Origin of the sequence: Hydrogenophaga borbori, assembly GCF_003417535.1 — a bacterium.
Lineage (GTDB): Bacteria > Pseudomonadota > Gammaproteobacteria > Burkholderiales > Burkholderiaceae_C > Hydrogenophaga > Hydrogenophaga borbori.
In genome coordinates this window covers 502,029-600,390 of the sequence record NZ_QVLS01000003.1, presented here as the reverse complement: position 1 = coordinate 600,390, position 98,362 = coordinate 502,029, and the positions used below count along the sequence as shown (strand labels likewise).

The window sequence follows — 98,362 nt, the reverse complement described above, 5'->3', positions numbered from 1 at the left end:
CTGCTGGCCGAGCAGAACACCAACATGGCGCTGCGCTACGCCGACTACGGCTACATCATGGAGAGCGGGCGCATCGTCATGGACGGGCCCGCGCCCGAGCTGCGCAACAACGAGGACGTCAAGGAGTTCTACCTCGGCATGGGCGGCGGCGAACGCAAGAGCTTCAAGGACATCAAGTCCTATAAAAGAAGAAAGCGGTGGCTCGCTTAACGGGCCACCGCCGGGTGCTTCGGGCCTGAGGCCTGCGGCGTTCAACCCACGCGCAGGGGAACGAACAGCGTGTTGCCGTCGCGCAGGAGCTGCAGCGCGATGGCCTGTTTGGCCTCGCGCGCCTCGGCCTTGACCTGGGCCACCGTGCTCACGGGCTTGCCGTTGATGCCGATGAGCAGGTCGCCGGCCTGCACGCCCGCGAGTTCCGCGGCGCCCGTCACGTCCTCGATCAGCAGGCCCTGGCGGGTGCCGCTGGCGCGCCGCTCGGGCTCGCTCAGGGGCCGCAGCATGAGGCCCAGCTTGTGCTCGCTGCCCGCGGCCGAAGCGGTCTTGGCCGCGCCCGCGCGGTCGTCGCTGGCGCTCGCCAACTCGACCGAGGTCTGGGCCTCGCGCCCGTCGCGCCAGTAGCCGATGTCCACGCGCTCGCCGGGCTGCGCCTGGCCCACCAGCAGCGGCAGGTCCGCGATGCGGTCCACTGGCTCCTTGCCCACGCGCAGGATCACGTCGCCCGAGCGCAGGCCGGCCTTGTCGGCGGGGCTGCCGGGCTCCACCTGCGCCACCAGCGCGCCGCGCGGCGCGTCCAGTCCGAAGGATTCGGCCAGTGTCTGGTTCACTTCCTGCGCCGCCACGCCCAGGCGCGCGTGCTGCGCCTGGCCGCTCTTCACGATCTGGTCCTTCACCTTCAAGGCGACGTCGATCGGGATGGAGAAGGACAGGCCCTGGTAGCCGCCGGTGTGGCTGAAGATCTGGGAGTTGATGCCGACCACCTGGCCGCGCGCGTTGAACAGCGGGCCGCCGGAGTTGCCGGGGTTGATCGCCGCGTCCGTCTGGATGAAGGGCACGTAGCTTTCGTCAGGCAGCGAGCGGCCCTTGGCGCTGACCACGCCCACGGTGGCGGTGTTCTCGAAGCCGTAGGGCGAGCCAATGGCCAGCACCCAGTCGCCCACACGCAGGTCCTTTTCGGTGCCGAGTGGCACGGTGGGCAGGTTCTTGGCCTCGATCTTGAGCACGGCCACGTCGGTCATGGGGTCGGTGCCGAGCACGCGGGCCTGGAACTCGCGCCGGTCGGGCAGCTTCACCGTGACGTGCGAGGCGCCGTCCACCACGTGCGCATTGGTCAGCACCAGGCCGTCCTTGTCGACGATGAAGCCTGAGCCCTGGCCGCGCACGATGTCCTTGCGCGGGGCTTCGCCGCTTCCGTCGGGGAAGGGGAAGGGAAAGCCGAAGGGATTGGCGCCCTGGCGCGGTGCGCCGTCGCCCGTCAGGCCGACGCGGCGCGTGCCGCTGACCGAGATGTTGACCACCGCCGCGCCATTGGCCTGCGCGATGGTGGCGAAGTCGACCGGGCCGCTGGCGGGCGCCGCCACCGAAGCGGCGGTGCGCAGGAAAGCGGTCGGCGTGGTGGTGGCAGTGATGGGTAGGGGGGCCTGGGTGCCGTGGCGCGAGAGGCCCCAGCCCACGGCCAGGCCGCCCACGGCGCCCGACACCAGCATGGCCGTCACCAGCGGCAACAGGCGGTGGCGCAGGTAGCGCGCGCTCATCAGGGGCTTGTTCATGCTCGGCCTCCGTCCAGTCGCGCCATCAGCAGCGCGTCACCGGCCTGGCGCAGGGCCGACAGCGCGGACCAGGGGTGGTGCAGCCGCAGGTGAAAGGCCGCTTCTTCCAGCAGGGACCAGGCCGCCATCGAGGCGCCCGCCTGATCGCGCAGCAGCGAGCGGGCGTGCTCGATGCGGTGCGCGGCCTGCGCGTCGTGGTCGCAGTAAATGGCCACCATGGCGTCGCGCACGTCGTCGAGCAGCGGCACAAGGTTGGTGGTGGTCGCGCCGGGCGCGAGCGGGCGGTGGTGGCCGGCCGCGTGGATCAGCGAATCGATACCGGTCACCGACGATGGCAAGGGGTTCTGTTGCATGAACTTCTCCAGTCGTTGGGGCCGGCGCGGCGGCGGGATTGCCACGGTGCCGGCGTGGAAAAAATCATGGGCGCGGGAGGTTGCGGGCCGGCTACCGGCCGCGGCCCGCAGATTTCGTATGCAACGAAGGGGCCGCCGAGCGGGCGGGCGTCAGCGAGCGACGATGCCGCGCCAGCCGCCGCCGATGAGCGAGGCCAGGTCGAACAGCACACCCGGCAGGGCCAGGCCCCCGGGCGCGGCCAGGTAGCGGGGCTGCCAGACCGGGTCGAATTTGGCCTTGTAGGCGCGCAGGCCCTGAAAGTTGTAGAAGTGCTCGCCGTTGTGGAACAGGGTGGTGCCCACGCGGTGCCACAGCGGCGCCAGCGGGTGCGTTTCCAGCCCGGCCAGTGGCGCCATGCCCAGGTTGAAGCGTTGAAAGCCGCGCGCTGCACCCCAGCGCATGGTCTCCACGAAGAGGTAGTCCATCACGCCACCGGGCGCCGTGGGCAGGTGGCGCATGAGATCGATGGACAGTTCCGTGCGGCCGTCGCCGGTCCACAGGTTGGCGAAGGCCACCAGCTCATCGCTGCGCCACACCAGGGCGTGGGGGAAGTGCCGCAGGTAGGCCTCGTCGAAACGCCCCAGCGAGAAGCCCTTCTCGCGGGTGGTCTTGCCCTGCAGCCAGGCCTGCGACACGGCCCGCAGGCGCGGCAACGCGGCGTCCACCGCCGACGCGTCGATCACCTCGTAGCGCAGGCCCTCGCGCTCGGCCTTGCGGTGGGCGCGCCGCAGGTTGGCGCGCGCCGCGCCCTCCAGGCTGAAGCCGGCCAGCGGCACGATCGCTTCCTCACCCAGCTTGGTGGCGGCCAGGCCCATGTCCAGGTAGAGCGGCAGCCGGTGCGCCTCGACCTGGTAGAACGCCGCGCGCGCGCCGTGGCGGTCGGCCATTTCCAAAAGCTGCCAGGCCAGACGGTCGCCCTCGGGCGCGGCACCCACGGGGTCGCCCATGGCGATCCAGCTGCCGCCTTGCACCTGGTACATCACAAAGGCCAGGCCCTCCGGGTCGATCAGCAGGCGCTTGTCGCCCAGCAGCACCAGGGCGGCATCGGTGCGAGGGGCCTCGGCCACCAGGCGCTGGGCCGTTTTCAGGCCGCCGGCCGTGGGCTCGGCGCTGCCCGGCGGCCGGGGCCGCACCGCCTGCCACAGCGCCAGCGTGGCGCAGGCCACCGACACCAGCAGGGTGGCGCGCAGGTAGCGGGGCGCGTTGCCGTGCAGCGCGACATGCCACCAGAGTTCGTTGCGGTACTCCACGTGCCGGTAGCTGAACAGGCCGACCCAGGCGCTGGCCAGCACCACCGCGCCGATGCCCAGCCAGGCCGCGGGGCCCAGGTCGGTGGGTTCCAGCCGCGCGGGGCGGTTGAAGGCCGCGCGTCCCGCGTACAGCACACCCGCTGTCAGCAGCGCGATGGCGGATTCCTCCACGTCCAGGCCCTTCACCAGCGACGCCGCCGCGCCCGCGAGCAGCAGCAGCACCGCCAGGCGGTGCGCGGCCGCGATGCGGCGCAGCAGCGCCTGCGACAGCACCAGCAGCGCCAGGCCGATGAGGCTGCCCGCGAGGTGCGAAACCTCCAGCAACGGCAGTGGCAGCACGCCACCGAGCCAGTGCAAGCGCTCGCCGCGCGCCGGCAGGCTGCCGGAGACCAGCAGCACCGCGCCAGCGGCGAAGACCATGGCGCTGCCCACCCAGGGCGCGACCCAGGTGACCGCGGGCTGCGCGCGCCGCGCCAGGCGCCACCAGCGCCGCCCGTGGGCGCGCAGCAGCATGGCGCTGGCGATCAGCGCCGTCAGCGCCAGAGGCAGCAGGTAGTAGATGGCGCGGTAGGCGAGGGCCGCGGCCAGCAGGTCCTGCGCGTTCGCCTGCGGCAGGCCGGCGATCAGCACCGCTTCGAACACGCCCAGCCCGCCGGGCACGTGGCTGACGATGCCCACCAGGGCGGCCAGCACGAACAGGCCCAGGAAGGTCGGCCAGCCCACCGTGCCCGCGGGCAGCAGGCTCCACAGCACCAGGGAGGCGGCCGACAGGTCGATCACGGCCAGGGTGAGCGAGGCCAGGCCGGCCGCGGGCCGCGGCCGGGGGTAGGGCCACCAGGGCAGGGCCTGGCCGGGCCGGGCGCGGGCGAGCCAGGCCAGACCGGCCAGGGGCAGGGCGGCCAGCAGCAGGCCCGTCCCATGGCCCAGGGCCGCCGGCAGGCCCAGGGCGGCCAGCAGGCTGGGGGGCTCCAGGGCCAGCGCGAACCCGCCGCAGAACAGCAGGCCCATCGCCAGCCCCGCGGCGCCGAGCCCCATGACGGTGGCGACTTCGGCGGCCGACAGGCCCCAGGCGCCATACAGGCGCAGGCGCACCGCGCCCCCGCTGACCAGGGCGAAGCCCAGGTTGTGCCCGACGGCGGTGGCCATGAAGGCGGTGGCGGCCACGCGAGGCGCCGGCAGCGACCGCCCGATCAGGCGCAGGGCCAGGGCGTCCTGTCCCGCCAGGGCGATGTAGCTGATGGCGGTGGCCGCCAGCGCCGCGAGCAGGGCCGAGGCGGGCAGGGCCGCGATGGCGTGGCGCACATCGGCGGGGCGCAGGTGGGCCAGTTCGCGGTGCAGCCACCACAGCGCCAGCGCGAGCAGGGCCAGGCTCGCGAGGCTGAACAGCCAGCGCCAAGGCCAGGACCGCCAGCGGTCCAAGGTGGCGAGGGAGGGGCGGGGCCAGTGGGGCGAGGGCATGGGGTGCGGGCAGGGGTGTGCCGCCATGTTGCGGTAAAGGCGGGGCCCGTCGCGATTACCCGAGCGCGACGGCGCATAAAAAAGGCGGACCCGGAGGTCCGCCAAGGGGGCAAACGGCACGGGCCCGTCCAGCCGGCCGTCTGAAAACGGAGGGGTTTACTGCGCGGGTTTGGCGGCCGGCTTGTGGGTGGTCTTCTTCATCTTGTGGTCTTTCTTCGTGGCCTTGGCGTGCTTCTTCTCGGCCTTCTTCACGGCCGGCTTGGTCGCCATCTTGTCGGCGGCCGGCGGGGTGGCGGCCGGCATGGCAGCGGGCGCAGGGGTGGAAGGCATGGCAGCGGGTGCGCTGGCCGGGACCGGTGGGGCCGGTTGCTTGAGCGCGCCGTTGGTGCTGCCTTGCGCCCAGGCACTGGCGCCCAGGGCGAGGATGGCGGCGGCGATGAGGGTGTTGCGCGTGTTCAGCATGAAAACTCCGTGGTCGCAGTGCTTGTGTGTCGCGGTCGATGCTGCGTGTCATCGACCACGGGGCGGATCGTGGCGGTGCTCGTGCATCGCGGCGTGTCGTCGCCCTGGTGGCGGCATTTCACTTGCAACAGAGCGCGGGCCGGGTGTCCCCGGGGGCTCGAGGGGCGGGGATCAGCGCGGGGCGCGCAGCAGCCGCTGCAGGACGGCGTCGAGCTCGCTCCAGCTCAACGGTTTGGCCAGCACCGCCTGCACACCGGCGGCGCTGGCGCGCGCGCCGAAGTCGGTGCCGCCGTAGGCCGTGGCGATGATGGTCACCACGCCGGGCGACAGGCGCCGGCAGCGCTCGATCAGTTCCAGCCCGCCCAGGCGCGGCATGGCCTGGTCGCTCAGCACGGCGGCGAACAGGCCCGGTTCGGCCTCGAACGCCTGCCAGGCCAACTCGGCGTCGCTGAAGCCACGCGGCTCGAACCCGCGTTCGGCCAGGTGCTCTTCCAGCAGGGCCACGAGCGCGGGTTCGTCGTCGACCACCAGCACCACCTCGCCCTGGCCCGACCACGCGGCCTCTTCGACGCCGGGCGCCGTGGGCGCGGCGGCGGGTTCGGGCAGCGGCAGGTACAGGGTGATGGTGGTGCCCTCGCCGGGCGCGGTGCGCAGGTCGATCGCCCCGTGCGCGTCGCGGACCGCGGCGTGCACCACGGCCAGGCCCAGGCCGGTGCCGCCCTGCGCGCTGCGCGTGCTGTAGAACGGCTCGAGCAGGCGCGGCAGGTGCTCGGCGTCGATGCCGGGGCCGTCGTCTTCCACCCGCAGGCCCAGCCAGCGGCCCGGGCGCAGGCTGCCTTGCCAGAGCACGCGCGGCTGGTCCACGGTTTCGCTGGACAGGCGCGCGCGCAGCGAGCCGCGATCGCCCACCGCCTGCACCGCGTTGCGCAGGAGGTTGAGCGCGGCCTCGAAGAAGGCCACGCCGTCACCCACCAGCTCAGGGTCTTCGGCGTCGAGGTCGAGCCGTGCCTGCACACCTTCCGGCACGCCCTGCACGGCCAGGGTCCAGGCTTCCTGGACCAGCGCGCGCGGGCGGTAGGGCTGGCGCAAGCCCTGACCGGTGCGGCCGAAGGCCATCATGCGCGCGACCAGGGTTTTGCCGCGCTCGCCGGCGCTGAGCATGTGCTGCACATGGCCGGCCAGCGCGCTGCCCTCGGGCGCCAGCGCGCGCGCGCGTTCGCCGAAACCCAGGATGGCCGCGAGCACGTTGTTGAAGTCGTGCGCCACGCCGCCGGCCAACGCGCCCAGGGCCTCGAACTGGCGCGCGCGCTGCAGTTGTTCGTCGAGCCGGCGCGCGGCTTCCGACACCGCCACCTCGTCCGATACGTCGTAGGCCGTGCCGGCCAGCAGCAGCAGCTGTTCGCGCGCGTCGCGCAGGCCCTGGCCGCGCAGGCGCACGTGGCGCGGCGGCTGGCCGGGCGGCATCACGCGCAGGGTGACGGAGAAGTCGCGTGCGCGCTCGCGCACGTGTGCGTCAATCGCTTCGCGCAGGCGGCGGCGATCGTCCTGGCTCACGCGATCCGGCCATGACAGCGCGTGCGTGGCCGGCGGGGCGCTGGCGCTGGCGTCGAAGCCCAGCAGCTCGCGCATGCGCGGCGACAGGTAGTGGCGCTCGCTCGCCGGGTCCCATTCCCACAGGCCTTCTCGAGCGGCGGCGAAGGCGCGCGCGGCGCGTTCGCGCTGGCGCTGCAGGTCACGCTGGCTGTGTTCGCGCCAGCGCTGTTCGCGCGCGTGGCGCAGGCTCAGCACGGTGGTGACCAGCAGCGCGGCGAGCGCGAAGCCGCCCACCAGCCAGGCCTGCAGGTGCCAGTCGGCCAGCACCACCTGCGTGTCGCGCGAGAGCACCACGGCCAGCGGGGCGCGTTGCATCGCATGGCCGGCCAGCAGCAGGTCGTGGCGCCGGCCGTCGTCGCCAGGCCGGGACACGATTTGCGTCCAGGCGCTCACGCCAGCCGGCGGATGCAGCGTGCCGGCGCGCTCGGGCCAGCCGCTGGACGGATCGGATTCCAGCAGCGGCGTGCCGTCGGTGCGCAGCACGCGCAGGCGCGCGTCGGGCGCGGGTGAGCGCCGCTCGAAGCCGCCGAGCAGCAGGGCCGTGTCGGCCGCCACCACGATCACCCCGCTGTGCCGCCCATGGGGCGTGGACCAGGGCATGGACAGCGGGATCCAGGGCGTTTCCTGCCCGGGCCACACGGTGGGCGCGCCGATGTGGGCCGAGCCCGGCGCGGCGCCGAGCGCGCTGAGGAAGTAATCGGCGCGCGCGTGCGGGGGCTCTTCCAGTTCCTCGTCCGCGGCCTGCAGCACATTGGCCTGGGCATCGAGCAGCAGCATCTGGCGCGCGGCCGGCAGGGCGGCGGCGCGCGCGCGCAGCACCGCGCCGGCCACCACGGTGTCGGGCACCCAGGCGCCGCCCACGATTTCCTCGGCCGTGGCCTGCATCGCGGTCTGCGCGGCGGCCAGCGCGTTGTCGGCCTGGTCGGCCAGGGCGGCGGACAGGGCCGCGAGCATGCGCTCCTCGCTGTTGAGCACCTGCTGGCGCAGCGTGGCCAGGCCGACGCCGAGGCCGCCCGCGAGGCAGGCGGCGATCAGCACCGGCACGATGACGACCCGGTCGAACAGCAGTTCGCGCCAGCGCGGCGCGCGCGCCGCGGACGCCCCGCCATCGTCGAGCGAGAGCTCGCTGATCGGGGTGGGGGCTTGTTCGGAGGCCATGGGGTGGGGGTGGGCGCTACCATCGACCATAGCGGATGCGGGCACGCGCCGCACCGTTCGCCACGACATTCCTTTGCCGCCGATGACCGACGACGCCCCGGCCAATACCCATCCGCCGCACATCCTGGTGGTGGACGACGACCCCGCGCTGCGCGAGCTGCTGCAGGGCTACCTGGGCGAGGCCGACATGCGTGTGAGCGCGGTTGACAGCGGGCGGCGCCTGTTCGAGGTGTTCGACCAGGAGGCCATCGACCTGGTGGTGCTGGACCTGCGCCTGCCGGGCGAGGATGGGCTGGCGCTGGCGCGCCAGCTGCGCGAGCGCGCGCCGGTGCCGGTGATCTTGCTGACGGGCCGCGCCGAGGAGGCCGACCGCGTGATGGGCCTGGAGCTCGGCGCCGACGACTACGTCACCAAGCCCTTCAGCCCGCGCGAGCTGCTGGCGCGCATCCGCGCCGTGCTGCGCCGCTACCAGCCGCGTGCGCCCGAGGAAGGCGCGCGCGAAGACCAGCGCCGCGCTTTCCGCTTCGCCGGCTGGGAGCTGAACCTGCGCACGCGCCGCCTCACCGGGCCCGACGGGCGCAAGGTGGAGCTGGGCAACAACGAGTTCAGCCTGCTGATGGCCTTCTGCGCCGCGCCGCAGCGCGTGCTCAGCCGTGACCAGCTGCTGGAGCTGTCGCGCCTGCACAGCGCCGAGGTCTACGACCGCGCGATCGACGTGCAGGTGCTGCGCCTGCGCCGCAAGATCGAGGCCGACCACAGCAAGCCCATGCTGATCGTGACCGAGCGCGGAGCGGGCTACCGGTTCAATGCCGCGGTGGAAACGCTCTATTGAACCGAGTGCTCCGCGCGGCGTTCAGCGCAGGCGCCGGCCCTGATCGTCCAGCACCGCCTCGCCGTCCGACTTGACGAAGGCCTTCTTCGGCGGCTCGGGCAGCAGGTCCAGCACCCGCTCCGACGGTCGGCACAGCCGCGTGCCCAGGGGCGTGACCACGATGGGGCGGTTCATCAGGATGGGGTGGGCCTCGATGAAGTCGAGCAGCTGCTCGTCGCTCCAGTGCGGCTGGTCCAGGCCCAGCTCGGCGTAGGGCGTGCCGCGCTCGCGCAGGATGTCGCGCACGCCCAGGCCCATGGCGGCGAGCAGCTGGCGCAGTTCCTGGCGCGAGGGCGGTGTTTTGAGGTAGTCGATGACCTGGGGCTCGACGCCGCAGTGGCGCATCAGCGCCAGGGTGTTGCGCGAGGTGCCGCAGGCGGGGTTGTGGTAGATCTGGTGCGTGTTCATGATGAAAAAACTTAGCTTTTTGTGATAAAAGATAAGCTAAATTAGCATTTAGCCCCAAAGGCCTCAAAAAGCTATATTTAAATAGCTTTTAATAGAAAATGATCGTCAATATGGGCATTCTCGACGACCTGGAAGCCGCTCGCAAGGCCAGCAGTCTGACGCAAGCCGAGCTTGCCGAGCGCGCCGGCGTGAACCGCATGACGGTGGGTCGGCTGGAGGCCGGGTTGGACCCCCGCCTGTCCACCCTGCAGGAGCTCGCGCGCGCGCTCGGGCTGGAGCTCATGCTCGTGCCGCGCGAGCTGCGCCCCGCCATCGACGACTTCGTGCGCGCGGGCGGCCGCCTGGTGGCCCAGCCGGCCGGCGTGGGCGCGCCCCAGTCGGTGGTGGACCTGCTCGTGGTGCCCGCGCCCGCGCCAGGCAAGCCGCGCTGATGGCACCGCCCGGCCCGCCGAAGGCATCCGCGCCGCCGCGCGCCGCACGGAGGGCCGTTGCGTGAGCACCGCCATCCGCTACCTGCGCCTGTACCTGCACCTGCCGCAGGGTGGGCGGCGCGGCATCGGCCACCTCTCGCGCTACGGCGACATCCTGCGGGTGTCTTTCGACGAGGATTACATCGCCGACCCGCAGCGGCCCACGGTCTCCATGAGCCTTCGCGGGGTGAACGACGCGCAGACGCGCCAGATCCTGTCCGCGCCGCGCGATGAGCGCCTGGTGCGCGTCGACGGCCGCTGGCCGGTGTTCTTCCAGAACCTGCTGCCCGAGGGCCACAACCGCGAGCGCCTGGCGCGCCAGCGCGGCTGCGACGTGGACGACGAGTTCGAGCTGCTCGCCGCCGCCGGCCACGACCTCATGGGCGCGCTGGAGGTGGAGCCGCCGCCCGCGCACCAGGAGATACCCCAGGCCGTGCGCCACTGGCACACCGCACTGGGGCTGGATGTGCTGGAGCCCGGCTTCGTCGAAGACCCGGTGGAAGACGCCACCGCCTTGCCCGGCGTGATCGCCAAGTTCTCCGCCGTGCAGGACGGTCGCCGCTACGTGGTACGCCGCCACGGGGCGGCCGGCGAGTTCATCCTGAAGCTGCCGACCAGCCGCCACCCCGACCTGGTGCGCAACGAGGCCACCGGCTACCGCCTGTGCGCGGCCCTGGGCCTGCGCACGGCCGAGGCCCGGGTGATCGCCCGCGCCGAAGCCGATCTGCCCGAGCGGGTCCCGTTCGAGGAGATCCTGGCCGTGCGGCGCTTCGACCGCCAGGACGGCCGGCGGGTGCACATGGAGGAGTTCGCGCAGGCCCTGGGCTACGCGCCGCGCGCCAAGTACGGCCGCGGTATCCGCGAGGACTACGGCCGCATGCTCGCGGTGCTCGACCGTTACTCCAGCGCGCCGGTGCCCGACGTGCGCGAGTTCCTGCAGCGCTTCGTGGCCTTCATTCTCATGGGCAATACCGACGCCCACCTGAAGAACTGGGCCCTGGTCTACCCCGACGGCCACGAGCCCCGCCTGGCGCCGCTGTACGACCCGGTCTGCGTGAGCGCGCTGTTCGAGGCCGTGCCCGAGCCCGACTACGGCGTCAACCGCGGCATCGACGCCAGGCTGCGCGCCTTCGGCTGGGACGCGCTGCGCGAGCTGATCGCCGCCGCCGGCCTGCCGCGTCCCGGCGCGCTGCTGCGCGTGTGCCGCGACACCGTGCGCCGCGCCCAGGCCGACTGGCCCGCCCTGCTGGCCGAGGCGCCCGACAGCGTGCGGCGCAGCGTGAGCGAGCGCCTGCAGGGTGGCGTGGCGCTCACGCGCGAATCGCCCGGCCCGGCCTGAACGCCCCGGCCACGGCCGTCACCGTGGCGCCGCCAGGACGTCACGCCGCTGTCGCCTGACCTTCATAGCCTGTTCGCTTCGCCACCACGCGCGGCAGGCCCATGACCCAGGTCGATCTCATCTATTTCAACGCCGGCGGCGGCCACCGCGCCTCCGCCCTCGCCCTGCAGGGCGTGCTGAACGAACTGCAGCTGCCCTGGACCGTGCGCCTGGTCAACCTGTTCGAGGTGCTGGACCCCTCGCAGAGCTTTCGCCGCCTCACCGGCAGCGCGCCCGAGGACTGGTACAACCGCCGCCTTGCGCGCGGCTGGACCCTGGGCATGGCGCAGGAACTGAAGTTGCTGCAGGCCGTGATCCGCCTGGCCCACCCGACACTGGTGCGCAGGCTGCGCGCGCATTGGGCCGCCACCCAGCCCGATCTGGTGGTCTCGCTCATCCCCAACTTCAACCGCGCGCTCTACCACAGCCTGGCGCAGGCGCGCCCCGGCGTGCCCTACGCCACCGTGCTCACCGACCTGGCCGACCACCCGCCGCGCTTCTGGATCGAGCGCGGCCAGCCGCAGCACTTCATCTGCGGCACGCCGCGCGCACGGGCCCAGGCCCTGGCGGCCGGCCATGCGCCGTCGCGCGTGCACGCCACCAGCGGCATGATCCTGCGCCCCGGCTTCTACGGCCCGCCGGTGGCCGACCGCGCGGCCGAACGCGCGCGCCTGGGCCTGGACCCGCACCAGCCGACCGGCCTGGTGCTGTTCGGCGGCCACGGCTCGCGCGCCATGCTGGGCATCGCGCGGCGCCTGCCGGACGTGCCGCTGATCCTGATGTGCGGCCACAACCAGGCCCTGGCGCGGGCCCTGGCCGGGCTGCCGGCGCGCGCGCCGCGCCACATCGTGGGCTTCACCCCCGAGGTGACGCGCTACATGGACCTGGCCGACTTCTTCATCGGCAAGCCCGGCCCCGGCAGCGTGAGCGAGGCCCTGCAGCGCGGCCTGCCGGTGGTCGTTTCCGACAACGCCTGGACCATGCCGCAGGAGCGCTACAACGCCACCTGGATCCGCGAGCAGGGCGTGGGCCTGGTCTACCGCCGCGCCGCCGGCCTGGCGCCGGCCGTGGACGAGCTGCTGGCCGACCTGCCCGCCTGGCGCGAGCGCGTGCGCGGCCACCACAACCGCGCCTTGTACGAGGTGCCGCAGATCCTGGCCGGCATTCTGCGGCGCGCCCCCGCGAGGCCCCGGCCCGCCGGGCGCGACGCGGCGGACCCTGCGCCCGTGGTCGCCGCCCGCTGATGTGGCCGAGCGGAAAGCGGGCGCTCACATGGCGGTGCGCCGACGCCACGGCGCCCTGAGCCCCCGCGGCGGGCCGGGCCGCGCGTGGCGCGCCATCCCGACCTCCCGATCCACTGGGGTGTTCGGGCGATGCATTGTGTGCGCCCTGACGCGGCGCTTACAGTTGCGCTTGTTTCCCGTTCGTGCCCCTTGGAGATTCGATGCCCCGCCGCGTGATGATGGTCGACGACAGCGACAGCGATCTGCTGTTCACCCGGCTGGCGCTGCAGCGCTGCGGCGTGCCGTGCGAGGTGCTGGGCTTCGAGCGCGCGCAGGACGCGCTGGACCACCTGGCCGCCTCGCCCGACCATGGCGTCGACCTGATCCTGCTGGACATCAACATGCCCGTGATGGACGGTTTCGCCTTCCTGGAGGCCTTCGAGGCCCTGCCGCCCGCGCACCGGGGCAGTGCCGTGGTGGCCATGCTCTCGTCCTCCTCCGATCCGGCCGACCGCGCGCGCGCCGGCGGTTTCCACAGCGTCAAGGGCTACCTCACCAAGCCGCTGGGCAAGGCCGAAGCGGCGGCCGTGCTGCAGGACGTCGCCGCCTGAGCCCGCGGCCGGCCGGGGGTGCCGCCGGGCGAATTGCCCCGGGGAATCCCTTCATTTCGCACGCCGGGCGCCGACATCCCTCGTTAGCATGCTTCGCGTGCGCCGCCCGCGTGGGCGCCGCAGGCTGACAACACCGCTGCCGCCAGCGCCAGGGCCCGCCGGGTCCTCACGCGGGCGGCTCGCGCAACAGGGCCCATGGCCCGAAGGACACCGGATTTGGACAAGGTCGCTCACGACGCGCCGCACCGCTGGGCTTGGGGGCTGTGGATCGCCGGTGTGCTGCTGTGCGCGGCGGCGGCCGCCGCCTGGACGCAGGCCGAGCGCGCCGAGAGCGTGCAGGAGCGCCTGCGCGACGAGGCGGGCCAGCTCACGCAGCGTCTGCAGGACCGCCTGAGCCGGATCGAGTACGGCCTGCGTGGCGCGCGCGGTGCCGTCATGGCCGCCGGGGGCGATGCGATCACCCGCCGCGGTTTCGAGGCCTACATGGCCACGCGCGACCTGCCGCACGAATTCCCGGGCGCGTTCGGTTTCGGCTTCGTGCGCCGCGTCGGCGTGGACCAGAGGGACGACTTCCTCGCCCAGGCGCGGGCCGAGGGGCCGGCGGACTTCCAGGTGCGCGAGCTCGGGCCCAACCCGGGCGAGGCCTACGTGACGCAGTACGTCTACCCGATGCCCGCGAACGCGCACGCCATGGGCCTGGACCTGGCCTCGGAGCCGCTGCGCCGCGCCGCCGCCCAAGCCGCCGCGCGCGAAGGCCGGGCGCTGCTGAGCGCGCCGCTCGCCCTGAAGCAGCCCGGCGGCCAGCCCGACCACGGCCTGCTGTTCCTGCTGCCGGTCTACCGCGGCCTCGACCCCGGGGCCGGCGACCGCGAGCGCCGCTGGCGCGACACCGTCGGCTGGGTGGTCGCCCCCCTGGTGATCGAGGAACTGGTGACCGAGCTGATGCCGGCGTCGCGCGACATCGCCGTCACGCTCGCGGACGGCGGCGACCCCTCGCCGCTCTTCGACGCGCGCGACCCCACCGGCGGCGCCACCGTCGCCAGCCTGGACAGCGGCTTCGACGCCCACGGCCGCCGCTGGACGCTGCGGCTGCAGGCCACGCAAGCGCTGCAGGCCCACCTGCCCGGGCCCACGCCCTTGGGGGCGGCGGCCATCGTCGCCTTGATCGGCGCCGGGCTCGGCGGCGTGGCGCTGGCGCTGAGGCGCTCGCGCCGGGCCATGGACTGGATCGCCGCACCCGGGCGCCCCGGGGCGCGCGCGCCGCTGGGGCCGATGGATTTCGTGCGCAGCCCCTTGCTGCGCCGCGGCGCCCTGATCGGCGCCGTGCTGGCCCTGATCAGCCTGGCGGTGAGCTACCACGCCGATTTCAACCAGGCCATGGACCAGTCGCAGCGCCAGCTGGAGGCAGCGGCGCGGGGCTTCGCCGACAACACGCAGTCCCAGCGCGCGTTCCGCCGCAAGTCGGTGCAGTTCCTGGGCAGCTCGCCGCCGCTGCAGGGGCTGGTGCGCGCGCGGGAGAACGGGGGCATCGACCCCGAGGACGCCTCGACCGAAGACCAGTGGAGGGTGCGCCTGCAGGAGACCTTCGAGCGCTACATCGACACCTCGGCCGATGTGTTCCGCGTCAGCCTGTTGCTGGCCGGGCCGAACCCGCGCGAGCTGGTGCGCGTGGAGCGCAACGGCCTGAGCGTGGAGGCGGCGCCGCCCGAGCGCCTGGCGGATGCGCTCGACGAGCGCGAACTGGGCGATACGCGCTGGGTCGCGCCCGGCATGGTGTTCGTGTACGACATGGCCCTGCACCGCGAGAACGGCGCGGTGGTGTCGCCACGCCGCGCGGTGGCGCGCTACGCCACGCCGGTGTTCGATGGGCGCGGGCAGCTCTTCGGCCTGGTCGTCATCCACGTCGATCTGGATCGTGCCGTGATGCAGTTCCCCTCGCGCTCGCCCGAGGGCGCCTTCTTCGTGCTCACCAACGCCGCCGGCGACTACCTGCGCCACCCGCAGCGCGAGCGCGAGTACGGCTTCGACACCGGCCAGCGCCAGCGTTGGCAGGACGAGTACGTGGCCGTCAACCCCTACCGCGCCGGCGGGCCGCCGCGCTGGCAGGGAACCCAGGGCCTCATGCTGGTGGGCCAGAGCGAATTGCGCGGCAACCCCAACAGCGACGTCGGCCTGCTGCGCTTCCTGGTGGTGATGCCGCAGGAGCATGTGGCCGAGGAAGCGCGCCTGGCCGCGGTGCGGCAGCTGCCGCTGGTGCTGCTGGCCCTGCTCGTCGGCCTGGCGCTGATCTACCTCTACTGGGTCAACGGCAGCCGCAGCGACGAGGTGCGGCGCCAGCGCCTGCGCCTGGCGGCCATCGTCGAGCAGACGCGCGACGCCATCATCGGCCTCGACCCGGAAGGCCGCGTGACGTCGTGGAACCGCGGTGCGCAGGCGCTGTTCGGCTACAGCGCCGAAGAGGCCGCCGGCGCCACCATCGAATCGCTGCTGGTGCCCACGGACGACGACGGCGCGCAGGTGCAGGCCCAGGGCGAGGACGGCGCCGGCGACACGCCGCGCATGGAGCGCTGGCTGCGCACGCGCAGCGGCCAGCGCGTGGAAGTCTCCATTACGCTGTCGCCGATCCTCGATGCCGGCGGCGAGCCGGTGGGCACCGCCGCCATCGTGCGCGACATCACCGACGAGCGCGCGGCGCAGCGCGAGGTGGTGGAGCTCAACACCAGTCTGGAGCAGCTGGTGCGCGAGCGCACGGCCAGCCTGTCGCGCGAGCGCGAGCGGCTGCAGAACATCCTGCGCGGCACCAACGCCGGTACCTGGGAGTGGAACGTGCAGACCGGCGAGCGCCTGTACAACGCGCGCTGGGCCGAGATGGTCGGCCTCACGCTGGACGAGCTCAACACCATGGGCCCGGGCGCCTGGCAGCAGCTGATCCACCCCGACGACATCGATCGCGCGCGTGACATGCTGCGCCGGCACTTCATGGGCGAGATCGCGCAGTACGAGTGCGAGGTGCGGCTGCGCCACCGCAACGGCTACTGGGTGTGGATCCTTGACCGCGGGCGCGTGAACAGCTGGACGCAGGAGGGCGAGCCGCTGTGGATGTACGGCACGCACCGCGACATCACGGCCGCCAAGGAATCGCAGCAGCGCCTGGCCGCCAGCGAGGCCCTGCTCAACCGCACGGGCCGCGTGGCCGGCGTGGGCGGCTGGCAGTACGACGTGGTCGACGGCACGGTGGTCTGGACACCGCAGATGTACGCCATCCACGAGGTCGGCATCGAGTTCGCGCTGGACCCGGCGACGCCGCTGAGCTTCTACGAGGGCGAGGCCAAGCGCGAGTTGCTCGACGCGCTGCGCGCCGCGCGCCGGCGCGCCGAACCCTTCGACATCGAGCTGCCGTTCCGCTCGGCCAAGGGCCGCGAGCTGCGCGTGCGCCTGGTGGGCGAGCCGGTGCAGGACTTCGACGGCAAGGTGGTGCAGATCGTCGGCGCCATGCAGGACGTGACCGATCGCCACCTGATGCAGGCCGAGCTGATGCGCGTGAACGCACTGCAGCACAGCATCCTGGAGAACATGCCCTGCGCGATCAGCGCCTTCGACGCCGAGCTGCGGCTGGTGGCCTGGAACAGCGAGTTCGTGCGCCTGCTCGAACTCGACGCCCTGTTCGCGCGCGGCGTGCCGGGCTTCGAGGACATCGTGCGCTTCAACGCGCGCCGCGGCGAGTACGGCGAGATCGACGTCGAGCCCACCATCGAGCGCCTGCTGGCCAACGCGCGCAGTCCCGTGCCGCACCGCTTCGAGCGCGTGCGGCCCGACGGCACGCCGCTGGAGATCCGCGGCACCCCCATGCCGGGCGGCGGCTTCGTCACCACGTATATGGACATGAGCGAGCGCAAGCGCGCCGAGCAGAGCATCGCGCGCACCGAGGCCCTGCTGCGCGGCGCCATCGACTCCGTGGACGAGGCCTTCGTGCTCTACGACCTGGAGGACCGCCTGCTGCTGTGCAACGAGAAGTACCATCGCCTGTTCGCGCACGTGGGCGACCTGCTGCAGCCCGGCACGCCGTTCGAGACCATCATCCGCGCCAGCTTCGAGCGCGGCCAGGTGCTCGACACCGGCGATGACCGGGAGAAGTGGGTGGCGCAGCGCATGGCCCATCACCGCGCGGGCAACAGCGTGTTCCTGCAGCGCCTGCGCAGCGGGCGCGTGGTGCGCATGATCGAGAACCGCATGCCCGACGGCCACATCGCCGGCTTCTGCATCGACATCACCGACCTCGTGCACGCCACCGAGGCGGCCGAGGCCGCGTCACGCGCCAAGGGCGAGTTCCTGGCCAACATGAGCCACGAGATCCGCACGCCGCTGCACGCGGTGATCGGCCTGTCGCACCTGCTGGCCGACACGCCGCTCACCGTGCGCCAGCAGCAGCTGCTGGCCAAGTCGCAGATGGCCAGCCAGTCGCTGCTGGGCATCGTCAACGACGTGCTGGACATGGCCAAGATCGAGGCCGGCGCCTTCACGCTCGAAGAAGCGCCCTTCAGCCCCTCCGTGCTGCTGGCCGAGCTGGACGCGGTGTTCCGCCAGCAGGCCGAAGCCAAGCGGCTCGCGCTCACCGTGCGCGCTGCGCCCGAGCTGCCGGCGCGGGTGAGCGGCGACGCGCTGCGCCTGCGCCAGATCTTCACCAACCTGCTGGGCAACGCGCTGAAGTTCACCGCCGAGGGCGGGGTCGAGGTGGGCCTGGGGCTGGTCTCGTCCGACGGCGGCACCGTGCGCCTGCGCGGCGAGGTGCGCGACAGCGGCGAGGGCATCGCGCCCGAGGTGCAGGAGCGCCTGTTCACGCCGTTCTCGCAGGCCGACGCCTCCACCTCGCGCCGCTACGGCGGCACCGGCCTGGGCCTGTCCATCGTGCGCCACCTGGTCGAGATGATGGGCGGGCGCATCGGCGTGCGGAGCGCGCCTGGCCAGGGCAGCCTGTTCTGGTTCGAGGTGAACCTGCGCGAGGCGGAGGCCACGCCCTCGGCGCTGGCGCCGCTCACCGCCCCCAGCGGCGCGCTGGAGGTGCTGGTGGTCGACGACGTGCCGGCCGAGCGCCAGGCCCTGGTGGACATGGCGCGCGCCTTCGGCTGGCGCACCGAGTCCTGCGAATCGGGCGAAGCCATGCTGCACTGGATCGAGGGCCGCCTGGCCGCCGGCCAGCCGCTGCCCGACGCCCTGCTGGTGGACTGGCAGCTGCCCGGCATGAACGGCCTGCAGTCGCTGGCCGCGCTGGCCGAACGGCACGGCCTGCTGCGCCTGCCGGCCGCGCTCATGGTGTCGGCCAGCGATCGCGAGCGCGTCGCGCGCGAGGACCACCTGCGCCTGGCCGACGACATCCTCACCAAGCCGGTCAACGCCTCCGTGCTGTTCAACGCCGTCAACCAGGGCGTGGTGGCGCGCCACGGCCACAGCCGGCGCGTGCTGGACGCGCAGCGCCACACCGCGCCCGAGGCCGTGCAGCGCCTGGCCGGCACGCGCGTGCTGGTGGTGGACGACAGCGAGATCAACCAGGAGATCGCGCAGCACATGCTGGAGCGCGAGGGCGCCAGCGTGTTCCTGGCCAGCAACGGCCGCGAGGCCCTGGCCCTGCTGCGCGACGGGCCGCACTTCGACGTGGTGCTCATGGACGTGCAGATGCCCGAGATGGACGGGCTGCAGGCCACGCGCGAGATGCGCAGCGATCCGAACCTGCGCCAGCTGCCGGTGGTGGCGCTGACGGCCGGCGCGCTGGCCGAGGAGCGCCGCCGCGCGCTGGACGCCGGCATGGACCATTTCCTCACCAAGCCCATTGACCCCGACCAGTTGCTGGAGGTGGTGGCGCAGGCGCTGGCGGGCCCCGACGGGGCCGTGGCGCCCCCGAGCGCGCCGGCCCCGCTGACCGCCGTGGCCGACGACTGGCCCGAGATCGATGGCATCGACGGCGCGCAGGCGCACCGCCGCCTGGGCGGCGACGTGGCGCTGCTGCGCCGCAGCCTGCGCCGCCTGTTCGACGAGTTCGCACCGCTGGCCGAGGAGCCCCTGCCCGCCGCCCTCGCGCCCGACGCGCGCCAAGGGCTGGCCGCGCGCGTGCACAAGCTGCGCGGGGCCGCCGGCCTGGTCGACGCCCTGGCCCTGCACCGCCACGCGGGCGTGGTGGAAAACGCGCTGCGCGACGGCCAGCCGGCGCAGTCCCTGCAGGCGCCCTGGCGCGAGCTGCAGGCCAGCCTGCGCCGCCTGCGCCTGGCGGCGGGGGCCTGGCTGTCGCAGGCCGGCGCTGCCGCGCCCGGCGACAGCGCCGAGCCGCCCGCCAGCGACGAGGCGCTGCGCCGCCTGCACGAGCTGCTCGCGCGCCACGACCTCGACGCCCTGAGCCTGTTCGACACCCAGGGCGCTGCGCTGCGTCGCCGCCTGGGCGACGCACGGGCCTCGGAACTGGAAAACCACATCGGCGCGCTCGACTTCGCGGCCGCCGCCGAGCTGCTGCAGAGGGAGCTGGCCACATGAACGACGCCGCGCTGCCCGACATCCTGATCGTCGACGACGACCCCGGCATGGTGCAGGTGCTGGCCAAGGCGCTGCGGCCCCTGGGCCGGCTGCGCTTCGCCATGCATGGGCAGGACGCGCTCGAGCGCATCGCCAGCGCCGTGCCCGACATCGTGCTGCTGGACGCCCAGATGCCCGGCCTCTCGGGCTTCGACGTGCTCGACGCGATCAAGGCCAACCCGGCGCTGGTCGACCTGCCGGTGATCATGGTCACCAGCCACGCCGAGGCCGATTTCGAGCAGGCAGGCCTGGAGCGCGGTGCGGCCGACTTCATCGCCAAGCCCATCCACCCACCGGTGGTGCAGGCGCGCGTGCGCACCCAGCTGCGCCTGAAGCAGGCCAACGACCAGCTCAGGCAGATGTCGGCCGCCGATCGCCAGAACCTCGCGGTGGCGATGGTGGAGCTGCGCGAAAGCCACGCCAGCCTGCAGCGCACCGCCGACGAGCTGCGCCAGGCCAACGACAGCCTGGTGCAGTTCGTGCGCATCGCCTCGCACGACCTGCGCGAGCCGCTCAACACCATCGCCCAGTTCGTGGGCCTGATCGACGAGGACCACAGCGCCCAGCTGCCGCCGGAGGCGCAGCGCTACATGCGCCTGGTGCTGCGCGCCAGCGCACGCATGCGCACCCTGCTTGACGATGTGGTGCGCTACGCGCGCCTGCAGGCCGGCGAGACCGACGAGCCCACCCTGGTGCCGCTGGACCGCGTGATGGCCGAGCTGCGCGACGCCCTGGCCGCGCGCATCGCCGAGACCGGCGCCGAGCTCCACATCGACCCGCTGCCCGTGGTGCCGGGCCACGCCAGCCTGCTGTCGCTGCTGTTCCAGAACCTGCTGACCAACGCGCTGAAGTTCGTGCCGCGCAACCGCGCGCCCCGGGTGAGCGTGAGCGCCTGCCTGTCGGACGGCCGCGTGAAGGTCTCGGTCGGCGACAACGGCATCGGCATCGCGCCCGAGCACGCGGGCCGCCTGTTCCAGCCCTTCCAGCGCCTGAACCTCAAGAGCGAGTACGAGGGCACCGGCCTCGGGCTGGCGGTGGCCCGCCAGGTCGCCGAGGCCCACGGCGGCTCGATCGCCGTGCGACCGAACGCGGGCCAGGGCGCGGTGTTCGAGGTGCTGTTGCCGCTGCCGCCGGACTGACCAGGGTCGGGGGCGTCGGTGGAAAGTACTCGCGTCGGGCGCCCGCGACGCCTGCGCGGCTTCCCCAGCGAGATTTGTTTCAGAAAGTGACAGGCCCGGCCGACAATGCGGGCTGATACGGAAGCGGGGCATGAACGATCAGGGTGGCCGACACACGAAAACCTGGCTGGCGCGCATGGGGCGCGCCGCTGGCTGCGCCGTTCTCCTGCTGCTGGCGGGGTGCATGGAGGTTCCCCAGCCCCCCCTGGCCGTGGGCACGAACATGCGCGTGGGCGCCGATCCGCTGGTGCTCGCGAGCGAGCGGGGCCTGGTGGACCCGGGTCGTGTCAAGGTGGTGGAGCTGGCCTCGGGTTCGGAGGTCCAGCGCGCGCTCAACAACGGCCTGCTCGACGCGGCCGCGCTCACGCTGGACGAAACCCTGCGCCTGGTGGACGCCGGCGTGGACCTGCGCATCGTGGCCCTGCTCAATGCCTCGCAGGGCGCTGACGTGGTGGTGGCGCGGCGCGACATCGAGTCGCCGCGCGACCTGCGCGGCGAGATGGTGGCCGTGGAGGACACCTCGGTGGGGGCCTTCATGCTGCAGCGCATGCTGGGCAAGACCGGGCTCACGCGCGCCGAGGTCCGGGTGGTCAATCTGGAGGCCAACGCCCACCTGGACGCCCTGCGCGACGGCCGCGTGGCGGCGGCGGTGAGCCATGCCCCGCTGTCGGGCGCGCTGATCGCCGCGGGGTACCGGCCCATCTTCAGCAGCCGCGCCATCCCGGGCGAGGTGGTCGACGTGATGGTGGTGCGCGCCAGCGTGCTGCGCGCGCGGCCCGAGGCGGTGGATGGGCTCCTGCGGGCCTGGGCCGCCGGTCTGGCCGAGGTGCACGCCGACGCCACGCGCGCCGCCGCCGCGCTGTCGCCCGGCACCGGCCTGAGCACCCTCGAGTACGTGGGCGCACTGCGGGACGTGGCCTTCATGCCGCTGGACGTGTCGCTGGAGCAGCTCACCGGCCCCTCGGTGGCGCTGGAGGCCCGGGCGCGCTCGGTGGGCGGCGCGCTCATGGACGTGGGCCTGCTGCGCCGCATGCCGCTGCTGGTGGACCTGGTCGACACCTCGGCCCTGCGGCGCGTGGTGAGGCAGCCATGATCGGCCAGGCCGGTCGCTGGATGCCGCAGGGCCGGTGGCTGGTGCCGCTGCTGCTGGCGCTGTTCGCGCTGCTGACGGCCGGCACCAAGTACGTGGTCGGCATGCGCCAGGTCGAGGCCGAGGTGACCGAGGCCGAGACGCGGCGCCTGCGCGAGCGGCTCACCGTGGAACAAAGCCGCCTGAACCTGCAGGCCGATCCGTCCAATCTGTCGTTCGCGCGCGGCGTGGTCGGTGGCCTGGGCCTGTACAAGGGCATGCGCGCGGCCTGGCTGCTGCGGCCCGACGGCAAGGTGCTGGCCTCGCTCACGCGCGCCGACGTCGGCCGCGATTTCGCCGAGGTGGCCGCCGCCCGGCCCGAACTGCTCTACCTGGACACCCTGCCGCGCGGCGCGCTCGACCCGCTGGCCATCGTGCCGCGCTACTGGGTCGGCGGCCAGGAACTGGTGGGCGCGGTGCCGCTGAGCAACGGGCGCCGGCTGGTGGTGCTGGTCGACATCACCGTGCCGATGGCGCAGCGCCACGCGGCCTTGCGCGAGGCGATGCTGCGCGAGACCCTGCTGCTGCTGGCGCTGGCCGGCGCGTTGGGCCTGGTGCTGCACTTTGCGTGGTTCCGCCGCGCCGAGCACCTGGCCCGATCGCTCACCGACATGGGCGAGGGGCGCTTGCAGGCGCGCGCTGGCCTGCAGGGCTTCGACGAGCTGGCCCTGATCGGCGCCGCCGCCGACCGCATGGCCGAGCGCCTGGAGAGCGACCAGGCGCGGCTGCAGCACCTGCATGCCCTTGTTGATCGCTCCCCGGTGGTCGTCATCGAATGGGCCAATCAGCCCGGCTGGCCGATGACCTACCTCAGCCGCGCCGTGGCGCAATGGGGCTACGAGGCCCAGGATCTTCTCAGCGGCGCCATCGACTGGGACGACCTCGTGCACCCGGACGACGTCGAGCGCATGAACACCGAGATCGCGGCGCACTGGGCGGCCGGCCGGCACGAGTACCGCCAGGAATACCGGCTGCGCCGCGCCGACGGCGTCTACGCCTGGATCGACGACCGCACCTCGATCACGCGCCGCCCCGACGGGGCGATCGACAGCATCAGCGGCATCCTGCTCGACATCACCGCGCAGAAGGAGGCCCAGCTCGCGCTGCGCGAGCAAAGCGAGGTGCAGCGCCTGTTCTACGAGCTGCCCTTCATCGGCATGGCGATCTCCGACCCCGACAGCAAGCGCTGGCTGCAGGTGAACGACCGCCTGTGCGAAATCCTGGGTCGCCCGCGCGAGGAAGTGCTGCGCATGAGCTGGGCCGAGATGACGCCGCAGCCTGATCGGGAACGCAATATCGAACGGTTCGAGGCCCTGCGCGCCGGCCACATCGACAGCTACCAGCTGCAGAAGCGCTTCGTGCGGGGCGACGGCGGCATCGTGCACGTGGAGCTCGACGTGCGCCCCCTGCGCCTGGCCGACGGCACGCTGCACCGCCTGTTCGCCACCGTCCAGGACGTGACCGGCCGGCTGCGCGCCAGCGAGGCGCTGAGCGAGCAGAAGGGCCTGCTGGAACAGGCCGAGGGCCTGGCCGGCCTGGGCAGCTGGCGTTTCGACATGTCCGATGGCCGCGTGTGGTGGTCGGAGCAGATGTTCCGCAACATCGGGCGCGATCCGGCACTGGGCCCGGTGCCCACGCTGGACGCCTACCTGGACTGCATGCACCCCGAGGACCGCGACCGGGTGCGCGGCTTCATGCAATCGCCGGCGGAGGGCGACGGCGTGGCCCACGCCGAGTTCCGCCGCCACCCCGGGCTTGGCGAGGAGCGCTGGTTCCGCGCCAGCGTGGCGCGCCACCGCGCGCCCGAGGGCGGCTGGCGCTACTCGGGCACGCTGCTGGACATCACCGCCCTCAAGCGGGCCCAGCTCGACCTGCAGCGCACCAACGCCGAGCTGGAGCACCGCGTGCGCGAGCGCACCGAGCAGCTCAGCGCGGCCAACCGCGAACTCGAGGCCTTCACCTACACCGTCTCGCACGACCTCAAGGCGCCGCTGCGCGGCATCGACGGCTACAGCCAGCTGCTGGAGGAAGAGGCCGGCCAGCGGCTGAACGAGGAAGAGCGTGGCTTTGTGCGGCGCATTCGCCGCGGCGTGCAGCAGATGAGCGAGCTCATCAACGACCTGCTGGATTACTCGCGCATGGAACGCCGCGCCATGGACCCGCAGCCGCTGGACCTGGAGGCCACGGTGCGGCGCGTGCTCGACGAGTTCGGTGCCGACATCGAACGCAGCCGCGCCGAGGTGCGGCTGGCCCTGCCACCCTTGAGCCTTCGCCTGGACCGCGAGGGCATGGCCGTGGTGCTGCGCAACCTGGTGGGCAACGCGCTGAAGTTCGCGCGCGCCGGCCAGCCGCCGCGCATCGAGCTCGGCGCCAGCCCCGTGGAGGGCGGCCACCGGCTCTGGGTGCGCGACCACGGGGTGGGCTTCGATATGAAGTACCACGACCGCATCTTCGGCATCTTCCAGCGCCTGCAGCGCGCCGAGGACTACCCGGGCACCGGCGTCGGCCTGGCCCTGGTGGCCAAGGCCGTGCAGCGCATGGGCGGCCGCGTCTGGGCCGAGAGCGTGCCTGGCCAGGGCACCACCTTTTTCCTGGAGTTCCCCGCATGAACACCGCTCAACGCCCGGGTCCCCTGCCGCCCATCCTGCTGGTCGAGGACAACCCCATGGACCTGGACCTCACGCTGCGCGCCTTCAGCAAGCGCCAGTTCGCCAACCAGATCCAGGTGGCGCGCGACGGCGAGGAGGCGCTGGCCTGGCTGCCGCGCTGGGAGGCCGGCGAGTCCATGCCCGCGGTCATGCTGCTCGACATCAACCTGCCGCGCATGACCGGCCTGGAGGTGCTGCAGGCCTTCAAGCGGCACGAACTGGCGCGCCGCATCCCGGTGGTGGTGCTCACGTCCTCGCGGGATGACCGCGACCTCGGGAAGGCCTACGATCTGGGCGTGAACTCTTACATCGAGAAGCCGGTCAGCTTCAACAAGTTCATCGAGGTCGCCGGGCACATCGAGCTGTACTGGTGCGTATTCAACGAGCGCCCCTACCGGCCCTGAGGCCGGCCGGCGCCAGCAAGGAGACGGTCATGCTGCGCATCCTCATCCCCATCGACGGTTCGCCCGCTGCCATGGCGGCCGTGCGCCATGTGCTGTTGCTGGTGGGCCGGGGCCTGCGCGCGCGCTGCGTGCTGGCCAATGTGCAGGCCGGCGCCAACCTGTACGAAATGGTGGTGGCGCGTGACCCCGGTGTGCTGGACCGCGTGGCCGAGGAGGCCGGGCGCGACCTGATCAAGCCCGCGCAGCAACTGCTGGGGGCGGCCGGCGTGGCCGTGGACGTGGAAGTGGTGCACCAGGGCGACGTGGGGCCGGCCCTGTTGGACCTGGCCGAGCGCCACGGCGTGGACGCCATCGTGGTGGGTGCCGGCGCGCCGGGCCTGGCCGACCGCGTGCTGGGCTCGGTCACGCTGGACCTGGTGCAGAACGCGCGCGTGCCGGTCACCGTGGTGCGGGTCGAGGGCTGAGGCCGGGCCGCGCACCGCCTGTCGCGGCGCGGCCGATCGCTCGAAAAGCCCCTCAAGTCACCCCCAATTCCGCCGATAGGGTGTTCAGAACGCCGGGCTTGTCTGCGCCCGGCGACCGAATCATTGGGGGTGCCCATGATCCCGTCCCAACCGACTTCTTCCGTTTCCTGGTCCAGCACGGCCGCGCCGGTGGCCGCCTCGGTGCCCGCCGTGGTGGCGGTGGCGCCGTCGGCGCCGGCCGCGCGCGACACCCAGGCCAGCCTGGAGCGGGGGCCTGGTCGCCAGCCGCCCCAGGCCTCGGCGCGCGCGCCGGCCGTGGACACCGCGCCCGGCGAGCCGGTGCGACAGGCCGCCGAACTGGCCCTCAAGCGCGAGGTCGAGACGCAGCTGCGTGCCCAGGAGCTGGAGCGTGCGCGCCAGCGCCAGGAGGCGCAGCGCGACACCGTCGAACAACTGCGCCAGACCCTGCGCCAGGTCTGGGATGCCAGCGCCACCGTGGTGGAGCAGGCGCTGCAGCGCGAGGCCGACGCGGCGCGCGCGCAGGAGGCCGCGAGCGCGGCGCGTTCGAAATCGCTCGATGCCTACGAAGGCCCCGCCGTGGCGCGCGACCCGGCCGGCAGCCACGTGAGCCGGCGGGTCTAGTACCGCCCACAGCGCGCGCGGACCGTTGCTGGCCGCGGCGCTGTTGTCGTACCACCACCGCGCCCGCGCCCGCCCTCAGCGGGTGGCGAGCTCCTCGGTCTCGCTTGGGGGGAAGGTCTGCAAGGCCGCCTGGGTGTCGCGCACGTCCTCGTCCAGTGTCTCGCGCAATGCCCCCAGGGCCCGCACGTCGCCCGCCGTCCCGGCCTTCTCCAGGCGCGCGGCCACGTTCGCCAGGGCCTTGAGGCCCAGCAGCATGGCCGAGCCTTTCAGGCGGTGCGCGTGGTAGACGACCTGGGCCACGTCTTCCACCTGCAGCGCGGCCTGCAGCTCGGGCACCGTGGCCTCCTCCCCGTCGAACAGCATGTCCAGCAGCTCCAGAAGGGTTTCGCGGGGCATCATGGCGGCCAGTTGGCCGTAGATGTCGGCGTCGATCAGCTGATGCGGTTCACGTCCCGCGCGCGGCAGGGGCATCAGGGGGGCGGGCTGGGTGTCGGCGGCCTCGGCGAGCAGGCCGCAGCGGCGCAGGGCACGCCGCAGGTCGGCCTCTTGCAGGGGCTTGGGCGCGAACTGCGTGACGCCGGCCTCGGCCGCGAGCTTGCGCGTGTCGTTGACCACATCGGCCGTCACCATGATCACGGGCACCTGCCCGGCCTCGCCGGGCAACAGGCGGATTTCGCGCGTGGTGGCGATGCCGTCGAGCACCGGCATGTGGTAGTCGAGCACCACGGCATCGAAGCGCTCGTGGTGCAGCAGCTGCAGGGCCTCGAAGCCGTTCTCGCAGAACACCGCTTCATGGCCCATGCGCTCGACCAGCAGGTTGAGGTACTTCAGGTTGACCGGGTGGTCTTCCGCCACCAGCAGCCGCAGGCGGCGCAGGGGGGCGCGGCGGCGGTTCTCCCACGCCTCGTCGTCCTCGAACGGCACGCCGCGGGCGGCCTCGGCCGGTGCCTCGGTGCGCGGCAGGCTGAGCGTGACCACGAAGACCGATCCCCGGCCAGGCGCGCTGCGGACCGCGATGTCGCCACCCATCATGCGCGCGAGCGTGCGGGAGATCTCCAGGCCCAGGCCGGAGCCGCCCACGCGGCGGCGCAGCGAATTGTCGGCCTGGTAGAAGCGGGTGAACAGCTGGGCCACCGTGGCCTCGTCCATGCCGATGCCGGTGTCCTGCACCGTCATGCGGATGCCATCGGGCAGCGAAGCGTCGGGCTCCAGGATGGCCTCGATGCTGCCGTGGGCCGTGAACTTCACCGAGTTGTTGACGAGGTTGAGCAGGATCTGGCGCACGCGTGTGGCGTCGGCCGCGACCCAGGGGGGCAGGCGCTCGTCGCACAGGCAGCTCAGGGCCACGCCCTTGTCGCGCGCCAGGGGCTCCAGCAGGCTCACGACCTCGTCGGCCATGGCCGGCAGGTTCACCGCCGTGGGCGACAGCTTGAGCGTGCCGGATTCGATGGTGGAGACGTCCAGGATGTCGTTGACCACGCTCAGCAGGTGCAGGGCCGAGTCCGAGGCCGTCTGCACGAAGTCGCGCTGCTGGCCGCTCAGGCGGGTGTCTTCCAGCAGCTTGAGCATGCCCAGCACGCCCTGGAAGGGGGTGCGGATCTCGTGGCTCATGTTGGCCAGGAACACGCTCTTGGCGTGGTTGGCCGCCTCGGCCTGGTCGCGCGCCGTGGCGAGCTCGTGGCTCAGCTGCTGCAGGCGCGCGAACTGGCGGGACTGTTCGCGGATGTGGCGCACCAGCAGGGCCACGAACAGCAGCATCACGCCCACCTGCAGCCCGGCCAGGGCGATGAGCAACAGGCTCTGGTGGCGCAGCTGCTGGTTGCGCTCATCCACTAAGCGGGCCACGGCGCGGTTGGCCTCCTGCGTCAGGTCGGCCAGCAAGGGGCTGAGGGCGCTCGCCCGGGTGTGCAGGCGGTCGAGCGCGGCGCTGTCCTTGAGCAGTGCGCTCGGGTCCTTGAACGCGGGCTCCGCCTCGCGCTGGAAGCCCTCGATCTCCTGCAGCACCGCGCTGAAGCCGGGCCAGGCGTCGAGCAGGTCGCGGCGGGGAATGTCGCTGAGCAGCCGGATGCGGCTGAGGAACACCTCATAGCGCTCGATCAGGTCGTCGGGCAGCACCTCGGGTGAGCCGTCCATGGCCTCCCGCAGCACGCCATCGAGCCGGGACAGCTCGCGTTCGAGCTGGTACGCCTGCCACATGATGGAGTCGACCTGGCGCGTGTCCGTGTCCTGCAGCATCTGCCACTGGCGCCACTGAATGACGCCCAGGGGGATGAGCGTGAGCGCGAGCAGGGCAATGACCATCAGGGTCCATTGCCGCATGCCCCAGGCGGCAAAGCCCTTGGGCGGGCCGTTCATTCGATGCTCATGCGCTTGAGTTGCCAGATCGAGCGCTCGTAGTAGGTGGAGGTGCGCAGCTCGGCCTTGTTGTCGAACGGGTAGACCACGAACAGCGGCCCCTTGTCCCGCACCGCCATGGGCTGGTCGTCGAGCAGGCGGGCCACGATGGCGCCCTGTTCCTTCGCATCCGCGACCGGAATGCGGATGGTGTAGTCGTTGATCGCGGTCGCGCTGACCGTGCCGCCCTGGGCCTTCACCGCGTCCAGCAGGTCGGACAGCAGCGGACCGGTGAACTTCACGGGCCGGTCGTACCAGGGCGTGCGGGTGGTGAAGCTGTGCTGGGGCAGCGCTTCGAGCATGGCCATGTCGAACACCGCGTCCTTGCCCTTGTTGGGCTGGCCGATGTGGCCGCTGATGGTGAGGATCACCCGGCCCTTGGGCTCGGGCAGGTCGCCGGCGTTGGCCAGCGGCGAGAGGGTGGTCAGCGCGGCCGCCAGGCCGAGCCCGAGCGCCACGCGGCGCGAGCAGGAGGTGAAACGAAACATGGGGGCTCCAGGGTGTGCATTGGCATCAGATGCGATGACGCACACCGGCTGGTGCGTTCGCGAGGCGGGCCAACACCGCCGGCGCGATCTGGTTGAGCGGCAGCACCTCGTGCGCCGCGCCGTGTTGAATGGCCATTCGCGGCATGCCGAAGACCACGCAGCTGGCTTCGTCCTGCACGTAGTTGTAGCTGCCCGCGTCCTTCATCTCGCGCATGGCGCTGGCGCCGTCGGCGCCCATGCCGGTGAGCATGATGCCGATGGCGTTCGGCCCGATCACGCGCGCGGCGGACTTGAACAGCACCTCCACCGAGGGCCGGTGGCGGTTCACCGGTTCGGTGTCTTCCACCACGGCCACGTAGTTCGAGCCGCTGCGGTCGATGCGCAGGTGGCGTCCGCCCGGCGCGATGTAGGCGTGGCCGGGCAGGATGCGCTGGCCGTCGCGTGCCTCGGCCACGCTGATCTTGCACAGGCCGTCCAGGCGGGTGGCGAAACTGGTGGTGAAGCCCGGCGGCATGTGCTGGGTGATGACGATGGCGGGCGCGTCGGCCGGCATCGGCACCAGCACCTCGCGGATGGCCTCGGTGCCGCCGGTGGAGGCGCCGATGCAGATGATCTTCTCGGTCGACAGGCGCGGCAGGGGCACGCTCGGGCGCGCGGGGGCGGCGGCGCCAGCACCGGTGGCGGCCGGCGCGGCGGGCGCCGGCGCGGCCAGGCGGCGCACCTGCGCGGCGGCGGCCACGCGGATCTTGTCCACGATGTCGCCCGCGAGCTCGTTCAGGCCCTGGCTCACGCCGATGCGCGGCTTGGCCACGAAATCCACCGCGCCCATCTCCAGGGCGCGCAGCGTGATCTCCGCGCCCTGTTCCGTCAGCGTGGACACCATCACCACCGGCATGGGGCGCAGGCGCATCAGGCGGGAGAGGAACTCCAGCCCGTCCATGCGCGGCATCTCCACGTCCAGCGTGATGACGTCGGGGTTGAGCTCGCGGATCATCTCGCGCGCCACCAGCGGGTCGCTCGCGGCGCCCACGCATTGCATGTCGTGCTGGCGGTTGATGATCTCGGCCAGCAGGCTTCGCACCAGCGCCGAATCGTCCACCACCACCACTCTCGTCTTCGCCATCTCAAACTTCCTCTCGAAGACCGGCACCTGGCCCTGGGGCAGCAGGGAACCGGCTTTGCCGGGCCTCGGGTGCCACCCCCTTGAGGGGGGGGCGCGCGAAGCGCGGCGGGGGTGCGTGTCAAAAAAGATCGATGGAGCCGCCGGCGGTGCTCTTGACCACGGCCGCCGCGCTGCCTTTGCGTTCCTGGGTTTCCAGCGTCTCGGGCTGGGCGTGGGCCAGTCGCTTGACCATGGCCTTGCCCGTCACCGGGAAGAAGCAGACCTTGCGCGGGTGGATGTCCAGCACGTCCTTGGACACCACGGCGATGCGTTCGGTCTGCAGGTAGTCGAGCACGAACTTGGTGTTGCGCTCGCCCACGTTCATGGTGGTGAAGCTGCTCATCACCTGGCCGCCGCCGAACACCTTGGCCTGCATGGTCTCGCGCCGAGCGCCGAGCTTCATCATCTCGTTGATGAGCAATTCCATCGCATACGAGCCGTAGCGACCGCCCGAGTCGCTGCCGCCTTCGGGCAGCATGAAGTGGTTCATGCCGCCCACGCGCACGGACGGGTCCCAGATGCAGGCGGCGATGCACGAACCGAGCACGGTCATGATGACCAGGTCCTCGGTGCTCACGTAGTACTCGCCGGGCAGCACTTTCACCGCGTCGCTGCGGAAGTGCGGCTCGTGAAAGAAAAAAGAGGCCTCGCCGGGCTTGGGCGTGCGGGCCTTGAGCTGGTCCACGCGCGAGACCACGCCGGCGGCCGGCGTCACGCGCGGCAGCGCCATCTTCGACAGCGGGGTCAGGGGCGTCAGGGGCGTGACCAGGCCGGCGGCGCCCGCCGCGCTGGAGCGGGCAGGGCTATAGGCGCTCATAGACGGTCTTGCCGCGCAGGGCGAACAGGTGGCGCGCGTCGCTGAAGTTCTCGGCGTGGCCCACGAACAGGGTGCCGCCCGGGCGCATCACGCGGTGGATGCGCTCGAGCACGGCGCGCTGCGTGGGCGCGTCGAAGTAGATCATCACGTTGCGGCAGAACACCACGTCGAAGGTCTCGCGCAGCGGCAGCTCGTGGATCAGGTTGACCGGCTGAAAGCTCAGGTGCTTCTGCAGCTCGGGCTTGACGCGCATGTAGCCGGCGTTGGCGCCTTTGCCGCGCAGGAAGAAGCGCTGCAGCCGCTCGGCCGACAGGCCCTTGTTGCCATCGGTCTTGTAGACGCCGCGCTGCGCGGTGGCGAGCACCTTGGTGTCGATGTCGCTGTTGACGATGTCGTACTGGCCGTTGGCGCCCAGCGACTCGGCGCAGGTCATGGCGATGGAGTAGGGCTCCTCGCCGGTGGAGGCGGCCGCGCACCAGATGCGCCAGGCGTGCGTGGGCCTGGCGCGCAGCAGCTGCGCCAGGGCATCGAAGTGGTGCGACTCGCGGAAGAAGGCCGTGAGGTTGGTGGTCAGGGCGTTGATGAACTCCTGCCACTCGGCGCCGTCGTGGCGCTCGAGCCAGTCGATGTAGTCCTTGAAGCTGGCGTGCCCGGTCTCGCGCAGGCGGCGCGAGACGCGGCTGTAGACCATGGCGTGCTTGCCGTCGTGCAGGCTGATGCCGGCCTTCTTGTAGATCAGCGCCTTGATGCGCGCGAAGTCGGCGTCGGACCAGACGAACTCCCGGCCTTCGGCGACGGGGCCTTCCTCGGTCGCGACGAGCGCCGAGGCCGAACCGGAGAACCCCGCGGAACCGGCTTTGCCGGGCCGCAGGTGTTGCCCCCCTGGGGAAGAGGCGCGCAGCGACGCGGGGGGATGCATGTTCAATGCCTGGAGCGGCGGACCAGGGACGAGGTGTCCAGGATCAGCGCCACCTTGCCATCGCCCAGGATGGTGGCGCCCGAGACGTTGGGCACCTTGCGGTAGTTGCTCTCCAGGTTCTTGATCACCACCTGCTGCTGGCCGAGCAGTTCGTCGACCATCAGCGAGACGCGCTGGCCCTCGGCCTCGACCACCACCATGATGGGGCTCGCGGCGTTGTGCTCGAAGCGCGGCACCGAGAAGATCTGCTCGAGCTCGACCACCGGCATGTACTCCTCGCGCACCTTCACCACGCGGGCGTTCTGTCCCATGGTGTTGATGTCGGTCGGCTTGATCTGGAAGGACTCGATCACGCTGGCCAGCGGCAGGATGTAGACCTCGTCGCTCACGCGCACCGACATGCCGTCCATGATGGCCAGGGTGAGCGGCAGGCGCACCGAGACGCGCATGCCATAGCCCTCGGCCGAGTCGATCTCGACCGTGCCGCCGAGGGCGGTGATGTTCTTCTTGACCACGTCCATGCCGACGCCGCGGCCCGACACGTCGGTGACCTGGTCGGCGGTGGAGAAGCCCGGCGCGAAGATCAGGCTCCAGACCTCGGGATCGCTCAGCGAATCGGGCGCGTCGATGCCCTTCTCGCGGGCCTTGGTCAGCAGCTTCTCGCGCGACAGGCCCTTGCCGTCGTCGCGCACCTCGATGAGGATGCTGCCGCCCTGGTGCGTGGCCGACAGGGTGATGGTGCCGGTCTCGCTTTTGCCCTTGGCGCGGCGCTCCTCGGGCATTTCGATGCCGTGGTCGCAGCTGTTGCGGATCAGGTGCGTCAGCGGGTCGGTGATCTTCTCCACCAGGCCCTTGTCGAGTTCCGTGGACTCGCCCTGCGTCACCAGCTCGACCTTCTTGCCCAGCTTGGAGGCGAGGTCGCGCAGCATGCGCGGGAAGCGGTTGAAGACCACCGACATGGGGATCATGCGGATCGACATCACGGCTTCCTGCAGGTCGCGCGTGTTGCGGTCCAGGTCGGCCAGGCCCGCCAGCAGGGGGTTGTTGGCGTTGTTGTTGTCCAGTTCGCGGCTCTTCTGCGCCAGCATGGCCTGGGTGATGACGAGCTCGCCCACCAGGTTGATGAGCTGGTCGACCTTGCTCACCGAGACGCGCAGGGTGCTCGACTCGAGGCCGGCGCCGCCCGCGGCGGCCGGGGCGGCCGCGCTGGCCCGGGCCTCGGCGGCACGCGTGTCGCGGGCCGCGGCGGCGCTGGCGTGCGCGCTGGGCGCGCCGGGCAGGCCGGGAGAGCCTTCGAAGAAGCCGTAGTCCTTGCCCTCGGTGGCCGGGGGCATGGGCACCTTGCCGTGCACCACGTCGCCGGCCGGGTGGATCTGGATCTGCTCCTTGCTCACGTGGAAGGTGAACAGGTCCAGCAGTTCGTTGTCGCTGGCCGCGGTGCGGGCGCGGAAGACGCGCTTGCCGGGCTGGTCGCAGGGCATGGCCGAGACCGTGCCCAGGCCGGGGATGTCGCGGAACAGCTCGGCGATGCCATCGGCCTGCGCAGGGTTGTCGATCGGGCCGATGTGGATGTCGATCTCGCGTTCGGCTTTGGACGCGGGAGCGGCAGCCGCCGGCGCGGGGGCCGGGGCGGGCGCCGCGAGCACGGGCGCCGGTGCGGCCACGGGCGCGGTGGCGGCGGGCGCGTCCTGGCCCTGGGCCAGGGCGTAGATGCGCGCCACCAGGTTGCCGGTGTCGGGCGGGCTGCCCACGCCCTGGTGGGCGCCCAGCTGGCCGCGCAGCGCGTCGCTGGATTCGAGCAGCACGTCCACCATGGCGGTCGTGGGTTGCAGTTCGTGGCGGCGCAGCTTGTCCAGCAGCGACTCGGCCTGGTGCGTGAGTTCGGCCACGTCGGCGAAGCCGAAGGTGGCCGCGCCGCCCTTGATGGAGTGGGCGCAGCGGAAGATGGCGTTGAGTTCCTCGTCCTGCGCGGCGTTCACGTCCAGCGCGAGCAGCATCTGCTCCATCTGATCGAGGTTCTCGCCCGCTTCCTCGAAGAAGATTTGATAGAACTGGCTGAGGTCGATGTCGTTGCCGAGGTGTTGGCCCTCGTTCATCATGTCGCCCATGTCTTGACTCCTGGTGGGATGCGTTTTAGGCCGGGATCAGCGAATCACCTTGTTGATGACTTCGATGAGGCGGCCCGGATCGAAGGGCTTGACCAGCCAGCCGGTGGCGCCCGCGGCGCGGCCGGCCTGTTTCATGGCGTCGCTGGACTCCGTGGTCAGCACCAGGATCGGCGTGTTCTTGAATTTGGGGTGCTCGCGCAGCTTGCGCGTCAGGCCCAGGCCGTCCAGCTTGGGCATGTTCTGGTCGGTCAGCACCAGATCGACGCTGTGGTTCTGCGCCTTTTCCCAGGCGTCCTGGCCGTCCACCGCTTCCACCACGTGAAAGCCGGCACCCGTCAGGGTGAAGGACACCATTTTTCGCATGGATGCCGAGTCGTCGACGGCAAGGATCGATCGCATGGGAGTTTCTCCGTTATTCGGGTGTTATCGGCGGCGCGCGGGCATTCTTAAAAGAGCTCCACCGAACCCGCGTCCATCTCGCCCTGTGTCACGGGGCTGGGGCGTTCGGGCATGGGGTCGAGGTCCAGGGGCACCTCGTCCTCCTCGGGCGCCATGGCCTGCTCGGCCAGGCGCCAGGCGCAGCCCTTGAGCATGCGGCCGGTGTGCGCCAGCAGCTGGGTGGCCATGTCGTGGAACTGCAGCTCGGTCACCGCCTGGTGCAGGCTGTGGCGGATGCGGGTGAGCTCCTCGCCCAGGACGCCCTCCAGGGCTTCCAGGTCGCGGTTGGCGTTGCCGAAGCGCTCCAGCAGATTGCCGGTGGCGTGGTCCAGCAGGCCTTCCAGGCGCTGCAGATCGGTCATGGCGATGAGCAGCGAGTCCTGCAGATCGGCCACCAGCGCCACGGGCAGCGTGACCGAAGGCGGGGTCGGCGGCGAAGCGGGGGTCTCCATGGGGGGCAGGGGGAAGGTGGTACGGATACGGGGTATTACAATTTTCGGCAGCCGCCTCCTGGGGTATCGACCGAATACGGCCTGGAATTCAGCCCTTTTGGCCGTCTCCGTCGACCTCCAGGCGCTTCTAATCCCTTCTTCGCCAGGCGACACAGAGCACCTCCCATGACCGGTACCGGTGAAGCGACAGCGAGCCACCCGCGACCGGTGCGCATCCTCCATCTGGAGGACTCCCGCGTGGACCACGCGCTGGTGAAGTTCGCGCTGCAGCGCAGCCAGCTCGCCAACGAAATCACGCTGGTGGACACGCTGGAGGATTTCCGCCGCGAGGTGCAATCGGGTCAGCACGACATCGTGCTCGCCGATTACCACCTGCCCGGCTTCACCGGCCTGGACGCCTGGGACGTGGTCTGCAAGCTGGGCATTCCGGTGCCTTTCGTCATCCTGTCCGGCGCGATCGGCGAGACCGCCGCCGTGGACGCCATGCACCGTGGCGTGAGCGACTACCTGCTCAAGGACAGCATGCACCGCCTGGCGCACGTGGTGAAGCGCGCGCTGGAGATCAGCGACGCGCGCAAGGCCAAGGCGCGCGCCGACGCCGAACTGGCCGAATCGCGCCAGCGCCTGGCCGAACTGGCCGAGCACCTGCAGACCAGCATCGAGCAGGAGCGCGCGGACATCGCGCGCGAAATCCACGACGACATCGGTGGCGCGCTGGCCGCGATCAAGCTCGACCTGGCCTGGGTGGGCCGGCGCGCCAGCGACGCCGACATGCAGCGCCACGTGAACACCGCGCTGGACATGGTGCAGCACGCCCTGGGGGCGAGCCAGCGCATCATGATGAACCTGCGCCCGCCCATCCTGGACCAGGGCCTGGTGGCCGCGGTGGTCTGGCTGGCCGCCGGCTTCGAGCGGCGCACCGGCCTGCGCGTGCACGTGCGCCGCACGGCCGAGCGCATCGAGGTGCCGCGCGACGTGCAGCTCGTGGCCTACCGCACCGCGCAGGAGGCCATGACCAACGTGGCCAAGCACGCCGCTGGCGCGACCCACGTGGACATCGATCTCAACGACGGAGAGGGCGTGCTCACGCTGGAGGTGAGCGACAACGGCCCCGGCATGGACAGCGGCGCGCTGCGCAAGGCCAAGTCCTTTGGCCTGCTGGGCCTGCGCGAGCGCGCGGCCAAGGTCGGCGGCTGGCTGGACGTCAGCGCCTCGCCGCGTGGCACCTCGGTCATTCTCTCGGTACCGCTTCCGTCGGGCGACACATTGCCGCCGCCGATGGAGCACAAGGAAGCCCATGATCAAGGTGATTTTGTGTGACGACCACGCCGTGGTGCGCCGCGGCATCCGCGACACCATCAGCGAAGCGGTCGACATCCAGGTCGTCGGCGAAGCCGGCAGCTATCCCGAACTGCGCGACCTCATGCGCAGGACGCCCTGCGACGTGCTGGTGCTGGACCTCAACATGCCCGGCCGCGGCGGCCTGGAAGTGCTGGGCGCGCTCAAGGAAGAGGGCTCGCCGGTGAAGGTGCTGGTGGTCTCCATGTACCCCGAGGACCAGTACGCCATCCGCTGCCTGCGCGCGGGCGCGCGCGGCTACGTCAACAAGGCCGGCGACCCGGCCGAGCTGGTCGGCGCCATCCGCGTGGTGCAGCAGGGGCGCAAATACGTCACGCCCGAGGTGGCGCAGATGCTGGTGGACACGCTCAGCGCGCCCGAGACCGAGGAGCTGCACGCCAGCCTGTCCGAGCGCGAACTGCAGACCCTGCAGAAGATCGCCTCGGGCAAGAAGCTCAGCGACATCGCCGAGGAGCTGATGCTCAGCCCCAAGACGGTGAGCGTGTACCGCGCGCGGGTGCTGGAGAAGCTGCACCTGTCGAACAACGCGGAGCTCACGGTGTACGCGATCCGCAACGGGCTGGTATGAGCGCCGGGACGACGCGCCGGGGGGCGCTGCTGGCCCTGGGCGCCGCGCTGCTCGCCGCCTGCGGCAAGGGCGACCCGCAGGCCCGGCTGGAGGCCGCCGCCAAGGCCCTGCAGGCCGCCATCGAAGCGCGCCACACCGGCGACGCGATGGACCTGCTCGACGAGCATTTCCAGGGCAGCGGCAACCTGGATCGCGACGGCACGCGCCGGCTGCTGACCGCCACCTTCCTGCGCTACCAGAACATCCGGGTGATGGCGATGTCGAGCAGCCACCGCGTGGACCCGCAGACACCCACGCTGGGCGTGAGCGAGGCGCAGGTGCTGGTCACCGGCGCGCAGGGCCTGGTGCCCGAGCGCGCCGAGCCCTACAAGGTGCGGCTGGAGTGGCGCCTGGTGGGCGGGGACTGGAAGCTGTCCGACCTGCGCTGGGAGTGAGGTCGCCATGCCCATGTTCGTTGACACCTCGCCCCCGGGCCAGTGCATCTTCTGCCGCCTGGTGGCCGGCGACATTCCCGCCTTCCGTGTCTGGGAAGACGAGCTGAGCATCGCCTTCATGGACATCGGCCAGGTCAACCCCGGTCATGTCCTGGTGGCCACGCGGCGCCACGCGGCCACGCTGTTCGACATCACGCCGCAGGAAGCGGCGGCCGTGGCGCAGACCGCGCAGCGGGTCGCGCGCGCGGTGCGCGCGGCCTTCGACCCGCCCGGCCTCACGCTGCTGCAGGCCAACGGCCGCGAGGGGGACCAGACGGTGTTCCACTTTCACCTGCATGTGGTGCCGCGCCACGCGGACGACGGCGTCGCGCTGTCCTGGCCGCGCAAGGACCCGCCGCCCGAGGTGCTGAAGGGCTACGCCGAGCGCCTGGCCGCGGCGATGGCGGACTGATCTCCCGCGCGCCAGCGCGGCTGGCGGGGGGCGGTGGATCAGCCCGTGAACAGCGCCGTCGCCAGCCGCAGCAGCGCGGCCACCGGCGTGTCCAGCATGGGCAGGGTGAAGGCGATGCCGATCAGGCCGGCCGACAGTGTGATCGGGAAGCCGATGGCGAAGGCGTTCATCTGCGGCGCGATGCGCGAGACGAAGCCCAGCACGGTGTTGATGAACAGCAGCATGCCGATCAGGGGCAGCGCGATCCACAGGCCGTAGCGGAAGACCACCGAGCCGAGTTCGTGCAGGCGCATGGTGTTCACCGCGTCGAGCGCGCCGCCGCCAACGGGAAAGGTGCCGAAGCTGGACACCACCGCCTGCAAGAGCATGAGGTGGCCGCCCATCACCACGAACAGCAGCATCGTGGTGTTGCCGAAAAAGCGGCCCACGGTGCTGCTCTGGCTGCCGGTGCTGGGGTCGAAGAAGCCGGCGAAGTTCAGGCCCATCTGCAGGCCGATGAGTTCGCCCGCCAGCTCTACCGCCGCGAACACGATGCGCACGGCGAGGCCGATGGCCAGGCCGATCAGCACCTGCTGCACCACGGTTTCGAAGGCGCGCGGGTCGGTCAGCGCCACCACCGGCTGCTCGGGCAGCGCGGCCTGGGCGCAGAAGGCGATCAGGAAGGCCAGGGCCACGCGCGTGCGCACCGGCACCGATCGCGAGGAGAAGATGGGCGCGCTGCTGAACACGGCCAGGATGCGCAGGAACGGCCAGAACACCGGCGAGACCCAGGCCATGATCTGGGCCTCGGTGAAGGTGATCATGCGCAGGCCCCTTGCGCCCTCAGACGGCGTACTGAGGAATGGACAGGATCGTGGTGCGGATGAACTCGACCATGGTGGTCAGCATCCAGGGCCCCGCGATGGCGAACACCGCGATCGCGGCGATCAGCTTGGGCACGAAGGACAGGGTCTGTTCGTGGATCTGGGTGATGGCCTGGAACAGGCTGATCACCAGGCCCACGCCCAGCACCGTGGCCAGCACGGGCGCGGCCACCGCGAGCAGCAGGAAGAGGGCGTTCTGGCCAAGCGTGAGGGCGGCTTGCGGTTCCATGGTGTTCCCTACTGGGCGAATGAGGCGGCCAAGGAGCCGATGAGGATGTTCCAGCCGTCCGCGAGCACGAACAGCATGAGCTTGAAGGGCAGCGCCACCAGCACGGGCGACAGCATCATCATCCCCAGGGACATGAGCACGCTGGCCACCACCATGTCGATGACCAGGAAGGGGATGAAGATCATGAAGCCGATCTGGAAGGCGGTCTTCAACTCGCTCGTGACGAAGGCCGGCACCAGCACGCGAAAGGGCGCGTTCTCGGCCGTCACGCCTTCGGGCAGGCGGGCCAGGTTGGCGAAAAGCTCGAAGTCGGACTGGCGCGTCTGCTTGAGCATGAAGGCGCGCATGGGCTGTTCGCCGCGCTGCAGCGCCTCCTCGAAGCTGATCTGGTTGCGCGAATAGGGGCCGTAGGCGTTGCTGTAGACCTGGTCCAGCGTGGGGCCCATGACGAACAGCGTGAGAAAGAGCGACAGGCCCACGATCACCTGGTTGGGCGGGGCCGACTGCGTGCCCAGGGCCTGGCGCAGCAGCGACAGCACGATGACGATGCGGGTGAAACCCGTCATCAGCAGCAGCACCGCCGGCAGGAAGGACAGCGCGGTGAAGAACAGCAGGGTCTGGATCGGCACCGAGTAGCTGGCGCCGCCCGCGCCCTGGCCCACGACCAGGGGCAGCGACGGGCCTTGCGGCGGGGCCACGGGCGCGTTCTGCGCCCAGGCGCCGACGGACAGCAGCATCAGGGCCAGCAGCAGCGCGAGCGCGCGCAGCCAGACCAAGCGGGGCATCTCAGCGCGGCGCATCGCCCGGGCCTTTCACGAGTTGCTGCGCCAGTCGCGCGGCGAAACCGCCGGCCAGCGGTGCCGTCGGCGCCGATGGGGCGGCCGTGTCGGCCGGCAGGGCCATTTCGTGCAGGGTGTTGACGCTGCCCGGCGCGACGCCGAGCACCAGGCAGGTGGCGGCCTCGCCGTGGCCCACCTGCAGCGTGACCACGCGCTGCTGCGGACCGAGCGAGACGCTGCCCAGCACCTTGAGGGAGGGGCCGCTCTGCCCGGGCACGCCCGGCAGGCCGGGCAAGCGCCCGCGCGCCCACTTCAGAGCCCAGGCGAGGCCCACCATCAGGGCGAGCAGGACCAGCGCCGGCCAGGCGTTCTGCCACATGTCGGTGTTCCTTCAGGTGCGGCTCAGGCGCTTCATGCGCTCCGAGGGCGTCACGATGTCGGTGAGCCGGATGCCGAACTTGTCGTTCACCACCACCACCTCGCCCTGGGCGATCAGGTAGCCGTTGACCAGCACGTCCATGGGTTCGCCGGCGAGCGCGTCGAGCTCCACGATGGAGCCCTGCGCGAGCTGCAGGATGTACTTGATGGGCACGCGCGTGCGCCCCAGTTCCACCGAGAGCTGGACGGGGATGTCCAGCACCATCTGGATGTCTTGCGCGCCGCCCGCGCCCATGGCGGTCTTGACCGGCGTGGCCTCGGCGTCGAAGGCCGGTGCGCCCTCGTCGGCAACGGTGGCGGCCTGCTCTTCGAGCGCCTGAGCCCATTCGTCGGCGATGGCGTCCTGGTTGGGTGCGTTGGTATCGGTTGACATGGTTTCTCCTGAACGCCGGTCACATCTCGGGGGACGACCCCAGCCAGTTCATGTCCCTGCCGCGCAGGTTGCGTTCCACGCGCAGCGCGTACTTGCCCTTGTGCGTGCCGTACTGGCACTCGAACACGGGCACGCCGTCGACGTGGGTGGTGATGGTGGGGTTGCGGTCGAGTTCGATGAAGTCGCCGATCTGCATGGCCAGCAGTTGCTCCACGGTGGCCTCGGTCTTCGCCAGCTCGGCCACCATGGTCACCTCGGCGGCCTGGATCTCGTGGCTCAGCAGCTTGACCCAGCGGCGGTCGACCTCGATGGCGTCGCCCTGCACGCTGGAATAGAGCACGTCGCGGATCGGCTCCAGCGTGGCGTAGGGAATGCAGACGTGCAGCGAGCCGGTGATGTCGCCGATCTCCAGCGTGAAGCTGGTGGAGACCACGATCTCGCTCGGCGTGGCGATGGTGGCGAACTGCGGCTGCATCTCCGAGCGCTGGTAGGCCAGCTCGATCGGGTAGACGCCGCGCCAGGCCTTCTTGTATTCCTCGGCCACCACGTCCACCAGCCGGTTGATGACGCGCTGCTCGGTGGGCGAGAAGTCGCGCCCCTCGATGCGGGTGTGGAACTTGCCGGAGCCGCCGAACAGGCTGTCGATCACGCCGAACAGCAGCGTGGGCTCGCACACCAACAGGCCGTTGCCGCGCAGCGGCCGCACGGCCATGATGTTGAAGTTGGTGGGCACCACCAGCTCGCGCAGGAAGGCGCTGTACTTCTGCACCTGCACGCCGCCGACCGAGATCTCGGGGCTGCGGCGGATGAAGTTGAACATGCCCACGCGCAGGTTGCGCGAGAAGCGTTCGTTGACGATCTCCATGGTGGGCATGCGCCCACGCACGATGCGTTCCTGGCTGGAGAGGTTGTAGTTGCGTACGCCGCCTTCCGGCACCTCTTCCTTGGCGAGCTTCTGGCTCTCGCCGGTCACGCCCTCCAGCAGGGCATCGACCTCTTCCTGTGACAGAAACGATTCGGACATGGTCTGATCGCTCCGCGCTTACTGCACGATGAAGCTGGAGAACAGCACGGCCTGCACGGGGCTGGCCGGGCCGCGTTTCTTCTTGCCCTCGTCCTCGGTCTTGGGCGCGGGATAGCCCATCACCTCGGAGACGGCGGCGATGATGTCGTTGCCGAGCCGGCTCTTGCCTTCGGCGCTGAGCACGTCCTCGGCGGTTCGCTTGGACAGGATCACCAGGATGCGGCTGCGGATGCTCGGCATGAAGGCCTTGACGGCATCGCCCGTGTGGGCGTCCTGCAGCTGCAGCGTGAGGCCGATCTGGATGTAGCGGTTGCCGCCGGGGTCGGCCAGGTTGACCACCATGTTGTCCAGCGGCAGGAAGGTGGGGGCCGATTTCGGGTCCACCGGCTTGTGCGCGGGGGCTTCCTCGTCCAGCCCCTCGTCCTCGGCGGTGTTCTTCTTGAGAATGAACAGCGCGGCGGCCGCGCCCGCCACGCCCAGCACGACCACGCCGATCAGCGCGAACAGCAGCTTCTTGCCCTTCTTCTTGGGGGCGGCTTCGGCCGGTTGGGCGGCGGCGGTGGCAGCGGCGGACATGGCACTCCTTCGTCGGTTGCCGCGGGCTCAAAGGCGCGCGGCTTGAGAAGGATTGTGGGAGGGGCCCCCCCACGCCGTTCGCTCGATAAGCGCGGAAAAACCGGTTCTTTCCCGCGCCCTGGGGGCTCAGATGAAGAGGTCCAGGCCCCGGCCGTTGGCACCCGGCGCGGCTGGGCGCGGCGGGGCCGCCTCGGCCGGGCCGGCGTCGGCCCGCCCGGAGCGCGGCGCGGCGGCCTGCGGTGGGGGGCCGTCGCGGCGGGCATCGCCCTGGCCCTGGTCGCCCACGGAGACCTGGCCCAGCGTGAGGCCGCCTTGCTGCAGCAGGTCGCCCAGCGCGGTCTGGGCGTGCTCGCGCAGCAGGCCGCGCGCGGCGGCGTCGTCGGTGCGGAAGTCCAGCCGCACCTCGTCGCCGCGCACGGCGAGCTGGATGTCGATGGCGTTCTGGGCGTCCTCGCCCACGCGCAGGCTGGCGTGGCGCATGGCGCCGGCGCCCCAGTGCTGCACCTCCACAGCCTCGGCGTCGGCCGGCGCGGCGTAGGGGTCTTGGGCGGTGTTCGGGTCGGTGCCGGCCTCGTGCCGCGCCTGGCCGCCGTCGGCCGGGGCGTCGCCACCCAGGCCGCTGTCGGCCGCCGTGGCCCCGCTGGCGATCACCGGACCCGCGGCCGCTTCGCCGGTGGCGCGCGCGCCACCCGTGGGCGAGGCGCCGGGCAGGGGCCGCTCGTCGCCGTCGGCCGCGCGCCCGGCGAGGGCCGCGAGCGCGCCCGTGGGCGTGGCGGTGGGCGCACCGGCCTGGAAGCGCGCGTCCAGCGCGACCGTGCTGCGCACCGGCCAGGCGGCACCGGTGCCGGCCTCGCTGGGCGCGGCCGCGCGGCTCCAGCGCAGGGCGGGGCTGTCGGTGCCGCCGGCCGCCTGGCCCGCGGCGGTGGCCAGGGCGGTGGCGGCACCGGGTGCCGAGGCCCGTGCGGCGGCGGGCTGCCAGGGCGCGGCGACCTGGCGGCCCGGCGCGCCGCCGTTGGCCAGGGGCAGGCCCTCGGCGGGCGCGCCGCCGAGGCGGTCGGCGCGCGTGTCCAGGCCGCGCGTCTCGCCGGCCAGCGAACCGTCGCCCGCCAGCGGCGCGGGCGCCAGCTCGTGCGGCGCGGTCCAGGCCATGAGCGCGGCCAAGGGGTTGTCGCTGTCGGCGGGGTCCTCGGCCAGCGGGTCGTCGCCCGGCGCGCCGGTGGCGGTGGTGGCCGTGCCCAGGGGATCCAGCGGCTCGGCGTCCGGCGACAGCAGGGCCAGCAGGCTGGAGAACAGGTCGGTCGGCTGCTGCGGCCCGTGCGCCGCGCGCGCGGCGTGGCTGGGCGGCTGGCCGTGCGCCGCCTGCGAAGCGGGCGGGTGGGGGTTGCTGGGCGCGGTCGTGGTCATGCGGAGAAGCTCTGGAACGTGCTGTCGGATTCGGCGCGGCGGCGGTGGGCGTTGAGCGCCATTTCGTCGGTCTGTTTTTGCTCGCGGCGCATCAGGCGCTGCTGGCGCGCCTCCTGCTGGCGCGCGACGTACTGGCGCAGCGTGGCGAGCTCGCGCTCGGCCTCGTGCACCTGCTGCTGGACCTGTTCGATCTGGCGCTGCTTCTGCCCGAGCACGCCGGTCTGGAAGTCCATCGCGTGCTCGACCTTGGCCATGAACTGGCGGTGGTGCATGAGCCAGGCGGCGTCCACGCCGCTGGCGCAGCGGGCCTGCCAGCGCTGCTGCGCCTCGGCGGCGTAGGCGGTGAGCTGGTCCATCTGTTCCTGCGCGGCCTGGTGCTCGCGGCGCGCCGCCGACAGCGCGGCCAGCCCCTCGTCACGCTTCTTCTCGGCGAGTTCGATGACCGTGGCCAGCGTTTCCAACCCTTGTTGGGTCATTGGTTGCCCTCATACGGGTTGTGGTGGGGCCGCGCGCCGCGCGTGGCATTGCCCGCCGCGGCGTCGCGCGCCGGTTTGTCTTCCTGCAGCGCGGTCTGCAGGCCGCGCACGCTCTCGCCCATGGGGGCGGCCTCGCGCATGTCCTGCATCAGGAAGCGCTGCAGCCCGGGGTAGAGCACGATGGCGCGGTCCGTCTCGGGGTCGCTGCCGGCCACGTAGGCGCCGAGCTGGATCAGGTCGCGGCTCTTCTGGTAGCGCGAGTAGTTCGCGCGGAATTTGCGCGCCAGCTCCAGGTGGCTGGGTGGCGCCACGTTGTGCATCACGCGCGAGGCCGAGGCCTCGACGTCGATGGCGGGGTAGTGGCCCGACTCGGCCAGCGCGCGCGACAGCACGATGTGGCCGTCCAGGATGGCGCGCGCCGCGTCGGCGATCGGGTCCTGCTGGTCGTCGCCCTCGGACAGCACGGTGTAGAAGGCGGTGATGGAGCCGCGGCCGTTCAGGCCGTTGCCGCTGCGCTCCACCAGCTGCGGCAGCTTGGCGAAGCACGAGGGCGGGTAGCCCTTGGTGGCCGGTGGCTCGCCGATGGCCAGGGCGATCTCGCGCTGCGCCATGGCGTAGCGGGTGAGCGAATCCATCAGCAGCAGCACGTGCAGGCCGTCGTCGCGGAAGCGTTCGGCGATGGCGGTGGCGTAGCTGGCGCCTTGCATGCGCACCAGCGGCGGCGCGTCGGCCGGGGCGGCCACCACCACCGAGCGGCGGCGGCCCTCCGGGCCCAGGATGTCCTCGATGAATTCCTTCACCTCGCGGCCGCGTTCGCCGATCAGGCCGACCACGATCACGTCGGCCTTGGTGTAGCGGGCCATCATGCCCAGCAGCACGCTCTTGCCCACGCCGGAGCCGGCGAACAGGCCCAGGCGCTGGCCGCGGCCCACGGTGAGCAGGGCGTTGATGGCGCGCACGCCGGTGTCCAGCGGTTCGCGCACCGGGTCGCGGTCCATGGCGTTGAGCGGCGCGCGCTCCAGCGGCGAGACGCTCACCCCGCGCAGCGGGCCCTGGTGGTCCAGCGGCTCGCCGTGCGCGTCCACCACGCGGCCCAGCAGGCCGGCACCCATGGGCAGGCTGAGCACGCTGCGGTCGTTGGGCGAGGGCGGCGGGTTGTCCTGGCCCAGGCGCGGCACGGTGCGGTAGGGCGGCAGCGGCGTCACGCTGGCGCCGCTGGCCAGGCCGTGCACGTCGCCGGCGGGCATGAGGAAGGCGCGGTCCTTGGAGAAGCCTACCACCTCGGCCAGCACGGGCTGCTTGTGGCCGTTGTCGATCAGGCACTGCGCGCCCACGGGGACGCGCAGGCCCACGGCCTCGAGCACCAGGCCGGCGAGCTTGGTCAGCGTGCCGCGCACCTCCAGCGGCGTGGGCGCCTGCGCGCTGGCGCGCAGGTCGTCCATGAAGTGGCCCCAGCGGCTCGGCGATTCGTCGAAAGTGCTGTCGGTCATGCGGGTCAGACGTCGGCGTCGGCGGGGTCGAAGGGTGCGCTTAGGCCCAGGTTGCCGATGGCGCGCAGCCAGCGCTTCTCGACCGTGGCGTCCACCGAGTTGGTGCGCGACTCGAGCACGCAGCCGCCGGGGGTGATGCCGGGATCGGGCACCAGCTCGGGCCGGGGCTCGCCCAGGGTTTCGAGCAGCGCGCCTTTCATGAGCGCCAGGTCGGCCGGGTTCATGCGGATGGTGGCGGGCAGGCCGTCGTCGATGAGCTGGGACATGGCTTCGCTCACCACGCCCTGCAGCTGAGCCGGGTTCTGCACCAGCTCGCGGCGCACCACCTGGCGCGCCAGGTCGCAGGCGATCTCCAGGATGTGGCGCGAGATCTCGTGCTCGCTGTGTTTGAGGTGCTCGCGCGTGGTGCGCAGCAGCTGGGCCATGCGCACCGCGGTTTCCTCGGCGGTGCGGCGCATGCTGGCTTCCATGGCGTCGCGCACCGATTGCGCGCCAGCGTCGTGGCCGTGGCGAAAGCCCTCGGCGTAGGCCTGCTCGCGCGCCTCGGCGAGGCGCTCGTCGGGCGGCGTGGCCTCGGCCGCGCCGTCGGTGGGCAGGGCGGGGCGCTGGTCGCTGCCGTCCACGGCGGCGAATTGCCAGGCGGCGACGCCGTCGATCTCCTCGCGCGGGATGAAGCGCGAGTACGGGTCGTTCTTGGGGCGTTGGTTCATGGGGCGCTCAGACGAAAGCCTCTTCCTCGCCGCCGCCGCCGATCACGATCTGGCCTTCGTCGGAGAGGCGGCGCACGATCTTGAGGATCTCCTTCTGCTGCGCCTCCACCTCGGACAGGCGGATCGGGCCGCGGGCTTCGAGGTCCTCGCGCAGCGCCTCGGCCGCGCGGCTGGACATGTTGGACAGCACCAGCTCGCGCAGCTCGGCGGTCGCGCCCTTGAGCGCCACGATGAGCTGGTCGGTGGCCACTTCCTTGAGGATGAGCTGCACGGCCTTGCCGTCGAGCTTGAGCAGGTCCTCGAAGGTGAACATCTTGTCCATGATCTTCTGGGCCAGCTCGGGGTCGAAGTCGCGGATCGACTCGATCACCGAGCTTTCGATCTGCGTGCCCATCATGTTGATGATCTCGGCCGCGGTCTTCACGCCGCCCATGGAGGTCTTGCGGATCTTGTCGCCGCCGGCCAGCACCTTGTAGAGCACCTCATTGAGGTCCTTCAGCGCGGTCGGCTGGATGCCCTCGAGCGTGGCGATGCGCAGCATCACCTCGTTGCGCGTGCGCTCGGTGAAGTTCTTCAGCACGGCGGCGGTCTGGTCGGCCTCCAGGTGCACCAGGATGGCGGCCACGATCTGCGGGTGCTCGTTGCGCAGCAGCTCGGCGATGGACAGCGGGTCCATCCACTTCAGGCTCTCGATGCCGGAGACGTCGCCGCCCTGCAGGATGCGGTCGATCAGCAGCGCGGCCTTGTCGTCACCCAGGGCGCGCTTGAGCACCGCGCGCACGTAGTTGTCGGTGTCGCTCACCAGCAGGCTCTGCGACGAGGCGGTGTTGGTGAAGCGCTGCATCACCTGGTCCACGCGCTCGTGCGAGACGGCGCGCGTGCGCGCGATGGTCTCGCCCAGTTTCTGCACCTCTTTCGGGCTGAGGTGCTTGAACACCTCGGCCGCTTCCTCTTCGCCGAGCGACATGAGGAAGATGGCGGCGTCCTGCAGTCCGGTGTCGTCCATGCTCTGCTCCCAGCCTCAGTTCGGCGCTTCGCCGTTGACCCAGCCCTTGACGATGTTGGCCACCGCCGCCGGGTTCTCCAGCGCCAGCCGCTTGGCGTCGGCGATGCGGCGCTTCTCGGGCGTTTCCTCGTCCGGCGTCGGCATCGGCAGGCCGGGGCGCTCGGGCATTTCGTTGAGCACGGCGTTGAGCGGCTGCACCTCGGCGATGCGGGGCGGCGGCGCCTTCATGAGCTTGAGCGCCGGGCGCACCATGCCCATCAGCACGATCAGGCCCAGGCCGACCATGCCCAGCGGGAACGCCAGGCTGCGCGCCAGCTCGATCTTGTCGGCCTGCTGCCAGAAGGGCAGGGCCTCGGGCTCGGTGGCCACCACCTCGTTGAACGCGGCGTTCATCAGGTTCACCGAGTCGCCCCGGGCCTGGTTGAAGCCGATGGTCTCGCGCACCAGGGCGGTCATCTGCTCGATCTGCTGCGCCGGGATGGGGGCGCTGACGGGCTTGCCGTTCTTGTCCAGCGTGGTCTTGTGGTTCACCACCACGGCCGCGCTCAGGCGCTTGATGCTGCCGCTGGACTCGCGCACGGTGCGCACGGTGCGGTCGACCTCGTAGTTGATGACGGATTCGCGGCGCGTGGAGCCGCCCTGGCCGGCATTGGCCTGGCCCTGCGGCGTCACGCCCACGGGCGCGGCCTGGCCGTTGATGGGCGCGCTGCTGGGCGCTGGCGGCTGGTTGCTCACCGCGCCGGGCACGCCGGCGGGCTGGGCGCTGCCGGGACGGCCGTCTTCGATGGTCTGCTGGCTGCGCACCGCGCTGGGCTCGTTGCCCTGGTTCGGCCGGTGCTGCTCCGAGGTCATCTCGGCCTGGGAGAAGTCGATGTCGGCGCTCACCTGCGCCTTCACGTTGCCCACGCCCACCAGGGGTTCGAGCATGTCCAGGATGCGGCGGGTGTAGAGCTGCTCGAGCTGCTGCGCGTACTGCAGTTTCTGCACATCGGCGCCGGCGGCGTTCTGGCCGTCGGGCGGGTTGGACAGCAGGTTGCCCTGGTCGTCGACCACGCTCACGGCCTTGGGGTTCATCTCGGGCACGCTGCTGGCCACCAGGTGCACGATGCCGGCGACCTGCGCGCGGTCCAGCGTGCGGCCGGGGTGCAGGGTCAGCAGCACCGAGGCGCTGGGCTTTTGCTGTTCGCGAAAGAAGCCGTTCTGGTTGGGCAGGGCCAGGTGCACGCGCGCGGCCTGCACCGAGGCCAGCGACTGGATGGAGCGGGTCAGCTCGCCTTCCAGGCCGCGCTGGAAGCTCAGCCGCTCCTGGAACTGCGTCATGCCGAAGCGGTTGTTCTCCATCAGCTCGAAGCCGGTGACCGAGCCCTTGGGCAGGCCCTGGGAGGCCAGGCGCAGCCGGGTGTCGTGCACCTTGTCGGCCGGCACCATGATGGCGCCGCCGCCGTCCGAGTACTTGTAGGGCACGTTCATCTGGGACAGCTGGGCCACGATGGCGCCGCCGTCCTTGTCGCCCAGGTTGGCGTAGAGCACGCGCCACTCGGGCTGGCGGCCCATGAAGAAGAAGGCCAGGGCGATGGCCAGCAGCGCCAGGGCGCCCAGGCCGAGCTTGATCTTCTGCGCGTTGTCCATGCGCGCCAGGCCTTCGGCCAGGGCGTTGGCGCGCACGGGCTGGGCATTCACTTCGGCGACGGCGGTGGTGCTCATGGGCGGGATGGCTCGCAAGGGGGCACGGGGCCCCGGATGCGGATGAGTATCCCGGGGGGGGCCGGCGGGCATTCCCGAAAAAAGGCGCCGTATTGGGCCTTTATTTCCCGCGCGCCTTGCCGAGGGGGGGATTTCGGACCGAGCGGGCGCCCGTGCGGGTATAAGCCACGCACCGCAACCACCGACCCGAAGCCCATGCAACGCATCGTCCTGGCGCTCACCTTCTTGCTGGTCGCCGTCGGCGCCCGCGCCGCCGACGGCGACCCATTGCCGGCCCGCAGTGTTCTGCTCATCCCGGCTGGTGATCCCGTGGAGTACACGGTCACGGTCCGCACGGCGGCCACCATGCTGTTTCCCCTTGCCTCGCTGGGCGCGCTGTCGGACGGGCGCCAGAAGACTAAAGACCTCACGGCCCTGATGCGGACCCATGCGCCGGGCCACGGCCTGTTCTTCGCCGAGCGGGTGGCGCACCGGCTGCGGGCCGCCGGCTATGAGGTCCGGGTGTTGGAGTCGATCGCCCGCCGGCCGGACGACCCCGACAACGTCGACATCGAGAACCTCGCCTTCGACGAAGACGTGGGTCTGCAGCTGGGGTTCGACGCCATCGGCTTCCATTCGGGCATGGGCACCCAGGCCTACGTGCCCAAGCTCAATGTCGACGTCCACTCCTTCCCGCGGGGGGCCCAGTGGTACCCCTACAGCACCACGCTGTTCTTCGGTGTGGACGCCCGGCCGAATGAGGATTGGGCCATCGTGGCACCCGCCGAGGCCAGCTTTCCGTCTTTCGAGGCCTTGATCTCCGGCCCGGGCGCCGTGGACGCCGTCTACCGCCAGGCGCTCGACCAGCTGGCCGAACGCGTGGCCACGCAGTTCCAGGCGCAGTCTCCGCTCAAGGCCGCGCCCTGAGCGGGGTCGCCCGGTCAGGGCCCGAAAAGGCCGGCTTATTGGGGCTTTATTTCCGGACCCGGTTGCCGAGGGGGGCCTAGCATCCAGGCCTGTCGATCGCTTCCCGAAGGAGTCCCTCATGGACATGCGCCTGTCTCCCCTGACCAGCCAGACGCTGGGCAACGTGGCCGCGTTCAAGCGCCCGGCCGCGGGCGCCGCGGGTGGCGCGGGCGCGGCCTTCGCCGACAACCTCAAGGCGGCCCTGCACCAGGTGAGCAAGGCGCAGAACGAGGCCAGCCGCCTGCAGACCGAGGTTCAACTGGGCAACCCCAAGGTCAGCCTGGAGGAAACCATGATCGCCATGCAGAAGGCGCAGATCGGCTTCCAGAGCGCGCTGCACGTGCGCAACCGCATGGTGCAGGCCTACACCGACGTGATGAACATGTCGGTCTGAGGCGGCCGCGGCGCCTGTCGGCGCCTGGGCCTACCCCGCGCGCAGCGCCTCGGCCTTGTGCTGTGCGAGCCGCTGCAGGTCCGCCAAGGCCGGGTCCTGGCGGCAGGCCTCGACCGCCGCTTCGAACACGGGGATGGCGTCGGCCGCCCGGCCCATGGCGGCCAGGCATTCTCCCGAGCGGAAGGCGGCCAGCGCCGCATAGCGGTTTCCGTCCTGCAGTCCGGCCAGGCCGAACATCGGCAGCGCAGCGGCCGGCCGGGCCGTGCGCTGCAGGCAGGTGCCGGCGAGGAAGGTGAATGCCGCCCGCCCGGGGTGTTGCATGACCAGGACCAGGGCGGGCCGCAGCGCCTGATCGAACGCGCCCTCGTCGCACAGGCGGGTGGCGGTGGTCAGCAGCCGCGCGGCCTCGGCGGGCCCGTGCGCCGCCAGCGCAGGGAGTGCCTGCCCGGTAGTGGCCGCGCGCACCCAGTCGCCGATTCGCTCGCCGGCCTGGGCCAGGCGGGCGGCGCATTGTTCGAGCAGCGCGGCCACCTCGGGGTCGGGATGGGGGTGGTGGTGCATGGCGGGCGGTTCAACCCTGCAGCGGCGCCAGCGCCAGGCAAACCAGGAAAAGAAACAGCAGCTTCATGGCCGCCACCGGATCCAGGGCCTGGGCCAGGGAGGCGCAGACCTGCTGCAGGAGATGGCCATCGCCCCCGTCGCGGTAGATGCCCTGCGAGAAGCGGTCCTTGATCAACGGAACCCACTCGTCCATGTTGTTCAAGGTGGCGTTGACCAGAGAAGGAAATTGCTCGTGAACCGCCTGCAGCAGGGCATTGGCCTCGGTGGCGTTCATGCGCAGGTAGCTGCAGGGCGGCGAGGCGTCGTGGGTGCCGGTCAGGTAAATGGCCAACACCACCGCGCCAGTGACAAAGAGCATGGCCGCCGGGAGAGCCGTCCCCATGACGCAGCACGTCGCCAGGCATGTCGGATCGGTCATCGTGTCCGGCGCGTAGATCCTGGCCCAGCGGTAGACCTCGATCCGCTGGGACTGGCTCAGCGAGGTGTCGCCCAGGATGCCGGGAATGTCGGGGCCGCCGTTCGGCAGCGCATGCCTGGCCGGGTCGAAACACCATGGGGGAGCCAGCGGCACCCCCTGGGCGACCTTCCGGGCGTGGTTGAGCAACTGGGCGGTCTCTTCCCCTGAGAGCTCGCAGTTGTTGATGGCACTGTAGTTGGGGCGCAAGCCCTCGGTGTCCAGCGTGAGGTGCCGGGACGGCCGGAACAGCTTCTTGATGTCCGAGCTGGGCGCGGCGGCCGACAGGGGTGAGGGGCCGGCGGTGACGTCCTCTGGTTCGAGGCTGTGCTCATCGTCCTCATTCGACAGGCAGAAGTTCCAGCGGGCCGAGGCGCTGCCAGGGGACTGGGAGCGGTTGACGGGCGACGGCGGTGCTTGGCGCGAAGCGCCTCGCGACCGGTCCACCGGGCTGCTGGAACGTGAGGAAGAAGAGGAAGAAGAGGCGGATTGCATGGTGGCGTGGTGGGTCTCAGGGGGCGTGCGCCGCGCCAGGCCTGTCCGGCGCCGCGGAATGGCCTAGGGAACGGTGCCCCCTGCTTTGTTCCCGACCGCGGGGATGGCCCGCGCCCAGGGGAGTGGGGGCGCGGCACATGAAGCGCTCCGCCGGGTGGGTGGCGCGGGCGGCCTAGGCCACCGGGGAGGGCCGATGGTTCGAACCACCATCACAGAAGCGTCACCAAAGCCCACACGCCGCGCATCGACCCCCCTGGGCCGTCCAGGGCGTGGCACCCATGCATCCAATGGACCGTCACCATGAACCGTGAATCTGATCGCCTCATCGGAGCGACGCGGGCGCGCGTCCCGCTGCCGTCCAGGCATGCGGTGGTGGTCACGCGCGACACCGGCCTGAGCGCGGCCGCCCGCGCGCTTCTCAACAGGGCCGTTCAATCCGGCGAGGCGCTGCGGGCCAAAACCGTGCGCGTGCCGGGCAGCCAAGAGCGGCTGGTCGTGCTGTACGTGCCGCAGCGCAAGCCCTTCTCGCCGCAGCGCCTGTTGGCGCGCGTGGGTTGGTGGCAGGCGAGCGTGCGGCGCAAGGAAGCCATGGCGAACGGGGTGGTGAGCGGTCTGTTCGGTCGGCAGTTCCCGTTGACACCGAGCTTCGATACCTGCGTGCTGGTCGATCGCCATCCCCGCGTGCGCCCGTCCGATCTGGCGGCCATCGTGGGCATGGGCGAGGTTCTCAGGCAACTGGCCGAGGCCCGGATCGATTGGCCGACCTTCGTGGCCATCGCCGGGGGTGTCGACGCGGGCAAGGCGCTGCTGTCTCAGCTGGCCGCACAGGTGCGGCTGAGCGATCCCGAGGGCTCCGCGCGATCGGCGATCCTCAAGACCCTGTCGTACCTCGCGCAGAGGGATGGGCGCGGGCCGGAACCGGTGGCCGAGGCGCTGCTGGGCGATCCCGAGGTGCTGGTGCGGCTGCAGGCCCATGCCAGAAAACTCCCCGCCGCGCTGGCCGCGAGCGCCAATGCCCAGCTCCTGGTTCACCACTTGAAAGGCCTGAGCCCGCCATTGCATGAGCGCTGCGGTCCGGCGCGCCTCGGTGCGCTGAAGGCGATCCAGGGCCTCTGCGATGCGCAGGCGCTGCCACCGTCGGCGAAGCGTGCGGCTGTCCGCCAGGCGCTGGTGGAGTGGAGCCTGGCGGCCTTGGGGCCGGAACACGGGGCGCTGGCGGACGCCTTGCGGTTCGCAGCGGCCGTCGATCCCAACACCGGCGCCTGCGCGCTCGACACGGTGTTTCAGCCGCTTCTGTAGGGGCCGCTGCCCCGCCTGCCTCTGCGTTTTGAGTCGCGCCATGTCTATCCTTGAACGGTTCTTCCCTTCCTGTGTCCGGTCCCCCCGGTCCAAAGACCTCAAAGGCCTGCCGGTGATCGGCCAGGTGCTGGCCCAGACGCCGACGGCCTCCACGACCAAGCCGCCGGTGCTGGTGTGCAAAAAAAGAAAGAACGGGCAGAACGGCGTCGACCTGTCGGTCAGGTTCGCTTCGCGCACCGGTTGGATCGGGCGCCTGGTCCATGGGCGGGAGCAGGCGCGCCTGCGGAAGCGGCTGGACGAGGAGATCGCCTGGTGCGAGAAACACCTCGGGCATTGGCCGGAGGTGGCCGCGGCGCTGGAACTGCTGCGAGCCGAGCGCGCCGCGAACCCGGATGGGTGCCGCCACACGATGAAACTGCGGGCGGCGTTGCAGGTGCTGAAGGCCGCCCAGGGGCGGTTCTTCGACATCACCCGCAGCGTCGGGAAGATGCGGGCCCACAGGGACGGCATGAAGGCCATGACGCCCTCGGCGCTGCGCGCCTGCATTCGGCAACAGGATGGCCATTCGAAAGCGCGCACCGCCGATCGCGATGAAGCGCGCGAATGCAACCGCGTCTGGAGCCAGGCGGTTGCGGACGGTGTGCCCGCTGGCGCGTAGCGGGCGCGCACCGCCTCACTGCGCCGCTTCATCGATCAACGCAGCCAGGCGCAGGGGCAGACGCCGCTGCAGTTTCTTCGGCATGTTCTCCTGCTGGGCACGGCCTCCTTCAACCTGCGGCCCCGGGTGTTCGAGGCCTTGCTGGCGTATTTCGTCGAACTGGGGGTTCAGGGCGACATGGCGCTTCCTGTCGACCCCCAGCGGGGGGACAGCCTGGACCGGCTGCTGGAGTGGCTCGCCCCGGTGGTGCCCGAGGGCCAGCCTCTGGCGCCGGCCATGACCCAGGACGCCGAGGGCGAACTGGCGCCCATGAGCGCCCGCGCGTTCGCCTCGGCGCTGAGCGCCACCCTGCATGGGCAGCTGGCCGAGGCGTGCAGAGAGCCCGTCGAGGACGTGCTGCCGCAGGAGGTGCAATGGCGTCGGTGCATCGAAGGCGTCTTGTGCTGTCTGGTCGACGGCGTGTTCCCAGACACGCACGAATTCCGCGGTGCCCTGGCCCGGCTGGTGCGGGTGAAGAACGAACTGGGCGCTGTCCAGGCGAAGGAGCAGCCCTTGATGCAGTTGGCCCGCCAACTGGAAGCGGCGTACCTGGGCCACCGGGAGCGCATGCTGGCTCTGGACGGGCTCGGCCTGTGGCAGGAAGAGGGGAGTGGCGATCAGCGGCGGGCGTACGCGGCCATCGCGGCCCGGCTGGACAAGGCCTTCACACCGAAAGGTGTCCCCAAAGGCCCTTTCGACGTGGAGGCCGAGGAGGTCGAGGGGTTTGTCGCTGTCCACACCATCGCCGGCGCCCCCTCGCTGGCCCCGCACCAGATCCTGCACCGGTGGTTGACCGAGACCCCGGTGCCCCGTTACCTGAGCGACCCGGTGTTCCGGGCCCTGGCGCGGTACTGCATGCGCGCGCAGCTGCAGGCGGCCGCGCAAGCACCGCTCTGAGCCTTTCTCGGGGGCGCGAGGCCGGGGCTGGGATGGCCCCGTGCCATCTCATGAACGCTTTGCTCGGTGGCTGTTACCCACAGGCCGCATCGGTTTTGCACGATGCCGCTTCCGTACCACCGCCACAGCCCGAGGAGTCCGCATGCGCCGCGTCAGTCAAGAAGCACCGCCGATCAGAAAGTCCGTCCCGCCGGCCAGGCCAGTCCCGGCGTTCTCGCCGATCCGGCGGGGCGAGCGCTTCGATGTCGAGGGGTTTGCAAGGACCTTGTATGAGAAGTCACCCCGGCCGACCGGGAAAGAGTGGCACGCGCATGCCGACCAGGACGCTCCCGATCAGGTGATGCCCACCCGCAAGCCGGTGGGCCGGTGGTGCGGGCGCATCGAGTCCTGCAGCTTTCGCGATCTGGTGGCACCAACGATCGCGTACTTGCGATCGGCGCCAGTCGACGGTCGCCGGCACGAGGTGGTCCAGGCCTGCGACCACTTCTCGAAAAAGCGGGTGGTGGACAGCACGGAGTCGCGCCGACACCTCGCAAGCCTGGTGCGCGCCCAGCGGATGCTGGCGGCGCAGGAGATTCTGAATCGGGCCACCGCCGCGCGGAACGCTGCCGAAGACGACCTGGCGCTCGCCGAGGCGGATGTCGAGTTCCATCGCGCGGGCGCGCAGCGGGCGTTCGATGAACGCTTGCGCGACATACGGCAGCGCCGGGCGGCGGGCCTCGGCAAAGCGAATGCCCCACAGGAGAAGGACGCGATCGCGTTCAACCAGCGCGCGCTCGTGCCGGTCCCCATGGCATCCCCGTTCAAGCCGCGCCGCGCCGCGCCAGGCCAGCCTGCGCCGGACACGACCCCGGACAAGACCTCGGGTCGCCAGGCAAGGCCCCTGGTCCAGCTGAAAGCCTTTCTCGGTGAGTGGAGGCCCCGTCCGTCGAAGACAGCAAGGACCGAAGCCCAGGGGGTGCCGTTGCCCGATGCCCTGCGCGCCCCCAAGAAGAAAGCCGTGCCAGCGGCGCAGGTGGCGCTGAACGGGGAAGCTCTGTCGCTCACGCTCCAGGCCTTGGCCCAGGAGGCCGGGGAGTCACCCGAGGATGTCGTCGAGCGCCTGCTGCTCGAGCGGCCGGTGTTCATCGCGCGCCTGCACCCCTTGGTGTTCGACGAGCTGTTGCGCCTGCACGCCCAGACGCTGCGGGAAGAAATGGACGACATGCACCGGGAAAACCTGGAGGTGGTTCAGGCGCTGGCCGACCGGCTCCAGCGTCGGCTGGCGGACTACCGCGAAGCGAAACGGGCCTACGAGGGCCTGCTGCTCCCGGGCTGAGTCCCTCAAAGAGAAACGGCCCCTGAGGGCCGCTTCCTTGGGCGGGCAGCGCCGCGCTCAGTGCGTGGGCGCCGCGCTGTTGCGGTCGATGATCTGCGCCAGGTCGTTCAGCCAGGGCTCGGCCAGGCAGCGGATCTCGGCGTCGGTGCGAAGGATGCGCTGCATGATGCGCGCCTTCTCCTTGCGCTCCTCGGGCGCGAGCTCGGCCTCGCGCGACTTGAAGCGCAGCTGGGCGATGAGCACCGCGCAGGCGCCTTCGAGCCGGACCACGCGGTCCCAGTCCTCGGCCTGGGCGGCGGCCAGCATCTGGTCGCTGGTGCGCTCGATGGCTTTGTAGAAGTCGATCAAACCGTGCTGCTCCATGTCAGGCTCCCTGCAGCGCCTGGGCGCGGATGTCCTGCCAGGCCTGGGCCACGGGCTCGATGAGGCCCGCCACCTCGGCCAGGGCCTTGGCGTCGTTGCGCAGATTCGCCTCCGTGAGGCGGCGCACGCTGTAGGCGTACAGCGCACCCAGGTTGCGCGCCATCTCGCCACCGGCCGGGTCCAGGCCGGCCTTCAGGCCTTCCTCGACGATGCGCACCGCCTTGCCGATCTGCTCGCCCTTGGCGACCAGATCGCCGCGTTCCATGGCGCCGCGCGCGGCCGCCACGGCCTGCAGCAGGCCGTCGAACAGCATGCCCACCAGCCGATGCGAGTCGGCCGCCTGGACGCCGGTTTCCACGGCGACGCGTTTGTAGACGGAGGCGGAACGGGTGTTGACGGAGGTGAACATGGTGGGGGCTCCTGGCTGGCTATGTTCTTTGTATCGGCCGTCGCGCGCCGGACTGTAGGTATTTGGTGGGCGATCAGAGGTGGGTTTCATGGCCGTTTCCCGCGATGCCTGAGAGAGGTGGTGTCCGCTTCAAACGACAACGGCGGCGGCCTTTTCGGGCCGCCGCCGTGGCGGGCGTGGGGCGGCCCGGGGGCCTGGCCGCTCAGCGCAGCAGCGAGAGCACGCTCTGGCCGTTCTGGTTGGCCTGGGCGACCATGGCGGTGCCGGCCTGCTGCAGGATCTGGGCGCGCGAGAGGTTGGAGGTTTCCTTGGCGAAATCGGCGTCGACGATGCGCCCGCGCGCGGCGGAGATGTTCTCGCCGGTGATGTTGATGTTGGCCACGGCGTTCTCGAAGCGGCTTTGCAGGGCGCCGAGGTCGGCGCGCGAGCTGTTGATGGCGTCGATGGCCGAGTCGATCACCTTGATGGCCAGCTGGGACTCGCCGAAGCTCGTGATGCTCACGTCGTCCATGGCCGCGTTGGCCACGGCGGCGGTGTCGGTCACGGTGCCGGTGGTGGCGGCGCCGAAGCCGGTGAAATCGCCGGCCGCGGTCAGGGCGCGCTCGGCCCAGACGCGGTAGCCCGTGACGGCGCCGTTGGCGTCGAGCGTGGTAAAGGCGAACACGCCGGTGTCGGAGGACTTGGCGTTGATCGCGTCCACGATCTGCTGCGAGCGCTGGGCGCCGGTGGTGGCCTCGCCGATGGGGCCGAGGTCGACGGCGGTGCCCGAGGCGTCGTCCACCTTCAGGGCACCGGCAGCCATGGAGGCCAGCACGGCGGGCGCCACGGGGTCGGCCGCGTTGTTGATCTGCGCGGTCATGTGCACCGGCGTTTCACCCAGGGTGTCGGACTTGGCCGAGACGATGGACTCGATGGCGATGCCCTCGCCGGCGTTGGCGCCGACCTGGAAGGTGGCGTTGGCGAAGGAGCCGTCAAGCAGCTTGGTGCCGTTGAAGGCGGTGGTCTTGGCCACGCGGTCGATCTCCTGGCGCAGCTGGGTCACCTCGGACTGCAGGGCCTTGCGGTCGTCGCTGTTGTTGGAGGCGTTGGCCGACTGCACGGCCAGCTCGCGCATGCGCTGCAGCATGTCGCCGACCTTGCCCAGGGCGCCTTCGGCGGTCTGGGCCAGGGAGATGCCGTCGTTGGCGTTGCGGGCGGCGACGTTGAGGCCGCGCACCTGGGAGTTCATGCGCTCGGAGATGGCCAGGCCGGCGGCGTCGTCCTTGGCGGAGTTCACGCGCAGGCCCGAGGACAGGCGCTGCATGGAGGTGGCCAGGGAGTTGGCCGAGCTGCTCAGGTTGCGCTGAGCGGTCATCGACATGACGTTGGTGTTGATGGTGGTCATGGTGGGCTCCTGGTGGGCGGTTCAGGCGGGGCTCAGCGCAGCAGCGAGAGCACGCTCTGGCCGTTCTGGTTGGCCTGGGCGACCATGGCGGTGCCGGCCTGCTGAAGGATCTGGGCGCGCGAGAGGTTGGAGGTTTCCTTGGCGAAGTCGGCGTCGACGATGCGCCCGCGCGCGGCGGAGATGTTCTCGCCGGTGATGTTGATGTTGGCCACGGCGTTTTCGAAGCGGCTCTGCAGGGCGCCGAGGTCGGCGCGCGAGCTGTTGATGGCGTCGATGGCCTTGTCGATCACCTTCAGGGCGATCTGGGCATCGCCGAAGCTCTCGATGCTCACGTCGCTCAGGTTGCGCAGCGTGGCGGGGGGCGCGGTGTCGCCAGGCGCACCGGTGGCAGCGGCCGTGAAGGCGGCCCCGAAGGTGGTGGCGGCGGTCAGGTCGCGGTCCGAGAAGATCTCGTAGCCGCCAGCGGCCAGTTCGCGGGCGAACACGCCGGTGTCGGAGGACTTGGCGTTGATCGCGGCCACGACCTGCGTGGTGCGTTCGGCGGCCGTGGTCGAGGCGGCGATGCCGCCCAGATCGACGTCGTTGCCGGCGGCGTCCTTGATGGTCCAGCCCGTGGTGCCGGCCGGGATGGCGGCGTTGGCGGCGGTGCTCGGCGCGGCCACGGTGGCGACGAAGAACTCGGTGTTGTCCAGTTCTCCCAGCGAGTCGGACTTGGCCGAGACGATGGAGTCAATGGAGATGGCTTCGCCGGCGTTGGCGCCGACCTGGAAGGTGGCGTTGGCGAAGGAGCCGTCGAGCAGCTTGGTGCCGTTGAAGGCGGTGGTCTTGGCCACGCGGTCGATCTCCTGGCGCAGCTGGGTCACCTCGGACTGCAGGGCCTTGCGGTCGTCGCTGTTGTTGGAGGCGTTGGCCGACTGCACGGCCAGCTCGCGCATGCGCTGCAGCATGTCGCCGACCTTGCCCAGGGCGCCTTCGGCGGTCTGGGCAAGGGAGATGCCGTCGTTGGCGTTGCGGGCGGCGACGTTGAGGCCGCGCACCTGGGAGTTCATGCGCTCGGAGATGGCCAGGCCGGCGGCGTCGTCCTTGGCGGAGTTCACGCGCAGGCCCGAGGACAGGCGCTGCATGGAGGTGGCCAGGGAGTTGGCCGAGCTGCTCAGGTTGCGCTGAGCGGTCATCGACATGACGTTGGTGTTGATGGTGGTCATCGCTGTTTCCTTTGAAAGGTGGAACCGTCTGAACGATCCGGCGCGTGTCCATGTCGAGGGCCCAGTGCCGGTCACGAACCTTTTCGGGATCCGTTGGCGTCTATTTCGGTGCGCTTCACGGCTTCTTTAGGGGCTTCCATCGGTCGGGTGCCCGGTGGTCAAGCCGGAAATGGGCGGTGTTTGCCCCCCAAAAGAAAAAGCGGCGGTGGCCCGGAGGCCACCGCCGCGAAACGACGGGTGTGTCGTGCGAGAAACCGGGCGCTCAGCGCAGCAGCGAGAGCACGCTCTGGCCGTTCTGGTTGGCCTGGGCGACCATGGCGGTGCCGGCCTGCTGCAGGATCTGGGCGCGCGAGAGGTTGGAGGTTTCCTTGGCGAAGTCGGCGTCGACGATGCGCCCGCGCGCGGCGGAGATGTTCTCGCCGGTGATGTTGATGTTGGCCACAGCGTTCTCGAAGCGGCTTTGCAGGGCGCCGAGGTCGGCGCGCGAGCTGTTGATGGCGTCGATGGCCGAGTCGATCACCTTGAGCGCGCGCTGCGATTCGCCGAACGAGGTGATGGAGATGTCGTCGAGCTGCGAGGCCACGGCGGCGCCCGCGGCGGCCGGCGAGGCGCCGGTGGTGGCGGCGGTGAAGCCCGTGAAGTCGGCGGTGGCGATGGCGTCGTCCGAGAACGTGGTCCAGCCGGTGATGGCGCCCGCGGCGTCGGTCACCACGCGGGCGAACACGCCGGTGTCGGACGACTTGGCGTTGATCGCGTCCACCACCTGCGTGGTGCGCTCCGACGCGTCCGCGGCGGCGGCGATGGGGCCCAGGTCGACACCCTTGACGGTGAGCGTGCCGGCGTCGAGCGCGGCGTTGGCGCCGGCCGTGGTGGTCAGGGTGCCGGCGGCGGTGATCAGCTCGGTGTCGCCCAGGGTGTTGGACTTGGCCGAGACGATGGACTCGATGGCGATGCCCTCGCCGGCGTTGGCGCCGACCTGGAAGGTGGCGTTGGCGAAGGAGCCGTCAAGCAGCTTGGTGCCGTTGAAGGCGGTGGTCTTGGCCACGCGGTCGATCTCCTGGCGCAGCTGGGTCACCTCGGACTGCAGGGCCTTGCGGTCGTCGCTGTTGTTGGAGGCGTTGGCCGACTGCACGGCCAGCTCGCGCATGCGCTGCAGCATGTCGCCGACCTTGCCCAGGGCGCCTTCGGCGGTCTGGGCCAGGGAGATGCCGTCGTTGGCGTTGCGGGCGGCGACGTTGAGGCCGCGCACCTGGGAGTTCATGCGCTCGGAGATGGCCAGGCCGGCGGCGTCGTCCTTGGCGGAGTTCACGCGCAGGCCCGAGGACAGGCGCTGCATGGAGGTGGCCAGGGAGTTGGCCGAGCTGCTCAGGTTGCGCTGAGCGGTCATCGACATGACGTTGGTGTTGATGGTGGTCATGGTGTTGTCCTTGGAAGGTGGGGCCGATCAGCGCAGCAGCGAGAGCACGCTCTGCGGCGCCTGGTTGGCCTGGGCGACCATGGCGGTGCCGGCCTGCTGCAGGATCTGGGCGCGCGAGAGGTTGGAGGTTTCCTTGGCGAAGTCGGCATCGACGATGCGCCCGCGCGCGGCGGAGATGTTCTCGCTCGTGATGTTGATGTTGGCCACGGCGTTCTCGAAGCGGCTTTGCAGGGCGCCGAGGTCGGCGCGCGAGCTGTTGATCGAGTCGATCGAGGTGTCGATCACCTTCATCGCCAGCTGGGCGGCGCCGAAGCTGTTGATGTCGATGTCCTCGAGCGCGAAGTCGGCGTCGGCGTAGGTGGCGCCACCGACGTCGCCGGTGGGGTCGGCCGCGAAGGAGCCGCCGAACTCGCTGCCGTCGAGCGTGCGCGAGGACGAGAACACCGAGTAGCCGGTCACGGCGCCCGTGGCGTCGTATTCGATCTTGGCGAAGATGTCCGTGTCCGACGACTTGGCGTTGATCGCGTCGACGATCTGCGAGGTGCGCTGCTCGTTGGTGGTGGCCGCGCCGATGGGACCGAGGTCGACGGCGGTGCCCGAGGTGTCCGTGATGGTCAGGTCGCCGGCGGCCAGGGCCACGCCGTCGGTGGCGTTGTCGGTTTCCACGTCCACCGCGATCACGTCGGACGAGCTCACCGTGGTCGTGCCCAGGGTGTTGGACTTGGCCGAGACGATGGAGTCGATGGCGATGCCCTCGCCGGCGTTGGCGCCGACCTGGAAGGTGGCGTTGGCGAAGGAGCCGTCAAGCAGCTTGGTGCCGTTGAAGGCGGTGGTCTTGGCCACGCGGTCGATCTCCTGGCGCAGCTGGGTCACCTCGGACTGCAGGGCCTTGCGGTCGTCGCTGTTGTTGGAGGCGTTGGCCGACTGCACGGCCAGCTCGCGCATGCGCTGCAGCATGTCGCCGACCTTGCCCAGGGCGCCTTCGGCGGTCTGGGCCAGGGAGATGCCGTCGTTGGCGTTGCGGGCGGCGACGTTGAGGCCGCGCACCTGGGAGTTCATGCGCTCGGAGATGGCCAGGCCGGCGGCGTCGTCTTTGGCGGAGTTCACGCGCAGGCCCGAGGACAGGCGCTGCATGGAGGTGGCCAGGGAGTTGGCCGAGCTGCTCAGGTTGCGCTGAGCGGTCATCGACATGACGTTGGTGTTGATGGTGGTCACGGCGGACTCCTGTGAAATGGTTGTGGAAGGCAACCGGCGCCTGAGCCGGATCACGAACCGCGATCCGTGGTCCGTTGCTGGGTGTTTCGGCCAAGCGGTCGATTACTTGAGCCACGCGCCGCCTAAAGCAAAACGGGCGGTGGATACCCACCGCCCGTCATGCCTTGTTGGCCGCGCCTCGGCTCAGCCGCTGTTCTTGTTCCACATCGAGATCTGTTGCGTGATGTAGGCGTTGAGCGAGTTCAGGCGCGCCACGTTGGCGTCCATCGCGTTGTAGTAGGCGAGGTAGCGGGTCTCGGCGCGCGCGGCGCGGTCCACCACCTTGTCCATTTCCTTGTTGGTTCGCTTGATGCTCGCGTTGAGCGAATCGGTGCGGTTGCTGATGGTGCCGCCCGAGGCCACGAGGCCATCGGCGAAGGCATCGAGCTTGAGGCCGAAGCCGCGCTGCGTGGGGTCGTCGCTGGTGGCGCCAAAGAGCTTGCCCAGCTCGGCCGGCTTGTCCAGCGCGGTGTCGAGTTTGGTGCTGTTGATGCTCATCTTGCCGTCGGACTTGATCTCGATGCCGATGTCGAGCAACTGCGTGAACTCGCCGCCCGGCGTGCTGGAGCGCATCATGCTTCGGATGGCGTTGCGCAGGCCCGTGGCGGTGCTGTCGCCCTGCAGCGAACCGGCGACCTTGGTTTCCGGGTCGTATTTGGTGGCCGTGGCCAGCAGGTCCATGACGGCGTTGTACGCGTCCACGAAGCCCTGCACGGTCTTCTTCATCGCGTCCTTGTCGTTGGTCACGCTCACGTTCACCGGCGTGGTGGTGACCTGCTTGAGCTCGAACGTGAGGCCGTCGATGGTGTCCTTGACGGTGTTGCTGGCCGATTCGATGGCCACGCCGTTGATGGTGGCCTGCGCGTTCAGACCGGCCTGCGTGAGGGTGCTGGGCGAGCCGGCGCCCATGTAGGCCAGGCGCCCCAGGTCCTTGCCGTCACCGGCGTCCGCGTCCGTGGCCTCCACCTGGAAGCCCATCTCGGCGCCCGTGGACTTGGAGCGCAGCAGCAGTCGCTCGCCATTGGCGTCCTTGAGCACGGTGGCGGTGATGCCGGCGTCGGAGTCGTTGATCTGCTGGGCGATGTCTTTGAGCGTGTCCTTGCCTTCCTCGACCGTGATCGTGACCGGCTCTTGCTCGCCGTTGGCCACGAAGCTGCCGCTGCCCCAGTTGCCCAGGGTGATGGTGAGGGTGCCCGCGCCCATGCCGCTGCCGGCTGGCACCACGGCGCTGGACGTGTTCTGCGCCGTCGCCAGGCGCTGCACTTCCAGGGAGAAGCCGGTGGGTGGCGTGCCCGCGGCCACCGTCACGCCCACCACATCGGGCAGCGAGGAGGTGGCCTTGACCGCCTTGAAGGCGTTCGCTTCGGCCAGCTTGGCGCCCGCGTCGCCCAGTGTGGTGACGAGCGAGTTGATGGTGCCGTAGATCGAGAGCTTGCTCTGTGCCTTGTTGACCTGCGTCTGCAACCCCGTGAGCGGCGCGCGTTCCAGCGCCACGAGCTGCGCGACCATTTCTTTGATGGGCAGGCCGGAGGCCATGCCGGGAGAAGTGATGGTCGCCATGGGGTTCCTTCGGGGTCAGTGGTTGGTCAGCGGCCCAGCAGCGACAGCACGTTCTGCGGGATCTGGTTGGCCTGCGCCACCATGGCGGTGCCGGCCTGCTGCAGGATCTGGGCGCGCGACAGGTTGGAGGTCTCTTTGGCGAAGTCGGCATCGACGATGCGCCCGCGCGCGGCGGAGAGGTTTTCGCCGGTGATGTTGATGTTGGCCACGGCGCTTTCGAAGCGGCTCTGCAGGGCGCCGAGGTCGGCGCGCGAGCTGTTGATGGCGTCGATGGCGTTGTCGATCACCTTCATCGCGAGCTGGCTGTCGCCGAAGTTCTCGATGTTGATGTCGTCGAGCGTGAAAGGCGTGGCGGTGGGCGCGGTGGCGGTCACGGTGCCCACGTCGGCGGCCGCCCCGGCCAGGCTTTCCAGGTCACCGCCCGCGGCGGTGGTCAGCGCGCGGTCAGAGAAGATCTCGTAGCCGGTCGTGGCGCCGGTGGCGTCGTGCACGGGTCGGGCGAACACGCCGGTGTCGGACGACTTGGCGTTGATGGCGTCGATCACCTGGCCCGTGCGCTGCGCGCCGGTGGTGGCTTCGCCGATGGGACCCAGCGCCACGGCGTTGCCGTCGGCGTCCAGGATCTCCAGCGTGCCGGCGGGCACGGCGGCCAGCACGGCCGGCGCCACGGGATCGGCCACGTTGTTGATGGCGGCGGTGATGTTGGAGTCGGTCGCGCCGATGTCGTCGGTGCGCGCGCTCACGATGGATTCGATGGAGATGCCTTCGCCGGCATTGGCGCCGACCTGGAAGGTCACGTTGGCGAAGGTGCCGTCGAGCAGCTTGGTGCCGTTGAAGGCGGTGGTCTTGGCCACGCGCTCGATTTCCTGGCGCAGCTGCGTCACCTCGGCCTGCAGGGCCTTGCGGTCATCGGCGTTGTTGGAGGCGTTGGCCGACTGCACGGCCAGTTCGCGCATGCGCTGCAGCATGTCGCCCACCTTGCCCAGGGCGCCTTCGGCCACCTGCGCGAGGGAGATGCCGTCGTTGGCGTTGCGGGCGGCGACGTTGAGGCCGCGCACCTGGGTGTTCATGCGCTCGGAAATCGCCAGGCCGGCGGCGTCGTCCTTGGCGGAGTTCACGCGCAGGCCCGAGGACAGGCGTTGCATGGAGGTCGCGAGCGACCCCGCCGACGTCGCCAGGTTGCGCTGGGCGGTCATCGACATCATGTTGGTGTTGATGGTGGTCATAACTCACTCCTGTGATGGACTGTGAAAGTTGGCCCGGCAGATTCCGGGTCTCACCGTCACTGATCGCCGCCCTGGCTGGCCCGGCGACGAACTCCATCGGGAAGCTCGCTCCGTCAATTTCGGTGATGACCGGGAATTCTTTAGATTTGTCCGATGGCGAACGGTCGGATAAGCGCCGCCGAACATCGCCAATTCCTGGCTTTTAGAACCAAGGTTGTAGGCATATCGCCGACACCGGGTGCCGGAAATCCCGACAGCACGCACAGACGTTTCCCGATTCAAGTTTGTTCACCGATCGACACAATTCCTCACATCGGGTCCAGCCAAGCCCTGGCGAAGACCCCCAACCGACGACCGACACGTGAAGGAGTGAGTGATGGACAGCGAACAACTTCTGGCCGAGATCCGCGAAGCCAACCTGACCTACCTGATGCTGGCGCAGAACCTGATCCGCAAGGACCGCGCCGAGGCCCTGTTCCGCCTGGGCATGACGGAAGAGGCGGCCGACCTGCTGGCCATGCTCTCCACCGCCCAGCTGCTCAAGATCGCCTCCAGCAACATGCTGCTGTGCCGCTTCCGCGTCGACGACGACCTGGTGTGGAACCTGCTGACCAGCCACAACGTGAAGAAGGTGGACAACAGCACCACCACGCAGCTGCACGCCAGCATCCTCATGGCCGGCAAGTACGCCGAGTCCATGGCCACGACCGCGCACTGATCCCCCCCTCTCTTTCTCGCATCTGGAGTTCGACATGGCCGCAGGCAAAAGCATCCTCAACGAGTCGCGCGACATCGAGCGCGCGGTGGCCCTGATCCAGCTGGGCGCGCGCCTGCAGGTGCTGGAATACGAGACCAGCCTGTCCTACGAGCGCCTGCTGCGCCTGTACAAGGAAGTGGCGGGCAAGAGCCCGTCCAAGGGCCAGCTGCCGTTCTCCACGGACTGGTTCCTGACCTGGCAGCCGAACATCCACGCGTCGCTGTTCCTCAACATCCACGAGTACCTCTCCAAGGCCAGTGCCCTGGAGGACATCGACACCGTCATCAAGGCCTTCCGCCTCTACAGCGAACAGATGACCGCCAGCGCGATCGAGCCGCTGCTGTCCATCACGCGCGCCTGGCGCCTCATCAAGTTCGTCGACAGCGGCATGCTCACGCTGACCAAGTGCTCCTGCTGCGGTGGCCGCTTCGTCACCGAGCCGTACGAGAACGCCCGCCACTTCGTCTGCGGCCTGTGCCAGCCGCCCGCCCGCGCGGGCAAGGGCAGCGCGGCGGGTTCGCTTCGCTTGCACTGAAAACGCCGGTTCAGGCGGTCAAAGCCGGAAAAGGGCCCCCCCAAGGGCCCTTTTCGCGTTTCTGGCGGGCCTTCATCGCCCCTAGAGTCGGTCGATAAGTCCTGTATCCATTCATTCGACCAAGAACATGTTCGTCATCATCGGCTTCGTGGTCTCGATGCTCTGCATCTTCGGCGTGTTCATCGCGCACGGGGGCAACATCGGCGTGGTGCTCAAGGCCCTGCCGTTCGAGATGACCACCATCCTGGGCGCCGCCCTGGGCGCCTTCCTGATCAACAACCAGATGAAGGTGGTCAAGGCCGCCTTCAAAGGCATGGCCGGCTGCTTCAAGGGCAGCCGCTACACCAAGGAGCGCTACCTGCAGCTCATGGCCCTGCTGTACGACCTGCTGCAGAAGGCCCGCAAGGAAGGCCTGATGGCCATCGAGCAGGACGTGGACAACCCGCACGAGTCGGCGGTGTTCCAGAAGTACCCCACCATCACCGCCGACCACCACGTGGTGGAGTTCATCACCGACTACCTGCGCATGATGGTCTCGGGCAACCTCAATGCGCACGAGATCGAGTCGCTGATGGACAGCGAGATCGAAACCCATCACCAGGAAGCGCACGCGCCCGTGGCCGCCATCGCCCGCCTGGCCGGTGGCCTGCCGGCCTTCGGCATCGTGGCCGCCGTGCTGGGCGTGGTCAACACCATGGGCTCGGTGGGCCAGCCGCCCGCCGTGCTGGGGGCCATGATCGGCTCGGCCCTGGTCGGCACCTTCCTCGGCATCCTGCTGGCCTATGGCGTGTTCGAGCCCCTGGGCGGCCTGATGGAGCAGAAGGTGGAGGAGAGTGGCAAGGAACTGCTGTGCGTGAAGACCACGCTGCTGGCCAGCATGCAGGGCTATGCGCCCGCCACCGCCGTGGAGTTCGGCCGCAAGGTGCTGTTCAGCGACGTGCGGCCCACCTTCAGCGAGCTCGAAGGCCACGTCAAAGGCAAAAAGGCCTGAGGACGCGCCATGGCGGGTGACGGCAAGAAACTCCAACCGATTGTCATCAAGCGGGTGAAGAAGGCGGGTCACGCGGCGCACGGCGGCGCGTGGAAGATCGCCTACGCCGACTTCGTGACGGCCATGATGGCCTTCTTCCTGCTCATGTGGCTGCTGGGCTCCACCGCCAAGGGCGACCTGCAGGGCATCGCCAGCTACTTCACCAACCCGGTGAAGGTCTCGCTCATGGGGGGCGACGGCACCGGCAACAGCACCAGCATCATCCCCGGCGGCGGGCGCGACCTGTCGGCGGCCAACGGCCAGCGCGACTCGGGCGACACCGAACGCACCGTCAAGGAACTCGGGGCTCAGATGGCGCGCGCCGAGCTGGCGCGCAAGGACCAGGAGCGCATCGACGCGCTGGAGCGCAAGATCAACGCGCTGATCGAGACCGACCAGAAACTGGGCGAATACCGGTCGCAGATCCGCATGGTCAAGACCCCCGATGGCTTGCACATCCTGATCGTGGACGACCAGAACCGGCCCATGTTCGACACCGGCAGCGCGCTGGTGAAACCCTACATGCGTGACATCCTGCGCGCCATCGGCGGCTCCCTGGGGAATGTGGAGAACCACATTTCGCTCGCCGGCCACACCGATGCCACGCCCTATGGCAGCGGCGACCGCGGCTACAGCAACTGGGAGCTCTCGGCCGACCGGGCCAACGCCTCGCGCCGCGAGCTGGTGGCCGGCGGCCTGCCCGACGACAAGCTGCGCCGCGTGGAAGGCCTGGCCGCCAGCGTGCCGCTGCTGCCCGACCGGCCCCAGGACCCGAGCAACCGGCGCATCAGCATCATGATCATGACGCGCGACTACGAGGGCCGCATGTTCCCGCCGGCCCTGCCCGCCGCGCCCGTGCTGGGCCTGCCGCCCGCCGCCGCGGCCCCGGCCGCGCCGGTGGCCACCACGGCCCTACAGATTTCCCCCGACCTGACGAAAACAAGCGAGACGAGCACGCGCTGAGCGGCCCGACCTTTCCCGACCCCACCTCTGCGGAGGCTGCCATGTCCACGCCGATGAAATTCCTGATCGTTGACGACTTCTCCACCATGCGCCGCATCGTGCGCAACCTGCTCAAGGAGATCGGCCACGCCGACGCCGACGAGGCCGAGGACGGCGCGATCGCGCTGGGCAAGCTCAAGGCCGGCGCCTTCAACTTCGTCGTCACCGACATCAACATGCCGAACATGAACGGCTTCGAGCTGCTGGCGGCGATCAAGGCCGACGAAAAGCTCAAGCACCTGCCGGTGCTGATGGTGACGGCCGAGGCGCGCAAGGAAGACATCGTGCTGGCGGCGCAAAACGGCGCGGCCGGCTACATCGTCAAGCCTTTCACCAAGGCCACGCTGGAAGAGAAGCTCGCGAACATCTTCAAGAAGCTGGGTCTGTGACCAGCGTCGGGAGAACCAGGTCATGAACCACACCCCCGACACGCAGGACGGCCAGGCCGCCAACCCGGACATGTTCCGCAAGCTGGGCGCGATCACGCGCCAGCTGCACGACGCGCTCAAGGAGCTGGGCTACGCCGACAAGCTCCAGGGCACGGTGGAGCAGTTGCCGGACGCGCAGAGCCGCCTGTCCTACATCGCCCGCCTGACTGGCGAAGCCGCCGAGAAGGTGCTGAGCCAGGTGGAAGAAGGCAAGAAGGAACAGGAGCAACTGGCGCAGCGCGGCCGCGAACTGGCCGACACCATCCGGCGCGTGCCGGCGCTGGCCAAGGCCATGCCCGAGTTGCTGGAGTGGTCCACCGACGTGGTCGCGCTGGCCGAGAAGACCGACGCCCGCCTGACCGAGATCATGATGGCGCAGGACTTCCACGATCTCACCGGTCAGGTGATCGCGCGCGTGGTGGGTCTGGCGGGCACGATAGAAGAGCAGCTGCTGGGGCTGCTGCTTGAATCGGTGCCGACCGGCCAGCCAGGCCAGGACAAGGCCCACGAACTGGCCGGTCCGGTGGTCAACGCCGAAGGCCGAACCGACGTGGTCACGGACCAGAAGCAGGTGGACGACCTGCTGGCCAGCCTGGGGTTCTGATCCCAGCAATTCCCCCCGGGGGTTTCCGCGCGGGCGGTCACTAAACTGGCCCGCACAGAGCCGGTACGACAGCTGGCCGCGGGAGAACCCTCATGTATTCCTTGCTCCCGGCCCTGGTCTCGGGGCTGTTCCTTGGCTATGGCGTCTACGTACTGGCGGCCAAGGGATTCAATCGCATCAGCCTGTGCTTCTTCGCGCTGTGCCTGACCACCTTCGTCTGGCAGGCCACCTGGGCCGTGCTGTTCCAGGTGCGAGACCCGTTCTGGACCACGGTGTTGATCCGCCTGGGCTACCTGCTGATCATCTTTCTCCCGACAACTCTGTACCACTTCCTGGTGGAGATCGCCAACCAGCGGCGGGACAGGCGCTGGGTGATGCTGTCTTACGGGCTGTCGCTGGTTCTGGGCGGGTTCGACGTGGCCACGGACCTGTTCGTTGCCGGCTACTACGGGTACTTCTTCGGCCACTACCCCAAGGCCGGGCCGCTGCATGTGGTGCATGTGCTGCAGACGGTGGTGGTGGTGGGCCGTGGCCTGTTCGTTACCTGGCAGGCCACGCGCGGGGCCTCATTCGAACAGCGCGTTCGGCTGAACATCTGCGTGGCGAGCCTGTTTGTCTACTTTTTTGCGGCGGTGGACTACCTATGCAACTACGGCTTCGAGTTCTATCCGCCCGGGGTGTTCTTCCTGGCCATCAGCCTGGGGCTGATTGCTGTGGTGCACCGCAGTACCACCAATCCCCTGGTGGTGGCTGCATCAGTGGCCCATGAGATCCGTGTCCCCTTGGACACCATCCGGATGCAGGCCGACACCCTGATGCAGTGGCTTCCCGAGCTGTGCCGGGGTTACAGCCTGGCGGTGGACAAAGGGTTGGTGGTGCGTTCGCCGAACGCGCCGGATTTCTCCCGTCTTCCCGCCTTGGCGGGCGCGATCAGGAAGCAGGTGGATCGCTCCAGCGTGGTCGTTGCTCTGATGTTGGCTTCCGCCGATCAAAGGCAGGCTGAACCATCGACTTTTGTGCGCTGCTCGATGGATGCCTGTCTGAACGAGGCCATGAGGCGCTATCCCTTCCAGGCGGGCGAACGGGACAAGGTGGTGGTGGACCGGACCGGCGGTTTTGAGTTCATCGGCTCCGAGTCGTTCATGGTTTGTGTGCTGCTCAATCTGCTCAAGAACGCGCTGTATGCGATCCGCCTTGCCGGCAAGGGGGAGATCGACATCGGTATGTCTGTATGGCAGGAGCAGAACCTGTTGACCGTGCGGCACACCGGCGTCGGTATCAGACCAGCGGATTTGCCGCACGTTTTCGATACCTTCTTTACCAGCAGGCCCCTGCATGGTGCCGGGCTGGGATTGTCGTTCTGCCGCGGGGTGATCGAGTCATTTGGGGGCTCGCTCGTTTGTGAGTCGGAGGAGGGGCGAGGTACCACCTTTCGACTGCATTTCCCGCCTGCGGCCTTGTCGGGCGCGCCGCGGAGCGGTCAGGGCAGTGAATAGCCCCCTTTCCTTCCGCCTTATCGCCCTTTAGTTTTTCCTTCGGCTTTCCACAATCGGGCTCACTTCCCAGAGCCTGAACCGTGGACTCCTCGAGCCAAGACAAAAACCTGCCAGCGACGCCGCAGCGCCTGAAGAAGGCGCGCGATGACGGCCAGGTCGCGCGCTCCAAGGACCTGTCCAACCTCGCCGTGCTCGGCGGCGGCATGCTGGTGCTGTTTGGCCTTGCGCCCACCGGTTTTGCCCGCCTGCGCGACACGCTGGCCGGCCAGCTGCGCTTCGACAACGCCAGCGTGCGCACGCCCGAGCTCATGCTCCAGCGCCTGTCGGACAACGCCGCCCAGGCCCTGATCGTTTACCTGCCCCTGGGCCTGCTGGTCATCGCCCTGGCGGTGGTGGCCCTCATCGCCGCCGGCAGCGTCGCCCTCAGCACCAAGCCGATCGAGCCCAAGCTCAGCAACATCAGCCCGCTGTCGGGTTTCAAGCGCCTGTTCTCGCGCCAGCAGCTCGTCGAGACCTTCAAGCTGGTCGGCATCACCACCGTGGTGCTGATCGTGGCCGGCCAGTTCATTGCCGGTCACGCCGAGGCCTTCGCGACGCTGCTCATGCGCCCGCTGGAAACCGGCATCGGCCAGCTCGCGCAGTGGCTGGCCATGGGCGTGGGCCTGCTGCTGCTGGTCATCGGCGTGGTGGCCGCCATCGACGTGCCCACCCAGCGCTTTCTGCACAAGCACCGCCTGCGCATGTCGCACGACGAGATCAAGCGCGAGCACAAGGAGGCCGAGGGCGACCCGCACGTCAAGAGCCAGCGCCGGGCACGCCAGCGCCAGCTGGCCCAGCGCCAGAGCATCCGCGCCGTGCCCAAGGCCGACCTGGTGGTGATGAACCCGACCCACTACGCCGTGGCCCTGCGCTACGACGACGCCACCATGACCGCGCCGCGCGTGATCGCCAAGGGAACGGACCTGCTGGCGCTCAAGATCCGCGACGTGGCCAAGGCCAACGCCGTGCCGGTGTTGCAGTCGCCCATGCTGGCGCGCGCGCTGTACGCGCACGCCGAAATCGACCAGGAAATCCCGGGCGCGCTCTACACCGCCGTGGCCCAGGTGCTGGCCTGGGTCTACCAGTTCAAGGCCGCCATGAACGGCCAGGGCCGCATGCCGGCCGACCCGCAGCCGCAGGTGCCGCCCGAACTCGACCCGCATTTCAAGAAGAAGCCCCAGGAGGCTGACCAATGAACGCCTTGCAGCAATGGTTGAAGCGCCACGGCGCCCTGGCCGGCGGCCTGGCCGCGCCCATGCTGGTGATGACCATCCTCTCGATGATGGTGCTGCCGCTGCCGCCCTGGCTGCTCGACACCTTCTTCACGCTCAACATCGCGCTGGCGCTGGTGGTGATGATGGTGGCGGCCTACATGCGCCGGCCGCTGGACTTCTCGGTCTTTCCCACGGTGCTGCTGCTCACCACGCTGCTGCGCCTGTCGCTCAACGTGGCCTCCACGCGCGTGGTGCTGCTGCAGGGCCACACCGGCCCCGGCGCGGCCGGCGAGGTGATCGAGGCCTTCGGCCACTTCCTCATCGGCGGCAACTTCGCGGTCGGCCTGATCGTGTTCGTGATCCTGGTGGTGATCAACTTCATCGTCATCACCAAGGGTTCGGAGCGCATCGCCGAGGTGTCGGCGCGCTTCACCCTGGACGCCATGCCCGGCAAGCAGATGGCCATCGACGCCGACCTGGGCGCCGGCCTGATCGACGAGAAGGAGGCCAAGCGCCGCCGCGCCGAGGTGGGCGAGGAGGCCGAGTTCTTCGGCTCCATGGACGGCGCCTCCAAGTTCGTGCGCGGCGACGCCATCGCCGGCATCCTGATCCTGATCATCAACATCATCGGCGGCTTCGCCATTGGCATGGCCCAGCACGGCCTGTCGGTGGGCCAGGCGGCGGACAACTACATCCTGCTGGCGGTGGGCGACGCGCTGGTGGCGCAGATCCCGGGCCTGCTGATCTCGGTGGCCGCGGCCATGGTGGTCTCGCGCGTGGGCAAGGACGAGGACCTGGGCGGCCTGGTGGCGCAGCAGATGTTCCTGTCCTCGCGCGTGCTGGGCATCACGGCCTCGGTGCTGTTCCTGCTGGGCGTCATTCCTGGCATGCCGCACCTGTTCTTCCTGATGTTCGCGGCCCTGCTGGGCGGCCTGGCCTACTGGCGCCGCCAGCAGGAGCGCGCGCCCAAGGCCGACCCGTCCGCCGCCGCCGCGGCCGGCCCCGCCAACGACGGCGAGGCCAGCTGGGACGATCTGCAGCCCGTGGACCTGCTGGGCCTGGAGCTGGGCTACCGCCTGATCGCGCTGGTGGACAAGAACCGCCAGGGCGACCTGCTCACGCGCATCAAGGGCGTGCGCAAGAAGTTCGCGCAGGACGTGGGCTTCCTGCCCCCGCCCGTGCACGTGCGCGACAACCTGGAGCTGCACCCCAGCGCCTACCGCATCACCCTGCGCGGCGTGGTGGTGGGCGAGGGCGAGGTTTTCCCCGGCATGTGGCTGGCCATCGACCCGGGTGGCATCAACACACCCCTGATCGGCACGCCCACCACCGACCCGGCGTTCGGCCTGCCTGCGCACTGGATCGACGAGCGCCAGAAGGAAACGGCGCAAATGGCCGGTTTCACCGTGGTTGATTCCGAGACCGTGCTGGCGACCCATCTTTCACACTTGATGCAAGTCCAGGCGGCCAAGCTGCTGAGCCGGACGGAGACCCAGGAACTGGTCGAACACGTGACCCGCCTGGCCCCCAAGCTGATCGAAGAAGTCGTGCCCAAGATGGTCTCGGTTGCCACCTTCCAGAAAGTGCTCCAGCTGCTGCTGGAGGAAGGCGTGCACGTGCGGGACATCCGCAGCATCATCGAATCCATCGCCGAGCACGCGGTGCACGTGACCGACCCGCACGAGCTGGCGCGCCGCGTGCGCATGGCGCTGTCGCCGGCCATCGTGCAGCAGATCTACGGCCCGGTGAAAGAGCTCGAGGTGATCGCCATCGAGCCCGGTCTGGAGCGGCTGCTGATGCAGGCCCTGTCCGGCCAGAACGCCGGCGCGCTGGACCCGGGCGTGGCCGAGATGCTGAGCCAGTCCGCCACCGACATCGCCAACAAGCAGGAAGAGAAGGGCGTGCCCGCCTGCCTGCTGGTGCCCGACGCCATCCGCAGCGCCATGGCCCGCCTGCTGCGCCGCGCCGCGCCGCGCCTGCAGGTGCTGGCGCACAGCGAAATCCCCGAGACCCACCTGATCCGCATCGGTCCCATCCTGGGCCAGCTGGCCGCCTGATTTCCTGAATGCCTTCTTCTGGAACTGACCTCATGAACATCCAACGCTTCATCGCCCCCACCTCGCGCGAGGCCATGTCCAAGGCGCGGCGCCAGTTTGGCGACAGCGCCGTGATCCTCTCGACCCGCCAGACGGCGGACGGCTTCGAGGTGATGGCCGCGGCCGAGGAAAGCCTGGCGGGCATCGCGTCCGCGGCCCAGCCCGCCGCCGCGCCGGCCGCCAGTGCCGCGAAGGCGGCCGTGGCGCAGAGCTCGGTGGGCAGCGACACCGAGGCCATGGCGATGAGCACGCTGTCGTTCCAGGAATACGTGCGCGAGCGCATGCTGCGCAAGCGCCGCGAGCAGATGGGCGAGTCCGCCGCGCCCATGGTGGCCGCGCAGGCCGCGAGCGCGGCCCCCGTGGCGCCGGCCAAACCCCTCATCGCCGAGCCGGCCGATCCCATCATGGTGCCGGTGCAGCGCTACAACGAGCCACCCGAGATGGCCCAGCCGGCGCGCCGCGCGCAGCCGCCCATCCGCACGCGCGAGAACGCCTTCGAGGACACCGCGCCGCCCGCGCGCTTCGCCACGCAGGAAGACAACCGCATGGCGGTGGAGATCTCCGCCCTCAAGGACATGATCGAGGAGCGCTTCAACACCCTGGCCTGGCTGGGGTCGAGCAAGCAGAACCCGATCCAGTCGAGCCTGATGCACAAGCTCATCCGCGCCGGCTACTCGCCGCAGCTCGCGCGCGCCCTGCTGGAGCGCTTGCCCGCCGACGCTGGCGCCGGCGAGTCGCTGCGCTGGGTGATGGATGCGATCCAGCGCAACCTGCGCGTCAGCGCGGCGGGCGCCGGCCTCACGGAAGAGGGCGGCGTGGTCGCCCTGGTGGGCGCCACCGGTGTGGGCAAGACCACCACCGCCGCCAAGCTGGCCGCGCAGTGCGTCAAGCAGTTCGGCGCCGGCAGCGTGGGCCTCATCACGCTGGACAGCTACCGCGTCTCGGGCTACGAGCAGCTGCGCGCCTACGGCCGCATGCTGGGTGTGGTGGCCCACCTGGCGCACGACCGCGCCGCGCTCAAGGACCTGCTGGGCCTGCTCTCGGGCAAGCGCCTGGTCATCATCGACACCGCCGGCCTGGGCCAGCGCGACCAGCGCGTGCAGGACATGCTCGACGTGCTGGAAGTGCCCGCGCTCAAGAAGGTGCTGGTGCTCAACGCCGGCGCGCAGGGCGACGCCATCGACGAAACCCTGGCCGCCTTCAAGGCCGACAAGCTGCACGGCGTGGTGCTCTCCAAGGTGGACGAGGCCGTGAAGCTGGGCCCCGCGCTGGACGCGGCCATCCGCCACCAGGTGACGGTGCGCGGCGTGGCCAACGGCCAGCGCGTGCCCGAAGACTGGCAGGGCGCCGACCCCGCCACGCTGGTCAAGCTCAGCATGGGCACGGCCGGCAAGTCCGCCTTCGACCCCGCGAGCACCGACATGGGCTTCTACTTCGCCCAGTCCGGTGGCCGCGGCATGCCGCTCGGGGGCCTGCATGTTTGATTTCGGCGTCGACCAGGCCGCCGGCCTGCGGCTCGAGGCCCAGGCCCGCCATGGCGGACCCGCGCTGATGCCCCTGGCCAGCCCGGCGATGCCCTCGCGCGGCTTCGAGTGGCTCTGCCGCCTGGCCATGGACCTCACGGAGGCCGGCCAGCGCGTGGTGGTGATCGACGCCTGCGCCACCGAGCGCGGCGACAGCGGTGGCCTGAGCCACGCGCTGGCCGACGCCGGCGTGGTGAACCTGGGCGCCGACGCCCGCCCGGGCGATCCGACCGACTGGCTGGTGATGCCCGCCGCGCAAGGCCTGCAGAGCCTGCTGGCCACGGCCGCGGCCGCCGGCGCGGACACCGCGCTCACCCGCCTGTTCGCCCCCTTCGCGGCCGGCGCGCTGCTGCTGCTGTACGCGCCCGCCCAGATGCTGGCCAGCCTGCTGGGCGGCGTGAAAGCGCGCGTGATGGTGCCGGTGGTGCCGCAGCCGCAAGCCAGCATCGACGCCTACGGCGCGCTCAAGTGGCTGCACGGCGCCGGCCTGCACCCGGTGCTCGCACCGCTGGAGGCGCAGCCGCAGGTGCTGGCCAACGTGGTCGACTGCGCGCGCCGCCACCTGGAACTGAAGGCGCCGGTGTGGGCGCGCCCCGCCTGGGGCCAGCGCGTGCCCGACGCCGCGCTCGTCTGCGCCGATGCGCCGGCCTTCGTTCCCTACCGCTCACCCGCCCGCGGCGCGCACGCCGGGGCCGCCATTCCCTTCTGGAGCTGACGATGTACACCGCCAAAGGCACGCTCAACCGCGAGGACCAGCTGCGCAAGTACAGCCCCCTGGTCCGTCGCCTGGCGCACCACATGATCGCCAAGCTGCCCCCGAGCGTGGAGCTCGACGACCTGATCCAGGTCGGCATGATCGGCCTGACCGAGGCGATTGCCCGCTACGAGCCCTCGCAGGGCGTGCAGTTCGAGACCTTCGCGAGCCAGCGCATCCGCGGCGCCATGATCGACGAGCTGCGCGACGGCGACTGGATGAGCCGCGGCTCGCGCAAGAGCCAGAAGGACATCGAGCAGGCCGTGCACCGCCTGCAGCAAAAGCTGCACCGCCCGCCGCGCGAGAGCGAGATCGCGGCCGAGATGGGCCTGACCCTGGCGGACTACCAGACCCTGTTGGCCAAGGTGCGCGGCACGCAGCTGGTGTACCTGGAGGACATCAGCGGCGGTGGTGGCGACGACGAGGACGGCTTCCTCGACCGCCACATGGGCGACCACGAGGCCGACCCCTCGTCCGTGCTGCAGGACCAGCGCATGCGCATGGCCCTGGTGGGGGCGATCAAGACCCTGCCCGAGCGCGAGCAGCACATCATGAGCATGTACTACGAGCACGACATGAACCTGAAGGAAATCGCCGCCGTGCTCGGCGTGACCGAATCGCGCGTGTGCCAGCTGCACAGCCAGTCGATCGCGCGGCTGCGCTCGAAGCTGCGGGAGCATTGAAGGGCCGGGCCGGGGTTTGGCGCCCCGGTCAGACCAGCATCAGCGTTCGGATGGTGGGCAGCCGCAAGGGATCGAGCAGGTGCTGCGCGGCCTCGGGCGCGATCAGGCGTTCAAGCGGCGGGTCCATGCCGTCCCGCAGGTGGGCAAAGCGGGTCAGGAGCCCGCTGCCGTGCAGCCAGTGGATGCTGTCGACGGCGAGGCCCTTGAGCGAGAGGGTGGCGTCCGGCTGAATCAGCCCGTCCAGCAGCAACTGGCCCGCCTGCCTCAGGGCCTCGCGCCGAGGATCGCCCTTGGACAAGGTCCTCAGCCTCTGGTTCAGGGCGTCCTGAAGCGTGTTGATCGCGACCGTCGAGCGCGCCCGTTGTCGGAAACTCGTTTCCTCCGGTGAGGCGTCGGGCTTGTCGTCCAGGGCTTGTTTCATCCTGGCATTCAGCCGGCGCAAGTCCCGCACCGTTGGTGGGTGGGTCCGCCAATCGCATGGCCGCAGCGTGAGGCGCATTTCTCGCACGGCGTTGTCGGCCTGCTTGCCGTTCTGGGCTCGAATCTCGGAGGCCAGCTCGTCCAGGAACTCGCCCAGGTCGCCCCCGCGCGGGCGCGGATGGCCGATCGGCGCAATGGAGGTCAGCGCATAGAGTTGGAAGCGGCCGTCTGCCCGGCGGGTCGCGTAGACGGGTTGTTGGTCGCGGCTGCGCTTGGGCGTTGGCTCGAGCAGGCTCTGGGGCGTGGGCGTGGCCAGGAAGTGGTCGAGCTGTTGGGTTTTGGGGCAGGACAGGGACGGGCTTGTCGAAATCATGGGCGCGAAGGGTGGGCGGCTGGGGTTGGCGTCCAGCGCAGCTGGACTGCCGGGCGCTGAGTGGCGACCCGTTCGGTGAGCGTTGCGGTCGTGTGGTTTGGGTTTTCTGATCCCGATCCGTCCAATCGAACCGCTTCGGCGTGACGCAATTCACGCCCGGGTGTCGCCGAATCCCCCGTGCTGGGGGTGATGCCCCTGCCGCGGGCGGGCGAATGCTGGTGCAATCGCGCCCCGTGCCGGACGGTCCCCCACTGAAACACCCCATGCCCTGGCTCAGCCCCTATTTCGAGCTGTCGCGCGGCAGCGCCCACAACGTGCGGCCCATGGAGGGCCTGCGCGGTTTCGCCGTGTTCCTGGTGTTCCTGGTGCACTACGCCACGCTGGTGGGGGACTGGCTGATCGACGGGGCCGCCGCGCTGCCGCTGGCCGAGGCCCTGCACACCGTCGGCAACGCCGGGGTGGACCTGTTCTTCGTGCTCAGTGGCTACCTCATCTACGGTTCGCTGATCTCGCGGCGCCAGCCCTTCATGCGCTTCATGGCGCGCCGCATCGAGCGCCTGTACCCCGCCTTCACCGTGGTGTTCGTGCTGTACGTGGCGCTGTCCTACCTGTTCCCCGCCGAAAGCAAGATCCCGTCCGAGTCCGGCGAGGCCCTGGTCTACCTGCTGCAGAACTTCCTGCTGCTGCCCGGCCTGTTCCCCATCGAACCCATGATCACGGTGGCCTGGTCGCTGAGCTACGAGCTCTTCTATTACCTGGTGCTCCCGCTGGTGATCGCCGGCCTGGGCCTGCGCGAGCGCAGCGGGCGGTGGCGCTCGGCGCTGTTCGTGGGCACCGGCGCGGCGCTGCTGGTGTACTGCGCCCTGGCCGGGGGCCCTGTGCGGCTGGCCCTGTTCATCGCCGGCATGCTGCTGTTCGAGGCCGTGACCGCCCCGCGCGTGCCCACGCCGTCCGCCCTGGTGGGCGGTTTGGCCCTGGCGCTGGGCCTGATGAGCACGCTGTTCCCCTGGGACGGGACCGTCGGCGCCGCGCTCGACGCCCTGTCGCTGTGCCTGGGCTTTTTCCTGCTGTGCCTGGCCTGCTTCCGCGCGCCGCAGGCCCCGCTGGCGCGCCTGTTCTCATGGTCGCCCCTGCGCTGGCTCGGCAACATGAGCTACTCGTACTACCTGATCCACGGTCTCGCGCTGAAAGCCGCCTTCCTCGCGATGTCGGTGCTCATGCCGGGCGCGGCGTTCGGTTCGTGGTTCTTCTGGGCCCTGATGCCGGTGATGTTCGCGCTCACGCTGCTGCCATCGGCGGCGCTGTTCCTCGCGGTCGAGCGGCCGTTGTCGCTGGCGCCCGGCGCGCCCAGACCGCGCGATGCGGTGGCGCCGACGCGCTGAAGGCCGGAAGGGAAAAGGGGGGAGGGCTCAGGCGCCCGCGTAGCGGCGCGCGCCCGGCTTGCCCAGACCTTGGTAGGTGGGCTTTTGCAGGTGGTCGGGCAGCAGGCTGCCCAGGGCGCGCTCGTTGAGCGCGGCGGCGCGCACCGTGGCGGCGCGCAGCTGGGCGAAGCGCTGGGCGGCCTGGTGCAGCTCGCGCGCGTGGCCGTCTTTGAGTTCGAGGGTGCGCGGCGCTTCCTGCAACGCGGCCTGCACCGCGCCGCTGGCGTGTTCCGCGCCCAGGGCGTCGCCCTGCAGCAGCGCGCGCTCCAGGGCGTCGAGCCGCTCGTGCAGCAGCACGATCCAGGGGTGCGGGGCGCGGGCCTCGTTCATGGTGGGTTTCAGCCGCGGGCGGCGTTGAGCATCTCGGCCGCGTTGGCCAGCAGCTTGTCGGCGATGGCTTCGGGGTTCACCTGGAAGGTGCCGTCGGCGATGGCCTGCTTCACGGCCGCCACTTTGTCGGCGTTGAACACCTCGCTGCCCGTGGCACCGCCCACGGCGGCGGCCGAGGACAGGGTCACGGTCACGCCGGGCTGCGGCGCGCTGGCGCCGGCCGGCTTGGCCGCGGCCTCGCTCGGGCCCACGGGCGCCTTGGCGGGGCCACCGGCCACGGAGCCAATATAGGAATCCGTTGACGAATCGACTTTCATGTCACGCTCCAAACCCTGATGGCAGGGTCATGTGCACGTTGTATCGACCTCGATCCCTGGAACTTTAGTGTTTTAAGGCGCTTTTTCTACCGCTCATCGGCGTGGGCCCGCCTCACAGGGGCACTTCCACCACCTGATCGGCCCGCACCACGCCGCTGACCACCTTGCCGCTGGGCAGGCGCACCCGGGCGTTCTGGCCCACCAGGCCGGCGTTCAGCGCCTGGCCCACCACAGTGATGGCAAAACCCTTGCCGCCCGCGCTCACTTTCACCGGGGTGCCGGCCTCGAAGGCCTGCGGGGCGCGGACCATATTCTCTCGGATGACCTGGCCCGGCGTCAGGGCATACGCGGCCTGCTGGCCGACCCAGCGCTCGGGCAGGGCCAGCACCATCGAGGGGTGGGCCGCCCAGTCCACTTCGGCGCGCTCGGCGTGTTCTTGCGTCAGGGTCTCGCCGGACTGCACCGGCGCCTTGAGCACCCAGGCCGGCCCGAAGGCCTGCACGGTGACGGGCAGGTAGACGGCCCAGCGCGTGGGGCCGTCCACGCAGCGCAGGCCCACGCGGCTGCGGCCCCAGAGGCGGCCGTTGGGCGGCAGGAAGGGTTCGATGGCGTTGCACGGCGCCAGGCGCAGGCGGTTGTCCAGCGAGCCCATCTGCACCTCGGCGCGCAGCGGCGTGCCGGCCTGCTCGGCCAGGGCCTGGTCCACGGCGGGCTGCAGGAAATCGCGCGCGAGCTTTTCCAGGCCGCTGTTGTCGTTCGCGTGGGCGGACGAGGAGAACGCGGCCAGCAAGCTCAGGCCGAAGACGACGGCGATCAACAGGCGCAGGGCGGGTGGGTTCATGGCGGCTCCACGGACAGGGTGTCAGGGGGCACTGTAGGCCGGCCCGCGCCCGGGCAAAGCCGCGAATTGCCCGATTCGCACCCGTTTGTTCCGCGCTTCTGCGGCCCTCAAGTCTTTTGACAATCGCTGCACGCCCCGGCCATGGGCTCGTCCCGAGGCCGGCCCCGACAACCCGCCCCAGGGGGTGAGCATGTTCGAACAGATGACCAGCCGGCTGGACTTCCACGCCCAGGCGCTGTCGCTGCGCTCGCAACGCCAGCAGGTGCTGGCCAGCAACATCGCCAACGCGGACACGCCCGGCTACGTCGCGCGCGATTTCGATTTCGCCGCCGCGCTCAAGGACGCCACGGGCAGCGGCACCGCCGGCGCCGCCACCACCGATGCGCGCCACTTCCGCAGCGTGGGCGCGCACCCGGGCGACCCCCAGCTCGCTTACGCCGTGCAGACACAGCCCGCGCAGGACGGCAACTCGGTCGACCTGGACCGCGAGCGCGCCAACTTCGTGGACAACACCATCCGCTACGAGTCCACGCTGCGTTTCATCAACGGGCATGTGAAGACCATGCTCAGTGCCATCACCGGCCAGTGACCGAGGGGGCTTCGCCATGTCCATGTTCAACATCTTCAACGTCTCGGGCAGCGCCATCAGCGCGCAGCAGCAGCGCCTGAACGTGGTGGCCAGCAACCTGGCCAACGCCGACGCCGTGGCCGGCCCGGACGGTCAGGCCTACAAGGCCCGCCAGATCCATTTCCAGACCGTCGCCATGGGCGATGCCGGCAGCGCGGGCGTGAAGGTGCAGACCATCACCGAGAGCGACACGCCGGGACGCCGGGTGCACGACCCCCTGAGCCCGAATGCCGACGCGCAGGGCTACGTGACGCACTCCAACGTCAACCCGGTGGAGGAGATGGTCAACATGATTTCCGCCTCGCGTTCGTACCAGAACAACATCGAGGTGATGAACACCGCCAAGAGCCTGCTGCTCAAGACGCTGCAGATGGGCCAGTGATTCCGTTCAAGGACGCCCCACCATGATGTTCTCCAATCCCCTGGACCTGTCCGGCCTCGGCAACACGCCGGGCAGTTCCACCGCCAAGTCCGCCACGGCCGCCACCGGCGCCGAGGCCACGCAGGACCGGTTCCTCAAGCTGCTCGTCGCGCAGCTGAACAACCAGGACCCGATGAACCCGATGGACAACGCGCAGATGACGACGCAGATGACGCAGATCAACACGGTCGCGGGCATCGAGTCGCTCAACACCACGCTCAAGGGCATGGCCACGCAGTTCTCGGCCATGCAGAACCTGCAGGGTCTGTCGCTGATCGGCCGCGAGGCCCTGGTGGAGGGCAAGACCTTCGGTTTCGACGGCACGGTCGGCAAGGCGGCGTTCCGCCTCGACGCCCCGGCCGACAGCGTGCAGGTCGATGTGCTCGACAAGTCCGGCCAGGTGATCGACACCCTGGACTTCGGCGCGCTCACCGCGGGCCAGCACTCCTTCAACTGGGACGGCAGCGAGTTCAATCCCAACGAGGTGGCCAGCTACCGCGTGCGCGCCTCCAACGGCGGCGCGCCCGTCGGCTCGTTCATGTACAGCCGCCTGACGGTGACCTCGGTCGGCATGAAGGACGGCCAGATGCAGCTTCAGCTGCAGAACGGCAGCACGGTCGGCTACGACAAGATCACCACGTTCATGTAACCCGCGACTCCGCAACGCAAGGACACACCATGGCATTCCAGCAAGGACTCTCCGGCCTGAACAGCGCGAGCAAGAACCTCGACGTGATCGGCCACAACATCGCCAACGGCAACACGGTGGGCATGAAATCCTCGCGCGCCGAGTTCGCCGAGGTCTACGCGAGCTCGGTTAACGCGGCGGGCGGCGTGAACATGGGCATTGGCGTGTCGGTCGCGGCCGTCACGCAGAGCTTTACCCAGGGCAACATCACCATCACCGGCAACGACCTGGACGTGGCCATCAACGGCGCCGGCTTCTTCGAGCTGACCATGCCCAACGGCAGCACGGCCTACAGCCGCGCTGGCATGTTCAAGCTCAACGACCAGGGCGAGATCGTCAACCACCAGGGCGCGCAGCTCATGGGCTATCCCACGGATCCCCAGGGCAACCGCCTGAGCTTCGACACCCAGCCGCTCACCCTGCCCACCAGCGCGCCGATCCCGGCCCAGCGCACCAGCAACGTCACGGCCGAGTTCAACCTGGACGCGCGAGCGCCGGTGTGGAACACGGTGACGCCGCCCACGCCGCTGTCCACCTACGGCACCTCCTTCGTCGCCTTCGACGACCAGGGCCTGGAGATCCCCGTGTCCATGGCCTTCCGCAAGGTGGGCAACAACACCTGGGAGGTCTACACCGGCGTCAACGGCGCCGATCCCGCGCTGTCCACCCCCTTCACCCTCACCTTCAACAACGACGGCTCGCTGGACCCGGCCTCGGTGATCCCGCCGCTCACGCTGGCCTCGCCCAACGACCCGGCCCTGACCTTTCCCGCCACGCTGGACTTCGTCAACGTCACGCAGACCGGCACCGCCTTCGGCGTCACCGAGCTGGACCCGGACGGCTACCGGCCCGGCCAGTTCCTCGGTCTGAAGATCAGCGAGAACGGCATCATCACCGGCCAGTACTCCAACGGCGAGACGCGCGCGGCCGGCCAGATCGCGCTCGTGAACTTCCGCAACGCGCAGGGCCTGCAGCCCACCGGTGGCGGCAACTGGACGGCCACCTACTCGTCGGGCGAACCGCTGCGCGGCGAGCCGGGCACCGGCAACTTCGGCGCGCTGCGCGCCGGCGCCACCGAGGACTCCAACGTCGACATCACCGCCGAGCTGGTCAACATGATGACCGCGCAGCGCGCCTACCAGGCCAACGCGCAGACCATCAAGACGCAGGACCAGGTGCTCAGCACGCTGCTGAACATGCGCTGATCGTGCACTGGCCTGGCCGCGCACCGGGTTGACACGGAGGCGCGGGCCCAAAAGGCCGTCCTAGAATCCCCGCGGCCCCGGGTCCCCGCGAGGGATTGGCGGGCCCGCAAGCCCCTCCGATCGTCAAGAAAAAGGACCCCTGATGCCTCTGGCTTCCGATCTGCGTGTTCGTTTGCTGGTGTTGGCCGTCGCGGCGGCGCTGGGCGGCTGTGCCGCCGTCGACACCAAGACCGTGGTGACCGACAGCGAAGCCTACATGGCTCAGCAGTTCACGCCCGCCCAGCTGCCGCCCAAGGTCAAGACGGTGCTGGAGGCGGGCGAACGCTTGCCCGCCGCCCCGTTCAAGCGCATCCGCTACCGCGTGTCTGCCGACTTCGACGAGGAAGGCCGCAAGCTGGAGCTGGCGGCGGACTACGCCATCACCAACCTGGGCGATGGCTACATCCAGCAGCGATCGGAGTACGCCCGCAATGGCGTGCCGTACCGCATCAACATGGCGCTGATGTTTGGCAACATCCACATCCTGCGCTCGCAGACGAGCTTCCTCGACCGGCCCACGGCGCAGCAGCCCTTCGAGACCAAGGACTTGACGGTGTTCGACCGCTCGCTGGGCAAGCCGGTCGCGGGGCGCAGCTACACCATGGAGGCCAAGACCGGCCTGGCCCCGCAGATCGCTGGATTCACCGACGAAAAACGGGTCTGCGTCGCGGGTCCGGCCGTGCCGGCCGCGACTCTGTTCGCCGGCCTGAGCGGCCAGGGAATTCCCCTGGAATGCACCAAGACGGGGGCGAGCGGCGTCGTGGTGAACAAGATGAAGTACGTCTGGGTTGCCGACCTGGGCGTGGCCTTCCAGACCGAGTACACCAGCTTCCGGTCGACGGGACGCTACACGATCCGCTCGCTGGACATTCAGAAGTAGGCCGCCGCCTGCGTCGGGCCGGCGGTCCCTGAAGCGCCGAATTGGTGGGCCACCTCCCTGTTGTTCGGGGCATCGGCTCCCCTCAAGAATTTCCACAATCCTTTCAAGCCGCCGTGGCCAGCGCTGCTGGCGCGGCAGGCGAGTGAAAGGACTTGTGCTTGGACCGCTTCATCTACACCGCCATGACGGGCGCCAGCGCGGCGGCGCACCGCCAGCAGGTGCTGTCGAACAACCTGGCCAACGTGTCCACCACGGGCTTTCGCGCGGAGCTGTCCACCTTCCGCGCCGTGCCCATCCGCGGTGACGGTGCCAGCACCCGCGTGTTCGCCCTCGAGGCCACGGCCGGCCACTCCAACCTGGCGGGCTCGGTGCAGCAGACCGGCCGCAACCTGGACGTTGCCGCGCAAGGCGACGCCTGGTTCGCGGTGCAGGGCCTGGACGGCACCGAGGCCTACACCCGCGCGGGTGCGCTGCAGGTGAACGCCGACGGCACGCTGGTGAACGCCAGCGGCCTGCCCATGCTGGGCGACGGTGGCCCCATCGTGATTCCCGAGAACGCGCGCGTGGACATCGGCGCCGACGGCAGCGTCAGCACGCGCGTGGGCAACGAACCCGGCCAGGTGGCGGGCCGCCTGAAGATGGTGGTGCCCGACGCCGACAACCCGATCAAGCGCGGTGACGACGGCCTGTTCCGCGGCCCCGAGGGCAACCCCTTGCCCACGAGCGAGGTGGCGCGCCTGCAAGACGGCGCGCTCGAAGGCTCCAACGTCAATCCCGTCGAGGCCATGGTCGGCATGATCGCGGCCTCGCGGCAGTTCGAATACCAGATGCGCATGCTGCAGAACGGCGAAGGCAACGACCGCAGCGCCTCGCAGCTGCTCAACGTCAACGGCTAAGCACGGAGCTTCCCATGATCAACTCCCTCATGATCGCCAAGACCGGCATGACGGCGCAGCAGACCCAGCTCGACGTCATCTCGAACAACCTGGCCAACGTCAGCACCAATGGCTTCAAGCGCTCGCGCGCGGTGTTCGAAGACCTGATGTACCAGAACCTGCGCCAGGTGGGCGCCAACGCGGCCGAGCAGGCCGAGCTGCCCACGGGCCTGCAGATCGGCCTGGGTGTGCGCACCGTGGCCACCAGCCGCAACTTCACGCAGGGCAGCCTGCAGCAGTCGGGCAACGCGCTGGACGTGGCCGTCAACGGCGCCGGCTTCTTCCAGGTCGAGATGCCCGACGGCACCACGGCCTACACGCGCGACGGCAGCTTCCAGCGCGACGCGCAAGGCCGCATGGTCACCAGCAGCGGCTTCCCGCTCACCGCGGGCATCACGCTGCCGGCCGAAACCGAAAGCGTCACGGTCTCCAGCGACGGCATCGTCACGGTCAAGCTGCCGGGCCAGACCCAGCCGCAGCAGGTCGGCCAGATCGAGCTCGCCAACTTCGTGAACCCGGCCGGTCTGGAGCCCATGGGCCAGAACCTGTTCCGCGAGAGCGTGGCCTCGGGCGCACCGGTCAACGGCGCGCCGGGCACCACCGGCATGGGCGTGCTCATGCAGGGCTACACCGAGCAATCCAACGTGAACGTGGTGCAGGAGCTGGTGGACATGATCCAGACGCAGCGGGCTTACGAGATGAACTCGAAGTCGATCCAGACCTCGGACCAGATGCTGCAGAAGCTCGCGCAGCTGTGAGCACCGCAGGCGGCGCCTCGGCGCCGGGGAGCGGGGTTTAGAGGCTGCTGTTGGTCAGCGAGCCGAAATCGTCTTCGTCGCTGTCGGCGGAGCTGTAGGTAGCGGTCGCGGTGCCGATAGGCGATGGGCTGGCCTTGCTCGCCGCTTGCGCGTCGGACGAGGCGTTGGTGGCGCTGTAGTCAAACAGGTCGGCACCCTCGATGTCGGCATACGGATCGGCGGGTGGGGCCTGTTCGATGCCTTGCAACACCCGCGCGGCCATGTGGGCATCGCCGAACAGCACGGGCCATTCCGATTCCTTGTCGCTCGGTGCCTTCAGGTCAATGATCTGAAGGAGGACGTTCTGGATGGCGTGTCTCCACTCGATGGAACGCGAATGGATGTTGTCCAGAAGCTCGTCAAGCGAGGTGGTTTCGTCGATTTCGGCGAACTCCGCATAACCCAGATGGGCGAGCGCGGCCCGCTTGAGCGTGTCAGCGAAAGCGCCGATGGCCTGCGAGGTGTCGCCGACGGAGGGGGCCGGGTCGACGGGAGCGGCGCATTCGAGCTCCATGAACAGGCGAATGGCCGTCTCACTCATGTAGGGGTTGTCGTCCTTGCGGTGATGCTTGATCCGAAACGACAGAAGGTCTTTGATGGCCTCCTTCGTGGCATCGGACTGATCGTTCATGGCCCTGCAGGCCGCGTCCATCGGCGTATCCGCTGCAATCCCGGGAACCAGATGGGCGAGCAGGTTCGCGAAGGGGCCGATGGCCTGGCCGGCCGGGACGGTATTCGGCTGGGCTGGGTGGCTGGTGCTCTGCAGGGAGGCGACCTGGGCGGGCCCCGTGGGGCGGGGCATCTCCTTGGCGTGGGCCAGCGTGTGGATCGCCTGGGCGAATTGGGGGCTCTTGACCACTTGCCGGTGCTGGGCGATGGCATTGAGCACGTACTGCCGAGCCTCTTCCGCTTCCGGCCCGTAGTAGCGATCGGCAAACTGGGCCGTGAGGGTGTGCTCCAGGCGCCGTGCGGTCTCCGCGCTGCAGCCGCGGGGGGTGAGCAGGGAATGCGACGTGGTGTGTTCTCGTGTCGACAGGAAGTCCACCCCCTTCCCGAGCAGCGAGCGGCTGGTGTTGAGGTAGAGCACCGCGCCGTCTTTCACCTTGTCTTGGGCCAGCAGCTCATCCAGCTTCTTGAGATTGAGGTCCGTCCTGTTCCAATGGCAGGCTTCCTCTTTGAGCGTGTTGCGAGAAAAGAAGCGGGTCAGCAACGGCATAGGCACCTCGGCGGGATGTGGATGGGGAGCGACTGCCCTGCGCGGTCGTCCGATGTTGCTTGGGTGGCGCGGCGCTCGCTTGAGTTCTCGGCCAAATGACCGCATCGGCCATAGGTTCGGGTCCGCGCCCGCTCCAGGGGGCCGAACCCCGGAAAAGGCCGGGCCGCGGCGGCTTGTTCCGGCCATTGGCCACCCTCAAGTTTTTTGACAATCCTCGCAAGGTCCCATGGGGGGCCGCTGTTCAAGGACTCGTCATGTGCCGTCGATTGGCGTTGTGGGTGTTGTTCTCCACCCTGGCCGTGCTGGCCAGCGGCTGCCAGACCCTGCGCAACGAACCCGTGGTGGACCTGGTGCCCGCCAAGCCGGTGCAGTACGTGCAGCAGGAGCAGGCATTGCAGGTGGCCTCTGCCGCGCCCACCGGCGGCCTGTTCCGCGCCGCCACCTACCGTCCGGCCTTCGAAGACCCGCGCGCGCGCCTGCCGGGCGACATCATCACGGTGCAGATCACCGAGCGCGTGACCGCGAGCCAGAACTCCTCGGCCTCCATCGACCGCAGCGCCGACGCCTCGGCGAGCATCAGCGCCATCCCCCTGTTCGGCGGCACCACGCCCTGGAGCAAGGCCAACCTCGGCGCCCAGAGCAGCAACAACTTCAAGGGCGACGGCGCGACCTCGAGCAACAACAACTTCAGCGGCTCCATCACCGCCACCGTGCAGGAGGTGCTGCCCAACGGTCACCTGCGCATCGTCGGCGAGAAGCAGATCGGCGTGAACGCCAACGTGGACGTCATGCGGTTCTCCGGCACGGTCGATCCGCGCAGCATCCGCCCCGGCAACGTGGTGCCCTCTACCCAGGTGGCCGACGCGCGCATCGAGTCGCGCAGCCGCGGCGCGCAGGGTGAAGCCATGTCAATTGGCTGGTTGGCGCGCTTCTTTTTGAGCGTTCTGCCGTTCTAGGGCACGCGATCATGCGATACCCCGCCGCGCTTCGCGCGACCCCCAAGGGGCGGCACCAGCGACCCGGCACAGCCGGCTCCGCGGCCTCCCTGGGTTTGACCACTTGCTGATGCCATGAATATCGTCCACCGCCTGCGCCACTTGATGCTGATTTGTGTTGCGCTGGCGACTTTTTCCGCCGCCGCGCAAAGCGTGCGCGTGAAAGAGATCGCCGCGGTGCAGGGCGTGCGCAGCAACATGCTCACGGGCTACGGCCTGGTGGTGGGCCTGGACGGCAGCGGCGACCAGACCACGCAGATGCCCTACACCGGACAGAGCCTGGCCAACTTTCTGCAGCAATACGGCCTGACGCTGCCGCCCGGCGCCAACCCCCAGCTCAAGAACGTGGCCGCCGTGATGGTGACGGCCGAGCTGCCGCCCTTCGCGCAGCCGGGCCAGCCCATCGACGTCACCGTCTCCTCCATGGGCAACGCCAAGTCGCTGCGCGGCGGCACGCTCATCGTCACGCCGCTGCGCGGTGCCGACGGCGAAATCTACGCGCTCGCGCAGGGCAACCTCATGGTCGGCGGCGCGGGCGCCGCCGCCGGTGGCAGCAAGGTACAGATCAACCACCTGAGCGCCGGCCGCATCCCGGGCGGCGGCCAGGTCGAGCGCGCCGTGCCGACCTCGCTGCACGCTGGCAATACGCTGGACCTGGGCCTCAACAGCAACGACTTCCAGACGGCAAGCCGCGTCACCGACGCCATCAACAAGGCCCTGGGCGCCGGCACCGCGAGCGCCGTCGACGGCCGTGTGGTGCGCCTGAACGCACCCACCGACCCCTCCCAGCGTGTGGCCTTCCTGGCGCGCGTGGAAGAGGTGCGCATCGAATCCAGCGTGCCCAGCGCCAAGGTCGTGATCAATGCGCGCACCGGCTCCATCGTCATGAACCAGGCGGTCACGCTCGGCCCGGTGGCCGTGGCGCACGGCAACCTGTCGGTGAGCGTGAGCAGCACGCCCGTCATCAGCCAGCCCGCACCGTTCTCAGGCGGCGAAACGGTGGTGCGCGAGCAGGCCAGCATCCAGATCAGCCAGGACAAGGGTTCGCTCATCCACATGGGACCGGCCGCGCAGCTCAGCGAGGTGGTCAAGGCGCTCAACACCCTGGGCGCCACGCCGCAGGACCTGATCGCCATCCTGCAGGCCATCAAGGCCTCCGGCGCGCTCAACGCCGAGCTCGAGATCATCTGACGGCCATGATCGGCAGCAGCGCCTTCACCTCGCCGAGCGGCCTCGCCGCCGACCCGAACGCGCTCAACGCGCTCAAGGGCGCGGGCGACAGCAAGGCCGCGCTCAAGGAAGCCGCGAAGCAGTTCGAGGCCCTGTTCATGCGCGAGCTCATCAAGAGCATGCGCGAAGCCACCAGCAAGAGCGGCCTGTTCGACAGCGAGGGCGAGAACCTGGGCACCGACCTGCTGGACCAGCAGTTCGCGCAGAAGCTCACCGGCCTGCCGGGCGGCCTGTCGGAGGCCATCGAGCGCCAGCTCGCCGGGCGCATGTCCGGCGCGCAGGCCCTGCCCGACGCCCCGGCCACGCCCAGCACCGTGGGCCGCGCCAGCGCCGGCGAACGCCAGAGCGCGTTCGTCGAGCGCCACGGCGCCGCCGCGCAGGCGGTGGCGCGCGAATCGGGCATTCCCGCCGCCTTCATGCTGGGCCAGGCCGGGCACGAGAGCGGCTGGGGCCGTGGCGAGATCCGCCACGCCGACGGCTCGCCCGCGCACAACCTGTTCGGCATCAAGGCCACAGGCGGCTGGACCGGCAAGGTCGCCGAGGTCACCACCACCGAGTACATCAATGGAGAGCCGCGCAAGGTGACGGCCAAGTTCCGCGCCTACGACTCCTACGAGGAGTCTTTCCGCGACTACGCGCGCCTGATCGGAAACAGCCCGCGCTACGAGGGCGTGATGGATCAGCTGCATTCCGTTCAGGGCTTCGCCAAGGGCCTGCAGCGCGCCGGCTACGCCACCGACCCGTCCTACGCCGAGAAGCTTGGCCGGGCCATCAACACCACGCTGAGCCTTCAGCGTGCGCAAGGCTGAAGGGGAGCCTGAGCCATGTCCTCACTCAACATCGCCACCCGAGCGCTCAACACCAACCTGGCGGCGCTGCAGGTCATCGGCCACAACATCGCCAACGTCAACACGCCCGGCTACTCGCGCCAGACGGTGGTGCTGTCCAGCGCGGGCTACCAGTTCACTGGTGGCGGCTACTTCGGCAAGGGCGTGGAGATGACCACGGTGGAGCGCGCCCACAACGAGTACCTCACGCGCGAGGCGCGCCAGACCGGCTCGGTGGCCGCGGCGGACGCGGCGCGCCTGGCCCGCCTGGAGCAGCTGGAGACCGTGTTCCCCACCGGCGAGAAGGGCCTGGGCGTGGCGCTCAACGACATGCTCAATGCCTGGACCGACCTCAGCTCGGCGCCGGGCAACCTCACGGCGCGCACGGTGGTGATCGCTCGGGCCGACGAATTCGCCAGCCGGCTGCGCGACAGCGCGGGCCAGCTCGACCTGATGCGCAACACCACGCAGCAGCAGGTGAAGTCGGTCACCGAGGACATCAACCGCATCGCGCAGGACCTGGCCAAGGTCAACCAGCGCATCATCGAGACGGCCGGCACCGCGCACACGCCCAACGACCTGTACGACCAGCGCGACCAGCTGCTGCGCCAGCTGAGCGACAAGGTCCAGATCAGCACCGTGCCCGGCGACGCCGGCTCGGTCAACGTGTTCGTGGCCGGCAGCCAGCCGCTGGTGTTGGGCGCGCAGGCGGCGAAGCTGGCGGCCCAGACGGATCCCATGGACTCGTCGCGCATCACCATCAACTTCGTGCAGGGCGGGGTGTCCACGGCGCTGGCCGATGGCTCGCTGGGCGGCGGCGAACTGGCGGGGGTGGTGCGCTTCCTCAACGACGACCTGGCGGCCGCGGCCAACCAGCTCGGGCGCATCGCGCTGGCCACGTCCAGCCTGGTGAACCAGCAGCACGCGCTGGGCCTGGACCTCAAGGGCAACCCGGGACAGAACTTCTTCGTGCCGCCCGCCGCCGCCAAGGGCCTGGCCTCGCCGGCCAACGGTGGCACCGGCCAGGTGAGCGCCGCGGTGAGCGACCCGCAGGCGCTCATCGCCTCCGATTACGAGTTGCGCGTGGAGGCCGGCGGCTTCAGCATCGTTCGCCTGAGCGACGGCAACACCACCAGCGTGGGCGCCTTGCCCGCCGAGGTCGATGGCCTGAGCTTCCAGGTGGACGCGGCCGGCGCCGTGCCGGGCGACCGCTTCCGCATCCGGCCATTCGAGGCGGCGGCGCGCAACCTGCAGGTGGCCATCGACGCCCCCGAGCAGCTGGCCGTGGCCAGCCCGGTCATGGTCACCCCCGGCACCGGCAACTCGGGCAGCCTGAGCGTGGAGAAACTCTACGCGGTCGACAACTCGGCCAACCTCACCGACCCGGTCACCATCACCTTCAACGCCGACGGCAGCTTCAGCGCCACCGGCCTGGGCCCGGGCAACCCCCCGCCCGACAACGCCGGCCCGCCGCCGAGCTACAACTTCAAGCCCGGCCAGGCCATCGTGCTCAATGGCTGGAGCCTTACGCTTCGCGGCAACCCCACCGCCGGCGACAGTTTCTCCATCGGCGCCTCGCCGTCCAACGCCATCGCGCAGAGCGCCGGCAACGCCAGCGGCATGCTGGCCCTGCGCGACCTCGCCACCTTCGACGGCGTGCCGCTGTCCGACGGCTACGTCAGCCTGTTCTCCGACCTGGGCACGCGCGTGCAGGGCGCGCAGTTCGCGGCCGACTTCTCGGCCGGCGTGGCCACCGCGGCCGAGCAGGCGCGCAGCAACGTGTCCGGCGTCAACCTCGACGAAGAAGCCGCGCGGCTGCTGCAATTCCAGCAGGCCTACCAGGCCTCGGCCAAGTTTCTGCAGATCGCGCAGAGCACCTTTGACAGCCTGTTGCAAACCGTGGGACGTTGATCGCCATGAGCTTCCGCATCGCCACCGCCAACCAGTTCGACCGCACCATCGACCAGCTCGCCACGCGCCAGTACGACCTGGCCAAGCAGCAGGAGCGCATCTCCAGCGGCAAGCGCGTGATGAAGGCCAGCGACGACCCCGTGGCCGCCACGCTGGCCGAGTCGGCCCGCAACCGCATGACGCGGGTGCAGGCCGACCTGCGCGCGCTGGACGCTTCGCGCACCAGCCTGCAGCAGGCCGAGTCCGGCCTGGCCGAATCGGGCGAGCTGATCCAGCGCGTGCGCGACCTGCTCGTGTCCGCCGGCAACCCCAGCTTCGCCGACGCCGAGCGCGAGGACGTGGCGCGCCAGCTCGAAGGCCTGCGCGAGCAGCTGCTGGCCGTGGCCAACCGCACCGACAGCAACGGACGCACCCTGTACGGCGGCCTGGGTGGCGCGCCCACGCCCTTCGTCGACCTGTACGGGCCCAGCGGCGCTGGCGTGCAGTTCGAGGGCCAGCGCGGCCAACCCGCCGCGGGCGACGGCACCCTGCCTCAGTCGCTTGACGGCGACGCCATCTGGATGCGCATTCCGCAGGGCAATGGCTCGTTCACCCTGAGCCTGCCCACCAGCAACACCGGCGGCGTGAACACCAGCGTGGGGCAGGTGACCGACGCCACCGCGCTCACCGGCGACGACTACCGCGTGGACTTCGCCGACGTGGGCGGCGTCATCCAATACACCATCACCAACACCACCACGGGTACCCCCGTGGCGGGCCATGCCGGCGTGCCCTACGAGGCCGGCAAGACCGTGGCCTTCGATGGCCTGTCCTTCGAAATGAACGGCCAGCCGACCGCGGGCGACCGCATCGACCTCGCCCCCGCCACCGGCACCACCGACATCTTCTCCGTCGTGCAGGGCGCCATCGACGCCCTGCGCTACCAGGGCGCGGGCGAATCGGCCCTGCGCACCCAGGCGCTGGGGCGCGCCCTCACCGAGGTGGACGCCGGGCACGACCGCGTGCTGCTGGCGCGCGGGCGCGCCGGCGAATGGCTCAACCGCGCCGACTCCATGGACCTGCTGATGAACAACCGCAGCACCGACCTGGAGCTGGAGGAATCGCGCCTGGTCGACCTGGACATGGTCAAGGGCATCTCCGACTTCAAGAACAAGGAGCTCGCGCTCAACGCGGGCCTTCAGGCCTACGCCACCGTGCAGCGCATGTCCCTGTTCGACTACATCAAATAAGCGCGCTGACGAATCACCATGCTGATGCAAGCGCACACCGTCCTCGACAGCGTCGCCATGGCCTATGTGCCGCTGTGGAGCCGCGCGCGCGAGCTCGCGGGCGTGCGCCTGTGCGTGCGCGCCATCCATCCCGAGGGCGTGGACGCCCACCACCTGCTGCAGGCCATCGGCGACGACTGGCCCGAGGGCGCGCCGCCGCTGCTGCTGTCGCTGCAGACGCCGCGCCTGCTGCAGCAGGCCCTGGCCTGCCCGCCGGTGCGCAACACCCTGCTGGAGGTGCCGGCCTCGCTGTTCGGCGCGCAGGAAACGCTGGCGCGCCTGTCGCTCGCGCGGCGCAACGGCCACCTGCTGGTGCGCCACGGCGACTGGAGCGCGCTGCACGGGCGGCCGACGCCGGGCGTGGATCACCGCAACCTGTTCAGGCTGGAGCCCCTTGATCGCATCGAGCCCATGCCCGGCCAGATGGTGGAAGGCGTGGACACGCAGGAGCGCCTGCGCCAGGTGCTGGACCAGGCCCAGGCCGCCGCCGTGCTCGGCTGGCCCGCCGTCGATGTGCTGCGCGCCCACAAGCGCCAGCCGCTGCACTACGACGCGCGCGTGGTGCGCCAGGTGCTGCAGGCGATCGACGACGAGGAATGTTCGGTCGAGTACCTGGAGCGCGTGGTGCGCCAGGACCCGGTGCTGATCTACCGCATCCTCATGCTGGTGAATTCCGCGGCCTACGGCCTGCGGCGCGAGATCGGCTCGCTGCGCCACGCCATCATGATGCTGGGCTTCCGCGAACTGGGCCGCTGGCTCACCGAGCAGGTGCCGGAGGCCGAGCCCGACATCGACCTGCAGCCCGTGCGCTACGCCATGGTGATGCGCTCGCGCCTGGCCCAGCACCTGCTGGCCACCGGCTCGGACGACCTCTTGCGCGCCGAGGTCTATACGACCGCGGCGCTCTCGCAGCTTGACCTGTTGCTGCACCAGCCCCTGGCCGACCTGCTGCACCGCCTGCCCCTGGCGGGCCGCGTGACCGACGCGGTGCTGCGCCACGACGGCCCCTACTTCCCGCTGCTGGACATCGCGCGCGCCATGGGTGACCCGGAGCGGCTGGACCGCATGGAGACCCTGTGCCGCCGCCACGAACTGACGCTGGAGCAGGTGAACCGCGCGCTGCTGCGCATGCTGGCCACCAGCCGGGACCACGCGGGCCGGCGCTCGGAGCGGCTGGCGCACTGAGGCGGGATCGGCGATGGGGTGCGCCAAAGTGTGCACACTCCTCCCATGCCCCTCTCGTCAGATACGCCGCTTTCAACCACCTTGCGCACCCGCCGCTTTCAAGCTGGCGACGAGTCCGCGCTGTTCCGCGTGCACCGATCGGCCATCGAGTCGATCGCCAGCCGGGACTACTCGCCTGAGCAAATTCGGGCCTGGATGCCCACGTTTGAAGAACGGGACGCCTGGGCCCAGCGCGTGCGAGCCCTGGCGCCGTTCGTGGCGCTCGACGGCGAGGAGGTGGTGGGATATGCCGACCTGCAGGCCGACGGCCTTATCGACCATTTCTTCGTATCCGGGCATCACCCAAGGCGCGGCATCGGCGCGCTGCTGATGCGGCGCCTCCATGAGGAGGCGGCCGCGCTGGGGCTGCAGGCGCTGCACGCCCACGTCAGCCTGAGCGCCGAGGCCTTCTTTCGCCGCTTCGGCTTCGAGGTGGTCGAGCGGCGCCTGCCGGTGCGCCGTGGGCTGGCCTTGCCGAACGCGCTGATGCGCAAGCGGCTCGGTGTGGGCGAACACCCGACAGGCGAGCGGCCATGAACGAGGCCGGCGCCGACCGCGTGGTGGTCATCGGCTCCAGCTGCGCCGGCAAATCCACCTTCGCCCGCGCGCTGGCCGCCTCGCGCGGCTGCGCGCTCATCGAACTGGACGAGCTGTACTGGGCGCCCGCCTGGACGCCCAAGCCGCCGACCGAGTTCCTGCGCCTGGTCGAACAGGCCAGCGCCGGCGAACGCTGGGTGGCGGCGGGCAACTACGGGCTCGCGCGCGAGCGGCTGTGGGGCCGCGCCACCACCATCGTCTGGCTCAACTTCGGCCTGCCCCGGGTGTTCTGGCGCGGCCTGCGGCGAACGGTGGCGCGCGCGGCCTCCGGCGAGGAGCTGTTCCATGGCAACCGGGAGTCCTTCCGCCAGTCCTTCCTGTCGCGCGAGTCCATCCTGTGGTGGATCCTGAGCACCTTTCACCGCCGCCGGCGCGAGTTCGAGGCTTTGCGGGACGCCGGCACCTTCGCCCACCTGCGCTGGTGCGAAGCGCGCACCCCCCACGAGGCCGACGCCCTGCTGCGCCAGCTGCAGGCGGGTGCCCCGGTCGCCGCCGATTCCCGACCCCCGAGCCCATGAACACCCGCATCCTGCCCCTCACCGAAGCCCACTTCGAGCGCCTGCACCAGGTGCTCGACGAGGTGGCGCGCGAGAAGCGCTACCTGGCCATGCTGCAGGCGCCGCCGCGCGAGCAGACCGTCGCCTTCTTTCGCGACAGCCTGCGCCAGGGCAACCCGCACGTCGTGGCCCTGCTCGACGATGAAGTGGTCGGCTGGTGCGATGTGCTGCCCGTGTTCGGCGAAGCCCGGCGCCACGTCGGCACCCTGGGCATCGGCCTGGTGCGTCGCGCGCGCCACCAGGGCCTGGGCGCGGCCCTGATGCGGGCCGCCATCGCCGCCGCCTGGGCCAAGGGCCTCACCCGCATCGAGCTGACGGTGCGGGCCGACAACCCCAATGCCCGCGCGCTGTACGAGCGCATGGGCTTCGCGCACGAAGGCCTGCAGCGCGGCGCGTTCCGGGTCGACGGCCAGAGCGTCGACAGCCACGCCATGGCGCTCCTGCGCGACGCCACCCGCTGAGCCCTACCATCGCCCCATGCCCAACCCCATGCGCCACACCCATGCCCTGGTCCTGTTCTCCGGCGGCCAGGACTCCACCACCTGCCTGGCGCACGCGCTGAGCCGCTTCGAGCGCGTCGAGACCGTGGGCTTCGACTACGGCCAGCGCCACCGCGTGGAACTCGATGCGCGCCAGGCCGTGCTGCGCGAGCTGCGCGCAGCCTTTCCCGCCTGGGCCGCCCGGCTGGGCGAGGACCACGTGCTCGACCTCGCGGTGCTGGGCGCGGTGTCCGAGACCTCGCTCACGCGCGACATGGCCTTTCGCATGGAGGCCAACGGCCTGCCCAACACCTTCGTGCCGGGGCGCAACCTGCTGTTCCTTACCCTGGCCGCGGCGCTGGCCTACCGGCGCGGGCTCACGGTGCTGGTGGCGGGCGTGTGCGAAACCGATTTCTCCGGTTACCCCGACTGCCGCGACGACACCATGAAGGCCATGCAGCTCGCGCTCTCGCTGGGCATGGACCAGCGCTTCCTGGTCGACACGCCGCTGATGTGGATCGACAAGGCCGACACCTGGCGCCTGGCGCGCGAGCTGGGCGGCGAGGCCCTGGTGGCGCTGATCGTGGAGCACACCCACACCTGCTACCAGGGCGACCGCGAACACCGCCACGCCTGGGGCTGGGGCTGCGGGCAGTGCCCCGCCTGCCAGTTGCGCGAGCGGGGCTGGCAGGCCTACCGCGAAGGGACGCCCCGCGGCACCGCGCTGCCACGCCATCCCTAGGCGCACCCGCCATGCGCGACCACCGCTGGCAGGTCGTGGTCTGCGGCGCGCTGTCCGGGTGCGCCGGGGGGGAGGGCCGGTGTCAGCCGGCCTCGCCCAGCCGCTCTTCCAGCCAGCGCCGCAGCGCCTGCACGGCTGGTGAGGCGCGGCGCCGGGCCAGGCGCGTGAACCAGTAACGGCCCACGGCCACCTCCACGTCGAACAGCCGCACCAGCCGGCCAGCCTGCAGGTCGCGGCTGAACAGGCGCAGCGGCAGCAGGGCCACCCCCGCGCCTTGCGCCGCCGCGTCGGCCAGCAGCAGGGAGGAATCGAACTGCGGCCCGGTGAGCAGGGGCGCGCGCACACCCGCCGCCTCGCACCAGGCGGGCCACTCATCGCCTCGGTAGGAGCGCAGCAGGGTTTCGCGGCCCAGGTCGGCCGGGGTGCGGATGCGGTGCGCCAGCGCGGGCGAGCAGACCGGCGCCAGCGGGGCGTCGAGCAGGGGCACGGCCTCGCACCCGGGCCATTGGCCGTCGCCGAAGCGGATGGCCGCGTCCAGGCCTTCGGCCGCCAGGTCGACGCGGTTGTTGTGGGTGAACAGGCGCAACTCGATCAGCGGGTGGCGGGCCTGGAAGTCGCGCAGGCGCGGCAGCAGCCAGCCCACCGCGAAGGTGCCCACCACGCCGATGGACAGCACCTCGCGCCGCTGGCGCGTCTGCAAGCTGGCGAGCGTGGCCGACAGGCGCTCGAAGGTCTCGCTGAGCACCGGCAGCAGGGCCTGGCCTTCGTCGGTGAGCGCCAGGCCGCGCGGCAGGCGGCGGAACAGGCGGCGGCCCAGGCGGTCTTCGAGCTTGCGCACGTGCTGGCTCACGGCGGTCTGGGTCAGGTGCAGTTCCTCGGCGGCGCGCGTGAAGCTGAGGTGGCGCGCCGAGACCTCGAAGGCGCGCAGGGCGTTGAGGGGAAGGTCCATGGTCGATAAAAGTTTTTCTTGGGTCTGGGGCAGATTATTTCCGTTTGAACCGCGCCGGCCGCGTCCCTAGCATTCGCGCTTTCTACAGGAGAAACGATGATCCATCGACGACAACTGCTTGGCCTCGCTGCCACCGCTCCCGCCCTGGCGGCCTTTCTGATGCCCCAGTTTGCCTGGGGTCAGGAGAGCACGGACGCCCTCGACGCCGCGGCGCGCGCACTGGAGGCGAAGTCCCGGGGACGCCTGGGCGTGCACATCCTCGACACCGCCGACGGACGCGAATGGGGCCACCGCAGCGACGAGCGCT

96 protein-coding genes and 1 pseudogene (1 of these 97 running past the window's edge) are annotated in these 98,362 nt (G+C 70.3%); 54 read left to right on the top strand and 43 right to left on the bottom strand.

The window, feature by feature from the left end:
• Nucleotides 1-210 (top strand): annotated as a pseudogene (locus tag DY262_RS08650) (ABC transporter ATP-binding protein); the annotation flags it as partial.
• A gap of 41 nt (nucleotides 211-251) precedes the next feature.
• On the opposite strand, the gene DY262_RS08645 reads toward DY262_RS08650, so the two are convergent.
• The 5 genes from DY262_RS08645 to DY262_RS08625 form a co-directional block, all read right to left on the bottom strand.
• On the bottom strand, nucleotides 252-1,766 hold the full coding sequence (locus DY262_RS08645; RefSeq protein WP_245980878.1) for a Do family serine endopeptidase: 1,515 nt from the start codon (nucleotides 1,764-1,766) through the stop codon (nucleotides 252-254).
• Entirely contained in the window at nucleotides 1,763-2,119 is a 357-nt protein-coding gene (locus DY262_RS08640) for a hypothetical protein (RefSeq protein WP_070401110.1), read from the bottom strand. Before DY262_RS08640 ends, DY262_RS08645 begins: the two co-directional genes overlap by 4 nt.
• A 150-nt stretch (nucleotides 2,120-2,269) precedes the next feature.
• Complete coding sequence (gene mprF / locus DY262_RS08635; protein WP_116958504.1) at nucleotides 2,270-4,867, bottom strand: bifunctional lysylphosphatidylglycerol flippase/synthetase MprF; 2,598 nt, start codon at nucleotides 4,865-4,867, stop codon at nucleotides 2,270-2,272.
• A gap of 156 nt (nucleotides 4,868-5,023) precedes the next feature.
• Nucleotides 5,024-5,329 (bottom strand): hypothetical protein, encoded by a 306-nt coding sequence (locus DY262_RS08630; RefSeq protein ID WP_116958503.1) that lies wholly within the window; start codon nucleotides 5,327-5,329, stop codon nucleotides 5,024-5,026.
• Between the two features lie 171 nt (nucleotides 5,330-5,500).
• Nucleotides 5,501-8,080 (bottom strand): ATP-binding protein, encoded by a 2,580-nt coding sequence (locus DY262_RS08625; protein WP_116958502.1) that lies wholly within the window; start codon nucleotides 8,078-8,080, stop codon nucleotides 5,501-5,503.
• Between the two features lie 82 nt (nucleotides 8,081-8,162).
• Between DY262_RS08625 and DY262_RS08620 the strand changes: the two genes are divergently transcribed.
• On the top strand, nucleotides 8,163-8,912 hold the full coding sequence (locus DY262_RS08620; RefSeq protein WP_116958501.1) for a response regulator transcription factor: 750 nt from the start codon (nucleotides 8,163-8,165) through the stop codon (nucleotides 8,910-8,912).
• Between the two features lie 21 nt (nucleotides 8,913-8,933).
• Here DY262_RS08620 and arsC read toward each other — a convergent pair whose 3' ends face one another.
• The gene (gene arsC / locus DY262_RS08615; RefSeq protein ID WP_116958500.1) at nucleotides 8,934-9,359 is read right to left on the bottom strand and encodes an arsenate reductase (glutaredoxin); all 426 of its coding nucleotides are present in this window, start codon (nucleotides 9,357-9,359) and stop codon (nucleotides 8,934-8,936) included.
• 98 nt (nucleotides 9,360-9,457) lie between these two features.
• On the opposite strand from arsC, the gene DY262_RS08610 reads away from it, so the two are divergent.
• From DY262_RS08610 to DY262_RS08560, 11 genes are all read left to right on the top strand, one after another.
• Complete coding sequence (locus DY262_RS08610) at nucleotides 9,458-9,790, top strand: helix-turn-helix transcriptional regulator (protein WP_116958499.1); 333 nt, start codon at nucleotides 9,458-9,460, stop codon at nucleotides 9,788-9,790.
• Between the two features lie 61 nt (nucleotides 9,791-9,851).
• Entirely contained in the window at nucleotides 9,852-11,168 is a 1,317-nt protein-coding gene (locus tag DY262_RS08605) for a type II toxin-antitoxin system HipA family toxin (RefSeq protein ID WP_116958498.1), read from the top strand.
• A gap of 101 nt (nucleotides 11,169-11,269) precedes the next feature.
• The gene (locus tag DY262_RS08600) at nucleotides 11,270-12,451 is read left to right on the top strand and encodes a glycosyltransferase (RefSeq protein WP_116958497.1); all 1,182 of its coding nucleotides are present in this window, start codon (nucleotides 11,270-11,272) and stop codon (nucleotides 12,449-12,451) included.
• A gap of 200 nt (nucleotides 12,452-12,651) precedes the next feature.
• Complete coding sequence (locus DY262_RS08595; protein ID WP_070401118.1) at nucleotides 12,652-13,041, top strand: response regulator; 390 nt, start codon at nucleotides 12,652-12,654, stop codon at nucleotides 13,039-13,041.
• Between the two features lie 216 nt (nucleotides 13,042-13,257).
• A complete protein-coding gene (locus tag DY262_RS08590; RefSeq protein WP_181936450.1) occupies nucleotides 13,258-19,560 on the top strand; it encodes a PAS-domain containing protein in 6,303 nt (2,100 codons plus the stop codon).
• Complete coding sequence (locus DY262_RS08585; RefSeq protein ID WP_116958495.1) at nucleotides 19,557-20,738, top strand: sensor histidine kinase; 1,182 nt, start codon at nucleotides 19,557-19,559, stop codon at nucleotides 20,736-20,738. The genes DY262_RS08590 and DY262_RS08585 overlap by 4 nt, the downstream gene beginning before the upstream one ends.
• Nucleotides 20,739-20,868: 130 nt before the next feature.
• Entirely contained in the window at nucleotides 20,869-21,870 is a 1,002-nt protein-coding gene (locus DY262_RS08580) for an ABC transporter substrate-binding protein (protein ID WP_116958494.1), read from the top strand.
• Entirely contained in the window at nucleotides 21,867-24,515 is a 2,649-nt protein-coding gene (locus DY262_RS08575; RefSeq protein WP_116958493.1) for a PAS domain-containing sensor histidine kinase, read from the top strand. The genes DY262_RS08580 and DY262_RS08575 overlap by 4 nt, the downstream gene beginning before the upstream one ends.
• Nucleotides 24,512-24,958 carry a response regulator gene (locus DY262_RS08570; RefSeq protein WP_116958492.1) on the top strand — a complete coding sequence of 149 codons (447 nt, stop codon included), beginning with the start codon at nucleotides 24,512-24,514 and terminating at the stop codon, nucleotides 24,956-24,958. The genes DY262_RS08575 and DY262_RS08570 overlap by 4 nt, the downstream gene beginning before the upstream one ends.
• Nucleotides 24,959-24,987: 29 nt before the next feature.
• Nucleotides 24,988-25,422, top strand: a complete 435-nt coding sequence (locus tag DY262_RS08565) for a universal stress protein (RefSeq protein ID WP_116958491.1) — start codon at nucleotides 24,988-24,990, stop codon at nucleotides 25,420-25,422.
• A 135-nt stretch (nucleotides 25,423-25,557) separates the two neighbouring features.
• Nucleotides 25,558-26,064: a hypothetical protein gene (locus DY262_RS08560; RefSeq protein WP_147326197.1), complete on the top strand. Its 507-nt coding sequence runs from the start codon at nucleotides 25,558-25,560 to the stop codon at nucleotides 26,062-26,064.
• Nucleotides 26,065-26,139: 75 nt separating this feature from the next.
• On the opposite strand, the gene DY262_RS08555 is transcribed toward DY262_RS08560, so the two are convergent.
• The 8 genes from DY262_RS08555 to DY262_RS08520 form a co-directional block, all read right to left on the bottom strand.
• Entirely contained in the window at nucleotides 26,140-28,419 is a 2,280-nt protein-coding gene (locus tag DY262_RS08555; RefSeq protein ID WP_116958489.1) for an ATP-binding protein, read from the bottom strand.
• Nucleotides 28,416-28,946, bottom strand: coding sequence for a putative pterin-binding protein (locus DY262_RS21985; protein ID WP_245980875.1), 531 nt, complete (start codon nucleotides 28,944-28,946; stop codon nucleotides 28,416-28,418). Before DY262_RS21985 ends, DY262_RS08555 begins: the two co-directional genes overlap by 4 nt.
• A gap of 25 nt (nucleotides 28,947-28,971) precedes the next feature.
• A complete protein-coding gene (locus DY262_RS08545; protein WP_116958488.1) occupies nucleotides 28,972-30,069 on the bottom strand; it encodes a protein-glutamate methylesterase/protein-glutamine glutaminase in 1,098 nt (365 codons plus the stop codon).
• Between the two features lie 118 nt (nucleotides 30,070-30,187).
• On the bottom strand, nucleotides 30,188-30,838 hold the full coding sequence (gene cheD / locus DY262_RS08540; protein WP_116958538.1) for a chemoreceptor glutamine deamidase CheD: 651 nt from the start codon (nucleotides 30,836-30,838) through the stop codon (nucleotides 30,188-30,190).
• A gap of 73 nt (nucleotides 30,839-30,911) precedes the next feature.
• On the bottom strand, nucleotides 30,912-31,844 hold the full coding sequence (locus tag DY262_RS08535) for a CheR family methyltransferase (protein WP_181936449.1): 933 nt from the start codon (nucleotides 31,842-31,844) through the stop codon (nucleotides 30,912-30,914).
• Nucleotides 31,845-31,846: 2 nt separating this feature from the next.
• Entirely contained in the window at nucleotides 31,847-33,952 is a 2,106-nt protein-coding gene (locus DY262_RS08530) for a chemotaxis protein CheA (RefSeq protein ID WP_116958487.1), read from the bottom strand.
• A gap of 36 nt (nucleotides 33,953-33,988) precedes the next feature.
• A complete protein-coding gene (locus DY262_RS08525) occupies nucleotides 33,989-34,351 on the bottom strand; it encodes a response regulator (RefSeq protein WP_070401129.1) in 363 nt (120 codons plus the stop codon).
• A 47-nt stretch (nucleotides 34,352-34,398) separates the two neighbouring features.
• Entirely contained in the window at nucleotides 34,399-34,842 is a 444-nt protein-coding gene (locus DY262_RS08520) for a hypothetical protein (RefSeq protein WP_070401130.1), read from the bottom strand.
• Nucleotides 34,843-35,007: 165 nt separating this feature from the next.
• Between DY262_RS08520 and DY262_RS08515 the strand changes: the two genes are divergently transcribed.
• Genes DY262_RS08515 through DY262_RS08500 form a run of 4 tightly spaced genes read left to right on the top strand, consistent with a single transcriptional unit; the run spans nucleotide 35,008 to nucleotide 37,654 of the window.
• Nucleotides 35,008-36,162 (top strand): ATP-binding response regulator, encoded by a 1,155-nt coding sequence (locus DY262_RS08515; RefSeq protein WP_116958486.1) that lies wholly within the window; start codon nucleotides 35,008-35,010, stop codon nucleotides 36,160-36,162.
• Nucleotides 36,140-36,769, top strand: coding sequence for a response regulator (locus tag DY262_RS08510; RefSeq protein ID WP_070401132.1), 630 nt, complete (start codon nucleotides 36,140-36,142; stop codon nucleotides 36,767-36,769). Before DY262_RS08515 ends, DY262_RS08510 begins: the two co-directional genes overlap by 23 nt.
• Nucleotides 36,766-37,203 carry a hypothetical protein gene (locus DY262_RS08505; RefSeq protein WP_116958485.1) on the top strand — a complete coding sequence of 146 codons (438 nt, stop codon included), beginning with the start codon at nucleotides 36,766-36,768 and terminating at the stop codon, nucleotides 37,201-37,203. Before DY262_RS08510 ends, DY262_RS08505 begins: the two co-directional genes overlap by 4 nt.
• Before the next feature lie 7 nt (nucleotides 37,204-37,210).
• Nucleotides 37,211-37,654: an HIT family protein gene (locus DY262_RS08500; RefSeq protein ID WP_116958484.1), complete on the top strand. Its 444-nt coding sequence runs from the start codon at nucleotides 37,211-37,213 to the stop codon at nucleotides 37,652-37,654.
• A gap of 38 nt (nucleotides 37,655-37,692) precedes the next feature.
• Here DY262_RS08500 and fliR read toward each other — a convergent pair whose 3' ends face one another.
• From fliR to fliF, 13 genes are all read right to left on the bottom strand, one after another.
• Nucleotides 37,693-38,457, bottom strand: a complete 765-nt coding sequence (gene fliR / locus DY262_RS08495; RefSeq protein ID WP_116958483.1) for a flagellar biosynthetic protein FliR — start codon at nucleotides 38,455-38,457, stop codon at nucleotides 37,693-37,695.
• Between the two features lie 19 nt (nucleotides 38,458-38,476).
• The gene (fliQ, locus tag DY262_RS08490; RefSeq protein ID WP_070401138.1) at nucleotides 38,477-38,746 is read right to left on the bottom strand and encodes a flagellar biosynthesis protein FliQ; all 270 of its coding nucleotides are present in this window, start codon (nucleotides 38,744-38,746) and stop codon (nucleotides 38,477-38,479) included.
• 8 nt (nucleotides 38,747-38,754) lie between these two features.
• On the bottom strand, nucleotides 38,755-39,531 hold the full coding sequence (gene fliP, locus DY262_RS08485) for a flagellar type III secretion system pore protein FliP (protein WP_116958536.1): 777 nt from the start codon (nucleotides 39,529-39,531) through the stop codon (nucleotides 38,755-38,757).
• A gap of 1 nt (nucleotide 39,532) precedes the next feature.
• Entirely contained in the window at nucleotides 39,533-39,904 is a 372-nt protein-coding gene (locus DY262_RS08480; protein ID WP_116958482.1) for a FliO/MopB family protein, read from the bottom strand.
• A 12-nt stretch (nucleotides 39,905-39,916) separates the two neighbouring features.
• Complete coding sequence (fliN, locus tag DY262_RS08475; protein WP_070401141.1) at nucleotides 39,917-40,336, bottom strand: flagellar motor switch protein FliN; 420 nt, start codon at nucleotides 40,334-40,336, stop codon at nucleotides 39,917-39,919.
• A gap of 19 nt (nucleotides 40,337-40,355) precedes the next feature.
• Complete coding sequence (fliM, locus tag DY262_RS08470; protein WP_116958481.1) at nucleotides 40,356-41,360, bottom strand: flagellar motor switch protein FliM; 1,005 nt, start codon at nucleotides 41,358-41,360, stop codon at nucleotides 40,356-40,358.
• Nucleotides 41,361-41,378: 18 nt separating this feature from the next.
• Complete coding sequence (locus tag DY262_RS08465; RefSeq protein WP_116958480.1) at nucleotides 41,379-41,936, bottom strand: flagellar basal body-associated FliL family protein; 558 nt, start codon at nucleotides 41,934-41,936, stop codon at nucleotides 41,379-41,381.
• 126 nt (nucleotides 41,937-42,062) lie between these two features.
• Nucleotides 42,063-43,340, bottom strand: a complete 1,278-nt coding sequence (locus tag DY262_RS21770; protein ID WP_181936448.1) for a flagellar hook-length control protein FliK — start codon at nucleotides 43,338-43,340, stop codon at nucleotides 42,063-42,065.
• On the bottom strand, nucleotides 43,337-43,816 hold the full coding sequence (fliJ, locus tag DY262_RS08455; RefSeq protein ID WP_116958479.1) for a flagellar export protein FliJ: 480 nt from the start codon (nucleotides 43,814-43,816) through the stop codon (nucleotides 43,337-43,339). Before fliJ ends, DY262_RS21770 begins: the two co-directional genes overlap by 4 nt.
• The gene (gene fliI, locus DY262_RS08450) at nucleotides 43,813-45,306 is read right to left on the bottom strand and encodes a flagellar protein export ATPase FliI (protein WP_116958478.1); all 1,494 of its coding nucleotides are present in this window, start codon (nucleotides 45,304-45,306) and stop codon (nucleotides 43,813-43,815) included. The genes fliJ and fliI overlap by 4 nt, the downstream gene beginning before the upstream one ends.
• 5 nt (nucleotides 45,307-45,311) lie before the next feature.
• Nucleotides 45,312-46,016 carry a FliH/SctL family protein gene (locus tag DY262_RS08445; protein ID WP_116958477.1) on the bottom strand — a complete coding sequence of 235 codons (705 nt, stop codon included), beginning with the start codon at nucleotides 46,014-46,016 and terminating at the stop codon, nucleotides 45,312-45,314.
• A gap of 7 nt (nucleotides 46,017-46,023) precedes the next feature.
• Entirely contained in the window at nucleotides 46,024-47,022 is a 999-nt protein-coding gene (gene fliG / locus DY262_RS08440) for a flagellar motor switch protein FliG (RefSeq protein WP_116958476.1), read from the bottom strand.
• Nucleotides 47,023-47,037: 15 nt separating this feature from the next.
• Nucleotides 47,038-48,726 (bottom strand): flagellar basal-body MS-ring/collar protein FliF, encoded by a 1,689-nt coding sequence (gene fliF / locus DY262_RS08435; protein ID WP_116958475.1) that lies wholly within the window; start codon nucleotides 48,724-48,726, stop codon nucleotides 47,038-47,040.
• Nucleotides 48,727-48,921: 195 nt separating this feature from the next.
• On the opposite strand from fliF, the gene DY262_RS08430 reads away from it, so the two are divergent.
• Together DY262_RS08430 and fliE are read left to right on the top strand one after the other, a co-directional pair.
• Entirely contained in the window at nucleotides 48,922-49,632 is a 711-nt protein-coding gene (locus DY262_RS08430; protein WP_116958474.1) for a hypothetical protein, read from the top strand.
• A 118-nt stretch (nucleotides 49,633-49,750) separates the two neighbouring features.
• Nucleotides 49,751-50,065, top strand: coding sequence for a flagellar hook-basal body complex protein FliE (gene fliE / locus DY262_RS08425; RefSeq protein WP_070401151.1), 315 nt, complete (start codon nucleotides 49,751-49,753; stop codon nucleotides 50,063-50,065).
• 30 nt (nucleotides 50,066-50,095) lie between these two features.
• Here the strand turns inward: fliE and DY262_RS08420 are convergent, their stop codons facing one another.
• Together DY262_RS08420 and DY262_RS08415 are read right to left on the bottom strand one after the other, a co-directional pair.
• Nucleotides 50,096-50,626: a hypothetical protein gene (locus DY262_RS08420; RefSeq protein WP_116958473.1), complete on the bottom strand. Its 531-nt coding sequence runs from the start codon at nucleotides 50,624-50,626 to the stop codon at nucleotides 50,096-50,098.
• A gap of 10 nt (nucleotides 50,627-50,636) precedes the next feature.
• Nucleotides 50,637-51,575, bottom strand: coding sequence for a hypothetical protein (locus DY262_RS08415; protein WP_147326196.1), 939 nt, complete (start codon nucleotides 51,573-51,575; stop codon nucleotides 50,637-50,639).
• Between the two features lie 300 nt (nucleotides 51,576-51,875).
• Here DY262_RS08415 and DY262_RS08405 point away from each other — a divergent pair, with 300 nt between their 5' ends.
• The 4 genes from DY262_RS08405 to DY262_RS08390 all read left to right on the top strand — a co-directional run bounded on the left by DY262_RS08405 (nucleotide 51,876) and on the right by DY262_RS08390 (nucleotide 55,786).
• Nucleotides 51,876-52,874 (top strand): hypothetical protein, encoded by a 999-nt coding sequence (locus DY262_RS08405; RefSeq protein ID WP_147326195.1) that lies wholly within the window; start codon nucleotides 51,876-51,878, stop codon nucleotides 52,872-52,874.
• Nucleotides 52,875-52,914: 40 nt separating this feature from the next.
• On the top strand, nucleotides 52,915-53,532 hold the full coding sequence (locus DY262_RS08400; RefSeq protein WP_147326194.1) for a hypothetical protein: 618 nt from the start codon (nucleotides 52,915-52,917) through the stop codon (nucleotides 53,530-53,532).
• A gap of 126 nt (nucleotides 53,533-53,658) precedes the next feature.
• Nucleotides 53,659-54,468 carry a hypothetical protein gene (locus DY262_RS08395; RefSeq protein WP_116958468.1) on the top strand — a complete coding sequence of 270 codons (810 nt, stop codon included), beginning with the start codon at nucleotides 53,659-53,661 and terminating at the stop codon, nucleotides 54,466-54,468.
• A gap of 142 nt (nucleotides 54,469-54,610) precedes the next feature.
• On the top strand, nucleotides 54,611-55,786 hold the full coding sequence (locus DY262_RS08390) for a hypothetical protein (protein WP_116958467.1): 1,176 nt from the start codon (nucleotides 54,611-54,613) through the stop codon (nucleotides 55,784-55,786).
• Between the two features lie 57 nt (nucleotides 55,787-55,843).
• Here the strand turns inward: DY262_RS08390 and DY262_RS08385 are convergent, their stop codons facing one another.
• The 8 genes from DY262_RS08385 to DY262_RS08350 form a co-directional block, all read right to left on the bottom strand.
• Nucleotides 55,844-56,149, bottom strand: coding sequence for a flagellar protein FliT (locus DY262_RS08385; protein ID WP_116958466.1), 306 nt, complete (start codon nucleotides 56,147-56,149; stop codon nucleotides 55,844-55,846).
• A 1-nt stretch (nucleotide 56,150) separates the two neighbouring features.
• Complete coding sequence (gene fliS, locus DY262_RS08380) at nucleotides 56,151-56,558, bottom strand: flagellar export chaperone FliS (protein ID WP_070400979.1); 408 nt, start codon at nucleotides 56,556-56,558, stop codon at nucleotides 56,151-56,153.
• Between the two features lie 202 nt (nucleotides 56,559-56,760).
• On the bottom strand, nucleotides 56,761-57,942 hold the full coding sequence (locus DY262_RS08375; RefSeq protein WP_116958465.1) for a flagellin: 1,182 nt from the start codon (nucleotides 57,940-57,942) through the stop codon (nucleotides 56,761-56,763).
• Between the two features lie 32 nt (nucleotides 57,943-57,974).
• Nucleotides 57,975-59,147, bottom strand: coding sequence for a flagellin (locus tag DY262_RS08370; RefSeq protein ID WP_116958464.1), 1,173 nt, complete (start codon nucleotides 59,145-59,147; stop codon nucleotides 57,975-57,977).
• A 262-nt stretch (nucleotides 59,148-59,409) separates the two neighbouring features.
• The gene (locus DY262_RS08365; RefSeq protein ID WP_116958463.1) at nucleotides 59,410-60,564 is read right to left on the bottom strand and encodes a flagellin; all 1,155 of its coding nucleotides are present in this window, start codon (nucleotides 60,562-60,564) and stop codon (nucleotides 59,410-59,412) included.
• 27 nt (nucleotides 60,565-60,591) lie between these two features.
• Nucleotides 60,592-61,779 (bottom strand): flagellin, encoded by a 1,188-nt coding sequence (locus DY262_RS08360; protein WP_116958462.1) that lies wholly within the window; start codon nucleotides 61,777-61,779, stop codon nucleotides 60,592-60,594.
• A 183-nt stretch (nucleotides 61,780-61,962) separates the two neighbouring features.
• On the bottom strand, nucleotides 61,963-63,378 hold the full coding sequence (gene fliD, locus DY262_RS08355; RefSeq protein ID WP_116958461.1) for a flagellar filament capping protein FliD: 1,416 nt from the start codon (nucleotides 63,376-63,378) through the stop codon (nucleotides 61,963-61,965).
• Between the two features lie 26 nt (nucleotides 63,379-63,404).
• On the bottom strand, nucleotides 63,405-64,604 hold the full coding sequence (locus DY262_RS08350) for a flagellin (protein WP_116958460.1): 1,200 nt from the start codon (nucleotides 64,602-64,604) through the stop codon (nucleotides 63,405-63,407).
• A gap of 376 nt (nucleotides 64,605-64,980) precedes the next feature.
• Here DY262_RS08350 and flhD point away from each other — a divergent pair, with 376 nt between their 5' ends.
• The 12 genes from flhD to DY262_RS08290 all read left to right on the top strand — a co-directional run bounded on the left by flhD (nucleotide 64,981) and on the right by DY262_RS08290 (nucleotide 76,765).
• Nucleotides 64,981-65,322 (top strand): flagellar transcriptional regulator FlhD, encoded by a 342-nt coding sequence (flhD, locus tag DY262_RS08345; RefSeq protein WP_070400985.1) that lies wholly within the window; start codon nucleotides 64,981-64,983, stop codon nucleotides 65,320-65,322.
• 34 nt (nucleotides 65,323-65,356) lie between these two features.
• A complete protein-coding gene (gene flhC, locus DY262_RS08340) occupies nucleotides 65,357-65,896 on the top strand; it encodes a flagellar transcriptional regulator FlhC (RefSeq protein ID WP_116958459.1) in 540 nt (179 codons plus the stop codon).
• A 127-nt stretch (nucleotides 65,897-66,023) separates the two neighbouring features.
• Nucleotides 66,024-66,887: a flagellar motor stator protein MotA gene (gene motA, locus DY262_RS08335; RefSeq protein WP_116958458.1), complete on the top strand. Its 864-nt coding sequence runs from the start codon at nucleotides 66,024-66,026 to the stop codon at nucleotides 66,885-66,887.
• 9 nt (nucleotides 66,888-66,896) lie between these two features.
• Nucleotides 66,897-67,889, top strand: a complete 993-nt coding sequence (motB, locus tag DY262_RS08330) for a flagellar motor protein MotB (RefSeq protein WP_116958457.1) — start codon at nucleotides 66,897-66,899, stop codon at nucleotides 67,887-67,889.
• 41 nt (nucleotides 67,890-67,930) lie between these two features.
• On the top strand, nucleotides 67,931-68,317 hold the full coding sequence (gene cheY / locus DY262_RS08325) for a chemotaxis response regulator CheY (protein WP_070400989.1): 387 nt from the start codon (nucleotides 67,931-67,933) through the stop codon (nucleotides 68,315-68,317).
• A 22-nt stretch (nucleotides 68,318-68,339) separates the two neighbouring features.
• Entirely contained in the window at nucleotides 68,340-68,960 is a 621-nt protein-coding gene (locus DY262_RS08320; protein ID WP_116958456.1) for a protein phosphatase CheZ, read from the top strand.
• A gap of 92 nt (nucleotides 68,961-69,052) precedes the next feature.
• Nucleotides 69,053-70,456, top strand: a complete 1,404-nt coding sequence (locus DY262_RS08315) for a sensor histidine kinase (protein WP_116958455.1) — start codon at nucleotides 69,053-69,055, stop codon at nucleotides 70,454-70,456.
• A gap of 80 nt (nucleotides 70,457-70,536) precedes the next feature.
• Entirely contained in the window at nucleotides 70,537-71,691 is a 1,155-nt protein-coding gene (locus DY262_RS08310; protein WP_116958454.1) for an EscU/YscU/HrcU family type III secretion system export apparatus switch protein, read from the top strand.
• On the top strand, nucleotides 71,688-73,766 hold the full coding sequence (flhA, locus tag DY262_RS08305; protein ID WP_116958453.1) for a flagellar biosynthesis protein FlhA: 2,079 nt from the start codon (nucleotides 71,688-71,690) through the stop codon (nucleotides 73,764-73,766). The genes DY262_RS08310 and flhA overlap by 4 nt, the downstream gene beginning before the upstream one ends.
• A 32-nt stretch (nucleotides 73,767-73,798) precedes the next feature.
• Entirely contained in the window at nucleotides 73,799-75,289 is a 1,491-nt protein-coding gene (gene flhF / locus DY262_RS08300; protein WP_116958452.1) for a flagellar biosynthesis GTPase FlhF, read from the top strand.
• The gene (locus DY262_RS08295) at nucleotides 75,282-76,043 is read left to right on the top strand and encodes a hypothetical protein (protein WP_116958451.1); all 762 of its coding nucleotides are present in this window, start codon (nucleotides 75,282-75,284) and stop codon (nucleotides 76,041-76,043) included. The genes flhF and DY262_RS08295 overlap by 8 nt, the downstream gene beginning before the upstream one ends.
• A 2-nt stretch (nucleotides 76,044-76,045) precedes the next feature.
• Entirely contained in the window at nucleotides 76,046-76,765 is a 720-nt protein-coding gene (locus DY262_RS08290) for an RNA polymerase sigma factor FliA (RefSeq protein ID WP_070400996.1), read from the top strand.
• Between the two features lie 28 nt (nucleotides 76,766-76,793).
• Here DY262_RS08290 and DY262_RS08285 read toward each other — a convergent pair whose 3' ends face one another.
• Nucleotides 76,794-77,558, bottom strand: a complete 765-nt coding sequence (locus tag DY262_RS08285) for a hypothetical protein (RefSeq protein ID WP_116958450.1) — start codon at nucleotides 77,556-77,558, stop codon at nucleotides 76,794-76,796.
• Nucleotides 77,559-77,821: 263 nt separating this feature from the next.
• Between DY262_RS08285 and DY262_RS08280 the strand changes: the two genes are divergently transcribed.
• Nucleotides 77,822-78,940 carry an acyltransferase family protein gene (locus DY262_RS08280; protein ID WP_116958449.1) on the top strand — a complete coding sequence of 373 codons (1,119 nt, stop codon included), beginning with the start codon at nucleotides 77,822-77,824 and terminating at the stop codon, nucleotides 78,938-78,940.
• Between the two features lie 27 nt (nucleotides 78,941-78,967).
• Here DY262_RS08280 and DY262_RS08275 read toward each other — a convergent pair whose 3' ends face one another.
• From DY262_RS08275 to flgA, 3 genes are all read right to left on the bottom strand, one after another.
• Entirely contained in the window at nucleotides 78,968-79,309 is a 342-nt protein-coding gene (locus DY262_RS08275) for a hypothetical protein (protein WP_070400999.1), read from the bottom strand.
• A gap of 8 nt (nucleotides 79,310-79,317) precedes the next feature.
• Complete coding sequence (gene flgM, locus DY262_RS08270) at nucleotides 79,318-79,626, bottom strand: flagellar biosynthesis anti-sigma factor FlgM (protein WP_116958448.1); 309 nt, start codon at nucleotides 79,624-79,626, stop codon at nucleotides 79,318-79,320.
• Between the two features lie 112 nt (nucleotides 79,627-79,738).
• Nucleotides 79,739-80,467, bottom strand: a complete 729-nt coding sequence (gene flgA, locus DY262_RS08265) for a flagellar basal body P-ring formation chaperone FlgA (RefSeq protein ID WP_239478255.1) — start codon at nucleotides 80,465-80,467, stop codon at nucleotides 79,739-79,741.
• 190 nt (nucleotides 80,468-80,657) lie between these two features.
• Here flgA and flgB point away from each other — a divergent pair, with 190 nt between their 5' ends.
• From flgB to flgG, 7 genes are all read left to right on the top strand, one after another.
• Nucleotides 80,658-81,056, top strand: a complete 399-nt coding sequence (gene flgB, locus DY262_RS08260; RefSeq protein WP_070401002.1) for a flagellar basal body rod protein FlgB — start codon at nucleotides 80,658-80,660, stop codon at nucleotides 81,054-81,056.
• 16 nt (nucleotides 81,057-81,072) lie between these two features.
• Nucleotides 81,073-81,477 carry a flagellar basal body rod protein FlgC gene (gene flgC, locus DY262_RS08255; protein ID WP_070401003.1) on the top strand — a complete coding sequence of 135 codons (405 nt, stop codon included), beginning with the start codon at nucleotides 81,073-81,075 and terminating at the stop codon, nucleotides 81,475-81,477.
• Between the two features lie 22 nt (nucleotides 81,478-81,499).
• A complete protein-coding gene (locus DY262_RS08250) occupies nucleotides 81,500-82,165 on the top strand; it encodes a flagellar hook assembly protein FlgD (protein ID WP_116958447.1) in 666 nt (221 codons plus the stop codon).
• Nucleotides 82,166-82,194: 29 nt separating this feature from the next.
• The gene (gene flgE / locus DY262_RS08245; RefSeq protein ID WP_116958446.1) at nucleotides 82,195-83,409 is read left to right on the top strand and encodes a flagellar hook protein FlgE; all 1,215 of its coding nucleotides are present in this window, start codon (nucleotides 82,195-82,197) and stop codon (nucleotides 83,407-83,409) included.
• 142 nt (nucleotides 83,410-83,551) lie between these two features.
• The gene (locus DY262_RS08240; protein ID WP_147326193.1) at nucleotides 83,552-84,328 is read left to right on the top strand and encodes a hypothetical protein; all 777 of its coding nucleotides are present in this window, start codon (nucleotides 83,552-83,554) and stop codon (nucleotides 84,326-84,328) included.
• A gap of 158 nt (nucleotides 84,329-84,486) precedes the next feature.
• The gene (gene flgF / locus DY262_RS08235; protein ID WP_116958444.1) at nucleotides 84,487-85,224 is read left to right on the top strand and encodes a flagellar basal-body rod protein FlgF; all 738 of its coding nucleotides are present in this window, start codon (nucleotides 84,487-84,489) and stop codon (nucleotides 85,222-85,224) included.
• A 14-nt stretch (nucleotides 85,225-85,238) separates the two neighbouring features.
• Nucleotides 85,239-86,021: a flagellar basal-body rod protein FlgG gene (gene flgG, locus DY262_RS08230; RefSeq protein WP_070401007.1), complete on the top strand. Its 783-nt coding sequence runs from the start codon at nucleotides 85,239-85,241 to the stop codon at nucleotides 86,019-86,021.
• A 37-nt stretch (nucleotides 86,022-86,058) separates the two neighbouring features.
• Here flgG and DY262_RS08225 read toward each other — a convergent pair whose 3' ends face one another.
• A complete protein-coding gene (locus DY262_RS08225) occupies nucleotides 86,059-87,276 on the bottom strand; it encodes a hypothetical protein (protein WP_116958443.1) in 1,218 nt (405 codons plus the stop codon).
• A 254-nt stretch (nucleotides 87,277-87,530) separates the two neighbouring features.
• Here DY262_RS08225 and DY262_RS08220 point away from each other — a divergent pair, with 254 nt between their 5' ends.
• The 10 genes from DY262_RS08220 (at nucleotide 87,531) to queC (ending at nucleotide 97,106) form a co-directional block, all read left to right on the top strand.
• The gene (locus tag DY262_RS08220) at nucleotides 87,531-88,232 is read left to right on the top strand and encodes a flagellar basal body L-ring protein FlgH (RefSeq protein ID WP_116958442.1); all 702 of its coding nucleotides are present in this window, start codon (nucleotides 87,531-87,533) and stop codon (nucleotides 88,230-88,232) included.
• A gap of 114 nt (nucleotides 88,233-88,346) precedes the next feature.
• Nucleotides 88,347-89,462 (top strand): flagellar basal body P-ring protein FlgI, encoded by a 1,116-nt coding sequence (locus tag DY262_RS08215; protein WP_116958441.1) that lies wholly within the window; start codon nucleotides 88,347-88,349, stop codon nucleotides 89,460-89,462.
• A 5-nt stretch (nucleotides 89,463-89,467) separates the two neighbouring features.
• A complete protein-coding gene (gene flgJ, locus DY262_RS08210; RefSeq protein WP_116958440.1) occupies nucleotides 89,468-90,310 on the top strand; it encodes a flagellar assembly peptidoglycan hydrolase FlgJ in 843 nt (280 codons plus the stop codon).
• Nucleotides 90,311-90,325: 15 nt separating this feature from the next.
• Entirely contained in the window at nucleotides 90,326-92,239 is a 1,914-nt protein-coding gene (gene flgK, locus DY262_RS08205; protein ID WP_116958439.1) for a flagellar hook-associated protein FlgK, read from the top strand.
• 5 nt (nucleotides 92,240-92,244) lie between these two features.
• Nucleotides 92,245-93,468, top strand: coding sequence for a flagellar hook-associated protein FlgL (gene flgL, locus DY262_RS08200; RefSeq protein ID WP_116958438.1), 1,224 nt, complete (start codon nucleotides 92,245-92,247; stop codon nucleotides 93,466-93,468).
• 18 nt (nucleotides 93,469-93,486) lie between these two features.
• The gene (locus DY262_RS08195) at nucleotides 93,487-94,692 is read left to right on the top strand and encodes an HDOD domain-containing protein (RefSeq protein WP_116958437.1); all 1,206 of its coding nucleotides are present in this window, start codon (nucleotides 93,487-93,489) and stop codon (nucleotides 94,690-94,692) included.
• 81 nt (nucleotides 94,693-94,773) lie between these two features.
• A complete protein-coding gene (locus DY262_RS08190; RefSeq protein WP_116958436.1) occupies nucleotides 94,774-95,268 on the top strand; it encodes a GNAT family N-acetyltransferase in 495 nt (164 codons plus the stop codon).
• Nucleotides 95,265-95,846: a P-loop NTPase family protein gene (locus DY262_RS08185; RefSeq protein WP_116958435.1), complete on the top strand. Its 582-nt coding sequence runs from the start codon at nucleotides 95,265-95,267 to the stop codon at nucleotides 95,844-95,846. The genes DY262_RS08190 and DY262_RS08185 overlap by 4 nt, the downstream gene beginning before the upstream one ends.
• Nucleotides 95,843-96,346: a GNAT family N-acetyltransferase gene (locus DY262_RS08180; protein WP_116958434.1), complete on the top strand. Its 504-nt coding sequence runs from the start codon at nucleotides 95,843-95,845 to the stop codon at nucleotides 96,344-96,346. The genes DY262_RS08185 and DY262_RS08180 overlap by 4 nt, the downstream gene beginning before the upstream one ends.
• A gap of 16 nt (nucleotides 96,347-96,362) precedes the next feature.
• A complete protein-coding gene (gene queC / locus DY262_RS08175) occupies nucleotides 96,363-97,106 on the top strand; it encodes a 7-cyano-7-deazaguanine synthase QueC (RefSeq protein WP_116958433.1) in 744 nt (247 codons plus the stop codon).
• Nucleotides 97,107-97,188: 82 nt separating this feature from the next.
• On the opposite strand, the gene DY262_RS08170 is transcribed toward queC, so the two are convergent.
• On the bottom strand, nucleotides 97,189-98,055 hold the full coding sequence (locus tag DY262_RS08170) for a transcriptional regulator GcvA (RefSeq protein WP_116958432.1): 867 nt from the start codon (nucleotides 98,053-98,055) through the stop codon (nucleotides 97,189-97,191).
• A gap of 96 nt (nucleotides 98,056-98,151) precedes the next feature.
• Between DY262_RS08170 and bla the strand changes: the two genes are divergently transcribed.
• A protein-coding gene (gene bla / locus DY262_RS08165; RefSeq protein ID WP_116958431.1) for a class A beta-lactamase crosses the window boundary here: on the top strand, nucleotides 98,152-98,362 show its beginning. The gene runs 668 nt beyond the window's last position; 211 of the gene's 879 nt are visible here — the first part of the coding sequence; the start codon lies at nucleotides 98,152-98,154; its stop codon lies off the right edge, out of view.

Excerpts from the sequence above, each read along its gene's own strand:
- DY262_RS08645 (WP_245980878.1), bottom strand. The coding sequence starts at position 1,766 with ATGAACAAGCCCCTGATGAGCGCGCGCTACCTGCGCCACCGCCTGTTG.
- DY262_RS08640 (WP_070401110.1), bottom strand. The coding sequence starts at position 2,119 with ATGCAACAGAACCCCTTGCCATCGTCGGTGACCGGTATCGATTCGCTG.
- mprF (WP_116958504.1), bottom strand. The coding sequence starts at position 4,867 with ATGCCCTCGCCCCACTGGCCCCGCCCCTCCCTCGCCACCTTGGACCGC.
- DY262_RS08630 (WP_116958503.1), bottom strand. The coding sequence starts at position 5,329 with ATGCTGAACACGCGCAACACCCTCATCGCCGCCGCCATCCTCGCCCTG.
- DY262_RS08625 (WP_116958502.1), bottom strand. The coding sequence starts at position 8,080 with ATGGCCTCCGAACAAGCCCCCACCCCGATCAGCGAGCTCTCGCTCGAC.
- DY262_RS08620 (WP_116958501.1), top strand. The coding sequence starts at position 8,163 with ATGACCGACGACGCCCCGGCCAATACCCATCCGCCGCACATCCTGGTG.
- arsC (WP_116958500.1), bottom strand. The coding sequence starts at position 9,359 with ATGAACACGCACCAGATCTACCACAACCCCGCCTGCGGCACCTCGCGC.
- DY262_RS08610 (WP_116958499.1), top strand. The coding sequence starts at position 9,458 with ATGATCGTCAATATGGGCATTCTCGACGACCTGGAAGCCGCTCGCAAG.
- DY262_RS08600 (WP_116958497.1), top strand. The coding sequence starts at position 11,270 with ATGACCCAGGTCGATCTCATCTATTTCAACGCCGGCGGCGGCCACCGC.
- DY262_RS08595 (WP_070401118.1), top strand. The coding sequence starts at position 12,652 with ATGCCCCGCCGCGTGATGATGGTCGACGACAGCGACAGCGATCTGCTG.
- DY262_RS08585 (WP_116958495.1), top strand. The coding sequence starts at position 19,557 with ATGAACGACGCCGCGCTGCCCGACATCCTGATCGTCGACGACGACCCC.
- DY262_RS08580 (WP_116958494.1), top strand. The coding sequence starts at position 20,869 with ATGAACGATCAGGGTGGCCGACACACGAAAACCTGGCTGGCGCGCATG.
- DY262_RS08575 (WP_116958493.1), top strand. The coding sequence starts at position 21,867 with ATGATCGGCCAGGCCGGTCGCTGGATGCCGCAGGGCCGGTGGCTGGTG.
- DY262_RS08570 (WP_116958492.1), top strand. The coding sequence starts at position 24,512 with ATGAACACCGCTCAACGCCCGGGTCCCCTGCCGCCCATCCTGCTGGTC.
- DY262_RS08565 (WP_116958491.1), top strand. The coding sequence starts at position 24,988 with ATGCTGCGCATCCTCATCCCCATCGACGGTTCGCCCGCTGCCATGGCG.
- DY262_RS08560 (WP_147326197.1), top strand. The coding sequence starts at position 25,558 with ATGATCCCGTCCCAACCGACTTCTTCCGTTTCCTGGTCCAGCACGGCC.
- DY262_RS08555 (WP_116958489.1), bottom strand. The coding sequence starts at position 28,419 with ATGAACGGCCCGCCCAAGGGCTTTGCCGCCTGGGGCATGCGGCAATGG.
- DY262_RS21985 (WP_245980875.1), bottom strand. The coding sequence starts at position 28,946 with ATGTTTCGTTTCACCTCCTGCTCGCGCCGCGTGGCGCTCGGGCTCGGC.
- DY262_RS08545 (WP_116958488.1), bottom strand. The coding sequence starts at position 30,069 with ATGGCGAAGACGAGAGTGGTGGTGGTGGACGATTCGGCGCTGGTGCGA.
- cheD (WP_116958538.1), bottom strand. The coding sequence starts at position 30,838 with ATGGCGCTGCCGCGCGTGACGCCGGCCGCCGGCGTGGTCTCGCGCGTG.
- DY262_RS08535 (WP_181936449.1), bottom strand. The coding sequence starts at position 31,844 with ATGCATCCCCCCGCGTCGCTGCGCGCCTCTTCCCCAGGGGGGCAACAC.
- DY262_RS08530 (WP_116958487.1), bottom strand. The coding sequence starts at position 33,952 with ATGGGCGACATGATGAACGAGGGCCAACACCTCGGCAACGACATCGAC.
- DY262_RS08525 (WP_070401129.1), bottom strand. The coding sequence starts at position 34,351 with ATGCGATCGATCCTTGCCGTCGACGACTCGGCATCCATGCGAAAAATG.
- DY262_RS08520 (WP_070401130.1), bottom strand. The coding sequence starts at position 34,842 with ATGGAGACCCCCGCTTCGCCGCCGACCCCGCCTTCGGTCACGCTGCCC.
- DY262_RS08515 (WP_116958486.1), top strand. The coding sequence starts at position 35,008 with ATGACCGGTACCGGTGAAGCGACAGCGAGCCACCCGCGACCGGTGCGC.
- DY262_RS08510 (WP_070401132.1), top strand. The coding sequence starts at position 36,140 with ATGATCAAGGTGATTTTGTGTGACGACCACGCCGTGGTGCGCCGCGGC.
- DY262_RS08505 (WP_116958485.1), top strand. The coding sequence starts at position 36,766 with ATGAGCGCCGGGACGACGCGCCGGGGGGCGCTGCTGGCCCTGGGCGCC.
- DY262_RS08500 (WP_116958484.1), top strand. The coding sequence starts at position 37,211 with ATGCCCATGTTCGTTGACACCTCGCCCCCGGGCCAGTGCATCTTCTGC.
- fliR (WP_116958483.1), bottom strand. The coding sequence starts at position 38,457 with ATGATCACCTTCACCGAGGCCCAGATCATGGCCTGGGTCTCGCCGGTG.
- fliQ (WP_070401138.1), bottom strand. The coding sequence starts at position 38,746 with ATGGAACCGCAAGCCGCCCTCACGCTTGGCCAGAACGCCCTCTTCCTG.
- fliP (WP_116958536.1), bottom strand. The coding sequence starts at position 39,531 with ATGCCCCGCTTGGTCTGGCTGCGCGCGCTCGCGCTGCTGCTGGCCCTG.
- DY262_RS08480 (WP_116958482.1), bottom strand. The coding sequence starts at position 39,904 with ATGTGGCAGAACGCCTGGCCGGCGCTGGTCCTGCTCGCCCTGATGGTG.
- fliN (WP_070401141.1), bottom strand. The coding sequence starts at position 40,336 with ATGTCAACCGATACCAACGCACCCAACCAGGACGCCATCGCCGACGAA.
- fliM (WP_116958481.1), bottom strand. The coding sequence starts at position 41,360 with ATGTCCGAATCGTTTCTGTCACAGGAAGAGGTCGATGCCCTGCTGGAG.
- DY262_RS08465 (WP_116958480.1), bottom strand. The coding sequence starts at position 41,936 with ATGTCCGCCGCTGCCACCGCCGCCGCCCAACCGGCCGAAGCCGCCCCC.
- DY262_RS21770 (WP_181936448.1), bottom strand. The coding sequence starts at position 43,340 with ATGACCACGACCGCGCCCAGCAACCCCCACCCGCCCGCTTCGCAGGCG.
- fliJ (WP_116958479.1), bottom strand. The coding sequence starts at position 43,816 with ATGACCCAACAAGGGTTGGAAACGCTGGCCACGGTCATCGAACTCGCC.
- fliI (WP_116958478.1), bottom strand. The coding sequence starts at position 45,306 with ATGACCGACAGCACTTTCGACGAATCGCCGAGCCGCTGGGGCCACTTC.
- DY262_RS08445 (WP_116958477.1), bottom strand. The coding sequence starts at position 46,016 with ATGAACCAACGCCCCAAGAACGACCCGTACTCGCGCTTCATCCCGCGC.
- fliG (WP_116958476.1), bottom strand. The coding sequence starts at position 47,022 with ATGGACGACACCGGACTGCAGGACGCCGCCATCTTCCTCATGTCGCTC.
- fliF (WP_116958475.1), bottom strand. The coding sequence starts at position 48,726 with ATGAGCACCACCGCCGTCGCCGAAGTGAATGCCCAGCCCGTGCGCGCC.
- DY262_RS08430 (WP_116958474.1), top strand. The coding sequence starts at position 48,922 with ATGCAACGCATCGTCCTGGCGCTCACCTTCTTGCTGGTCGCCGTCGGC.
- fliE (WP_070401151.1), top strand. The coding sequence starts at position 49,751 with ATGGACATGCGCCTGTCTCCCCTGACCAGCCAGACGCTGGGCAACGTG.
- DY262_RS08420 (WP_116958473.1), bottom strand. The coding sequence starts at position 50,626 with ATGCACCACCACCCCCATCCCGACCCCGAGGTGGCCGCGCTGCTCGAA.
- DY262_RS08415 (WP_147326196.1), bottom strand. The coding sequence starts at position 51,575 with ATGCAATCCGCCTCTTCTTCCTCTTCTTCCTCACGTTCCAGCAGCCCG.
- DY262_RS08405 (WP_147326195.1), top strand. The coding sequence starts at position 51,876 with ATGAACCGTGAATCTGATCGCCTCATCGGAGCGACGCGGGCGCGCGTC.
- DY262_RS08400 (WP_147326194.1), top strand. The coding sequence starts at position 52,915 with ATGTCTATCCTTGAACGGTTCTTCCCTTCCTGTGTCCGGTCCCCCCGG.
- DY262_RS08390 (WP_116958467.1), top strand. The coding sequence starts at position 54,611 with ATGCGCCGCGTCAGTCAAGAAGCACCGCCGATCAGAAAGTCCGTCCCG.
- DY262_RS08385 (WP_116958466.1), bottom strand. The coding sequence starts at position 56,149 with ATGGAGCAGCACGGTTTGATCGACTTCTACAAAGCCATCGAGCGCACC.
- fliS (WP_070400979.1), bottom strand. The coding sequence starts at position 56,558 with ATGTTCACCTCCGTCAACACCCGTTCCGCCTCCGTCTACAAACGCGTC.
- DY262_RS08375 (WP_116958465.1), bottom strand. The coding sequence starts at position 57,942 with ATGACCACCATCAACACCAACGTCATGTCGATGACCGCTCAGCGCAAC.
- DY262_RS08370 (WP_116958464.1), bottom strand. The coding sequence starts at position 59,147 with ATGACCACCATCAACACCAACGTCATGTCGATGACCGCTCAGCGCAAC.
- DY262_RS08365 (WP_116958463.1), bottom strand. The coding sequence starts at position 60,564 with ATGACCACCATCAACACCAACGTCATGTCGATGACCGCTCAGCGCAAC.
- fliD (WP_116958461.1), bottom strand. The coding sequence starts at position 63,378 with ATGGCGACCATCACTTCTCCCGGCATGGCCTCCGGCCTGCCCATCAAA.
- DY262_RS08350 (WP_116958460.1), bottom strand. The coding sequence starts at position 64,604 with ATGACCACCATCAACACCAACATGATGTCGATGACCGCCCAGCGCAAC.
- flhD (WP_070400985.1), top strand. The coding sequence starts at position 64,981 with ATGGACAGCGAACAACTTCTGGCCGAGATCCGCGAAGCCAACCTGACC.
- flhC (WP_116958459.1), top strand. The coding sequence starts at position 65,357 with ATGGCCGCAGGCAAAAGCATCCTCAACGAGTCGCGCGACATCGAGCGC.
- motA (WP_116958458.1), top strand. The coding sequence starts at position 66,024 with ATGTTCGTCATCATCGGCTTCGTGGTCTCGATGCTCTGCATCTTCGGC.
- motB (WP_116958457.1), top strand. The coding sequence starts at position 66,897 with ATGGCGGGTGACGGCAAGAAACTCCAACCGATTGTCATCAAGCGGGTG.
- cheY (WP_070400989.1), top strand. The coding sequence starts at position 67,931 with ATGTCCACGCCGATGAAATTCCTGATCGTTGACGACTTCTCCACCATG.
- DY262_RS08320 (WP_116958456.1), top strand. The coding sequence starts at position 68,340 with ATGAACCACACCCCCGACACGCAGGACGGCCAGGCCGCCAACCCGGAC.
- DY262_RS08315 (WP_116958455.1), top strand. The coding sequence starts at position 69,053 with ATGTATTCCTTGCTCCCGGCCCTGGTCTCGGGGCTGTTCCTTGGCTAT.
- flhA (WP_116958453.1), top strand. The coding sequence starts at position 71,688 with ATGAACGCCTTGCAGCAATGGTTGAAGCGCCACGGCGCCCTGGCCGGC.
- flhF (WP_116958452.1), top strand. The coding sequence starts at position 73,799 with ATGAACATCCAACGCTTCATCGCCCCCACCTCGCGCGAGGCCATGTCC.
- DY262_RS08295 (WP_116958451.1), top strand. The coding sequence starts at position 75,282 with ATGTTTGATTTCGGCGTCGACCAGGCCGCCGGCCTGCGGCTCGAGGCC.
- DY262_RS08290 (WP_070400996.1), top strand. The coding sequence starts at position 76,046 with ATGTACACCGCCAAAGGCACGCTCAACCGCGAGGACCAGCTGCGCAAG.
- DY262_RS08285 (WP_116958450.1), bottom strand. The coding sequence starts at position 77,558 with ATGATTTCGACAAGCCCGTCCCTGTCCTGCCCCAAAACCCAACAGCTC.
- DY262_RS08280 (WP_116958449.1), top strand. The coding sequence starts at position 77,822 with ATGCCCTGGCTCAGCCCCTATTTCGAGCTGTCGCGCGGCAGCGCCCAC.
- DY262_RS08275 (WP_070400999.1), bottom strand. The coding sequence starts at position 79,309 with ATGAACGAGGCCCGCGCCCCGCACCCCTGGATCGTGCTGCTGCACGAG.
- flgM (WP_116958448.1), bottom strand. The coding sequence starts at position 79,626 with ATGAAAGTCGATTCGTCAACGGATTCCTATATTGGCTCCGTGGCCGGT.
- flgA (WP_239478255.1), bottom strand. The coding sequence starts at position 80,467 with ATGAACCCACCCGCCCTGCGCCTGTTGATCGCCGTCGTCTTCGGCCTG.
- flgB (WP_070401002.1), top strand. The coding sequence starts at position 80,658 with ATGTTCGAACAGATGACCAGCCGGCTGGACTTCCACGCCCAGGCGCTG.
- flgC (WP_070401003.1), top strand. The coding sequence starts at position 81,073 with ATGTCCATGTTCAACATCTTCAACGTCTCGGGCAGCGCCATCAGCGCG.
- DY262_RS08250 (WP_116958447.1), top strand. The coding sequence starts at position 81,500 with ATGATGTTCTCCAATCCCCTGGACCTGTCCGGCCTCGGCAACACGCCG.
- flgE (WP_116958446.1), top strand. The coding sequence starts at position 82,195 with ATGGCATTCCAGCAAGGACTCTCCGGCCTGAACAGCGCGAGCAAGAAC.
- DY262_RS08240 (WP_147326193.1), top strand. The coding sequence starts at position 83,552 with ATGCCTCTGGCTTCCGATCTGCGTGTTCGTTTGCTGGTGTTGGCCGTC.
- flgG (WP_070401007.1), top strand. The coding sequence starts at position 85,239 with ATGATCAACTCCCTCATGATCGCCAAGACCGGCATGACGGCGCAGCAG.
- DY262_RS08225 (WP_116958443.1), bottom strand. The coding sequence starts at position 87,276 with ATGCCGTTGCTGACCCGCTTCTTTTCTCGCAACACGCTCAAAGAGGAA.
- DY262_RS08220 (WP_116958442.1), top strand. The coding sequence starts at position 87,531 with ATGTGCCGTCGATTGGCGTTGTGGGTGTTGTTCTCCACCCTGGCCGTG.
- DY262_RS08215 (WP_116958441.1), top strand. The coding sequence starts at position 88,347 with ATGAATATCGTCCACCGCCTGCGCCACTTGATGCTGATTTGTGTTGCG.
- flgJ (WP_116958440.1), top strand. The coding sequence starts at position 89,468 with ATGATCGGCAGCAGCGCCTTCACCTCGCCGAGCGGCCTCGCCGCCGAC.
- flgK (WP_116958439.1), top strand. The coding sequence starts at position 90,326 with ATGTCCTCACTCAACATCGCCACCCGAGCGCTCAACACCAACCTGGCG.
- flgL (WP_116958438.1), top strand. The coding sequence starts at position 92,245 with ATGAGCTTCCGCATCGCCACCGCCAACCAGTTCGACCGCACCATCGAC.
- DY262_RS08195 (WP_116958437.1), top strand. The coding sequence starts at position 93,487 with ATGCTGATGCAAGCGCACACCGTCCTCGACAGCGTCGCCATGGCCTAT.
- DY262_RS08185 (WP_116958435.1), top strand. The coding sequence starts at position 95,265 with ATGAACGAGGCCGGCGCCGACCGCGTGGTGGTCATCGGCTCCAGCTGC.
- DY262_RS08180 (WP_116958434.1), top strand. The coding sequence starts at position 95,843 with ATGAACACCCGCATCCTGCCCCTCACCGAAGCCCACTTCGAGCGCCTG.
- queC (WP_116958433.1), top strand. The coding sequence starts at position 96,363 with ATGCCCAACCCCATGCGCCACACCCATGCCCTGGTCCTGTTCTCCGGC.
- DY262_RS08170 (WP_116958432.1), bottom strand. The coding sequence starts at position 98,055 with ATGGACCTTCCCCTCAACGCCCTGCGCGCCTTCGAGGTCTCGGCGCGC.